The sequence below is a fragment of the Streptomyces sp. NPDC041129 genome (genome assembly GCF_055592265.1).
In genome coordinates, this window is sequence record NZ_JBVIYV010000001.1 from 1481966 (window position 1) to 1589878 (window position 107913).

General features: G+C 72.6%; 90 protein-coding genes, 1 tRNA gene and 4 pseudogenes (1 of these 95 running past the window's edge). 49 read left to right on the forward strand and 46 right to left on the reverse strand.

The window, feature by feature from the left end; genetic code table 11:
* The 5 genes from ACZ6B1_RS06465 to ACZ6B1_RS06485 all read left to right on the forward strand — a co-directional run.
* A protein-coding gene (locus ACZ6B1_RS06465; protein WP_468775504.1) for a coiled-coil domain-containing protein crosses the window boundary here: on the forward strand, positions 1-1168 show its 3' portion. 140 nt of this gene lie to the left of the window's left edge; only the last 1168 of its 1308 coding nucleotides appear in the window; its start codon lies beyond the left edge, outside the window; the stop codon is at positions 1166-1168.
* Positions 1165-3654, forward strand: coding sequence for a serine/threonine-protein kinase (locus ACZ6B1_RS06470; RefSeq protein ID WP_468775506.1), 2490 nt, complete (start codon positions 1165-1167; stop codon positions 3652-3654). The genes ACZ6B1_RS06465 and ACZ6B1_RS06470 overlap by 4 nt, the downstream gene beginning before the upstream one ends.
* Before the next feature lie 3 nt (positions 3655-3657).
* Complete coding sequence (locus ACZ6B1_RS06475) at positions 3658-5004, forward strand: PP2C family serine/threonine-protein phosphatase (RefSeq protein ID WP_468775508.1); 1347 nt, start codon at positions 3658-3660, stop codon at positions 5002-5004.
* Between the two features lie 101 nt (positions 5005-5105).
* The gene (locus tag ACZ6B1_RS06480; protein WP_468775510.1) at positions 5106-6452 is read left to right on the forward strand and encodes a vWA domain-containing protein; all 1347 of its coding nucleotides are present in this window, start codon (positions 5106-5108) and stop codon (positions 6450-6452) included.
* Positions 6453-6530: 78 nt separating this feature from the next.
* A complete protein-coding gene (locus ACZ6B1_RS06485; protein ID WP_468775511.1) occupies positions 6531-7901 on the forward strand; it encodes an FHA domain-containing protein in 1371 nt (456 codons plus the stop codon).
* A gap of 6 nt (positions 7902-7907) precedes the next feature.
* On the opposite strand, the gene ACZ6B1_RS06490 is transcribed toward ACZ6B1_RS06485, so the two are convergent.
* Positions 7908-8885: a methyltransferase domain-containing protein gene (locus ACZ6B1_RS06490; RefSeq protein WP_468775512.1), complete on the reverse strand. Its 978-nt coding sequence runs from the start codon at positions 8883-8885 to the stop codon at positions 7908-7910.
* An 87-nt stretch (positions 8886-8972) separates the two neighbouring features.
* Between ACZ6B1_RS06490 and ACZ6B1_RS06495 the strand changes: the two genes are divergently transcribed.
* The 4 genes from ACZ6B1_RS06495 (at position 8973) to ACZ6B1_RS06510 (ending at position 16869) form a co-directional block, all read left to right on the forward strand.
* Positions 8973-9377: a globin gene (locus ACZ6B1_RS06495; RefSeq protein WP_468775514.1), complete on the forward strand. Its 405-nt coding sequence runs from the start codon at positions 8973-8975 to the stop codon at positions 9375-9377.
* A 155-nt stretch (positions 9378-9532) separates the two neighbouring features.
* Positions 9533-12892, forward strand: a complete 3360-nt coding sequence (locus ACZ6B1_RS06500) for an FtsX-like permease family protein (protein ID WP_468775515.1) — start codon at positions 9533-9535, stop codon at positions 12890-12892.
* Positions 12885-15605 (forward strand): FtsX-like permease family protein, encoded by a 2721-nt coding sequence (locus ACZ6B1_RS06505; protein WP_468775516.1) that lies wholly within the window; start codon positions 12885-12887, stop codon positions 15603-15605. Before ACZ6B1_RS06500 ends, ACZ6B1_RS06505 begins: the two co-directional genes overlap by 8 nt.
* Positions 15606-15897: 292 nt before the next feature.
* Positions 15898-16869, forward strand: a complete 972-nt coding sequence (locus tag ACZ6B1_RS06510) for an ABC transporter ATP-binding protein (protein ID WP_468775517.1) — start codon at positions 15898-15900, stop codon at positions 16867-16869.
* A gap of 116 nt (positions 16870-16985) precedes the next feature.
* Here the strand turns inward: ACZ6B1_RS06510 and ACZ6B1_RS06515 are convergent, their stop codons facing one another.
* Genes ACZ6B1_RS06515 through ettA form a run of 3 tightly spaced genes read right to left on the reverse strand, consistent with a single transcriptional unit; the run spans position 16986 to position 19759 of the window.
* Positions 16986-17663, reverse strand: coding sequence for a DUF8185 domain-containing protein (locus ACZ6B1_RS06515; protein ID WP_468775518.1), 678 nt, complete (start codon positions 17661-17663; stop codon positions 16986-16988).
* Positions 17660-18088 (reverse strand): acyl-CoA thioesterase, encoded by a 429-nt coding sequence (locus ACZ6B1_RS06520; protein WP_199210584.1) that lies wholly within the window; start codon positions 18086-18088, stop codon positions 17660-17662. Before ACZ6B1_RS06520 ends, ACZ6B1_RS06515 begins: the two co-directional genes overlap by 4 nt.
* Before the next feature lie 6 nt (positions 18089-18094).
* Positions 18095-19759 (reverse strand): energy-dependent translational throttle protein EttA, encoded by a 1665-nt coding sequence (ettA, locus tag ACZ6B1_RS06525; RefSeq protein ID WP_468775520.1) that lies wholly within the window; start codon positions 19757-19759, stop codon positions 18095-18097.
* 354 nt (positions 19760-20113) lie between these two features.
* Between ettA and ACZ6B1_RS06530 the strand changes: the two genes are divergently transcribed.
* A complete protein-coding gene (locus tag ACZ6B1_RS06530; RefSeq protein WP_468775522.1) occupies positions 20114-20314 on the forward strand; it encodes a hypothetical protein in 201 nt (66 codons plus the stop codon).
* Positions 20315-20575: 261 nt separating this feature from the next.
* The gene (locus ACZ6B1_RS06535) at positions 20576-20860 is read left to right on the forward strand and encodes a hypothetical protein (RefSeq protein WP_468775524.1); all 285 of its coding nucleotides are present in this window, start codon (positions 20576-20578) and stop codon (positions 20858-20860) included.
* Positions 20861-20981: 121 nt separating this feature from the next.
* Here ACZ6B1_RS06535 and ACZ6B1_RS06540 read toward each other — a convergent pair whose 3' ends face one another.
* Positions 20982-21788 carry a YhjD/YihY/BrkB family envelope integrity protein gene (locus tag ACZ6B1_RS06540; RefSeq protein ID WP_468775526.1) on the reverse strand — a complete coding sequence of 269 codons (807 nt, stop codon included), beginning with the start codon at positions 21786-21788 and terminating at the stop codon, positions 20982-20984.
* A 273-nt stretch (positions 21789-22061) separates the two neighbouring features.
* Between ACZ6B1_RS06540 and ACZ6B1_RS06545 the strand changes: the two genes are divergently transcribed.
* Positions 22062-22499: a DUF7144 family membrane protein gene (locus ACZ6B1_RS06545; RefSeq protein WP_468775528.1), complete on the forward strand. Its 438-nt coding sequence runs from the start codon at positions 22062-22064 to the stop codon at positions 22497-22499.
* Positions 22500-22561: 62 nt separating this feature from the next.
* Here ACZ6B1_RS06545 and ACZ6B1_RS06550 read toward each other — a convergent pair whose 3' ends face one another.
* The 4 genes from ACZ6B1_RS06550 to ACZ6B1_RS06565 form a co-directional block, all read right to left on the reverse strand.
* A complete protein-coding gene (locus ACZ6B1_RS06550; protein ID WP_468775530.1) occupies positions 22562-23929 on the reverse strand; it encodes a Cys-Gln thioester bond-forming surface protein in 1368 nt (455 codons plus the stop codon).
* Positions 23930-24259: 330 nt separating this feature from the next.
* The gene (locus ACZ6B1_RS06555) at positions 24260-24730 is read right to left on the reverse strand and encodes a single-stranded DNA-binding protein (RefSeq protein WP_468775532.1); all 471 of its coding nucleotides are present in this window, start codon (positions 24728-24730) and stop codon (positions 24260-24262) included.
* A 409-nt stretch (positions 24731-25139) separates the two neighbouring features.
* Positions 25140-27377 carry a YfjP family GTPase gene (locus tag ACZ6B1_RS06560; RefSeq protein WP_468775534.1) on the reverse strand — a complete coding sequence of 746 codons (2238 nt, stop codon included), beginning with the start codon at positions 27375-27377 and terminating at the stop codon, positions 25140-25142.
* A 57-nt stretch (positions 27378-27434) separates the two neighbouring features.
* Positions 27435-29042: a dynamin family protein gene (locus ACZ6B1_RS06565; protein ID WP_468775536.1), complete on the reverse strand. Its 1608-nt coding sequence runs from the start codon at positions 29040-29042 to the stop codon at positions 27435-27437.
* 272 nt (positions 29043-29314) lie between these two features.
* Between ACZ6B1_RS06565 and ACZ6B1_RS06570 the strand changes: the two genes are divergently transcribed.
* Positions 29315-29390, forward strand: a tRNA-Arg gene (locus ACZ6B1_RS06570).
* Positions 29391-29481: 91 nt separating this feature from the next.
* Here ACZ6B1_RS06570 and ACZ6B1_RS06575 read toward each other — a convergent pair.
* From ACZ6B1_RS06575 to ACZ6B1_RS06585, 3 genes and pseudogenes are all read right to left on the reverse strand, one after another.
* Positions 29482-29745: pseudogene (locus ACZ6B1_RS06575) on the reverse strand (tyrosine-type recombinase/integrase); the annotation flags it as partial.
* A 264-nt stretch (positions 29746-30009) separates the two neighbouring features.
* Positions 30010-30486 (reverse strand): annotated as a pseudogene (locus ACZ6B1_RS06580) (transposase family protein).
* Between the two features lie 73 nt (positions 30487-30559).
* Complete coding sequence (locus ACZ6B1_RS06585) at positions 30560-30784, reverse strand: hypothetical protein (RefSeq protein WP_468775538.1); 225 nt, start codon at positions 30782-30784, stop codon at positions 30560-30562.
* Positions 30785-30822: 38 nt separating this feature from the next.
* Here ACZ6B1_RS06585 and ACZ6B1_RS06590 point away from each other — a divergent pair, with 38 nt between their 5' ends.
* The 3 genes from ACZ6B1_RS06590 (at position 30823) to ACZ6B1_RS06600 (ending at position 33060) form a co-directional block, all read left to right on the forward strand.
* The gene (locus tag ACZ6B1_RS06590) at positions 30823-31026 is read left to right on the forward strand and encodes a hypothetical protein (RefSeq protein WP_468775540.1); all 204 of its coding nucleotides are present in this window, start codon (positions 30823-30825) and stop codon (positions 31024-31026) included.
* A gap of 111 nt (positions 31027-31137) precedes the next feature.
* Positions 31138-31938, forward strand: a complete 801-nt coding sequence (locus ACZ6B1_RS06595; RefSeq protein WP_468775542.1) for a hypothetical protein — start codon at positions 31138-31140, stop codon at positions 31936-31938.
* Positions 31939-32607: 669 nt separating this feature from the next.
* The gene (locus ACZ6B1_RS06600; RefSeq protein WP_468775544.1) at positions 32608-33060 is read left to right on the forward strand and encodes a hypothetical protein; all 453 of its coding nucleotides are present in this window, start codon (positions 32608-32610) and stop codon (positions 33058-33060) included.
* Positions 33061-33827: 767 nt separating this feature from the next.
* Here the strand turns inward: ACZ6B1_RS06600 and ACZ6B1_RS06605 are convergent.
* The gene (locus ACZ6B1_RS06605) at positions 33828-34241 is read right to left on the reverse strand and encodes a hypothetical protein (RefSeq protein WP_468776048.1); all 414 of its coding nucleotides are present in this window, start codon (positions 34239-34241) and stop codon (positions 33828-33830) included.
* A gap of 235 nt (positions 34242-34476) precedes the next feature.
* Between ACZ6B1_RS06605 and ACZ6B1_RS06610 the strand changes: the two are divergent.
* A pseudogene (locus ACZ6B1_RS06610) lies at positions 34477-34576 on the forward strand (GntR family transcriptional regulator); the annotation flags it as partial.
* Between the two features lie 306 nt (positions 34577-34882).
* Positions 34883-35170, forward strand: coding sequence for a hypothetical protein (locus tag ACZ6B1_RS06615; protein ID WP_468776077.1), 288 nt, complete (start codon positions 34883-34885; stop codon positions 35168-35170).
* A gap of 328 nt (positions 35171-35498) precedes the next feature.
* Here ACZ6B1_RS06615 and ACZ6B1_RS06620 read toward each other — a convergent pair whose 3' ends face one another.
* Positions 35499-36200 carry a DUF998 domain-containing protein gene (locus tag ACZ6B1_RS06620; RefSeq protein ID WP_468775546.1) on the reverse strand — a complete coding sequence of 234 codons (702 nt, stop codon included), beginning with the start codon at positions 36198-36200 and terminating at the stop codon, positions 35499-35501.
* A 263-nt stretch (positions 36201-36463) separates the two neighbouring features.
* Positions 36464-36802 carry a hypothetical protein gene (locus ACZ6B1_RS06625; protein ID WP_468775548.1) on the reverse strand — a complete coding sequence of 113 codons (339 nt, stop codon included), beginning with the start codon at positions 36800-36802 and terminating at the stop codon, positions 36464-36466.
* Positions 36803-37349: 547 nt separating this feature from the next.
* Between ACZ6B1_RS06625 and ACZ6B1_RS06630 the strand changes: the two genes are divergently transcribed.
* Positions 37350-37799, forward strand: a complete 450-nt coding sequence (locus ACZ6B1_RS06630; protein WP_468775550.1) for a DUF2690 domain-containing protein — start codon at positions 37350-37352, stop codon at positions 37797-37799.
* A 565-nt stretch (positions 37800-38364) separates the two neighbouring features.
* Positions 38365-38982 carry a TOPRIM nucleotidyl transferase/hydrolase domain-containing protein gene (locus ACZ6B1_RS06635; RefSeq protein WP_468775552.1) on the forward strand — a complete coding sequence of 206 codons (618 nt, stop codon included), beginning with the start codon at positions 38365-38367 and terminating at the stop codon, positions 38980-38982.
* 134 nt (positions 38983-39116) lie between these two features.
* Here the strand turns inward: ACZ6B1_RS06635 and ACZ6B1_RS06640 are convergent, their stop codons facing one another.
* Both ACZ6B1_RS06640 and ACZ6B1_RS06645 read right to left on the reverse strand, forming a co-directional pair.
* Positions 39117-39521: a hypothetical protein gene (locus ACZ6B1_RS06640; RefSeq protein ID WP_468775554.1), complete on the reverse strand. Its 405-nt coding sequence runs from the start codon at positions 39519-39521 to the stop codon at positions 39117-39119.
* 100 nt (positions 39522-39621) lie between these two features.
* The gene (locus ACZ6B1_RS06645) at positions 39622-41634 is read right to left on the reverse strand and encodes a hypothetical protein (protein ID WP_468775556.1); all 2013 of its coding nucleotides are present in this window, start codon (positions 41632-41634) and stop codon (positions 39622-39624) included.
* Positions 41635-41828: 194 nt separating this feature from the next.
* Here ACZ6B1_RS06645 and ACZ6B1_RS06650 point away from each other — a divergent pair, with 194 nt between their 5' ends.
* A complete protein-coding gene (locus ACZ6B1_RS06650; RefSeq protein ID WP_468775557.1) occupies positions 41829-42788 on the forward strand; it encodes a D-2-hydroxyacid dehydrogenase family protein in 960 nt (319 codons plus the stop codon).
* A gap of 36 nt (positions 42789-42824) precedes the next feature.
* Here ACZ6B1_RS06650 and ACZ6B1_RS06655 read toward each other — a convergent pair whose 3' ends face one another.
* On the reverse strand, positions 42825-43445 hold the full coding sequence (locus ACZ6B1_RS06655) for a DUF2087 domain-containing protein (protein WP_468775558.1): 621 nt from the start codon (positions 43443-43445) through the stop codon (positions 42825-42827).
* A 282-nt stretch (positions 43446-43727) separates the two neighbouring features.
* On the opposite strand from ACZ6B1_RS06655, the gene ACZ6B1_RS06660 reads away from it, so the two are divergent.
* Positions 43728-44018 (forward strand): chaplin, encoded by a 291-nt coding sequence (locus tag ACZ6B1_RS06660; RefSeq protein ID WP_468775560.1) that lies wholly within the window; start codon positions 43728-43730, stop codon positions 44016-44018.
* A 70-nt stretch (positions 44019-44088) separates the two neighbouring features.
* On the opposite strand, the gene ACZ6B1_RS06665 is transcribed toward ACZ6B1_RS06660, so the two are convergent.
* The 7 genes from ACZ6B1_RS06665 to ACZ6B1_RS06695 all read right to left on the reverse strand — a co-directional run bounded on the left by ACZ6B1_RS06665 (position 44089) and on the right by ACZ6B1_RS06695 (position 48225).
* Positions 44089-44955, reverse strand: coding sequence for a tyrosinase family protein (locus tag ACZ6B1_RS06665; RefSeq protein WP_468775561.1), 867 nt, complete (start codon positions 44953-44955; stop codon positions 44089-44091).
* A complete protein-coding gene (locus ACZ6B1_RS06670) occupies positions 44939-45427 on the reverse strand; it encodes a tyrosinase family oxidase copper chaperone (RefSeq protein ID WP_468775563.1) in 489 nt (162 codons plus the stop codon). Before ACZ6B1_RS06670 ends, ACZ6B1_RS06665 begins: the two co-directional genes overlap by 17 nt.
* Before the next feature lie 20 nt (positions 45428-45447).
* On the reverse strand, positions 45448-45648 hold the full coding sequence (locus ACZ6B1_RS06675; protein ID WP_468775565.1) for a hypothetical protein: 201 nt from the start codon (positions 45646-45648) through the stop codon (positions 45448-45450).
* A 185-nt stretch (positions 45649-45833) separates the two neighbouring features.
* A complete protein-coding gene (locus tag ACZ6B1_RS06680; protein ID WP_468775566.1) occupies positions 45834-46331 on the reverse strand; it encodes a DUF5949 family protein in 498 nt (165 codons plus the stop codon).
* A gap of 164 nt (positions 46332-46495) precedes the next feature.
* Positions 46496-46786 carry a hypothetical protein gene (locus tag ACZ6B1_RS06685; protein ID WP_468775568.1) on the reverse strand — a complete coding sequence of 97 codons (291 nt, stop codon included), beginning with the start codon at positions 46784-46786 and terminating at the stop codon, positions 46496-46498.
* Between the two features lie 184 nt (positions 46787-46970).
* Complete coding sequence (locus ACZ6B1_RS06690) at positions 46971-47813, reverse strand: hypothetical protein (RefSeq protein WP_468775569.1); 843 nt, start codon at positions 47811-47813, stop codon at positions 46971-46973.
* 172 nt (positions 47814-47985) lie between these two features.
* On the reverse strand, positions 47986-48225 hold the full coding sequence (locus ACZ6B1_RS06695) for a chaplin (RefSeq protein ID WP_199210602.1): 240 nt from the start codon (positions 48223-48225) through the stop codon (positions 47986-47988).
* 407 nt (positions 48226-48632) lie between these two features.
* On the opposite strand from ACZ6B1_RS06695, the gene ACZ6B1_RS06700 reads away from it, so the two are divergent.
* The 8 genes from ACZ6B1_RS06700 (at position 48633) to ACZ6B1_RS06735 (ending at position 58132) form a co-directional block, all read left to right on the forward strand.
* Positions 48633-49805, forward strand: a complete 1173-nt coding sequence (locus tag ACZ6B1_RS06700; RefSeq protein WP_468775571.1) for a glycosyltransferase family 4 protein — start codon at positions 48633-48635, stop codon at positions 49803-49805.
* Positions 49802-51223: an exopolysaccharide biosynthesis polyprenyl glycosylphosphotransferase gene (locus tag ACZ6B1_RS06705; protein ID WP_468775573.1), complete on the forward strand. Its 1422-nt coding sequence runs from the start codon at positions 49802-49804 to the stop codon at positions 51221-51223. Before ACZ6B1_RS06700 ends, ACZ6B1_RS06705 begins: the two co-directional genes overlap by 4 nt.
* Positions 51224-51226: 3 nt before the next feature.
* Positions 51227-52555, forward strand: coding sequence for an O-antigen ligase family protein (locus ACZ6B1_RS06710; protein WP_468775575.1), 1329 nt, complete (start codon positions 51227-51229; stop codon positions 52553-52555).
* 230 nt (positions 52556-52785) lie between these two features.
* Entirely contained in the window at positions 52786-54447 is a 1662-nt protein-coding gene (murJ, locus tag ACZ6B1_RS06715) for a murein biosynthesis integral membrane protein MurJ (RefSeq protein WP_468776050.1), read from the forward strand.
* Complete coding sequence (locus ACZ6B1_RS06720; RefSeq protein WP_468775577.1) at positions 54431-55192, forward strand: polysaccharide deacetylase family protein; 762 nt, start codon at positions 54431-54433, stop codon at positions 55190-55192. Before murJ ends, ACZ6B1_RS06720 begins: the two co-directional genes overlap by 17 nt.
* Complete coding sequence (locus ACZ6B1_RS06725; RefSeq protein WP_468775578.1) at positions 55189-56346, forward strand: glycosyltransferase; 1158 nt, start codon at positions 55189-55191, stop codon at positions 56344-56346. The genes ACZ6B1_RS06720 and ACZ6B1_RS06725 overlap by 4 nt, the downstream gene beginning before the upstream one ends.
* Positions 56343-57008, forward strand: a complete 666-nt coding sequence (locus tag ACZ6B1_RS06730) for a YveK family protein (protein ID WP_468775580.1) — start codon at positions 56343-56345, stop codon at positions 57006-57008. Before ACZ6B1_RS06725 ends, ACZ6B1_RS06730 begins: the two co-directional genes overlap by 4 nt.
* The gene (locus ACZ6B1_RS06735) at positions 57005-58132 is read left to right on the forward strand and encodes a GNAT family N-acetyltransferase (RefSeq protein WP_468775582.1); all 1128 of its coding nucleotides are present in this window, start codon (positions 57005-57007) and stop codon (positions 58130-58132) included. The genes ACZ6B1_RS06730 and ACZ6B1_RS06735 overlap by 4 nt, the downstream gene beginning before the upstream one ends.
* Before the next feature lie 24 nt (positions 58133-58156).
* Here ACZ6B1_RS06735 and ACZ6B1_RS06740 read toward each other — a convergent pair whose 3' ends face one another.
* The 4 genes from ACZ6B1_RS06740 to ACZ6B1_RS06755 all read right to left on the reverse strand — a co-directional run bounded on the left by ACZ6B1_RS06740 (position 58157) and on the right by ACZ6B1_RS06755 (position 61678).
* Entirely contained in the window at positions 58157-59404 is a 1248-nt protein-coding gene (locus tag ACZ6B1_RS06740) for a glycoside hydrolase family 26 protein (RefSeq protein WP_468775586.1), read from the reverse strand.
* Between the two features lie 173 nt (positions 59405-59577).
* Entirely contained in the window at positions 59578-60636 is a 1059-nt protein-coding gene (locus ACZ6B1_RS06745) for a chaplin (protein ID WP_468775588.1), read from the reverse strand.
* 109 nt (positions 60637-60745) lie between these two features.
* On the reverse strand, positions 60746-60973 hold the full coding sequence (locus ACZ6B1_RS06750; protein WP_468775590.1) for a chaplin: 228 nt from the start codon (positions 60971-60973) through the stop codon (positions 60746-60748).
* Positions 60974-61267: 294 nt separating this feature from the next.
* A complete protein-coding gene (locus tag ACZ6B1_RS06755; RefSeq protein ID WP_468775592.1) occupies positions 61268-61678 on the reverse strand; it encodes a rodlin in 411 nt (136 codons plus the stop codon).
* Positions 61679-61938: 260 nt separating this feature from the next.
* On the opposite strand from ACZ6B1_RS06755, the gene ACZ6B1_RS06760 reads away from it, so the two are divergent.
* Positions 61939-62349 carry a rodlin gene (locus ACZ6B1_RS06760; RefSeq protein WP_451201992.1) on the forward strand — a complete coding sequence of 137 codons (411 nt, stop codon included), beginning with the start codon at positions 61939-61941 and terminating at the stop codon, positions 62347-62349.
* Positions 62350-62420: 71 nt separating this feature from the next.
* Positions 62421-62831 (forward strand): rodlin, encoded by a 411-nt coding sequence (locus ACZ6B1_RS06765; RefSeq protein WP_468775595.1) that lies wholly within the window; start codon positions 62421-62423, stop codon positions 62829-62831.
* Positions 62832-62882: 51 nt separating this feature from the next.
* On the opposite strand, the gene ACZ6B1_RS06770 is transcribed toward ACZ6B1_RS06765, so the two are convergent.
* The 9 genes from ACZ6B1_RS06770 to iolC all read right to left on the reverse strand — a co-directional run bounded on the left by ACZ6B1_RS06770 (position 62883) and on the right by iolC (position 76618).
* Complete coding sequence (locus ACZ6B1_RS06770) at positions 62883-64844, reverse strand: AMP-dependent synthetase/ligase (RefSeq protein WP_468775597.1); 1962 nt, start codon at positions 64842-64844, stop codon at positions 62883-62885.
* A 105-nt stretch (positions 64845-64949) separates the two neighbouring features.
* On the reverse strand, positions 64950-65813 hold the full coding sequence (locus ACZ6B1_RS06775) for an ABC transporter permease (protein ID WP_468775599.1): 864 nt from the start codon (positions 65811-65813) through the stop codon (positions 64950-64952).
* Complete coding sequence (locus tag ACZ6B1_RS06780; protein ID WP_468775602.1) at positions 65810-68461, reverse strand: alpha/beta fold hydrolase; 2652 nt, start codon at positions 68459-68461, stop codon at positions 65810-65812. Before ACZ6B1_RS06780 ends, ACZ6B1_RS06775 begins: the two co-directional genes overlap by 4 nt.
* Before the next feature lie 243 nt (positions 68462-68704).
* A complete protein-coding gene (locus ACZ6B1_RS06785) occupies positions 68705-70111 on the reverse strand; it encodes an APC family permease (protein ID WP_468775604.1) in 1407 nt (468 codons plus the stop codon).
* A gap of 372 nt (positions 70112-70483) precedes the next feature.
* The gene (mmsA, locus tag ACZ6B1_RS06790; RefSeq protein WP_468775606.1) at positions 70484-71986 is read right to left on the reverse strand and encodes a CoA-acylating methylmalonate-semialdehyde dehydrogenase; all 1503 of its coding nucleotides are present in this window, start codon (positions 71984-71986) and stop codon (positions 70484-70486) included.
* A gap of 15 nt (positions 71987-72001) precedes the next feature.
* Complete coding sequence (iolD, locus tag ACZ6B1_RS06795; RefSeq protein WP_468775608.1) at positions 72002-73879, reverse strand: 3D-(3,5/4)-trihydroxycyclohexane-1,2-dione acylhydrolase (decyclizing); 1878 nt, start codon at positions 73877-73879, stop codon at positions 72002-72004.
* Positions 73876-74700 carry a 5-deoxy-glucuronate isomerase gene (gene iolB, locus ACZ6B1_RS06800; RefSeq protein ID WP_468775610.1) on the reverse strand — a complete coding sequence of 275 codons (825 nt, stop codon included), beginning with the start codon at positions 74698-74700 and terminating at the stop codon, positions 73876-73878. Before iolB ends, iolD begins: the two co-directional genes overlap by 4 nt.
* An 8-nt stretch (positions 74701-74708) precedes the next feature.
* On the reverse strand, positions 74709-75602 hold the full coding sequence (locus ACZ6B1_RS06805) for a Cgl0159 family (beta/alpha)8-fold protein (protein WP_468776052.1): 894 nt from the start codon (positions 75600-75602) through the stop codon (positions 74709-74711).
* Positions 75603-75652: 50 nt separating this feature from the next.
* Positions 75653-76618: a 5-dehydro-2-deoxygluconokinase gene (iolC, locus tag ACZ6B1_RS06810; RefSeq protein ID WP_468775612.1), complete on the reverse strand. Its 966-nt coding sequence runs from the start codon at positions 76616-76618 to the stop codon at positions 75653-75655.
* A 145-nt stretch (positions 76619-76763) separates the two neighbouring features.
* Here iolC and ACZ6B1_RS06815 point away from each other — a divergent pair, with 145 nt between their 5' ends.
* The 3 genes from ACZ6B1_RS06815 (at position 76764) to ACZ6B1_RS06825 (ending at position 78761) form a co-directional block, all read left to right on the forward strand.
* Positions 76764-77678: a sugar phosphate isomerase/epimerase family protein gene (locus ACZ6B1_RS06815; protein WP_468775614.1), complete on the forward strand. Its 915-nt coding sequence runs from the start codon at positions 76764-76766 to the stop codon at positions 77676-77678.
* Between the two features lie 268 nt (positions 77679-77946).
* A complete protein-coding gene (locus tag ACZ6B1_RS06820; RefSeq protein WP_468775616.1) occupies positions 77947-78147 on the forward strand; it encodes a helix-turn-helix transcriptional regulator in 201 nt (66 codons plus the stop codon).
* 50 nt (positions 78148-78197) lie between these two features.
* Positions 78198-78761: a GNAT family N-acetyltransferase gene (locus ACZ6B1_RS06825; protein WP_468775617.1), complete on the forward strand. Its 564-nt coding sequence runs from the start codon at positions 78198-78200 to the stop codon at positions 78759-78761.
* On the opposite strand, the gene ACZ6B1_RS06830 is transcribed toward ACZ6B1_RS06825, so the two are convergent.
* Complete coding sequence (locus ACZ6B1_RS06830; protein ID WP_468775619.1) at positions 78742-79785, reverse strand: zinc-dependent alcohol dehydrogenase family protein; 1044 nt, start codon at positions 79783-79785, stop codon at positions 78742-78744. The genes ACZ6B1_RS06825 and ACZ6B1_RS06830 overlap by 20 nt on opposite strands.
* Before the next feature lie 49 nt (positions 79786-79834).
* Positions 79835-82066, reverse strand: a complete 2232-nt coding sequence (locus ACZ6B1_RS06835) for an MMPL family transporter (protein WP_468775621.1) — start codon at positions 82064-82066, stop codon at positions 79835-79837.
* A gap of 160 nt (positions 82067-82226) precedes the next feature.
* Between ACZ6B1_RS06835 and ACZ6B1_RS06840 the strand changes: the two genes are divergently transcribed.
* From ACZ6B1_RS06840 to ACZ6B1_RS06855, 4 genes are all read left to right on the forward strand, one after another.
* The gene (locus tag ACZ6B1_RS06840; RefSeq protein WP_468775623.1) at positions 82227-82865 is read left to right on the forward strand and encodes a TetR/AcrR family transcriptional regulator; all 639 of its coding nucleotides are present in this window, start codon (positions 82227-82229) and stop codon (positions 82863-82865) included.
* Positions 82866-82952: 87 nt separating this feature from the next.
* Complete coding sequence (locus ACZ6B1_RS06845; protein ID WP_468775625.1) at positions 82953-83900, forward strand: PrsW family intramembrane metalloprotease; 948 nt, start codon at positions 82953-82955, stop codon at positions 83898-83900.
* A gap of 75 nt (positions 83901-83975) precedes the next feature.
* Complete coding sequence (locus ACZ6B1_RS06850; protein WP_468775627.1) at positions 83976-84215, forward strand: heavy-metal-associated domain-containing protein; 240 nt, start codon at positions 83976-83978, stop codon at positions 84213-84215.
* Positions 84216-84300: 85 nt separating this feature from the next.
* Positions 84301-86601: a heavy metal translocating P-type ATPase gene (locus ACZ6B1_RS06855; RefSeq protein WP_468775629.1), complete on the forward strand. Its 2301-nt coding sequence runs from the start codon at positions 84301-84303 to the stop codon at positions 86599-86601.
* 628 nt (positions 86602-87229) lie between these two features.
* On the opposite strand, the gene ACZ6B1_RS06860 is transcribed toward ACZ6B1_RS06855, so the two are convergent.
* Together ACZ6B1_RS06860 and recD2 are read right to left on the reverse strand one after the other, a co-directional pair.
* The gene (locus tag ACZ6B1_RS06860) at positions 87230-88519 is read right to left on the reverse strand and encodes a citrate synthase (RefSeq protein ID WP_199210623.1); all 1290 of its coding nucleotides are present in this window, start codon (positions 88517-88519) and stop codon (positions 87230-87232) included.
* A gap of 239 nt (positions 88520-88758) precedes the next feature.
* A complete protein-coding gene (gene recD2 / locus ACZ6B1_RS06865; protein ID WP_468775631.1) occupies positions 88759-91014 on the reverse strand; it encodes an SF1B family DNA helicase RecD2 in 2256 nt (751 codons plus the stop codon).
* A gap of 148 nt (positions 91015-91162) precedes the next feature.
* Here recD2 and ACZ6B1_RS06870 point away from each other — a divergent pair, with 148 nt between their 5' ends.
* The 5 genes from ACZ6B1_RS06870 (at position 91163) to rbsD (ending at position 97024) form a co-directional block, all read left to right on the forward strand.
* Positions 91163-92191, forward strand: coding sequence for a LacI family DNA-binding transcriptional regulator (locus ACZ6B1_RS06870; protein ID WP_468775633.1), 1029 nt, complete (start codon positions 91163-91165; stop codon positions 92189-92191).
* Positions 92188-93708, forward strand: a complete 1521-nt coding sequence (locus ACZ6B1_RS06875; protein ID WP_468775635.1) for a sugar ABC transporter ATP-binding protein — start codon at positions 92188-92190, stop codon at positions 93706-93708. Before ACZ6B1_RS06870 ends, ACZ6B1_RS06875 begins: the two co-directional genes overlap by 4 nt.
* Positions 93698-95647: an ABC transporter permease/substrate-binding protein gene (locus tag ACZ6B1_RS06880; RefSeq protein ID WP_468775637.1), complete on the forward strand. Its 1950-nt coding sequence runs from the start codon at positions 93698-93700 to the stop codon at positions 95645-95647. Before ACZ6B1_RS06875 ends, ACZ6B1_RS06880 begins: the two co-directional genes overlap by 11 nt.
* 67 nt (positions 95648-95714) lie before the next feature.
* The gene (locus tag ACZ6B1_RS06885; protein WP_468775639.1) at positions 95715-96638 is read left to right on the forward strand and encodes a ribokinase; all 924 of its coding nucleotides are present in this window, start codon (positions 95715-95717) and stop codon (positions 96636-96638) included.
* Positions 96635-97024, forward strand: coding sequence for a D-ribose pyranase (rbsD, locus tag ACZ6B1_RS06890; protein ID WP_366910720.1), 390 nt, complete (start codon positions 96635-96637; stop codon positions 97022-97024). Before ACZ6B1_RS06885 ends, rbsD begins: the two co-directional genes overlap by 4 nt.
* Positions 97025-97224: 200 nt before the next feature.
* Here the strand turns inward: rbsD and ACZ6B1_RS06895 are convergent, their stop codons facing one another.
* Genes ACZ6B1_RS06895 through ACZ6B1_RS06905 form a run of 3 tightly spaced genes read right to left on the reverse strand, consistent with a single transcriptional unit; the run spans position 97225 to position 100387 of the window.
* Entirely contained in the window at positions 97225-98091 is an 867-nt protein-coding gene (locus tag ACZ6B1_RS06895) for a sugar phosphate isomerase/epimerase family protein (protein ID WP_468775642.1), read from the reverse strand.
* A complete protein-coding gene (locus ACZ6B1_RS06900) occupies positions 98088-99239 on the reverse strand; it encodes a dihydrodipicolinate synthase family protein (protein WP_468775644.1) in 1152 nt (383 codons plus the stop codon). Before ACZ6B1_RS06900 ends, ACZ6B1_RS06895 begins: the two co-directional genes overlap by 4 nt.
* Positions 99236-100387 carry a Gfo/Idh/MocA family protein gene (locus ACZ6B1_RS06905; RefSeq protein WP_468775646.1) on the reverse strand — a complete coding sequence of 384 codons (1152 nt, stop codon included), beginning with the start codon at positions 100385-100387 and terminating at the stop codon, positions 99236-99238. Before ACZ6B1_RS06905 ends, ACZ6B1_RS06900 begins: the two co-directional genes overlap by 4 nt.
* A gap of 274 nt (positions 100388-100661) precedes the next feature.
* On the opposite strand from ACZ6B1_RS06905, the gene ACZ6B1_RS06910 reads away from it, so the two are divergent.
* From ACZ6B1_RS06910 to ACZ6B1_RS06925, 4 genes and pseudogenes are all read left to right on the forward strand, one after another.
* Entirely contained in the window at positions 100662-101711 is a 1050-nt protein-coding gene (locus tag ACZ6B1_RS06910) for a LacI family DNA-binding transcriptional regulator (RefSeq protein WP_468775648.1), read from the forward strand.
* Positions 101712-101960: 249 nt separating this feature from the next.
* Positions 101961-102449 (forward strand): annotated as a pseudogene (locus ACZ6B1_RS06915) (GNAT family N-acetyltransferase); the annotation flags it as partial.
* A gap of 16 nt (positions 102450-102465) precedes the next feature.
* Complete coding sequence (locus tag ACZ6B1_RS06920; protein WP_468775650.1) at positions 102466-103266, forward strand: sugar phosphate isomerase/epimerase family protein; 801 nt, start codon at positions 102466-102468, stop codon at positions 103264-103266.
* A gap of 229 nt (positions 103267-103495) precedes the next feature.
* Positions 103496-104743, forward strand: a complete 1248-nt coding sequence (locus ACZ6B1_RS06925; protein WP_468775652.1) for an MFS transporter — start codon at positions 103496-103498, stop codon at positions 104741-104743.
* 159 nt (positions 104744-104902) lie between these two features.
* Here the strand turns inward: ACZ6B1_RS06925 and ACZ6B1_RS06930 are convergent, their stop codons facing one another.
* Positions 104903-106738, reverse strand: a complete 1836-nt coding sequence (locus tag ACZ6B1_RS06930) for a glycoside hydrolase family 3 protein (RefSeq protein WP_468775654.1) — start codon at positions 106736-106738, stop codon at positions 104903-104905.
* Between the two features lie 365 nt (positions 106739-107103).
* Here ACZ6B1_RS06930 and ACZ6B1_RS06935 point away from each other — a divergent pair, with 365 nt between their 5' ends.
* The gene (locus tag ACZ6B1_RS06935; protein WP_468775655.1) at positions 107104-107748 is read left to right on the forward strand and encodes a dihydrofolate reductase family protein; all 645 of its coding nucleotides are present in this window, start codon (positions 107104-107106) and stop codon (positions 107746-107748) included.
* The last annotated feature ends 165 nt before the right edge of the window (positions 107749-107913 follow it).

Here is a 107913-nt window from a genome sequence, read left to right on the forward strand (position 1 = left end):
AGGCGCCGAGCTGACCGGCGTCACCCAGCGGCGCTGGCAGGCCACGGAGGCGTCGATAACCCTGCTGTGGGCGTACTTCGACGCCTACACGGCGGCGCTGCGCTCCGCCCGGGAGATCCGCTCCCGCCGCCGCTGGTCCAGCCGCGAGGACCTGGCGGAGCTGACCGAACTGCTGCGCGGCGCGTCCGTCACCGTGCCCGGCGGCACCGGTCCCACGGCCACCGCGAAGCTCAGCGAGAGCTTCTCGCTCACCACCCTGGTCGACCGGATGAACGAGCTGTACGCGTCCTCGCTCGACCTGGTCGTCACCGCCGACGCGGTCTGGTCGGCGCTGCCCGCCCGGATCGATTTACTCGCCGCGGAGCTCCAGCGCACCCGCAGGCTCGCGCACTCCGTCGGCGTCCGCCCGGGCGAGCACCCGGCCGGTGACGACCTGGAGCGCATCACGCGCACGCTGACCGCCCTGCGCGCGGAAGTGGTCTCCGACCCGCTCGCCTTCTGGGTACGGGCCGAGGGCAGTTCGGCGCCCGGCGGCGGCCGCCCGGACACCACGGTGTACGACCGCGAGGCGCGCGCCCTGGAGGACGTTCGGCGTGAGATCGACGCGGTGCTGACGGTCCGGCAGGACGCGGAGGCGCGGCTGATCCGGCTGCGGGACGTGCTCTCCCGCGCGGACCGCACCCTCGCCGAGGCGCGCACCGCGCGCGGTGAGGTGCTGGCGAAGATCGCCGCGACCGAGGTCCCGGTGGTCAGCGGACCGCCCACCGTGCTGCAGGAGCAATTGGCCGCGGCCGCCGAGTACCGGCGGCACGCGCAGTGGCACCGGCTCTCCCCGCTGCTGGAGTCCCTGGAGCAGAAGGCCGACGACGAACTGCTGCGCGCGCGGGAGTCGCTGACGGCCGTCACCGCGCCCCTCGCGGTCCGCGCCGAGCTGCGCGGCCGGCTGGACGCGTACCGGGCGAAGACCACCCGCAACGGCCTCGCCGAGGACCCGCTGCTGGTCGAGCGGTACGACGCGGCCCGGCGCATGCTGTGGAGCGCCCCCTGCGACCTGCGGGTCGCCGAACAGGCCGTGCTGCGCTACCAGCAGGCGGCGGCCGAGCTGCTCGGCGCACCGGGCGTCCCCCGCCAGGGCGGACCCGAGGACCGTAGAGGTGAGTCGTCATGAGTCAGGCACAGCGGACGTGCCAGCGGCCCGGCTGCGAGGGCTCCTACGAGGACGTGGGCGGCGGCGAGCTGTACTGCGACACCTGCGGCCTGGCCCCGGTCGTGTCGCCCGGGGGTCTCCCCGCCGGGGGAGGCATGGTCGGCTCGCCGGCCACGGGCGTCACGAAGGGTTCGGCGGCGAGCGGCGGATCCCGTGCCGGCTCCCGCAGTTCACGCACCTCCTCGCAGTCGTCGAGGTCACGGCGCTCGGTGTCCGGGCGGCTGTCACGCTCCCTGTCCGGCGGCTCCAGCGCCCGCTCGGTGTCGGTGCGCAGCTCCGGCTCGTCCTCCGGCACCTCGGGCCGGGGACGGCTCGGCGCCGGACTGGTCTCGGTGCCGCAGGTGCCGCGGCCCGACCCGCGCGCGATGGTGCTGGAGAACCCGGAGGTGCCCGAGCGCAAGCGGTTCTGCTCGCGGTCCGACTGCGGGGCGCCGGTCGGACGCGCCCGCGGCGAACGGCCGGGGCGCACGGAGGGGTTCTGCACCAAGTGCGGGCACCCGTACTCGTTCGTGCCGAAGCTGAAGGCCGGGGACATCGTGCACGGCCAGTACGAGGTCGCGGGCTGTCTCGCGCACGGCGGCCTCGGCTGGGTCTACCTCGCCGTGGACCGGGCCGTGTCCGACCGGTGGGTGGTACTCAAGGGCCTGCTGGACACCGGCGACCAGGACGCGATGGCGGCGGCCATCTCCGAGCGGCGGTTCCTCGCGGAGATCGAGCACGCCAACATCGTGCGGATCTACAACTTCGTCGAGCACCTCGACCAGCGCACCGGCTCCCTCGACGGCTACATCGTCATGGAGTACGTCGGCGGCAAGTCGCTGAAGGAGATCGCCAACGCCCGCCGCACGCCCGACGGCAAGCGTGACCCGCTGCCGGTGGAGCAGGCCTGCGCGTACGGCATCGAGGCCCTGGAGGCGCTCGGCCACCTGCACAGCCGCAACCTGCTGTACTGCGACTTCAAGGTCGACAACGCCATCCAGACCGAGGACCAGCTCAAGCTGATCGACATGGGCGCCGTGCGCCGCATGGACGACGACGAGTCGGCGATCTACGGCACGGTCGGCTACCAGGCGCCGGAGGTCGCGGACGTAGGCCCGTCGGTGGCCAGCGACCTGTACACGGTGGGCCGTACGCTCGCCGTCCTCACCTTCGACTTCCAGGGCTACACGAACGTCTTCGTGGACTCCCTGCCCGACCCGGACAAAATCGAGGTCTTCCACCGCTACGAGTCCTTCTACCGGCTCCTCGTCCGCGCCACCGACCCCGACCCGGCCCGCCGGTTCGCCTCCGCGCAGGAGATGTCCGAGCAGCTCACCGGCGTGCTCCGCGAGGTCGTCTCGCTGCAGACCGGGCAGGCCAGACCCGCCCTGTCCACGCTGTTCGGACCCGAGGTGAAGGTCGTCGACACGGAGCTGTTCCCCAGGGCGCACGGAGACGTGTCGCTGCTCGGGGCGCGCCCGGCGCGCGGTGCCGTGCCGGCCCCCGCGCTGCCCGGGCCGGCCGTCGTCCGGCCCGTGGACACGCCCGCCGCCGCCCTGGCGCTGCCCGTGCCGCTGGTCGACCCGAACGACCCCAACGCCGGGTTCCTGGCCGGGCTCATGGCGTCCGCGCCGGCCGAGCTGATCAGCGCCCTGGACGCGGCTCCGGCACCGAGCGTGGAGTCGCGGCTGCGGCTGATCAGGGCCCGGCTGGAGAGCGGCGACCACCGGGCCGCGCTCACGGCCCTGAGCGAACTGGAGGGTGAACGGTCCGACGACTGGCGGGTGGTCTGGTACCGGGGGGTGGCGGCGCTGGTCACCGGGGACTTCGAGAACGCCGCGCTGGGCTTCGACGCGATCTACGACGCCTTCCCCGGCGAGGCCGCTCCCAAGCTGGCGCTCGGCCTGTGCGCCGAGGTGCTGGGCCAGCTGGACAACGCGGCCGAGTACTACCGCCTGGTGTGGTCGACCGACCCGAGCTTCGTCAGCGCCGCCTTCGGGCTGGCCCGGGTGCGGCTCGCGGCCGGTGACCGGCGCAGTTCCGTCGGCACCCTGGAGTCGGTGCCCGAGTCGTCCATCCACTACACGGCCGCCCGGGTCGCCGCGGTCCGGGCCCGGCTGCGCGGGCGTACGCCGAGCGCCGGCGACGTACCGTTCCTCGACGACCTGACGGCCGCCGCCGGGCAGGTCGAGGCGCTGGACGCGTACGGTCTGGACCCGGCGCGCCGCGAGCAGTTGTCCGCCGAAGTGCTCGGCAGCGCGCTGGACTGGGTACTCTCCACAGGCCGGGACACCGCCCCGCCGGCCGCCGGCGGACGGAAGGTGCTCGGCAGCGGTCTGGACGAACGGGGCCTGCGCTTCGGCCTGGAACGCGCGTACCGCACGCTGGCCAGGCTGGCGCCCGGCGGCGAGGAGAGGATCGAGCTGGTGGAACGGGCCAACCGTTACCGCCCCCGGACGTGGGTGTAGTTGATGTCGCAGATGCCCCAGCAGGCCGCACTGGCGAAGTGCCCGAGCTGTGCCGAGCCGCTCGAGTCGGGTGACCTCTTCTGCGGCGCGTGCGGGTACGACCTGTCCGTCGTGCCCGCCGCGCCGCAGGATCACCCGACCCTCACCATGACCGGTTCCCCCGGGCCGGGGGACGGCGTGGCCTGGCCCGCCCCCGAGCCCGGCGGCTCCGGCAGCACCCAGCCGGCGGTGCACGAGGCGACCGACGTGCCCGGCACCGACTCGGGCGGCAACGCGCTGCACCACGAGGAGCCGGCCGCGCCCGGCGTCCGCTTCGACCGGCGTCCGGAGCCCGACGAGTACCCGCTGCAGGCTCCCGACCCACGTGCCTCGGCCGGTCCCGCCGCGCCCTCGGCACCGGCCGGTCCGGACGCCGCTCCCGACCCGGCCGATCCCGCGCAGGTCTGCGTGGCCTGCCGGGCCGGCCGGGTGGACGAGGACGGCTACTGCGAGAACTGCGGGCACGCCCAGCCCCGGGAACGCGACCGCATGGAGCGGGAGTCGGGTCCGGTCGCCGCGGTCAGCGACCGCGGCCTGCGCCACCACCGCAACGAGGACGCCTTCGGTGTCGCCCACACCGCGCTGCCCGACGGCTCTCCCGCGGCGCTGGCCATCGTGTGCGACGGCGTGTCCTCCGCGACCCGGCCGGACGAGGCGTCGATGGCCGCCTCGCAGGCGGCCGTCGACACCCTGCTGGCCGCCCTGCCGCGCGGCACCCACCCGCAGGCGGCGATGCACGAGGCGATCGTCGCCGCCGCACAGGCCGTCAACTCCCTTGCCGAGGAGCCCGAGGCGGCGCGCGAGCACGACCCGCACCAGAACTCCCCGGCCTGCACCATCGTCGGCGCGATCGTCACGGGCGGGCTGCTGGTGGTCGGCTGGGTCGGCGACAGCCGCGTCTACTGGGTGCCGGACGACCGCTCGGCGCCCCCGGCCCGGCTCACCGAGGACGACTCCTGGGCCGCGCAGATGGTCGCGGCCGGCCTGATGAGCGAGGCGCAGGCGTACGCCGACGAGCGCGCCCACGCGATCACCGGCTGGCTCGGCGCGGACGCCTACGAACTGGAGCCGCACACCGCCGCCTTCAAGCCGGACCGGCCCGGAGTCGTGCTGGTGTGCACCGACGGCCTGTGGAACTACGCCGAGACGGCCGAGGAGATGGCCGAGGTCGTACCCGCGGACGCGGCGACCCGTCCGCTGCACAGCGCCCAGGTTCTGGTCGGCCACGCCCTGGACGGCGGGGGCCACGACAACGTAACAGTGGCCGTCGTGCCGTTCCCCGCGCCGCCGCAGGGGGCAGGATCGGCCTGAGGCCGCACCACCACGGGGAAGTCCCGGCGGACCGGAGGGGACCGGTCCGTCCACCGGCATTGCCTCGCGCCAGCGGGGCGTCACAGGGGGATCTGAAAGCCATGGCCAATTTCGCCAAGCCGAACGTGCCGCAGTTCTCGGTCGACGTCTACCAGAACGAGTACCTGCCCGAGGGCGGTCGTGAGGTCAACGCCATCGTCACCGTGACCGCCACCGGCGGCGGCACGGTGGGCGGCGCCGTCACGGCCCCGCACCTGTACGCGCCCGGCCAGGGGCCCTCGGCGGCGGTCGCCGTCATGGTCGACTGCTCGGGCTCCATGGACTATCCGCCGACCAAGATGCGCAACGCGCGGGACGCCACGGCCGCCGCGATCGACACCCTGCGCGACGGGGTGCACTTCGCGGTGGTCGGCGGCACGCACGTGGCGAAGGAGGTCTACCCGGGCGGCGGGCGGCTCGCGGTCGCCGACGCCACCACGCGCGAGCAGGCCAAGCAGGCGCTGCGCCGGCTCGGCGCGGGCGGCGGCACGGCCATCGGCACCTGGCTGCGGCTTGCCGACCGGCTGCTGTCCTCGGCGGACGTCGCCATCCGGCACGGCATCCTGCTGACCGACGGCCGCAACGAGCACGAGTCGCCGGAGGACCTGCGGGCGGCGCTGGACGAGTGTGCCGGGCGGTTCACCTGTGACGCGCGTGGCGTGGGCACCGACTGGGAAGTGAAAGAAGTCACAGGCATCGCCTCCGCGCTGCTCGGCACCGCCGACATCGTCGCCGACCCGGCGGGGCTGGCCGCCGACTTCACGCGGATGATGGAGACGGCGATGGGCAAGGAGGTCGCCGACGTGGCGCTGCGGGTGTGGACCCCGGTCGGCGCGAACCTCCGGTTCGTCAAGCAAGTTGCTCCCGCTGTAGAGGAGTTGACGGAACGCCGTACCGAGGCGGGACCGCGGGCCGGGGACTATCCCACCGGGTCCTGGGGCGACGAGTCCCGCGACTACCACCTGTGCGTGGAGGTCCCGGCGGCCGGTCTCGGCCAGGAGATGCTGGCCGCGCGGATCTCCCTGGTCGTGCCGCAGCCGGACGGGCAGGTCCGGAACCTCGGCGGCCAGGGGCTGGTCAGGGCGGTGTGGACCGACGACATGGCGGCCTCCACCTCGATCAGCCCCCAGGTCGCCCACTACACCGGGCAGGCCGAGCTGGCGCAGGCCATCCAGCAGGGCCTCGACCTTCGCAAAGCGGGCGATTTCGAGCGGGCGACGGCCAAACTGGGGCGCGCCGTTCAGCTCGCGAGCGCCTCGGGCAACGCCGATACTGCGAAACTCCTTTCGAAGGTGGTGGACGTGGTCGACGCCGCGACAGGTACTGTGCGGTTGAAGGCGAAGGTCGCGGAGGCCGACGAGATGACCCTCGAGACCCGGTCCACGAAGACTGTTCGTGTAAAGAAGTGACCCGCGGGAGACCGCGGGGACGACCAGGAAGAGATCCGGACGTACCGGAGGACCCTCAGGAGAAGGGGAAGCGCCGACATGCCGACCTGCCCGAACGGACACCAGTCGGGTTCCGACGACTGGTGCGAGGTCTGCGGTCACCGCATGGCCGGTGCCGTACCCCCGCCCCCTCCGCCGCCCCCGCCCGGCGGTGGCTACGGCTTCCCGCCACAGGGCGCGCAGCCCGGCGGCCGCCCGTCCGGCGGCCACGAGCCGGAGCTGTGCCCGCAGTGCCGTACGCCCCGCGAGGGTGGCGCGCCGTTCTGCGAGGAGTGCCGGTGGAACTTCCTGACCAACACGGCCACTTCCTACACCCCGGCCGCCCCGCGCCCGCCGCAGCCCCGCTTCGAGCCGCCGAGCGCGACGTACGGCGGCGGTGACTCGTACGAGTACCAGGGCTCGCGGCCCTCGCAGGTGAACCGGCCCGCCGAGCCGATCCCGTCCTTCGGCAGCGAGCCGTCGGGCCCGACGCCGTTCGCCGGCGAGCGCGGTCCGTCGGGCTACGGCGGCGGCCGGCCGCCCGCCGGTCAGCCGCCGTTCGGGGGCGTACCGGGACAGCAGGGTCCGGGCGGTCCCGGTGGCCCCGGCGGTCCTTCCGGTTTCGGTGGCGGTCCCGGTGGCCCGGGCGGCCCGCCGCCCTTCGGCCGTGAGCCGGGCGGTCCCGGTGGTCCCGGCGGCCACGGCGGTCCCGGCCCGTCCGGATTCGGTGGCGACCCCTCGCGTCCGGTTCCGCCGCCGCCCGGCCCGACCCCGCCCGCGGGTCCCGGCGGCCCGGCCGGCGGTCCCGCGCAGGCCTTCCAGCAGCCCGGCGCACCCGCCTTCCCGCAGGAGACCGGCCGGCCCCCGGCCGGTGGCGGCCCCTTCGGCGGCGGTGAGGACGACTGGGTGATCTCCCCGCCGTCCGCCGGTGGTCCCGGCGGCCCCGGTGGCGGCTACGGCTACCCGCAGCCCGGCGCCACCCAGGCCCCGCCCGGTCACGGCTTCCCGCAGGCCCCGCAGGGACCGGCCACCTGGACCGCGACCATCGGCCCGGACCGCGACTACTTCATGGCGATGATGCAGCGCTCCGGCCCCGAGGCCGCGGGCCTGAACCTGCCCGCCTACTCGCCCGAGCAGCAGCGCACGCTCAGCGGCAACCAGGTCACCATCGGCCGGCGCCGGCACTCCACCGGCGACACCCCCGACATCGACCTGTCGGTGCCCCCGGAGGACCCGGGCGTCTCGCACCAGCACGCGGTGCTGGTGCAGCAGCCGGACGGCAACTGGGCGGTCGTCGACCAGAACTCGACGAACGGCACCACGGTCAACGGCTCCGACGAGCCGATCCAGCCGTTCGTGCCGGTGCCGCTGCAGGACGGCGACCGGGTGCACGTGGGCGCCTGGACGACGATCACCGTCCGCAGGGGCTGAGGCACCTCATGGGAGGGGCCAGACGTACGGCCCCTCCGGGTCGTCCAGCCAGGCCCAGGTGCGTCCGTCGCCGACCGTGACGCCGTAGCGCTCCCGGTCCGGGCAGCCCTCGCGTTCCCACAGCGCGTGGGCCTCTCGCGGTTCCAGCGCGCCCCGGGTCAGGTCCAGCAGGAAGTGGAACGGCTCCTGTTCGCGGGCCCGGCCCGGCAGCCCGCTCAGGGGCACCGCCCCCGGATCCGCCCGGCCCGCGCCGCGCAGCGGCACGAAGTAGGCGGCCGTGGGCAGGAAGCGGCCCTCGGCGTGCCCGGGGTCGCGGACGGTGAGCGCGAGCAGGCCGGTGGCCAGCGGGGTCAGGATCCGGCCTCCGGGCCGGCACTGGGCGAGCCAGGCGCCCGGCACCGTGGGCAGCCCGCAGGTGGCGATGATCCGGTCGAAGGGCGCGCGCTCCGGCACCCCCCGCGCGCCGTCGCCCGTGACGACGGCCGGGCGGTGGCCGGCCGCGGCCAGGTGCTGCCGGGCCGACTCGGTGATCTCCGGGTCGAGGTCGACGGTGGTGACGAGGCCGTCGTCGCCGAGCCGGTGGGCGAGCAGGGCGGCGTTGTAGCCGGTGCCGGCGCCCACCTCCAGGACGCGGTCGCCGTCCTCGACGCGCAGCGCGGCCAGCATCAGCGCCATCAGGGAGGGCTGACTGCTGGAGGAGAGCAGTTCGCCGTCGCGCAGCCGGGTCGCCAGCGGGGTGTCGGCGTAGGCGCCGTGCACCCAGCGCTCCCGGGCCTCGGGGTCCGGGCTCTGGCCCCAGCGGCGTTCGTAGCCGCCCCTGACCCCCACGTAGTAGTAGGGCACGAACAGGTGCCGGGGCACCGTCGCGAACACCTCCCGCCACACCGGGTCCTCGGCCCACGCCCCCTCGGCGTCGATCTCCCGCACCAGCGCGGCCCGCGCCTCGGTGGCCAGACGTTCGATCCCGGTGTCGTAGGCGCCCATCCCCCCACACTAGGGGCGCGGGGAGCCCGGGGCGGGCAGGGTCCTGGGCCTCGAGTCGTGGGTCGCGCGGTCTGAGACCATGGACGGGTGAATGAGATTCGGCGCGGCACGCTTCAGGAGCAGACGTTCTACGAGCAGGTCGGCGGGGAGGAGACCTTCCGCCGGCTCGTCCACCGTTTCTACGAGGGCGTCGCCGAGGACCCGCTCCTGCGGCCGATGTACCCGGAGGAGGACCTGGGCCCGGCCGAGGACCGGCTGGCCCTGTTCCTCATGCAGTACTGGGGCGGTCCCAGCACCTACAGCGACAGCCGCGGCCACCCGCGGCTGCGCATGCGGCACGTGCCGTTCACCGTTAACCGTGCCGCGCACGACGCCTGGCTGAAGCACATGCGGGTCGCCGTCGACGAGCTGGGCCTGGCCGAGGAGCACGAGCGGACGTTGTGGAACTACCTGACGTACGCGGCACAGTCGATGATCAACACCCCCGAATGACCGTTTGAATCCCGGATTCCGGTCGTTCGGCGCCGGATTCCGGTCACGATCCGGTATAGACCGGTCGGCAACCGGTTACCACGGCCGGTCCCCTCTGCGAGCATCACCCGAGATCGACAGAGCGCTTGCGGAAGTCCGGACGACACGGGGGTCGGGTGACGGGGTTCGTCGTCTCACGCGCGCGGGCACACCGCCTGCTGCTCGGCTCCGCACTGCTCACGGTACTGCTGACCACGGCCGTGCTGGCCACGCTCACGGCGTACTCGGGGGCGATCGGGGACGCGGCGCTGCGCCATGTGCTGAAGGATCCGCGCAACGCGGCCGCCACGGCGCTGATCGTCAAGGCCGACGTCCCCGCCGGGCAGCACGCCGCCGCCGACACCGCCTTGCGCGAGGGCGCCCGGAAGACCTTCGACGGGCTGCCGGTGACCGTGCGGACGCTGCGCCGCTCCGGCCCGTACGCGCTCCCCCTGTCCCTGCGGCCGCCCGCGCGGCGCTCGGGCGACCCGGACCTGACCTACTTCGCGGCCCTGGACCACGCCCAGGTCCGGTCCGCCGCCGGGCGGCTCCCGGGCCGGACGACCGGCGAGATCGAGGTGGCCGTCCCGCAGGCCGCCGCCCGGCCGCTCGGGCTCCAGCCCGGCGACCGCCTCACCCTGGCCGACCGGCTCGGCGACCGGAAGGTCCGGGTGCGCGTCACCGGGCTGTACCGGCCCACCGCCACGAGCGCGCCGTACTGGCGGCTGGACGACCTGCTCGGCCGCGGTGTGAAGAAGTCCGGCTTCACCACGTACGGTCCGCTGCTCGCCGATCCCTCGGTCCTCGCCGGCGGGCGGGTGAGCACCGGTGGGACGGCCTGGCTGGCGTCGGCCGACTTCGACGCGATGACGACCGGGCGCACGGGGGAACTGCGCGAGGCCGCACGGGCGGGAAGCGGGGAGCTGCGCAAGGCCGCCGCCCTGCGCGGTGCGACGGCGGTGACGACCTCGCTGCCGGACGTGCTGGACGGCATCGACCGTTCGCTGCTCGTCGCCCGCTCCACCCTGCTGATCGTCGCACTCCAACTGGTGCTGCTCGGCGGGTACGCGCTGCTGCTGGTGGCCCGGCTGCTGGGCTCCGAACGGGCCGCCGAGACCCGGCTGCTCAGGGCGCGCGGCGCGTCCCGCCCCCGGATCGCGGCCCTCGCCGGGGCCGAGTCCCTGCTGCTCGCCCTCCCCGCGGCCCTCTGCGCGCCGTTCCTCGCCGGACCGCTCACCACCCTGCTCACCGCCCACGGCCCGCTGGCCCGTCTCGACCTGCGCCTCGACCTCCCGCCCGCCGGGAGCCCCGGGGTGTGGCTGGTGGCGGTGGCGGTGGCCCTGGGCTGCGCGCTGACGGTGACACTCCCGGCGCTGACGGGCGCCGACCCGGAACCCACCGGCCGGCGCGGGCGGCGGGGCGCGGAGTCCGGCCGGACGCGCGGCCCACGCGTCCCCCGCTTCCGCCTGCGCCGTTCGGCGCCGCACGGTGCCCGGCCCCGCCGCGCGGGCGGCGGTCTCGCCCCCGCCCCGCTCCGCGCGGGCGCCGACCTGGGCCTGCTCGCCGTGGCCGGGGTCGCCTACTGGCAGTTGGGGCAGCAGGGCTCCGGGGGCGTCGCCGCCGACCGGTCGGGATCGCTCGGAGTGGATCCGCTGCTGGTCGCCGCGCCCGCACTGGCGCTGCTCGCCGGAACCGTGCTGACGCTGCGGCTGCTGCCGCCGGTGGCGCGGCTCGCGGAACGGTGGGCGGCGGCCGGCCGGGGGCTGCCGGCGGCGCTGGCAGGCTGGCAGTTCAGCCGCCGCACCGCGCGCGCGGCGGGGCCGGTGCTGCTGCTGGTGCTCGCCGTCGCGCTCGGCATGCTGGCCATCGGTCAGGGTGCCTCGTGGAACCGCTCGCAGGACGACCAGGCCGACTTCCGCGCCGGGGCGCCGGTGCGGGTGCTGGACGCCGGGCAGGGCGGACTCGGCCGTACGGAGGCCTACGCGGCCCTGCCGCACGTCCGCGGGGCGGTGCCCGTCGTACGCGGCGAGCAGGGCCTGTCCGGTGAGCGTACGGCGACCGTGCTGGCCCTGGACACCGCGCACGCGGCGAACGCGCTGCTGATGCGCCCGGACCTCGCGGACGAACCCGTGAAGTCGCTGCTGGCCGGTCTGACGCCGAAGGACTCCCCGGTGGGGGCGCGGGTGCCGGCCCACACCGCCCGGCTGCGGCTGACGGCGAGCCTGCGCAGCACCACGGGGCCCGGGACGACCGCCGAGGTCACGGTCCGGCTGGAGGACGCGGCCGGGGTGCCGTACTCGATGCCGGCCGGGCTGCTGCCCGCCGACGGCCGCCCGCACACCCTCGTCCTCGACCTCGGCTCCGCCGCCGGTCCGGCGCTGCTCACCGGGCTCCGGCTCGACATGCCCCAGCCCGCCGAGCGCGCCGAGCAGCACCGGCTCACGGTCCGGGACCTGACCGCCGAGGGCACCGACGGAACCCGGCACCGGATCGGCCTGCCCGCGTCCTGGACCACGGCCGTGGAGACCGGCGGCGCGGCCGACCCGTCCCGGCGCACCAGCCCCACCCGGCCCCGGATCGTCTCCGCCCGTCCCCTGGCCTTCTCCTACGGCACCGGCTACCTGCCGAACGCCGACATCTGGACGGTCGCCACGGTGTCCGTGCGGCTCCAGGTGGCGCGGCCCGCGCCGCCCGAGGTGCGGGCCGTCGCCACAGAACGGTTCCTCACCTCCGCGGGCGCCCGCACCGGCCAGCGCCTGGACGTCACCGTCGGCGGCCAGAGCCTGCCGGTGCGGATCGTGCGGTCGGTACGGGCGCTGCCCTCCACCGGAACCCCGGCCGCCTCCGCGGACCACGACGGCGGCGCGGTACTGGTCGACCTGCGCGCCGCGAACCGGGCGCTGCAGGCGCGGTACGGGGAGAGCGCCACCCCGGACGAGTGGTGGCTGCGGACCGCGCCCGGCGACGCGGCCCGGGTGGCCACCGCGGTACGGGCGCTGCCGGACGTCGACCCGGAACAGGTGGTGGTCCGCGACGAGATCGCCGCCGAGCTGCGCGACGACCCCTTCGGCGCCGGGCCCACGGCCGCGTTCACCGCGGCCGCCGTGGTGGCGGCGGCGCTCGCCGCGGTCGGCTTCGCGGTGGGCGCCGCCGGTTCGCTGCGGGCACGCGAGGCGGACTTCGCGGTGCTGCGCGCCCTCGGCGCCCCGCGCCGCCGGCTGGCCCGGACGGTCGCCGCCGAACTCGCCGTACTGGTGGGCCTGGCCCTCGTGGTGGGCGCCGTCCTGGGCACCGTACTGGCCCGTGGAGTACTGCCGTTGATCGTGCTGACCGGCGAAGCCACCCGGCCCGTACCCGGGCTGCTGGTGCTACTGCCGCCCGGACAGGTGGCGTTGCTGCTGGCGGGCGTCGCCGCGGCGCCGCTGGCGGTGGCCGTGGTGACGGCCCTGCGCCGGGCCGATCCGGCCCGGACACTGCGCGAACAGGGGGGTGAGTGACGTGCGTTCCGTACCGGCCGTGGTCGCGCCCTGGGTACGGACCCGGCTGCGGGCCGCTCCTGGTGCCGCGCTGGCGCTCGCGCTGCTGGTCGCGCTGACCGCCTGCCTGGCGGGCGCGCTGCCGCGCGCGGTGGACCGGTACGAGGACGCGGGCCTGCGGCACTCCCTCGACCAGGCGGGCCCCGAGCGCACCACGTTGAGGGCGACCGCGCCGATACCGGAGGGCGGCGTCTCCGGTGAGGACCTGGACGTCTCGTTCAGCCCCGAGGTCCTCAGACGGCAGTTCGGGAGACTGCTGCCCGTGGTGGACGGTTCGGTGCCCGTCGACCGCGCCCAGTCGGCGTACGGCACCTCCACCGAGGACGGCACCTCCGTGCTCGAACCGTGGCTCCCCCGCCCGACCGGCCTGCCCGCCAAGGTCACGCTGGTCGCGCAGAGCGGCCTGGCCGGACACGCCCGCCTCAGCGCGGGCCGGCTGCCACGGGTCCCGGGCCGACCGGACGGGGACGAGGCCGAGGCCGCCGTCTCCGCCGCCACCGCCAAGGCCCTGCACATCAAGCCGGGTTCGGTCATCCACGTGCCCAGGTTCGGCGGCCCCCTCTCCGTCCGGATCACCGGAATCCTCGCCCCGCGCGACCCGGCCGGCGCCTACTGGTCGACGGTGCCGCTGCTGCGCACGCCCGCACTGGAACGGCTGCCCGAGCCCGGCCCGCCGCAGACCTACTGGCACGGCGCCCTCCTGCTCCCGCCGGAGGCCACCCTCGCCGTGCTGGGCAGCGGCAGGAACCCCTTCCGCTACTGGCACTTCGCTCCGGACACCGACGGCGGGCAGGCCCATGGGCTGGACCGGCTGCGGTCCGGCGTCGCGTCGCTGGAGTCCGGCCCGGGCCTGCGGCGGGCCCGCTCCCTCACCGATCCGGACCTGGCCGTGAGTACCGGTCTGGACGACGTGGCCATCGCCTTCGGGCGGCTGCGCTCCGGCATCTCCCCGCTGGTCGGGGTGGCCGCCGCCGGCACGGCGACGGTCGCCGCTGTCGTCCTGCTCATGGCGGGCGGCCTGGCCGCCGACCGGCGCCGCGCCGAACTCGCCCTGCTGCGCGCCCGAGGCGTCTCCCTGCCCGGCCTCACCGGCCGGCTGCTGGCCGAGACCGCCGTGGTCGCCGTACCCGCGGGGGCGCTGGGCCTCGCGGCCGCCCTCGTCCTGCTCCCCGGCGCCAGCGACGGTCACGCCGTCGCCGCCGCACTCGCCGTCACCCTGGCCGCCTGCGCGGCCCTCCCGCTGCACGCCGTGCTCGCCCACCGCTCGGTGCGGCTGACGGGCCCCCGGGAGGACATGGCCTCGGTACGCCCCTCCCGGCGCCGCACGGTCGCCGAGCTGACCCTGCTGGCGCTGGCGGCCGGGGCGGTGGCCGCCCTGCGCGGCAGGGGCACCTCGGCAGGCCAACTGGTCTCCCTGGCGCCGGTACTGACCGGCGTCATCGCGGCCCTGCTGCTGCTCCGCCTCTACCCGCTGCTGCTGCGCCGACTGGCCCGGCCGGCCGGCCGGTTGCGGGGCGCGGTGGCCCCGCTGTCCCTGGCCCGCGCCGGCCGCACCCGTGCCTCGGCGGTACTGCCCCTGCTGGCCCTGCTGACCGCCTTGACCACGGCGGCCTTCGGCGGCTCGGTCCTGGCCGGCGTGGCCGAGGCCCGGGACCACGCGGCCCTGCTCACCGTCGGGGCCGACGCCCGCCTGGACTCGGCCACCGCGCTGCCGGCCGGCCTGGCCGCCCGGGTACGCACCCTGCCCGGGGTGCGCGGGGTGACCGCGGCGGCCATCACCTACGAGGCGACGCCGACGGACGGCGTGGACACCGTGCCGCTGGTGGGCGTGGACCCGCCCGCGTACGCCGGGCTGGCGGCCCGGACGGGCCTCGGGGCCATCACGGCGAAGCAGTTGAAGGGCCCGGACTCGCACTCGCTCCCGGCCCTCGCGTCCCCGACCGTGGCACGGAACTACGGCACCCGGCGCCCCTTCCCGGTGCGGCTCGCGGACGGCAGCACGGTCACCGTCCGGATCATCGCCGTCCGCGACCGCACCCCGGCGGCGCCCGCCGGCGACTTCCTGGTGGTGGACCGCGCCGGGCTCCCGTCGTCCGCCGCCCGGCCGACGACGCTGCTCCTGACCGGCGCCCGTCCGGACGCCGCCGCGCTGCGCCGCACGGCCCCCGCCCAGGCCACGGCCCGGCTCCTCACCGAGGAGCGCGCCCGGTACGCCGACTCGCCCCTGCAGACCGGCGCCGGGCACGTCTACACGGCGGCGGTGGCGGCGGGCGCCGGCTTCGCCGTCCTCGCCCTGCTCCTCGCGCTGCTGCGGGCGGCTCCGGAACGCGCCGCGCTCCTCGCCCGCCTGCGCACCATGGGGCTCACCCGGGCCCAGGGCCGCCGCCTCCTCGTCCTGGAGTCGCTCCCCCAGGCCCTCCTCGCCGCGGCCGGCGGCACCCTGACCGGCTGGGCCGCCGTCCACCTCCTCTCCCCCGGCATCGACCTGACGACCATCGCCCTCGCCTCGTCCCAGACCCCGGTGGGCAGGGCCGTGCTCCGCCCGGACCCCTGGTCCCTGACCCTCCCGGCCCTCACGGTCGTGACCCTGGCAGCGGGAGTCGCCACCATCCAGGCCTGGTGGACGACCCGCCGGAGCTCGGTCCGGGAACTACGAGCAGGAGACCCCCGATGACCGCGCACCGCGCCGCTACGGACGGCCGAGCCGACGTAGCCGCGGGCGGGCGTACCGCCCCAAGTACGGGCATGCGCGCCGCCGTAGCCGCGGGCATGCGTGCCGCTGGTGGCGGCGCGGGTGGGCGATGGGGGTCCCCCCGCTCGAGCGCAGCCGAGAGCGGGGGAGGCGATCCGCGAGCGCGGGCAAGCGAGACCCCCTCGGCCGGCACCGACACCGTGCACCCCGCAAGCACCGGCACGCGAAACACACCCGCCCAGCGGCAGCACAGGGCACCCGAGCAGGAGACCCCATGACAGCCGACCCCACGACGACAGACACCACCCTCGCCGACCTCACCACCCGCATCACGGAGTCCCGCAACAACCCCGCCTACGGCCACGACGCCCTCATCACCTGCGACCGCCTGGTCCGCATCTTCTCCGCGGACGGCATCGAGGTACAGGCCCTCCAGGGCCTCGACCTCCTGGTCCGCGAGGGCGAGTTGATGGCCCTGGTGGGCGCCTCGGGCAGCGGCAAGTCCACCCTCATGAACATCCTCGCCGGTCTGGACACCCCCACCGCCGGCGGAGCCCACGTCGCCGGCCGCGACCTGCTCACCATGACCGCGAAGGACCGCCTCGCCTACCGCCGCGAGGTCGTCGGCTTCGTCTGGCAACAGACCTCCCGCAACCTCCTCCCCCACCTCACCGCGGCCCAGAACGTCGCCCTCCCGCTCCAGCTCTCCGGCACCCGCATGCGCCGCCGCGCCCGCGCCGAACGCGCCCTGGAACTGCTGGACCTACTCCAGGTGGCCGACTGCCGCGACCGCCACCCGCACGAGATGTCCGGCGGCCAGCAGCAGCGCGCCGCGATCGCCGTGGCCCTCGCGAACGGCCCCGCGGTCCTGCTCGCCGACGAACCCACCGGCGAACTCGACTCCCACACCGGCGCGCAGATCTTCGACGCCTTCCGCGCGGCGAACGAGACCCTCGGCACCACCATCGTCATCGTCACCCACGACCAGGCGGTGGCCGGCGAGGTCCGCCGCACGGTGGCCATCCGGGACGGCCGCACCTCCACCGAGGTGCTGCGCCGCAGCGAGGTGGACGCCACGACAGGCCACGAGACGGTGGTCGCCCGCGAGTACGCCATGCTGGACCGCGCGGGCCGTCTCCAACTGCCCGCCGAGTACACCCGGGCCCTGAACATGCGCGACCGCGTGGCCCTGGAACTGGAACCGGACCACATCGGGGTATGGCCGGACGACAGCGGCGAGAGGTGACCGCTCAGGGAAGGGACGGCGACCGGAACAGGACGTAACCGAAGCCGCCCGAAACCCACACCGGCCCCCGGGCGCCGGGCGTGCCGGCAGGCCGCCAGGGCCTGCGCCGCACCCGCTCAGCGCACGCTGACACCCAGCGCGCCGAGCCCCGCCCGCCGCACCGCGACGGACCCGTAGGGGGTCCGCAGCCTCAGCCACGCCCCCGAGGAGAACAGCCCGGTGTCGGCCGCACCGGCCCCCGGCCTGAGGAAGCCGAGAGACTGGGCCGCGTGCACGGCCCGCACCGGAAGCGGGGTGTTCCCGACCCCCCGGGACCAGATATCCCGCCCTATCCGGTCCAGTTCCGCACGGGTACGCCGCTCCGGCGTCAACTCCTCCGTACGGGACCGGAACTCGGCGACGGCCGCGGCGACCGTCGTGCGCAGCGCCTCCGGCACGGGCAGCCCGGGCTCGGGCCGCCAGCCGCCGCGCGGCGGCAGCACACCGGCCCACGGCGGTCCGGTGACCGCGGCCGGTACGGTGGCCGTGGCCGCCCGTTCGTCGACGGACTCCAGGAACTCACCGGCTGAGACGGTGACGTCGAGCGTGACGTCGAGCCCGTTCTCGTACGGCTTGGCGAGCCGCACGGCGCGGATCGTCAGCACCTCGAAGGACGGCGGCCGGCCGAACACGGCGAGCGCCGTACCGGCCGCCTGCAGGCGCACCGCTGCTCCACGGTCGTAGTGGAGCAGCCGGGAGAGGAAGGCGGCGAGGTCGGCCACCTCCCTCTCGTCGGCGAGGTGCAGGACCGTCATGCGGCGACGGCCTCCCCCGGGGTCTCCGCGTCCTCGGCGGCGTCCGTGTACTCCTGGAGGAACTCCCGCTCCTCCTGGGTGATCCGGCGCGGCCGCTGTGCCTCGAAGTCGAACGGCACGATGACGGTGGAGGCCCGTACGTAGACGAGATCCCCGTCCTTCACCTCGTAGGTGATGGTGAAGGACGCGGCCCGGATCTCGGTGACCCACAGCTCGATGTCCACCGGGTGGTGCCGGTGGACGAGCTGCCGCTTGTAGTCGATCTCGTGGCGCGCCACCACGGACCCCTGCTTGAACTCCTTGTCCGGGCGGAACAGGAAGTCGATACGGGCCTCCTCCAGATAGCGGAGGAACACCACGTTGTTGACGTGGCCGTACGCGTCCATGTCCGCCCAGCGCAGCGGGCAGCGGTAGATGTGGCGCAAGACCGATCAGCCCCGGGTCAGCTTCTTGTAGGTGGCACGGTGCGGACGCGCGGCGTCCGCGCCCAGCCGCTCGATCTTGTTCTTCTCGTACGACTCGAAGTTGCCCTCGAACCAGAACCACTTCGACTCGCCCTCGTAGGCGAGGATGTGCGTGGCGACGCGGTCCAGGAACCACCGGTCGTGGGAGACGACGACGGCGCAGCCGGGGAACTCCAGCAGCGCGTTCTCCAGGCTGCTGAGGGTCTCGACGTCCAGGTCGTTGGTGGGCTCGTCGAGGAGCAGCAGGTTGCCGCCCTGCTTCAGGGTCAGGGCCAGGTTGAGGCGGTTGCGCTCACCACCGGAGAGGACGCCGGCCGGCTTCTGCTGGTCCGGGCCCTTGAACCCGAAGGCGGACACATAGGCGCGGGACGGCATCTCGACCTGTCCCACGTTGATGTAGTCGAGCCCGTCGGACACGACCTCCCACAGCGTCTTCTTGGGGTCGAGGTTCGCGCGGCTCTGGTCGACGTAGGAGATCTTGACGGTCTCGCCGACCTTGATGTCGCCGGAGTCCGGGGTCTCCAGGCCCTGGATCATCTTGAACAGCGTGGTCTTGCCGGCGCCGTTCGGGCCGATGACGCCCACGATGCCGTTGCGCGGCAGCGTGAAGCTGAGGCCGTCGACGAGGACCTTCTCACCGAAGGCCTTGTTGAGCTTGTCGACCTCGACCACGACGTTGCCCAGACGCGGGCCCGGCGGGATCTGGATCTCCTCGAAGTCCAGCTTCCGCATCTTGTCGGCCTCGGCGGCCATCTCCTCGTACCGCGCGAGACGGGCCTTGGACTTGGCCTGACGCCCCTTGGCGTTCGACCGCACCCACTCCAGCTCTTCCTTGAGCCGCTTCTGCCGCTTGGCGTCCTTCTGGCCCTCGACCTTCAGACGGGTGGCCTTGGTCTCCAAGTACTTGGAGTAGTTGCCCTCGTAGCCGTGCAGGCGGCCGCGGTCGACCTCGCAGATCCAGCCGGCGACGTTGTCCAGGAAGTACCGGTCGTGGGTGACGGCCACGACGGTGCCCGGGTACTTGGCCAGGTGCTGCTCCAGCCAGTTCACGGACTCGGCGTCGAGGTGGTTGGTGGGCTCGTCGAGGAGCAGCAGGTCGGGCTGCTCAAGCAGCAGCTTGCAGAGCGCGACGCGGCGCTTCTCACCACCGGAGAGGTTGGTGACGGGCCAGTCGCCGGGCGGGCAGCCCAGCGCGTCCATGGCCTGCTCCAGCTGGGCGTCGAGGTCCCAGGCGTTGGCGTGGTCCAGCTCCTCCTGCAGCTTGCCCATCTCGTCGAGCAGCGCGTCGGAGTAGTCGGTCGCCATCAGCTCGGCGATCTCGTTGAACCGGTCGAGCTTGCCCTTGATCTCGGAGACACCGTCCTGGACGTTCTCCAGGACCGTCTTCTCCTCGTTCAGCGGCGGCTCCTGCAGCAGGATGCCCACGCTGTAGCCCGGCGTCAGGAACGCGTCACCGTTGGACGGCTGCTCGAGACCGGCCATGATCTTCAGCACGGTCGACTTACCGGCACCGTTCGGGCCGACGACACCGATCTTCGCTCCCGGCAGGAAGCTCAGGGTGACGTCGTCGAGGATCACCTTGTCGCCGTGCGCTTTGCGCGCCTTGCGCATGGTGTAAATGAACTCAGCCAAGAGAAACCGTCCGGCAGCTTGAAATCTGGCAGTGGGCAGATACACCCCATCTTGCCGTACCGCCACCCCTAGGCGGAAACGCGTCTGCTCCGGGCGCTCTGACCTGCGGTTTCATTGCCGCGGGCCGCGGCCCGTCTGTCGCTGCCGGTCCTCGTGGGTCGGCCGCGGGCACCCTCGCACGGCCCAGGGGGCCCGGCGCGAGCGCGTGCGCGGCGGGCAGGGGAAGCATCGGCAGCCGCCCGTGCCCGTTCAAGAGGCTTGAGTCGGCTGCCGCGAGACGCGGCGGTGTGGAGCACACTGCTTGCAGGGGGGCCGGCAGGAAGCAACGGCGGGAGGGAGAACAGGAGGACAGGCGTGACCGTCCTCGCGATCTTTCTCTTCATCATCGGGACGCTCCTGGTCCTCATCGGAGCGCTCCTGATCTTGATCGGTACTTTTCTGATCACTCTCGGGGCGATCCTGATCCTCCTCGGGATGGCCCTGATCGCCATCGGTGTGTTTCTGCTGATCCGGAGGCTCCTCGGACGAGAACGAACGCGATCTCACTCCTGGTGAACGTGAGTAGTACCGCCGGGCGCAGCCGCAACCGATCACCGGGGCGGGGGCCTACGAAGGCCTCGTCGATCACCGCTCCGGGCTGCTGCGGAGCTCCCGGCACCAGGGCGGGTCCGTCCGACGCCCCGGTCCGGCGCTCCGGTGGCTGACCGGGCTCTCGCCTATCCGAGTGCCTTGCGGATGTGGCACGAGCGGGAGACGCGCACTGAGGGGTATGTCGCTTCGGGCAAGGCGTCCCCGGGAGTCACGAGGAGATCAGCTATGTACGCAGTGGTTCGGCGGTACGAAGGGGTTACGGATCCCGCCGAGGCGGGCCGTCGGGTGGACGAGGGATTCATCCCCCTCCTCCGCCAGGTCCCCGGCTTCGTGGCCTACTACTGGGTCGACGCCGGGAATGGAGTGATGCTCTCCACCAGCGTCTACGAAGACCAGGCCGGAGCCGACGAGTCGGTCAGGCGGGCGGCGGACTTCGTGCGCGACCACCTCGCGTCGCTGCTGCCCAACCCTCCTCAGGTCACGGCCGGCCAGGTCGTGGCCGCTGGATGACGGCCTGCGCAGGCGGGCTGGATCCCCGGTATTCGCCCGCCGCTGACCGCTGACCTGGTCATTCACCGGACTCCGGGCAGAGCCGTCTTCGGCTCTGCCCGCGGTTCCGTGACCTCGGGAGTCACTGGAGTGCTCGGCCGACGATCGCGCCCAGGTGGATCACTACGCCGACCGCCACCAGCCAGGACAGGATGACCATCACGACGCCTATGGGGCCGTACTTCTGCTCGTTCGCCACGATCGCCGCGGAGAAGTAGTGGGCGGAGAAGACGCCGAGGCCGGTCCAGCACACGCTGGTGACCAGGGCCGGCGGGAGGAGGGCGCGCCAGGGCACCCTCGCGGCGAGCAGCACGTACATGCTTCCCCACCAGAAGACGACCGCCCAGAGGAAGCCGGTCAGGCCGGTCAGGAGCCAGCCGTGGAGCACCCTGCCGAAGGCGGCCTGCGCGGCGGCGTAGGCGAACAGCCCGGCGAGCCAGGTGAGCCGGGCCGCGGTCTTCCACTTCGCGCCCTCGGGGACGTCGAACAGCATCCGGTACCAGCTCTGGAGGGTGCCGGCCACGGCCAGGACCCCGAGCAGGAGCAGCACGGCGCTCGTCCCGGTCAGGGTGTACGAGGTCGTGGTGGGCGCGAACAGCGTGGCCACGGCCTGAGCCGCCTGCTCGTTGAGCCCCAGCCAGCCGGCGACGACCGTGGCCGTGTCCTGCCCTGCCGCCGCCGTGAGGATGATCAGGAACGGGAAGAAGCACAGGAGCGCGAGCGCGGCCAGCTGGAAGGAGTGCCCGAAGAAGTCGACCGCCGAGAGCCGCACCCACAGCCGGCCCGGGCCGCTCGCCTCGAAACGGCGGAACGCGGCCTGCCACGCCTGGTCCGCGCGCCATCGGAGGGCGCGCTGTGACGGGTGGGGTGTCTTTCTGCCGTCGTTCATGCGGTGATGCCCCAGGGGTCGGTCCGCCATCCGCTGGATGCGGGGTCCCCCCTGAGTGCACGGCGGTTGCGGGTCAAGCGTAGGCACCCCCCTGTGGTGGCGCGCGTCGAGCCGGGCGGCCGGAGCGAAATCACCCGGGCCGAGTGATGCCGCCGGTCCTGAGCAGGCGCACTGTGGATCCGAAACGTCGTCCGAAGCCCGGGGAAAACGAAGGGAAGCGCCCTCACACATCGCCGGACGCAATCGCCGGACGTATTCGATCGAGGCTCAGAAATGACCACGACACACACCACACAGGCCCGCAAGCAGCAGTGGGCCGGCGGGTTGATGCTCTTCGCCGCCGTCATGCTGATGATCACCGGGGTGATCGACATCTTCCGCGGCATCATGGGGATCGCCGCGGACGACGTGTTCATCACGACGCGCGGCTACGTCTTCCAGTTCGACCTGACCGGCTGGGGCTGGGTCACCCTCATCCTGGGCGCCGTCGCCGTGGTGGTCAGCCTGGGACTGTTCCAGACCGCGAAGTGGGCGCGGATCTCCGGCATCGTCATCGCCGGAATGATCATCCTCGCCAACTTCCTGTCACTGCCCTACTCCCCGCTCTGGTCCACCCTGATGATCGCCTTCGCGGGCGTCGCGATCTGGGCCATGTGCGTGGCCCAGCCCAGGGAGACCGGCCCGCGCCAGGACGCGCCGCGCGTCGGCTGACCGGCAGCGTCACCTGATCCCGCCCGGCCGGCGGGATCAGGAGGTACCGGCGCGGCCGGACCTCACTCGCCCGCCGCCGCTTCCTTCCTGCGCAGCACCACCAGCACGGCGCCGCCGATCACCACGAGTCCGATGGCCACCCCGGCGATCGCCGGGGTGATCGCGGAGCTGCCCGTGGCCGCGAGGTCGGTGTCGGGGGCCGTGCTGTTGCCGCCGACCGTCGCGGGGCTGGGCTCACTGAGGGTCTGGGTGGACTCCGTGGTGACCGTGCCCTGGGTCTTGCAGTCGAGGACCCCGGTGAACCGGTGACTGAAGCCGTTCGGGCCGGTGATCGTGAAGTCGTAGGACTGGTCTTCCTGGAGCGGGACCGTCACCGTGCGGGAGGTCCCCGCCGGGATGGTGTGCTCGGCACCCATCAGCTCGAATGTGAAGGGCTGGTCGCCCTTGTTGGCCGCGGTGATGTCGACGCCGCTCTTGGCGCAGTTCTTCCGGGCCGACACCGCCATGGCACCCTTGTCCGCCCAGGTGGCGCCCGCGGTCGCGGAGACCGTGGACTCGCTGGAGCCGGCCAGGATCTGGGTCTGGCTGCGGCTCTCGGAGGCGAAGGCGCGGCCCACCGGGACGGTGGTGGAGGCCTGGACGGTCAGCTGTGCGGAACCGTCCGCAGCGCCCTCGGGAACGTCGAAGAACAGCTGACTGCCGTCCTTCGCGGAGGTGATCACCCTGCCGGTCCTGTCGATGATCCGCACTCCGCCGACGCCCGCGCCCTCCGGCGCGCCGACCGTCACGCTGCGCGCGTTGGTGTGCACGGTCACCGGGCCGAGCAGGTCACCCGGGCGGCCGGAGACCGCGGTCGGGTCCAGGGTCAGCGAGGCCTGCGGCTCGGTGCTGTCGCGGGCGCTCCTCTCCAGGTAGTCCGCGAGCTTCTCGGCCTGCGGGTCCACGGCGTCGACCTTCGCCCCGTCCGAGTAGCGCCAGATGGCCACCTGCGTGCCGGCTGCCGCGTCCTGCTCGCTCAGACCGTTCACCCCCGCCTGCCGGGCGAGCGTGGCGAGGTCGTTCACCTGGGGGTAGGAGTTCTGCAGAATCCAGCGGATCTTGCCAGCGTCCTTGTTGGCGCCCAGCGAGGTCCCGCTCCAGGGGGTCTCCTGGTAGTGGGCGTCGCGCTGGGTGGGATTGTGGATGTCGACGCAGTACGTCTGCAGCGTTCCGCCGCCGTCCACGGACATCTCGAACAGGCCCGCGGACACCTGCTGGTCTCCGCCGTCCTCGTGGATCACGGCCTGGCCGTACGTCTTCAGGCCGCCTATCGTCGCCGTCGCGCCGCCCTGGGTCTGCGGTGTCTCGTCGGCCGCGGCCGTACCCGCGCCGAGCAGCGCGGTGGTCGCCGCGAGGCCGGACGCGAGCGTCACGGCCGCGAGGCGGGCCACGCGGAACCGAGTGAACCCAGTGAACGCAGCAAGCACAGAATTCCCCTTCGAGCAGGACCCGTTGGATGTGGGGGACGGTCCCACCAGCAGAATCGGCTGCCCCGAGGGGCATGCCCGGCATCCTATGGATCACAGGGACCGCGCTTGCCGGTCGGATCGTCACATGGGGCGATCCGATCCGGAATCGTTATCGCCGGCACGGCACGCCGGTCGGGTCTGTCGACAAATACCTCGTGGTCAACGGCCTGTTCAGCACGCTCGGTGGCCGCCCGTCGACAAGGCGCGACAGTCCCTTCGCGGTTGACCGCAGGGCCGCCGCCTCCGCTGACGTCACGTCACCGCCGCTACCGCCATGGCCGGTTGAGCGGGTGGCTCCTCCTGGCTCCCGGCCGCCGGCGTCTCCCAGTTCGGCTCCGGCCGGGCCGCCGCCGGCGTCTCCTGCCGGACCGCCCGGCGGAAGAGCGCGGTGCCCCGCGCAAGGTCGTGGCCGACGGTCACCGCGTCGATGTCGGCCGATGTGCGGCCCTGTTGCCCGTCACGCTGTTCCGTGCGCACCTTCAGCCTGCCCTGGACGACGACGGGCTGTCCCACCTCCACCGAGGCCGCCACGTTGACGGCGAGCTGGCGGTTGGCCCACACGGTGAAGAAGTTGGTGTGCCCGTCCGTCCAGGCGCTCTTCTCCCGGTCCCAGTAGCGCGCGGTCACCGCAAGCCGGAACCGGGCCGAAGGTCCGGCCGCCGTCTCCCGGTACAGCGGCGGCGTCGCCACGTTGCCCACCACGCACACCACGGTCTCGTTCATCGTGAACCCCTCCCTCGCCCGGCCCTTCACGGCCGGGCGGACATGCGTACGGGCCCGTCCCGTACGGCGCTGTCTGCCCTGCGGCACGATCGCCGCGGGAACAGACTGCCTCCGCCGGGCCGGGCCCGCTGAGCGCTGTGGACCACCACCGGGCTGTGGAAAACTCCCTCACCCGCGCGGGTGAGGGAGGGGCTGAGGGATGGACTGGGGACGGGGCTGAGGGAGGGACTGAGGGACGTACTCAGGGGCGGGCCGAGAGACGGGCGGGGAACCATCGACGGCCGTCTGACGAACCGTCGGCCCACCTGTCCCACGGCCGGTGAACGAGGGAACCCCCGGCTCCTTAGCCCCCGCCCCGTCGCTCCCCGGCTCCTTGGCCCTCCCCTCCCCTCCCCTCACCGCCTTGGTCTCACCCCACCCCCACTCCCGTCCGCACCACCCGGCCGTACTGCTCCCGCACCTCCCGGTACCGCAGCAGCTCCGCCGCCACCGGGTCGAGCACCCGGGCCCGGCCGCAGCTCGCGGACGCCTCCCGCAGCCGCCGCTCCGCGTCCTGGCCGTACCGGCGGGCGGGCCCCCGGGCCGCCATCCGGCAGCCCCACTCCACGAACGGCCCGCCGACGATCCCGCACACCATCAGCAGCACCGGCACCCCCAGGTTGGGTGCCATGACTCCGGCGATCTGCCCCACCAGCCACAGGCCGCCCACGACCTGCAGCAGGGTCATGGCCGCCTGGACCAGCACGGCCACCGGCCACCAGCCCGGCCGGGGCGGCCGTCCCGGTGGCAGTCCGGCACGGGCCGCCAGGTCGTCCAGCGCCTCCGGCAGTCCGTGCGAGCCGCGTACGGCCGCCTCCCGCACCGCCTGCGCCCACGGCGCGGGCAGGCCGGCCGAGGCCCGGTCGGCCACCGTACGGACCGCCTGCTCGACGCGCTGGCGGGCCGTGGCCTCCTCGTCGGCCTGGTGGCGTACCGCCATCCGGCCCGTGCTGGGACCGCCGCGGCTCTGGTACCAGCGCCACAGCCGCAGCCAGGGCGTGCCACAGGCCCGGTTGGCGTTGCGCAGCCAGGCACGTTCGGCGGCCTCGCCGGCCGCGGTGGCGCCCACCGCGTCGGCGAGCCGGGCGGCGAACTCCTCGCGTGCCTCCTCGCTGAGGCCGACGCGCCGGCCGGTGGCGTACACGGGCCGCAGCTGGGCGGCGGCCGCGTCCAGGTCGGCCGCCACCCGACGGGCCGCCGCACCCCGCTCCATCACGAAGTGCCCCAGGGCCTCCCGCAGTTCGCCGACACCGTCGCCGGTGAGCGCGGACAGCGCGAGCACCGTGGCGCCCGGCTCCCCGAACTCGCCGAGCGCCACACCGTCCTCGTCGAGCAGCCTGCGCAGATCGTCCAGTACCTGGTCGGCGGCCTCCCCGGGCAGCCGGTCGACCTGGTTGAGCACGACGAACATGACCTCCGCGTGGCCGGCCATGGGCCGCAGATAGCGCTCATGGAGCATGGCGTCGCCGTACTTCTCGGGGTCGACCACCCAGATGACCGCGTCGACCAGCTTCAGGATCCGGTCGACCTGCTCACGGTGCTCCACGGCCGCGGAGTCGTGGTCGGGCAGGTCGATGAGGACCAGTCCGCGCAGCTGCCCCTCGGCCTCCGCGCTCTGCAGGGGGCGCCGGCGCAGCCGGCCCGGGATCCCGAGCCGGTCGATGAGACCGGCCGCGCCGTCGCTCCAACTGCACGCGATGGGCGCCGCGGTGGTCGGGCGCCGCACCCCCGTCTCCGAGATGGCCACTCCGGCCAGGGAGTTGAACAGCTGCGACTTTCCGCTGCCGGTGGCGCCGGCGATGGCGACGACGGTGTGCCCGCCGGAGAGCTTGCGGCGAGCGGCCGCCTCGTCCAGGACCCGGCCCGCCTCGGTGAGGGTGCGGGTGTCCAGGCGGGCGCGGGACAGGCCGACGAGTTCGCGCAGTGCGTCGAGCCGGGAGCGCAGGGGGCCGTCGTACGCCAGCGGCGCCGGGGTGTGGGTACCCGGGGCGCGGACGGGCTTGTCGAGGACGGAGACACGCTCGCCGCCGTCCGTCACGCGGCGGGCGATGAGCCCGTCGTCCCAGGCGTCGGCCGCGTCGGCGTCCGCCTCGGCTCCGGCCTTCCCGTCGTCCTCCGCGAGGTGGTGCCGGCCACCCTCGGTCCCGGTGCCGGTCACGCTGCCGGAGGCGTTCGCGCGCCCGTGCGGCTCGCCGGCGTCCCGCCGGTCCTTCTGGGCCTCGGCCGCGCGCGCGTGTGGGTCGGTCTCCCGCTGTCCCGCAGGGGCCTGGTCGCCGCCTTCAGGGGCGGCGGGAGCGCCTTCCTCGCGGTCGGAGCGCTTCCCGGGCACGCGCGCGTGCGGCCGGCCGTCCGGCTCCGGGCCCCGCTCCTCCCGCTGTTCCTCGGCTTCGGCGACTTCGGCCCTTGGGCCTGCCCCGGCCTCGTGATCGGCTTCCGCGCCGCGCACCGTGCCAGGAGTGACGTGCGCGGAGCGGCCTGCGGCCGGCGTCCGGCCGTTGACCGTGTCGCCCTCTTCCCCGGCTCGGCCGTCCGTACCGGCAGCAGCAGGACCGGCGTGGTCCGAGGGGCCCACGTGCGTCATGCGGTCCATGCGGTCCATGTGAGTCATGTGATCGGTGTGGTCCCTGTGGTCCGTGTGATCATGGTCAGTGACGGCTGTCACCGTTCACCTCTCCTTCTGCAGTACGGACAGCGCGGCGATAAGCTCCGCCTGGGGCTCGGCACGAAGGTCCAGGGCGTCGAGCGGGGCGAGGCGCCGCTCGCGTTCGGTGTGCACGACACGGTCGACGGTGTCGTTGAGCAGCCGCTCGGCCCGGTCGCGCAGCCGCAGCGCGCCATGGGCCCCGACCCGCTCGGCCAGCCGCTCACCCGCGGTACGGGCCCGGCTCCCGCCCAGCAGCGCCGTGGCGACGAGTGCGGCGACGCTCTCGGAGTCGGGAGCGGTGCTGCGCTCGATGTCCCGTACCTCGTCCTCGGCGTACTCCTCCAGCTCGCGCCGCCAGCGACGGGCCGCGAGCCCGATGCGGTGCTCGGCCTTCTCCGGGGAGGGGTGGCGGTCGGCGAGCCCGGGAGCGTCCGCGCCGGGCTCGCGCCGCCAGGCCTCGTCGACGCGCTCGTCGGCGGCCGTGACGGCACACAGCAGCAGCGCGCCCAGGCTCTCCACGAGGGCGTCCAGCAACTCGCCGGCGGTGCAGTCCAGGGGGAAGGCACGCCAGCGCTTGAGCGCGTCCCCGGCGAGTACGGCCCCGGACTGCAGCCGGCCTCGCAGGCGCGCGTGCTCGCCGTCGTAGGCGCTTTCGACGGCGGAGGTCAGCCGGAGCGCGGCGGCGTACTGAGCGGCGACGCCGGCGGCCAGCTCGGGCATGCGCGACTTGAGCGAGTCGAGCAGACCGTGCGCCGTACGGGCCATGACGTGCTCGCGGGCCGCGGCGTCCTGCGCGTGGTGCACGAGCCAGGTCCGCAGGGCCGCCACGGCGGTGCTGGGCAGCAGGCCGGCGCCCCAGGCCGACTCGGGCAGCTCGGGCACGGTGAAACGCGGCACGTCGCCGAGCCCGGCCTTGGTGAGCAGGGCGCCGTACTGCCGCGAGACCTCCGAGACCACCTGGTGCGGCACACGGTCGAGAACGGTCACCAGGGTGACGTCGTACTCCTTGGCCGTACGTAGCAGATGCCAGGGCACGGCGTCGGCGTAGCGGGCGGCCGTGGTGACCATGATCCAGATGTCGGCGGCGCAGATCAGCTCGGCGGCCAGGACACGGTTGTCGGCGAGCAGCGAGTCGATGTCGGGGGCGTCGAGCAGGGCGAGTCCGCGCGGGAGGCTCTCGGCGGTCTCGACACGCAGTACGCGCGCGGAGGCCTCGCCGGGGAGCAGCAGATCGTCTCCCGCGTCCGGCTGGGGCCCCCACACGCGTGTGAGGTCGGGGAGCACGCGCATGCCGCTGAACCAGTGATGGTCCTCCGGATGGCAGACCAGGACCGGTGTCCGGGTCGTCGGCCGGAGCACGCCCGCCGCGCTGACCCGGCGCCCCACGACGGAGTTCACGAGGGTCGACTTGCCGGCCCCGGTGGACCCTCCGACGACGGCCAGCAGAGGGGCACCGGGGTCCCTTAGTCGGGGCACCAGATAGTCGTCGAGCTGCGCGAGCAGCTCGTCACGGTTCGCACGCGCGCGTGGGGCCCCGGCCAGGGGCAGCGGAAAGCGTGCGGCGGCGACACGGTCGCGCAGAGCGGAGAGTGTGTCGAGCAGCTGAGGCCGAACGTCCAAGGTCACCACATGTGAAGAATGCCCAATTTTAGGGGAATTCTGAAGCATATGGACATCTCAGCGCGCCGATGGAACACATCGGACGTAAGGGGCGACTGGTACGAGGGCACAGTCCAGGCATAACGAGTGCACAACACCCGGTGCGTCGGAGGCCAAAAGCGGTGCACGATTCGTACCTGCCTGCGATTATCAGGACCGCTTCACCGAACCTCCACATCGAGCCACGGAGGCGAAGCGACAGGGTCAGGGAGCAAGGAGCTTTATCCTTGTCCCGCCACCAGGCCCCCGTAGCTCAGTGGATAGAGCAGGCGCCTTCTAAGCGCTTGGCCGCAGGTTCGAGTCCTGCCGGGGGCGCCAGCCTTCACCAGCCAAAACGCCCCAGAGGGGATCTCCCCTCCAGGGCGTTTCGTGTCTCTGACGGCAACGCTGACGGCAACGAGTCCGTCACTCACTCGTCGGCGAGCAGGCTCCCGAGCTGGTCAAGAGCTGACCGCTTCTCGGTCATGTCGACGTGTGCGTAGATGTTCATAGTCACGTCCAGGGCGCTGTGCCCGACGATGTCGCGGACGATGTGCGGCGGGATGCCGAGGCCGAGAAGCAGCGTCACGCAGGTGTGTCGCAGGTCGTGGAAACGCACCTCCAGGCCCAGCCGCTCGCGGATCGGATAGAAGTGCCGGTTCAGGTTCCGGGGCTCGATCGGAGTCCCCCGCCTGGGGGGCGCCGTCGCCGACCGCGGGTCCGTCATGGCGGATGCTGAGGGCTCCCATCCCGCACACCATCGACCCAGGCAAAGCCGAGCAGACGCGGCCCCTGGCGTCCAGGTCGTTCGTACAGTGGCGCGCTCCACCTGGACGCCAGGAACCACGCCCGCTTCACGGTGTGTGGGTCGACGGCGTACGGGATGGGAGCTGGGGTGGTGGAGTGGGTGAGTGCGGGCCACAGGGCACCATCCAAATAGGGCGCTCAGTGAGCTTCTTCAGCGTTGCAGCTCCAGTGTGAGGACCGCCTTGGCGATTGACGTCATGCGGTTGGGGCTGCAGCGGGATCTGCGGAAGATCCGCCAGGACTTCAGGCGGGCGACGCCGCGTTCGACGGGTGCTCGTGCCGCTGCCAGGGCACGGTTACGGGTCCTGTCGGTGGGCGTGAGTTCCTGGAGGGGCCTGCGCTTAATGCCGGTGGTCAGCCACGGGCCGGCGCCCTGGTAGGCGAGATCGGCCACGATCGGAACGCGCTGGCGTTCGCAGATTCGGATGATCCGGTGGGTGCGTGCGGCGGTCAGGCCCGGTGGCGATCTTCGCCAGAGTGATGTGTTCGCGCAGGTACACCAGTGCCACCATCGCGCGCTGGGACGGCCGGAGCGTGCAGCGCCGGTCGCCCTCACGGTGACGATCAGCATGGTGACCCACTCCACGAGTGCATGCGGCAGGTCGAGTGCGGCAGGATGGATGACCAACGAGGCCCCCGAGCAACGAGATTGAGACGTCAGACATCTCGATCAACAGCCCGGGGGCCTCGCTTGTTGCGCTTCACGGCCCATCACCCGATCGGCGGCGACCTCCGTGGGCCGGTACCGCACCGTCACCGTCGCCCTGTTCAAGCTCGGCGAGGTCCGGGGACTGCTCGTAGCTGCCGGCCGCCTCGATCCACCCGGCGGCTTCGACGTACTTCCAGTCGGACGGCCGGATCTCCAGGCTGCGTCGAAGAAGCTCACTGACCTCGACAAGCTCGCCGCCGAGACCGACGGCGAGCAATACATCACCGCGCAGGCGCGCTGCGCGAGTTGCCCGGCGTGGACTGGGAAGCCGTCCGAGCCGTCCCCAAGGGCAAGCCGTCCGCGCTCCTGGAGTACGCCAAGCTGGCCCCCACCCGCGCCGCCGCCGTCAAGGACTTCTGCCAGGCTCTGGCCGACCGCCACGGCGTGACCGTCTGGGCGTGGTGCAGCCCCTACTCCGGCGGCTGGGAGCTCGCGCGCGAGTCTCCGGGGAGGGACTGAGGGATCCCCGCATCTCGTCGTGGCTCGAAAGGATCTGTACGATGCGTGCGCCCATGGGCTCTTGTCGGGAGATGTCCCGCGGGGGCCCTTCTTCTCAACGTGGGGATGCATATGCGCATACGCGCTTCGGTCGCCGCTCTGTCCGGCGCCCTGGTTCTCGCTTCGGCTCTGGTGTTTCCCGCCGCCGCGCAGGCGCACGCGGGACCGATGGACAGTGACGACACGACGATCACGAAGGTCGTCGTCAACGGCGGCAAGGACATCGTTCTCGGTACCTCCGCCAAGCAGTCGTTCACCGCCACGGTGGCCGCGGCCGACCCGGACGGCGTCACCGGCGGCTGGGTCGCCCTGTGGCACGGCACCTCCTTCGACGACCAGGGCAGGGACGGCGTTCTGGTGCCCGCCGAGCAGGGATCGGGCTCCTGCGTGGCGACCAGTGCCCAGACTTCGACGTGCACGGTCCACTTCACCGTGGACCCGAAGGCAGACATGACCAAGAACGCCTATGCCGGCACCTGGCACGCGTACGCCATCGCGTACGGCCTCCCGAGCGGTTCCACTAGCGACGGATACGCCGGCTCCGTGCACATCAAGCGCAACACCACGCTGACCGCGAACGCCTCGCCCGAGCCGGTGGTCCATGGCCGGACCATCACGGTAAAGGGCACGCTCACCCGCGCCAACTGGGAGACCCATGCGTACGCGGGCCTGAGTAACGTGTCGGTGAAGCTCCAGTACCGCAAGTCGGGCACCAGCACGTACACGACCCTCAAGACCGTCACCAGCGGCTCCGGCGGAGCGGTGACGGCCACCACGACCGCGACGAGCGACGGGTACTACCGCTTCTCCTACGCCGGTACCACGGCCACCGACGCCGCGACGTCTGCCAGCGACTTCGTCGACGTCCAGTAGGAACCCGGGACCCGCTTCCAGGACCAGGGACAGGGGAGCGGGGAACCCGCCGCCGAGATCAGTCTCGGCCGCCACTGGCAGCTTGTCGTCGTCGGTCGCGATCATGAGGTCGGCGTATCCGGGCTTTTGGGCTTTCGCGATGTTCAGCAGCGCTTGCACCTGGCGAGCACACGCTCTGGCGTGTACGCGACCCAGTCGATCGGCGGTCGTCCGGGTCGGCCGAGCTTGTGCCATGCGCGCAGCCACGGCAGTGCGATACCGCCGCCTGACTCGGCAAGCCCATCGACGGGGTGTTCCTGGCCGCCCTCCTCACCGTCATCGGCTCCCAATCGTCTCGGTGCGGGCGGGCGCCGAGAGAATCACGAACCGTGCGCCCGCGGGGCCAGGTCTTCCTCGATCTGGCCCGGCGCGGGGGTGCGGGCCGAGGAAGCAGGACTGTCCCCAGGGGTCGTCCCGGCACTCACCCGCCCATGAACGCAGGTGAACGACCTTGTACTCCGCCCAGCAAGCCACCAACAGACTTGGAAAGCCTGTTGGGGGCATTGGCCCAGCGGGCCCCTATGGCTACTCAAGGCTCAACGCGCGTTGCCGTCCGGCTGTCGCAACTGTCCCCCAACGAGCACCTCTGCCAGATAGCGTGACGCCCGTCACACGTGGAGGGGGAGCGGCATGGCATTCATCTCGAAGAAGAGCCCAGAGCAACAGGCCCAGGCAGCCACAGAGAAGGAGCGCAAGCGGCAGGAGGCGGAAGAGAAGCAGCGGGCCGAGCGACTCGAACGCGAGAGACAGGCGTTCCTGGCCACGCCCGTGGGTCAAGCACGCCAGTGCTTTGAGCGGGGGGACCTCGTATATCAGTGCTCAATCGACGTTATGAGCCAGCAAGCGATCATCGTTGCCATGGTTGGTAGCGCGACCACACAGCAAACGGCGGATGCTGTAGTCGTCCTCAACGCCGTGTGTCGAGAGGGGTGGGAGCTGGCGAACGGCTCCTTCGTCTTCGTAGAGCAGGGCCAGCAGAGCCGCGACAAGTTCATGTCATCCGGTCAGAACGTCGCGATCAAGGGCGAAACAGTGGGCTACTACCTCTTCAAGCGCTGCGAGGCGAACAGACGCGAGTCCTGACCGGCAGCCGGCGCCCGTTGCACCGGTCGGAGAGCTCCGGATCAGAAGTCCTCTGACATCCAAGGCTGACATCAACGACGCCGGACGGAGGCGTACGCCAGCGTCTCTGTCCGGCCATCGCACCAGTGGATGGCAGCTGCTGGAGCGGACTCGGATCGAACTTGTAAAGCAGCGGTCACGTATCGAGGGCCGGACGGCAGTGACGGCAGCGAGTGCAGAGGACGACAACACCCAGCGGCCTGTCACGGAATCACTGCAGCCCCGCTGGGCTGGCAAGCTGGGGTGTGCCCGCATCTTCTAAGCGCTTGGCCGCAGGTTCGAGTCCTGCCGGGGGCGCCACCCCTCGCCCTCCCGAACGGGAGGGCTTTTTGCTGGTCAGAGCGAGTGCCAGCCGACACGACGAAGCCCCGGGCCCCCTCTCGACGATCAAGGGCGGACTCCGGGGCTGTCCGGCTGTCACCGGGTTGTCGCGGGTGGCCGTGGCGAATAAGGCACAGCCCCCACCCAAGTCGCTTCGGGACGAAGAGGTCACCTTTCCAGGCCAGCGGCAGGCGATGGAGGAGCCCGGGCCGTCCCCGGGCCGTCCGAGGTCACCCGGCGCTGACCAACAACGACAGAAGCCCACGGCACCTGAGCAGCTCAGAGCCGTGGGCTTCCTCTGCCTCGCTGGTGAGCGAGACCAGTGATCAGTAGACCGGCTACTGCATCCAGGCCGTGCCTGGCTGGCATGTCGACGGGACGCAGCTGTAGGCCGCTCCCTGAGTTCGTTACTGATCGTCGGTCTGCCGCGCAGAATGCAGGAAATCCGTCGCCGTGTGCCAGTACGCCGTCACGGCTGATGCGAAGTCCTCGGCCGGTCGTGAACCTGCCGCTATGTCCACCAACGTCTTGTAGACATGGGTGGATGCGGCATGCACAGCATCGGCAGCCGGCCGTGAAGAGAGGCTGCCATCAAGCGTGACGACGTTCAGGTGCCTGTGAAACTCGCCGTAGGCTGTCCGTAACTCCTCCAGATGCCGATCGAGAGCGGCTGATCGGTCGGAAGGGTCATCAATCCCCAAGAATGCGGGCGTCCTTCGATACAGGGCCCCCATGTGATTGATCTGCTCGTTGAACGCAAGGTGAGCCGTACGCATGGCTTCGCGCCGCGCCGCTGCATGGTGAGCCTCTGCTGCGGCCATAGCCTGCACGCGTGCAGCTTGGGCGTTACCTCTGCTGGTCACCCAGCTGGCGGCTATCGCCGTGACAGCAGTCAAGATCGCGACCCATAGCGCGCCATCCCCCATGGCCCAGAAGTGTGTCGGAGTTCTCCGTACTAGGACAGACAGCGCGCGCTCAGAACCGCGCGCGCCCGGCTTGGGGCGCGGTCTGACGGCATCATCACGGGTTGCGCCTGGCAACCCGAACAGCCGAGCCCCGACCCAGCGCGTGCGGGTGATCCGTTCGTCTCGCACGTGAGTGGCCAGACGCGTCGCCGTTCCGGGCGGACATGAAGGCCGTGGGCAGGCAAGGGGATTGCCTACCTCACGAAGAGCGCCGGCCGCGCCTGAGACCAGCGCGTGGCAGCCACAGCCGACCCGCCGCCGGGCTTGATCGAGGCACTGCCCCACCGGGCACAGGACCTCGCACACGCAACCGCATGCCCCACCCCCGCCTCCTGCGCCATCTGCCCGGCACGCCGACGACCCCGTGTGCGGTCATCGGCTGCACCGATCGCCGCAGTCGCCCACTTGGGGGACGCCCGGATGCGATGCGTGCAGGCTTCCGTACGGTCGGTTGCAGGGCCGGGATGTGCCTGGCCCACCAAGTCGGGAGGTTCGTCATGCGTCGCATCGGCTCGACACTCGCCACACTCTCCGCCGCCGGAGTGCTCGCGCTCGCCGTTCCGGGCTCGGCCTTCGCCGCGAACGGGTTCCTCGCGATCGACGGAGTCCGTCACGACGACCCGAAAGGCTGCTTCGAGATAGCTCGACTGTCAACCGTCTTCAACTTCACGGACACACCCGCCCTGGTCCACAACGTTCCGGGCTGCGCAGGCGGGTTCGTCCAGGTCATCCCTCCTGGCTTGGCAGTACAGGTGCCCGGAACGCACAGCATCTTCATCGGTTGACCAGTGGCGGGGCCTCCGTCCTGCCTGGCCCGAGTGCCCCAGGGCAAGAAGTCACCTCAGGTTGCGTCCCGCAGCGGATCCGGCAGGTCGTGCCACTCGTGACCGCACCCATCGGCGCAATGCAGCGTCCGCCTGACCGTCGCGCCACCATGTGCCGCGTCTTCCCAGCGCTTGGCCGCAGGTTCGATTACTGCCGGTGCGCAAGTCCCCGCCCTCCCGCTCGGGAGGGCTTTTTGCTGGTCGGGTCAGGTATGGCTCGGCACAGGTGAGCCCCGGACGCCCCCTTGGTGGTCAAGGGCTGACTCCGGGGCTGTCCAGCTGCCACAGTTCAGCCACCTGGCGCTGTTCGTCCTCGCTGTGCCGGCGAAGGATGCGCGTCAGGGCGGGACGCTCCCGCACGGTCAGGCGCCCGGTGGACCAGGCCCCGGACGCCGGCTGCCAGTGTCCACGCGAGGAGGGGAAATGCCGCCACCCGCTCCATGCCTCCCATGCCGAGTCCGAGATAGCGGTGGGAGAGAAAGAGAGCGAAGGCCGTGACCGCGGCTGCGCCGAGCAGGCCGGCCGCCCGTCGCAGTGGACCCGGCACATCGGCCGCCAGGCCGACTCCCGCCAGCAGAAGACCGATGTTGCCCACCGCCATGATGAGCAGGGCCCCGAGGATGTGCGGGTTCTCGTGGACGTCCGCGGGCGCCAGCCCGGCCAGCGCGAACCCCACGCCGGCGCAGGCCAGCAGGCAGCGGGCCACGATCGCGGTCGCGCCTCTGCGCCACAGGGCACCGGTCAGGGCGACGCCGACGAGAAGAAGCGCGCCGAGAGCGATGAACGAGGCGTTCATCAGGCCGTGCTCGGGAGAACAGATGTAGCGCGGCTCGGGATCCGACTGCATGGCGCAGTGGGCATTGCCCAGGTCGCTGATGTTGTTCCGTGCCCAGCTGTACGGTCTTGCCCAGGCCGACTCGACGATCGCGTGGACCACGAAGAACTGCACCACGCCTGCGACCCATGCGGTGTATCCGATCCGAGCCTTCAACCGACCGTCCTCCCTCGCACGACTACGTGCGAACAGCGGATCACGCGCGGCCGGCCTCGGACACTCCGACAAGCCCCCGGAGATGGGGTGGGGCAGACCCTACGTGCAGCCGCCTCGGCGCGAGCGCCGCCGGTCGCCTTCCCGGCAAGGTCCGTTACCGGGCGAGTCAGTTCCAACGACGGCTCGACGCGCTGGCAGCCGTCGGGGCCTTCCACTCGTGCCGAAGCAACTCCAGCCCGAAGCCGCTCCGCCGGCCTGCTCCGTCAGTGGCAGTCGAAGCGCCAGTTCCACGGGAGGTCCGGGCACTGGCGGCAGAGGAAGAAGTAGACGCCGCCGCCGTGACCCAGCTGGATGTCGCCGGTGATGGTCAGAAGGTGCTCCATGCGGTGGCCGCTCTCGCAGTCCGGCCAGTCGGCGGGCTGGGTCCAGGCGGGCCAGCCGCCGACCTTCGTGCCGATGATGTCGGAGTCCGGTGGCCACTTGGCGCCGCCCGACGGCAGCCGGAGACGGGGTTCCCAGGTCTCCCAGATGTCCCAGGGTAGATCGAGCCACCTCGGACAGCCCTCCGCGACGACCGGGGACAGCGTGGACGGTTCCGGCATGTGGTCCTCGTCGTAGTCCCCCCTCGCTCACCCCGGGGACCTCCGACAGGAGCCCTCCCGCCACGACCTCCGCCTCGTTGCGCTCCGGGTTGAGGAGGGTGGCCTGCCGGGCGAGACCCGGTACTCCGGTATCAGTGAGCGCAGATCCTTCGCGGGCAACTCGGGTGTCTCACCGGGCGTCGCCGCTCCAGAGGGGTACAAGATCGATGGGCACTGCGGGCACGTTAACGTCTGCCACTGACAAGCCTGTGCGGCCACTGGTGACTCGTCGCCCTGTGCGGGGTCCGAGGTCGATGCGGAGTCGTCCAGCGGAGTCCGCCACCAGTCGCTTTCCGGCCAACATGCCCTGAAAGCAAGGGTTTGAGAAGATTTTCGTTGACTTGGGTGTCCGATGTGGATCAGGCTCACCTGGTCGGCGGAAAGATCACCAGCCGACAGCGCGCGCGGCACTGACCAGCCGGGGGCGCTCCACCGCGGTTCCGGCATGACGGCCCAGCGCCGAACGGGGTGTCCGGACACCACTTATTCCTGAGGGGGAAACTCAGCCATGCGCAAGACCACAGCCAGGCTGGCGCTCATCGGTGTGTCGGCGGCGACGCTGTCGATGGTTCCGCTGGCCGGTACGTCGTACGCCGCCGGCTGCAGCGGTGCCGGGTGCGACAACAAGGGCCCGGCCACCTACAAGTGCGACGACAGCAGCTCCACCAAGCGGACGGTGAACAGCAACGGCCGCGTGGCGGAGCTGCGCTGGTCGGCCGACTGCCTGGCCGGCTGGGTGCGGATCAAGAACAACGCGGACCCGTCGGTCTACGACTCCACCGCGACCATCGAGAAGTGGAGCCTCGACGGCAAGCTGCTGAAGTCCCTGTCCGTCAGGACGCCCAACTACGGCAAGACCGACTGGTCGAACATGCTCGGCGGTCCGGAGTACAAGTACCGCGTGTGCGTCCGCTTCGACAGCGACCTGTACCCGCTGCAGTGCAGCAGCAAGTTCTAGTGCGGGCTCCCGTGACGCCGGCCCGCCACTTGACCGGCTGAGCGGAACCCGTCACGACGCAACTCGCCCTTCCTCGCGGCCCGTATCCGTTCGCCACGGCTCGGATACGGGCCCGCGGCGCCGGTTCGGCCGGGAACACCGCGGCGCGCTCCCATATGGCCCTGCCGGCCCGTCGCGCTCATCATGAGCGGTATGCGAAGCGTTCAGGTGGGGGCCGCCCGAGCGGGCGGCAAGGCGCGGGGGTCGCTCGGTGGGGCGTCGGTCTGTCTTTTCGGGCTGGGGAGCCTGGAAGCGGGGATTTATCTCGCCGAGCTGATCATGGACGGGGACCGTTACGTCGCCATGCTCGAGTCCGCCGTTGGGTTGTTGGCCGCTGGCTGTGTCGTCGGAGTCGTGCACCATGTGCGGATCAGGCGGGCGGGGAGGCAAGGGGGACCTCCTGGCGGCTCAGGGGCTTGAGGGCTCAGAGGCTGAGGGCTCAGGGACCGAGAGCTCAGGGGATGGGGCGCCGCCCGGTGGGGAAATTGCGTGGCGGTCCGGTCGTACGAAGGCGGAGACTCGGGGCGTGGCTGATATGGGGGCGTTCCGGGATGCGGTCGGTGTGTGGGCGGCCGGTGGGGACGGTGGGCCCGCGCGGGAGCTGGCCGGGCGGTTGTCGGTGCGGGTGGCCGTGCTGCTCGAAGGGCCGAGCGATGTCGCGGGCGTCGGTGCTCTGGCGGCGCGCCGGGGTCGGGATCTGGCGGCCGAAGGGGTTTGCGCGGTGTCGATGGGCGGCGCCATGAGCGTCGGGCACTTCGCCCGGGTCCTCGGGCCGCCCGGTCTCGGCCTGCGGCTCACGGGGCTGTGCGACGAGGCGGAACGTGGTTACTACGTCCGTGGGTTGGAGCGGGCCAGTGCCGCGTGGCAGGGGTTCTTCGTCTGTGCGGCGGATCTGGAGGACGAGCTCATCCGCGCGCTCGGTGTGACGCGGGTGGCGGAGCTCGTCCGGGCGGAGGGCGACGAGCGGGCCCTGCAGACCTTTCTGCGCCAGCCCGCGCAGCGGGGCCGTACCGCGCAGCAGCAGTTGCGGCGCTTCTTCGGTACCAAGAAAGGGCGGAAGATCCACTACGGCCGGGTGCTGGTGGAGGCACTCGAGGCCGATCGCGTACCGGAGCCACTCGACGGTCTGCTCGCCGCTCTCTGACCGGCCGGGCGGATTCGGCCGACGCCGCCCAGGTCCGCCGTCCGAGTCCGCCGCCCAGGTCCACCGCTTCGGGCCGCCGCCCAGGGTCACGGCCCGGGTCCCCCGCCCTGGTCCGCAGCCCGGATCCGTCGCGCTCAGACTCCGGCCCGTCGGCCGTCCCGCGTCGCCGCGGTGATCACTGCGGAGACGACGGTGGTCCCGGCGAGGCTTCCCATCATGACCAGGCCCACGCCGACCACGAAGAGGCCGCTGGAGTCGTCCGACCAGTCGTAGTACGCGGCGGCGGTCAGGCCGGCCGAGGTGCCGAGCACCGCGGCCGCGACGTGGTTCCGGAACGCCGCGAGGCACACCGGTACCAGGAGCGTCAGCACGAGCCCGATGACCTGCCACGCCTCGTACGGACCGGTCGTCGAGCCGTCGGGGTGGACGTCCCGGTGCTGGTCCCAGCCCAGCCAGGCGGCCCACAACGCCGCTGACACGCCGGCCAGTACGAGGATCGACAACAGATGGAGGGCGGGTTTCCGCGATTCTCTGCTCATGGGCCAAGCTTTCCGGCCCGCCCCGGTACGGGAACAGGGCGCTGGTACTCAGGTCCACCCGAGTACCTCAGCGCCCCGTTCTCCGCCTCGTCCGCTCCGCTCAGGCCGCCAGTTCCGGGGTCGTCTCCTCCGCGCGCTCCGCCGCCGCCTTCGCCGCCAGGGCGTTCACGGACGCGTTGAAGCGCTCCATGGAGGTCGGGTGGTCGGGGCCCAGGACGTACTCCTTGAGGGTGCGGCGGTCCAGGGCCATGGGGTCGGTGTGCGGGGCACGGACCGAGTCCAGGATCTCCGTCAGGCGGGCGCACTCGCTGTCGAGGAGGTAGGCGCCGCCGGCCGTGGTGTAGGCGGCCCGGAACTCGGGGTCCGGCAGATCGTGGGCGTTGGTCAGGACGTACGGCTTGAGGCTGGCCACGAAGTCGGCGACGACCGAGGAGACGTCGCTGATGAGGATGTCCGCCTGGTTGAAGCACTCGTAGAGGGTGGGCAGTTGCTTGAGGATCACGTTGTGGCGGACCGGGCCCCGGGTCTCCCAGAAGATCCGGTGCCACTCGGCGCGCAGCTCCTGCCACTCGGCCGCCCCCGCGCGGTCCGGCACCCGGGCCTCGCGCATCTGCTCGGCGTCGTCGCCGCCGTTCCGGCCGGCCAGCTCGTCGAGGCGGGCCTGGATCTCCTTCAGGCGGGGCTTGACGGCGGCGACCGCGGCCTCCGCCTCGGCGGCACCGCGCTGCTCGTTGTCCCCGCGCAGCAGCTCGCGGATCTCCTTGTCGGCCTGGGCCGCCTCGGCCGAGCGCTTGCCGGTGAGCGGGTGCGGCTTGTAGATGACCCGGACGTTCTCCGCGAGGAGCTTCTCGATCAGGCGCACGCCCATCGGGATCAGCGAGGTGTGACAGTCGTCGTCGCTCCAGCCCTCCCAGGTGGGCGCGTACAGGACGACGGGCAGCGGGCCGGGCGTGTGCTCGGCGTGCAGCCGGATCGGGGAGAGCTGGGGGCGGCCCACCTCCACGATGGCGCTGTCGCTGATGGCGTGACGCACCCGCTGGTAGCGGTCGCGGCCGGCCCGGCCGGCCACCCAGATCTCGTCGTACACCTTGCTGACCCGGTTGCTGCTGGCGAGCTTGTCGCTGTCGCCGTGGCCGATGAAGACGTGCTTGGCCTCGGCCACCCGGAGCATGTGAACGTTCTTGCCCGCGTTGCCCGGGTAGAGCACGACGCGCACGCCGGAGAGTTCGAGTTCGGCCAGGTCGTCGGCCTTCGGCACACAGACCACCGGGATCCAGGTCCGGCTGAGGTAACGGAAGGAGGGCCGCTCCCGGAGGATGATCACCGGGCGCATGTCGAGCTGCTCCAGCGTCTCGATCCACATGTTGACCTGGTACATGAAGTCACGGGAGACGGCCGCGAAGCTGAAGTAGAGCGCCACCTCGGGGCGGTACCCGGCGAGCTGCCGGTTGACCTCGGCGAACACCTCGTCCTGCGCGGGCATGCGGCGGACCTTGCGGTACTGGTCCAGCAGCGCGACGACGACCGCCGTGGTCACGCCGACGGTGACGGCGAAGGCCCCGTACGCCGGTTCCCAGGAGCCGACCGCCAGCGCGGCGAGGAGCCCGGCGTGGGCCGGCAGGTCGAGGTGGAGGAGCTTGCGCAGGAAGCGCCGGTAGAGGAGGGCGGGCGGCTGCTTGGGTATGGGCAGCCCGCTCATGTCCAGGTTGCGCACGACCAGCGGCAGCACCCGGCGCCGGCGGATGGCGTGGTGCACCGCCGTGTACAGCATCATCATCGCGAAGTGGGCGCTGAAGACGGCCAGCGCCGCCACCAGGACCGCCTCCGGCGCGTCCATCCGGCTGGCCAGCGCGAGCAGCATCACCGTGCGCACCGCGAACCGCAGCGGCCTGGTGAGCTGCAACGCCGCGAGCCTGCGCACGAACCCCGGAGCCCTGGAGTGCAGCACCTCGTCCACGGCGTACGTCACGGCCGATGCCACGGCGAAGCCCCGCCAGTCGGGCAGCAGCGCGAAGACAGGCAGCGCGGCGAAGCCGGCGCCGAGCAGGAGCACGAGGAGCAGCTCGGTCACCCCGCGCACGCGCAGGGCACCGCACAACCGACGGATCGTCATGGGCAAGGTTTCCTCTTCCGGGCAGGCGTGCACGATGGGGGCAAACGCCGTTGTTCGTCAGTTCGACTGAGGAAGAGGGCGAAGAGTTGTACACCAGACCGAAAGAAGCAGTTCGGATTCCGTTTCCCCGGGTATTCGGTCGGGTTCGGCTCTTCGGCCGGCAGTAGAGTCGCCGTGGGGAAGGGAGAGGTCACGTGCGACTTCGCTGCGCGGTACTGGACGACTACCAGGGGGTGGCCACCGCCTCCGCCGACTGGTCGGTGCTCGGGGACCGGGTGGAGGTCGTCGCGCTGCGCGAGCATCTGGCGGGTGAGGACGCCCTGGCCGCGGCCCTCGCCGGCTACGACATCGTCGTCACTCTGCGCGAGCGCGTTCCCTTCCCCGGCTCGCTGATCGCCCGCCTGCCCCGGCTGAAGCTGCTCGTCGCCTCCGGGATGCGCAACAGTGTCATCGACTACACCGCCGCCGAGGCGCACGGGGTCACCGTGTGCGGTACGGCGAGTTCGTCGACGCCTCCCGTGGAGCTGACCTGGGCGCTGCTGCTGGGTCTGGCCCGCGGGATCGTCGAGGAGAGCGACGCGCTGCGCTCGGGCGGGCCCTGGCAGTCCACCGTCGGCGCCGATCTGCACGGACACCGGCTCGGCCTGCTCGGACTCGGGAAGATCGGCAGCCTGGTGGCGCGGGTCGGGCTGGCCTTCGGCATGCGGGTGAGCGCCTGGAGCCAGAACCTCACCAAGGAGCGGGCCGAGAAGGTCGGCGTGGAACTGACCGCCGGCAAGGAGGACCTCCTGGCGTCCAGCGACTTCGTCTCCGTCCATCTGGCTCTCGGTGAGCGCACGCGCGGTCTGATCGGCGCCGCCGAACTCGCCCTCATGAAGCCGACCGCCTACCTGGTCAACACCTCCCGCGCGGCGATCGTGGACCAGGACGCCCTGCTGACCGCGCTGCGCGAGGGCCGGATCGCCGGTGCCGGCATCGACGTCTTCGACCTCGAGCCGCTGCCCGCGTCCCACCCGATGCGCACCGCGCCCCGCCTCCTCGCCACGCCCCACCTGGGCTATGTCTCACGGGCCAACTACGCGACGTACTACGGCCAGGCGGTGGAGGACATCCAGGCGTACCTTGCGGGTTCTCCGGTGCGCCGGCTGCCCTGAGGTTCTCGGGCACGGCAACCGGCGTCCGGCCTCCGGCTACGGCAGCCGGTGTCCGGCCGGCTCAGCGGGTTCCGGGCAGCGGTAGATGCCCTCGCTCCGGTGCAGATGGTGGAGGTCTACCAGGTAGCGCCGGAGCGTCACATGGTCGATGCCGTCGGCGTCCTGGCACCAGGCCCGCAGTCGCTCGTTCACGACCCGCTCCGGGTACGCGACGCCCGGCTCGAAGGTCTGTTCGGCGATGTGCCGCAGTACCAGCTTCTTCCGGGTCCACTGGGCGGGCAGCCGTACCAGCCGCCCGTCCCGGACGAAGGTGTCCAGGACCGCGTCCGTCCCGTTCCCGGCCCGCGATGCCGGCCGCTCACGGCGGGCCAGCTCACGGAACAGGCCGTAGGAGACGGCGAGCGCGCCCGCCGGGCCGTCCGTCACCGCCCCCTGCTCGCGCAGCCGGAGCAGCGCCGGCGCCGTGTCCTTCGCGGACAGCCCGGCCGCCTCGGCGACCCGTTCGGGTGTGTCCGCGCCCAGGGCCACGGCGGCGAGGGCGCGCAACCGGCGCTCCTCGGCCAGCAGCCCGATCAACTGCCTGGCCCGCTCGCTCGTTCCGGCGGCGCTGCCCGGGTCGGCTTCTGTGTCGGCGGCCGTGCCTGAGTCGGTGGTCATGACCGGAGGCTAGGCGGCCGGCCTCGCCGGACGCCTCCCAATTTGGGCGCGCCGGACGTGCGTCGGACGTCTGCCGTACGTCCGCCGGCCCCGTTGCGCTCGGCGGCCCCTGCGCCGCCGCTCCACGCCCCGCTCCACACCCCGCCCGGCGGCGCCCCCCGCGCGCCCCGTTGAACGGGTGATCCCCGGCTGATCGGCGTGACCAGCCCCCTGCCGGGCCGTTGAACGGGGAAGTGCGGCGGCTGGTCCTGCCGCCGTACCCCCGAGCAAAAGGAGAACCTGATGTCTCGCATCGCGAAGGCAGCCGCCGTCGCCCTCGGCACGGGTGCCGTGGTGATCGGCGGCGCCGGCCTCGCCCTGGCCGACGCGGGCGCCGAGGGTGGAGCCCTCGACTCGGCCGGCGTGCTGTCCGGAAACGCGGCCCAGGTTCCGGTGCACGTCCCCGTGAACGTGTGCGGGAACACGGTCGACGTCATCGGCGCGCTGAACCCCGTGTTCGGCAACGTCTGCGGCAACGGCGGCGACCACAAGGTCACCCCGGGCAACCCCGGCCCCGGCGCCTACGGCAACTGATCCGGCCGCACGGACAGCGCAGAGCCCCGGCACCTCGAGCGCCGGGGCTCTTCCCGTGTCCGTGTCCCGCTCACGCGTACCGGTAGATCCCGCTCATGTCCTCGAGCTGGTCCGGCGTCACGTCCCAGGGCGGGAGTTTCTGGTACCGGGCGATGATCCGCCCGTGCTGCCGGTCCCCCGAGGGGGGTGGACTCGCGGGCAGATAGCGGTGGCTGCGGTGGGCGAGCTGCCACCGGTGCCACTGCATGTCGAGGAAGGCGTGGTGCAGCCAGAACACCGGGTCGTTGACGGACGCGCCACCGAGCATCACACCGCCGACCCAGCGGTGCACCCGGTTGTGGTTGCGCCAGGAGGCGCTGCCGCTGCCGGGTCCCCAGCCCTCCAGCTTGTTGCGGAATCCCGTGGCGGCCGTCGAGTCCCAGGGCCGGGCGTCGTAGACGGGGTCGTCGAGGGCCCACTGGAGCTGGCTCCTGGTGGGCAGCGCGATGGGATTGGCGGCCCGGCCCAGGTCCCGGGTGAGGAACCTGCCGTTCGTGATCCCGACCCTGATGGTCCAGTGGCCCGCCGCGTAGGCGAACGGACCGGTCATCACCTGCCGGTCGGAGCGCCGCCCGTTGCCGCCGAGGACGTCCGCCGTCCACGGCACCGAAGTCTTCGTACGGTTCCGGGTCCAGTCCCAGTACGGCACCGTCACCGAGGAGTCCACCCGGCGCAGCGCCCGCTCCAGGTCCAGCAGGAACTGGCGGTGCCAGGGCAGGAAGGACGGGGCCATGTGGGCGGAGCGCAGCCCGGTCTCGCCGTCGGCGGCGTAGTGGTCGATGTGCATGCGCACGAACTCGTCGTACTCGCCGCGCCGTTTCAGCTCCAGCAGAGCGTTGACGAACCTGCGGCGCTCGGTGCGGGTCAGCGTGCTGACGTCCTTACGCACGTACACCATGACGGCCTCCCATGTGGTGCCCGGCCATCTCGCCGCCGACCGGTCCGGGGGCGAGGTCGCGCAGTTGCTGCCCGGGACCGATCTCGTCGACCGCCGCGCGGGTCGCCTCCAGCGCGGTCGGGTACGAGGCGTAGTGGTCGAGCATGCTCAGCCAGGTGCCGTCGGCCCGGCGCATGAGGTGCAGCGGGTGGCCGTCGATGGTGACCTCCCAGTCGCCGTCGGCCTTGCGGCGCCCGGCGATCGGCACCAGGGCGCCCTGGATGCGGCGGCCCCGGTAGGTCTCGTCGAAGGAGTTGCCCCCGGGACCACGCCCGGCAGGCAGGGGACGGGAGGCGGCGACGACCGGGGCGAGCGCCAGGGCGGCGCCGGTGGCCAGCAGCGCCCGGGCCGCCTCTCTGCGGGAGACTCTGCGACCACCCGCCGCGACTTGCTGATTCGCCCCCACCGCGACGCCTCCGGCACCGACGACCATCTCTCACTCCTCGATCGGGATCAGATGTCCGTATCGGTAACCGACGGGACCCGGGCCGAGTCACCGATCAGGGCCATCCGGCGGTACGCGGCGCGCGGCGTACCGCCGGGTGCCCTAGCCGGTCGCTCGGTGAACGATCGGCTCATCGGATCTTCACTCTTCGGCTCTGCGCTCATCGGATCGTCGTTCATCGGCTCGTCATTCATCAGCCGATCACTCATCAGTTCGCCGTTCGTCGGCTCTTCACTCTTCGGCTCTTCACTCTTCAGCTCTTAACTCATCGGTTCTTGAGCCATCGGTTCTTCATTCGTCCGCTCTTCGACTCATGGGCTCATGCGTTCGTCGTTCATCAGCCGCTCATTCTTGGGCTCGTCATTCATCAGCTCGTCGGCCGGGCCCGCGGGCATCAGCCGCGCAGGCGGCGGGCCGGCAGGACGACGTGCGCGGCGGCCGTGAGGGTCTCCTCGGCGCCGGCGAACGCGGCCAGCGCGGCCGGTTCCAGCACCTTGCCGGGCTCGCCCTCGGGCCAGGCGCGGGTGGTGAAGACCAGGTAGGCGTAGCCGCGTGCGGCGACGGCGGCGAGCCACTCCGGCGGGGCGTCGGCCTGTGCGACCAACTGCGGCATGTTGACGACGGCCTGTCCCGCCTCGACGAGCAGGGTGACGGGCAGGCTGGGCCGGTTGGTGCCGTCGACCAGATCGCCGCCGACCGGAAGCCCGTTGCTCACCAGCAGCCGCTCGACCGCGGCGGCCGTCGCCTCCGGGCCGCCCTCGGCGTCCCCGAGGGAGTAGCCCAGCAGATAGGGCATGTCGGTGCCGTCGGGCGCCTCGCCGCTCCAGGCCAGGACGACGAGCGTGCCGAGGTCGGCGAGGCGGGCGGGGGTCGCGCTTGAGGTTGAGGTCACCGCGCGACCCTACCGACGGGGTACGGCACGGTTCGGTGGCCTCTCATCCCTTTGGCTCAGTGCCGGGTACCGCTCCACACGATCGAGGGATGCGGTCTCGAACGCGCCGAGGGCCGGTCCCGCACGGCGCGGGACCGGCCCTCCTTCGACGCGTCGCCGGTGTGTCAGCCCTGCAGAGGGATGCCGCCGAGCAGCGGGTTCTGCTGGTTCACGGCGGTGGTGGCGTCCTTGACCGTGTGCAGGACGGAGTCCTTGTTCTCGGTGCTGAGCGCGTCCGACTGGTGCTTGACCGGCATCACGTCGCGCACGGTGAGGGGGTGCTGGGCGAGCGTGTCCACGGCGCCGTTGAGGCTGGTGGGCCTGAGGTCGGCCGAGTTCTGGGCGAACGCGGGCGCGGCGGCGCCGGCGAGGGCCAGGGAACCGGCAACGACAGCGGCGGCCTTGAGGGACTTCATCGTGTTCCTTCCTTCGGTAACTCACGTCACCCCAGGGAATTCTGACGCCGTGCCTAACGAGTCGCCGTCGGGCCGGAAACCCCGTAGCGAAAAGGCATATGAGATGCCTCCGAGAAGGAAGACGCCCCGGCCGTCGTGCGCCGGTGCGCACGACGGCCGGGGCGGAGGAGGGGAGGGGAAGCCGTCACCCGGTCGGCAGGGCCGGGACCGCCGGCAGGCCGGGCACGGCGGGCAGGCTGGGCAGGCTGGGCAGGGCCAGGCTCGGGGTCGGTGTCCCGGTGCCGGGGAGGACCGGCTTGAGCAGGCCCAGCAGCCCGTTCACCACGCCGGTGGCGGTCGGCAGTACGTCTTCGAGGCTGGAGACGACGGCCTCGACCAGGGCGTCGATCGCGTTGGTCAGCGCGGCGAGCGCGTCACTCGCGGCGTCCCGGGCGGCGGGCACCGCCATGCGGGCGGCACCGTCGGCGGCCCGCGGATGCGGCGCGGGGACCGGCAGGCCGAGGGTCTGGCTCATGACGGGGGCGGCGGGTGTGGCGGGAGCCTCGGGGCCGGTCGCCGTGGACGGCGTCTCCGTGGGCACGGCTGCCATGGAGGGCGACGCGGCAGTGGACAGCGCCGGGTCCATGGAAGGCACCGCGGCACTCGTCGGCGTGTCCGCCGGGGCCGCGGGTGTCATCGCCGTGAGCGGCGTGCTCGGCGTGGCGGCGGTCATGGGAGTCCCGGTGGCCGCCTCGGTGACGGAGCGCTTGGCCGCCTCGCCGAGCCGTCGGGCCTCGCCGGGGGTCAGCCGGCCCTTGTGGAGCGCTTGTTCGAGCAGTTCCCTGACAGGTGCGGGGACGGAGCCGGTGTCGCTCAGCGCCTTGATCCGGGCGAGCAGCGGGTCGGCGCCGGGGAGGGCCGGGCGGGAACCCGCCTCGGTGCGCTCCCGGGCCAGGTCGGTGGCGACGGCGGCGGAACCGGCGATGCCGACCAGGAGGGCGGCGCAGAGGGTGGCGGACGCGAGACGCCGTGGGAGCAGCACACGCATGCGGGTTCCTTTCGGTGGAGCTGGGGTCTCAGCCCACCGTTGAACCGCCCGCCGCGTACCGCAACCGCTCGGAGCCCGGGTGGAGCATCCGGGGGAAGCAGGTACGTGAACCGGCCGCCCGTCCGTGCGTGAGGCACGGGCGGGCGGCCGGCGAAGGGGATGCGCCTCGGCGTCAGTCGTTTGCGCAGCCGTTGCCGAACGCGGGGTTCAGCAGGCCGATGACGTCGACGGTGTCGCCGCAGACGTTGACCGGCACGTGGATCGGGGCCTCGATGACATTGCCCGACAGCACGCCCGGGGAGTTGGCGGCGAGGCCGTCCGCACCCGAGTCGGCGGCGGCCACGCCGACACCGCCGGCGACGGCCGCGACGGCGGCGGAGGTCAGAACCAGACCCTTCGCGATACGCGACATGGAGAAGTGCTCCTTGGGATCGACACAAACATCCGGGCGGGATGCCCAGCGCTGTGTCAACGCGTGGCAGCCGCCGGGGTTCCGCCGCCAAAGGGGTGATGTGTGCGGAAGTACCCCTTCACCATTCCGACACACTTATCCGGTTTCTTCCGATTAATCCGCATGCGCCATAGAGTTGCTGCCCTCTCCACCACGTGCGGGAGGGGGGCGGCGCACCGCTCACCGCCACGCAGATGTGTTCGAAGTCGGCCCGGCTCGGCGGCGCGGTGGTGACCAGCCGGGCTTCCGGCTCGTTGCTCACCGGGACGTGGTGTGGACCGGCGCACACCTCGTGCCCGCGGACGCGCCGGCATGACACGCGTACCCACCCTCAGCCCCGAGCGCCCCTGTGAGCGAGGAACCCGAGAATGCACCAGCCGGCACCCGATCCTCGGCCGCGGGTTCTGCATCTCGCGCAGCCCGTCGACGGCGGCGTCGCCCGTGTCGTGCTCGACCTCGCGCGGGCTCAGCTGGCGTCCGGCGCACGGGTCACGGCCGGCTGCCCCGGCGGGGAACTGGGCTCGGAGCTGCGGAGGATGGGCGCCGGATTCCGTCCCTGGCGGGCCGCGCGGTCGCCGGGGCCGGGGCTGGCCGGTGAGGTACGGCGGCTGGCACGGCTGATCGAAGAGGTGCGGCCCGAACTGGTGCACGCGCACAGCGCCAAGGCCGGGCTCGCCACCCGGCTGGCGGTACGCGGCCGCATCCCGACCGTGTTCCAGCCGCACGCATGGTCGTTCGAGGCCGTCGGCGGAGTGACCGCGGGCCTCGCACTGCGCTGGGAGCGCTGGGGCGTCCGGTGGGCCGACCGGGTGGTGTGCGTCAGCGAGGCGGAGCGCGCCACCGGGGAACGCGCCGGAGTGCACGCCTCGTACGCCGTCATCCCGAACGGCATCGACACCGGCCGCTTCTCCCCCGCGCCCGCCGAGACCGCATCCGCCCGCGCCTCGCTCCTGCCGGACGTCGATCCGTCCGCGCCGCTCGTCGTCTGCGTCGGGCGGCTGTGCCGGCAGAAAGGCCAGGATGTGCTGCTGCGCGCCTGGGAGCAGGTCCGGCGCGCGGCACCCGACGCCCGGCTGGTGCTGGTCGGCGACGGACCCGACCGGGACGCGCTGCGCGCACGGGCGCACCCCTCGGTCCGATTCGCGGGCGCGGTCGCCGACACCGTGCCCTGGTACCGGGCCGCCGACCTGGTGGTGCTGCCCTCGCGCTGGGAGGGCATGGCCCTCGCCCCGTTGGAGGCGCTGGCCTGCGGTCGGCCCGTCGTGCTCACCGATGTCGACGGCGCCCGGGAGAGCCTGCCACCGGCCCTCGCGCCCCGCTGTCTGGTGCCGGCGGCGGATCCCGTGTCGCTGGCCGGGGCCGTCACCGCGCTGCTCGCCGACGCACCCCTGCGTGCCGCCCTGGCGGACCAGGGGCGCCGTCACGTCCTGTCCACGCACGACGTGCGGCACACCGCCGAGCGGGTCGCGGACCTCTACCGCGAACTCCTCGGATCCCGGCCACCCGTGTCCTTCGAGCGCAGGGAGTCCATCCTCTCGTGACTGCGGAAAGTACCGTCCCCTCCACCGGCGGCCAGCCATGGGACCACGGACTCTCGCCCCTCTCGGTGCTGCCCGCCCGCGCCACCGGCGAGTCCCGGTTCCCGGTGCGCCGGCCGCCCGCGCGGCCCGCCTCGCCGCTGCCCCTGCTCGCCGCCGACGTGCTCGCCGCGTTCGCGGGCGCGCTCGCCCTGGAAGGCGCCGTCCACGGCCCGTTACTGGTCGCCGCGCTGGTGGCCGGCACCATACTGCTGCGGCCGGGTGCGGCGCGACCGGTGCTCGGCGTGCTCGACGAAATGCCCGCCGTATGCGGCCGGATCGCGGTCACCTGGCTCGCCCTGGCCGCGCTGCGAGCCGCCTACGACCCTGGGCTGGCGCTGTCCGCCCGCAGCCTGCTGCTCGGCTGGACGCTGCACGCGGCGGTGGCGTGCGCGGGGCGCGGCGCGGTGCACTGGCGGCGCCGCGCCGTCCTGGCCGGCCGCCCGCGCCCGGCGCTGGTCGTCGGCCCCGCCGCGACCGCGCAGCGGGTGGCCGCCGCGCTGCTGCGGCATCCCCGCTGCGGGGTGCGGCCGGTGGGCGTCGTCGCCGAACACCTCGGCGGCCGGGGCGGGCTGCCCGTGCTCACCACGGACGAGGAGGTGGGGCGCGCGCTCATCCAGAACGGCGTCGGCGTCGTCCTCACCGTGGCACCGTCCGTGCGCACCGAGCGGGCGCCGCTGCTGCGGACGCTGTTCGAGGCCGGCTGCACGGTGTGGGAGGTGGACCCGGAAAGCCCGGCGCACGCGTCGGGCGACCAGCTCGCCGGGTTCGCCGTGCGCCACCTGGACCTGGGTTCGGGGCGGCGCGGGAACGTCGGCAAGCGGCTGCTGGACGTGCTGGTGTCCGGGGTGCTGCTGGTGCCGGTCTCCCCCCTGCTGCTGGTCTGCGCGGTGGTGCTCCGGCTCACCGACGGACCCGGGGTGCTGTTCCGCCAGGAGCGCATCGGCAAGGACGGGCGCCCGTTCACGCTGCTGAAGTTCCGCACCCACCGCCCGGTCGACCAGCACGAGGCGGCCACCCGCTGGAGCGTGGCGGGCGAGCGCGACATGAGCCGCTTCTGCCGCTTCCTGCGGCGGACCTCGCTGGACGAGCTGCCGCAGCTCTGGAACGTGTTCCGGGGTGACATGAGCCTGGTCGGGCCGCGCCCCGAACGGCCCTACTTCGTCTCCCTGTTCAGCCAGGCCCACCCCGGCTACGCGGACCGCCACCGCATGCGGACCGGCATCACCGGGCTCGCCCAGATCAACGGTCTGCGCGGCGACACCTCCATCGAGGACCGGGCCCGCTTCGACAACGCCTACATCGACAACTGGTCGCTGTGGCAGGACATCTGCATCATGCTGCGCACCGCGGTCGCGCTCGTGCGGTCGGCGGGGAGCTGACCGATGAGCCTCGCCCTGCCGCTCCACCGCCCGTTCAGGCCCGCGCCGGTGCTGTCCGTGGTGGCCGTGGTCGCGCTGCTGGCGCTGCCGGGCCAGCCCGGCGGCGAGGGCGGCGCGGGTCCGGCCGACGCCATGTCCGCCGTGGTCGTCGCCCACTGCGCCGTACGGCTCCTGCGGGAGCGCCGGCGCCCGCTGTCCCGGACCGCCGCGGTCGTGCTCGGGCTGCCGGTCGCCGGCCTCGCGCTCGCCGCGATGGGCGCCGTGTCACCGGGCGCCGGGTTCACCGGTCTCGGGCGCTACCTGCAGATCTTCGTCCTCGTACCCGCCGCCGTCCTGCTGCTGATCCGCGACCGGCGCGACTTCCGGCTGCTGGCCTGGTCGCTCGTGGCACTCGCGCTGTGGCAGGGGATCCTCGGCGTGCACCAGTACGTCACGGGCACCGGCGCGTCGTACGAGGGCGAGGACGTCCGCGCGGTGGGCACCTTCGGGGCGTCGGACGTGATGGGCATGGCGACGGTGGTGTCCTTCGGACTGGTCTGCGCGGTGGGCCTGGCGCTGGGCCGGGCCACGCCGCGCGAGCGGTGGGCCGCGGCCGCCTGCGCCCTGGCCCTGCTGCCGCCGCTCGCCCTGTCCTTCAGCCGGGGTGCCTGGATCGCCACCGTCGTCACCGTCACCGTCCAGCTCGCGCTGGCCGGTCCGCGCCGCGCGCTGCGGGTGGGGGCGGCGGCGGTGGCCGCGGGCGTGGTCCTGGTGGGCGGCTTCGGGGTGGGTACGGCGATGCTGCAGGAGCGGTTCGACAGCATCACCCAGGTCGCCGACGCGCCCGACCAGTCCGTCACCGACCGGTACACCATGTGGGCGGCGGCCACCGACATGTGGCGGGAACACCCGCTGACCGGCGTCGGTCTCAAGGGCTTTCCCGAGTACCGGGACGGCCATGCCTCGCTGGCGCTGTCCTCGGGCAGCGACACCGCGGGCGCGGGCGCCGCCTTCCGCCGTCAGCCGCTGCTCTCCCCGCACAACATGTACCTGCTGGTGCTCGGCGAGCAGGGCCTCCTCGGGCTGCTGGGTCTGGCGGGCGGCTGGCTCGCCCTGCTGGTGTGCGCGCTGCGGAACCTGTGGCGGACCCGGCGTCCGCGCGGAAGCCGGGAGTGCGCGCTGGTCGCCTGCGGACTGCTGGTCTGGCAACTCGTCGACTTCGCCTACGCCGACATCGGCGGCCCCTCGACCGTGCTGACCGCGGTGTGTTTCGGACTGGCGGCCTGGTGGGCGCTGTCCGGCACCGCCGCCGCGGAACGCGCCCCGGAGCAGGGAGAGGCGGCAGCGCGGTGACGGCGATCCCGTCCCGTGAACCGCGGGACCCCCGGGCACCGGCCGGGCCGGCGGCAACCCCCGGAGCCGGTGGGCCGACCGAGTCGGCCGGGCCGGCGGAGGGATCCGCCGGTGAGCGGCCGGTGAGCGGGGTGTCCCTGCCGGCCGCGCGTACGGCCGTACGAGGCGCCCCCACGCCCGGCACGAACGACACCACGCCCAGCACGGACGCCACCCCCAGCACGGACGCCATGCTCGGCACGGACGCCACGCCCGGAGCCGGCACCGCCCCGGAGTCCGGCCCCGGCCCCGAGTCCGGCCGCGACTCCACCCCCACCCCCGGCCACACCCCGCCCGTCCCCCGGTTCCTCGCCCGCGCCGCCCTGGTCACCGCGTCCCTCTCGGTCGCCGGCGCCCTCCTCGGGCTGGTGCGGGACCAGTCGCTGGCCCGGCTCTTCGGGGCCGGGCGGGACACCGACGCCTTCCTGGTCGCCTGGACCGTGCCGGAGTTCGCGGCCACGCTGCTCATCGAGGAGGGGCTGGCGTTCGCGCTGATCCCGGCGTTCAGTGCCGCCCTGGCCCGGCGTGCGCAGGGCGCCCCCGGCGATCCCGTGCGGTCCCTGGTGGCCGGCAGCCTGCCCCGGCTGTCGCTGGCCTTCACGGCGGTCGGCGCGCTGCTCGCCGCCGCCGCACCGCAGCTCGTCGGGGTGCTCGCGCCCGGGCTGCCCGACCCCGCCCTCGCCGTCGACTGCACCCGGCTCACCGCGACCTGTGTGCTCAGCTTCGGGCTCGCCGGGTACTGCAGCGCGGCGCTGCGGGCCCACGGCCGCTACCTGGCCCCGGCGGCGATCTACGTCGTGTACAACATCGGCATCATCACGGCGATGTTCGCGCTCGGCGGGCGCTGGGGGGTGCGTTCGGCGGCGTTCGGGGTCGCGGCCGGCGGGTGCCTGATGGTGCTGATCCAACTGCCGGACCTGGTGCGCAGGTTGCGCGATCGCCGGGTGGCGCGGGACGTCTCCGGGGACGCCGCCGCCCGGCCCGTGGACGTCGCGCTGATGGCCACCGTGCTGCTGTTCGGGCTGTGCCGGCAGTCGCAGGTGCTCATCGAGCGGTTCCTCGCCTCGCACCTGCCCGCCGGGGCCATCTCGCACCTGAACTACGCGCAGAAGGTCGCGCAGATCCCGATGATGCTGTCGATGATGCTGTGCACGGTCACCTTCCCGGTGGTCGCCCGGGCCATCGCGGACGGCGACACCGAGCGGGCCCGGACGAGGGTGGAACGCGATCTGGCGGTGGCCGCCGGTCTGGTGCTGCTCGGCACCGCGGCCGTCCTCGCCTGCGCCCCGCAGATCATCCAGCTCCTCTTCCAGCGCGGCGCGTTCACCGCCGCCGACACCACGGCCACGGCGGACGTCATGCGGGTGTACGCGCTCGGCCTGCTCGGCCAGACCCTGACGGGCGTGCTGGTCCGCTCCTACTTCTCGGCGGGCCGCGCCACCTGGTACCCGCTCGCCGCCATGGCCGCCGGGATCGTCGTGACCTCCTGGGTCGGCGCCGGCACCATCGGTATCTGGGGGGTCACCGGTATCGCCGCCGCCAACGCCGCCGGGATCACCGTCACCGCCGTCCTGCTGCTGTCCGGCCTGGCCTCGCGCAGCGTGCCCGTGCGGGCCCGGGGCGTGCTGCGCGAGCTGAGCCGGCCGCTGCAGGCCGCCGCGGCGGCCACCCTGGCGGGGGCGTTCGCCGCGCGCCTGCCCTCCGCCCCGCTCGCCGGTCTGCTGGCCGGCGGCGCCACCGTGACCCTCGTGTTCGTCCTGCTCGGCCACGCGCTGGGCGCCCAGGTCTGCACCTTCGCCATCCGATTCGTCCGTACCCTCGCCGGAAGGCTCGCCCATGCCGTCCTCCGTTGAGTCACCGCGGCGCGCAGCCGCCGCGGGCCCGGGCCGCGTCCCGTGGATCGCCATGTACCACTCGGTCGGAGACCGTGCCGACGACCCGTACCGGATCACCGTCACACCCGATCGTCTTGAGCGGCAGCTTCGCTGGCTGCGCGGCCGGGGTCTGCGGGGGGTGTCGGTGCGCGAGCTGCTCGCCGCCCGCGCCCGCGGCGAGGGGCGCGGGCTGGTCGGGCTCACCTTCGACGACGGCTACGCCGACTTCCTCACCGGCGCGGTCGATGTGCTGGCCCGCTGGGAGTGCACGGCCACCCTGTTCGCGCTGCCGGGCCGGCTCGGCGGCGACAACGCGTGGGACCCGCTGGGCCCGCGAAAGCCGCTGCTGACCGCCGACGGGATCCGGCGCGCGGCCCGGGCGGGCGTGGAGATCGGCTCGCACGGTCTGACCCACGTCGATCTGACCAGGGCCGACGACCTCACCCTCAAGGCCGAGACCGTCGAGAGCCGGGCGCTGCTCGAGACGCTGACCGGCGCTCCGGTGACCGGCTTCTGCTATCCGTACGGCACGGTCGACGCCCGCGCGGCCGACGCCGTGCGGGAGGCCGGGTACGACTACGCCTGCGCCATCGACCCCGGCGCGCTGACCGGCCCGTACGCCCTGCCCCGGGTGTACGTCGGGCAGCACGACACCGGTACCCGCCTGCTGCTGAAGTACCGGCTGCACCGGCTGCGCCGCCGGCCTGTGGAGGGACCGCGGTGAGGGCTCTGCACATCATCACGGGGCTCGGGGTGGGCGGTGCCGAGCAGCAACTGCGGCTGCTGCTGCAGCACTTGCCCGCACGGTGCGACGTGGTGACGCTGACCAACCCCGGGCCGGTGGCCGACGGGCTGGCCGCCGACGGGGTGCGGGTGACGCACCTCGGCATGAGCGGCAACCGGGACGTGGCGGCGCTGCCCCGCCTGGCCCGCGCCATCCGGCGCGGCCGCTACGACCTCGTGCACACCCATCTCTACCGGGCCTGCCTGTACGGCCGGATCGCCGCCCGGCTGGCCGGGGTGCGCGCGGTCGTCGCCACCGAACACTCCCTCGGCGACTCGCAGATGGAGGGGCGTCCGCTCACGGCGGGCGTGCGCGCCCTGTACCTGGCCGGCGAGCGGCTGGGCCGCACCACCGTCGCCGTCTCCCCCACGGTCGCCGACCGGCTCACCCGGTGGGGGGTGCCCCGGCCGCGCATCGCGGTGGTACCCAACGGCATCGACCTCGACGCCTTCCGCTTCGACCCGGGGCGGCGGCGCCTCACCCGCGCCCGGCTCGGGCTGCCGGACGACGCGTTCGTCATCGGCGGCATCGGCCGGCTCGCCCCCGGCAAACGCTTCGACGTCCTGATCCGGGCCCTCGCCCGGCTCCCGGGTGACTGCAGGCTGCTGCTGGTCGGCGGCGGCCCGGAGGAGGCCGCCCTGCGCCGGGCCGCCGAGGAGGCCGGTGTCGCCGGCCGGGTGCTGTTCACCGGTGAGCGGCCCTACGCCCCGGACGGCTCGCCCGGTCCCGAACTGCCCGCGCTGACCTCGGCGATGGACGTGCTCGCCGCACCGTCCCCGGAGGAGGCCTTCGGGCTGGCCGTCGTCGAGGCACTGGCGGCCGGGCTGCCGGTGCGCTACGCCTCCTGCCCGGCCGTCGAGGACCTGCCGCCCGACGCCGCCCCGGACGCGCTGCGCGTCACCGGCGGCGCCGACGCCTACGCTCGCGCGCTCGCCGGGGTGCGTGCCGCCGGGCCCGGCATGCGCACCGCCCCCGAGGCGCCCCGCCACTACTGCATCACCCGCAGCGCCGCCCGGCTGATGGACGTCTACGCGGCGGCGCTCGCCGGCACGTTCCCCAGGTCCCGATCTCCCAAGGGAGTCAGCTCGACATGACCGAGAATTCCAGCCGGCACTCCCGCCCGGCCCGCTTCAGGCGCCTGCGCGCGCTTCCACCCTGGTCGCTGGTGGCGGCCGGCGTCCTCACCGGCGGGCTGCTCGGCGGCGCGTACGGCGTGCTGAAGCCGCCGACGTACACGGCCACCAGCTACGTCATCGCCGTACCCACCGAGAGCTCCGACTCGGCCGCCGCGGTCGGCTTCGCCCAGGCCTACGGCCGGGTCGCCACCGACCTCGCGGTGCTCGGCGACGCGCAGGCGTGGGCCGGGGTGCCGGTGAACACCCTGCGCGGCAGTGTGCGCACGGCCACCTCGCCGGACGCCCCGATGGTCGCCGTCTCCGCCACCTCGGGCCGCCCGGCCAAGGCCGCCGACATGGCCAACGCGGTCGCCCGCTCCCTGGCCCAGCACGCCAACGCCACCAAGGCCGACACCCATGTCGAGCTGGTGCAGTTCTCCCGGGCCCCGCGGCCGACCGCGCCCACCTCGGCCTCCCCCGTGGTCACGGGCCTGGTCGGGACCAGTGCGGGCGGACTGCTCGGCGCCCTGGTGCTGCTGGTACGGCCACGGCGCAGGCCCGAGGACGAGGCCGGGGCCGAGCTCCGCCCGGCGTCGGTGCCCGGCCCGGCCGTCGCCTCCGACGCGCACGGCCCGCTGTGACGGCCGTCTGCCCGGTGGTCCGGGCCCACACCACCGACCTCGTCACCGACGAGGACGCCTTCGCCGCGCTGGCCCCGGCCTGGGGGCGGCTGTACGAGCGGTGCGCCACCGCGACCCCGTTCCAGCACCACGCCTGGCTGCACTCCTGGTGGCGGTCGTACGGCGGGCCGGGCAGGCTCCGGGTGCTGGTGGTGCGCTCCGGTGACGAACTGGTCGGCGCGGCGCCGCTGATGCTGGTCCACCGCCCGGTGCCCGCCCTGGTGCCGCTGGGCGGGGCGATCTCCGACTACGGGGACGTGCTGCTGGACGACGCCGACGACGGGCGCGCGGCCGACGCCCTCGCCGACGCCCTGTGGGACGCGGCCCGCACCGCGCTGGTCGACTTCCGCGAGGTGCGGCCCGGTGGTGCGGTGGAGCGGGTCTACGACCGCTGGCGCGGACCGCGCCGCACGGTCAGCGACTCGCTGTGCCTGGAGCTGCCCGGCGTCCCGCTGGCCGAGCTGGCCGCCCGGCTGCCCACGAAGCGGGCCCAGCGGGTGCGCGCGCAACTGCGCCGGCACACGTCGCTGGGCGTGGTGCGGCACGTGGCCCGGCCCGACGAGGCGGCCGCGGCCCTGCACCGGATGCTGGAGCTGCACCGGCTGCAGTGGCAGGAGCGCAAGGTGACGGCCGAGCACATGCTGCCCCGGTTCCGCGAGCATCTGGTGTGCGCGGTGCCCGAGTTGGTCCGCTCCGGGAACGCGGTCGTCACCGAGTTCCGGATCGGCGACGAGGTGGTCGCCGTCGACCTGACGCTGCGGTCCCGGAGCCTGGCCGGCGGCTATCTGTACGGCGCGCATCCGCGGCTGCGGGAGAGCAAGGCGGACGTGGCCGTGATGCTGCTGGACGCCTGCAGCGAGCAGGCGGCGCGCACCGGCGGCGCGGACGGACGCGGCACGCTGAGTCTGCTGCGCGGCAGCGAGCCGTACAAGATGCACTGGCGGCCCGAACCGGTCGCCAACCAGCGGCTGCTGATGGCCCGGCGGCGGACCGCACCGCTGCTGTCGGCCACGTTGTTCACGGCGGCCGCCCGGCAGCGGGGCGGCCGGGTGCTGCGCCGGTGGCGGGAGCAGCCGTCGGGCTGACGCCGGGGCCCGCCGGTCGCGGGATCACCGGTCGAGGCAGAACTTCCGGCCGAGCCAGTACTCCAGCCAGTCGTCCGGGTCCGGTGCCGGGCAGTCGTCGGCCGGCTCCGGCGTGGGCGCGGTGGCCTTCGTGGGCTTCGGGGCCGGCGTGGACACCGTCGGTGCCGGAGCGGCCGGCTGCTCGCCTCGGCCGTACAGGAAGGACCGGTAGACCTGGGACGAACGGGGGTTCTGCGCGCACTGCCACACGCCGTGCGGGCAGTAGTCCGTGAGCGTGTTGTACAGCGGCTTGTGTTCCTCGATCCAGGCCAGCATGCCCCGCATGTAGCCGGTGTTGTCGCCGTTGCGGAAGAGGCCCCACTCCGGGTAGGAGACGGGCTTGTCGTGGGCCTTGGCGAAGTCGACGTGCTGCCGCAGCCCGTAGGGTTCCTTAACCTGTTCGTCGAACGACAGCCCGGCCGGCTGGTCGTAGGCGTCCATGCCGATGATGTCGACGGTGTCGTCCCCGGGGTAGCACTCGGTCCAGGGAACAGCGTCCCGGCCGCGGCTCGGGGTGAAGTCGAACCGGAACCGCTGGCCCGGCACCGACCGCATGGTCCTGACGATCCGCTTCCAGTACGTCTTCCAGGTCGCCGGGTCCGGTCCGCAGCGGTGGGTGTAGGTGATGCCGTTCATCTCCCAGCCGAGGACCAGCACGGTGTCGGGCACCTTCGACTCCACCAGCCGCTCGGCCAGTGTCCGGAAGTGTTGGTCGAACTCCCCCGTCGCCGCCCGCCGGAGCAGCTCGCGCACCTGGTCGTCGGAGACGTTCTCCTCGTTGCGCTCCTGCATCGGCACGTTGAGCACGAGCGTGCGGTCCGCCTGTGCGCGCCGCCACCGCGCCCAGGCGTCCAGGAAACCGGGCGGGCCCTCGATGTCGGTCCAGCGGCCGCCGGGCAGATAGGTGTGCGCGACCTTCGGCTCGGTGCCGCCGAGCCAGCGGCGCAGCCCCGACATACGGGTCACACCGAGCGGCCCCGAGTCGAGAAAGGCGCCGAACGGGGCGATCCCGCCGGCCCCCTTCGTGGCCTGGGGCGAGGCGGAGACCGGGGGCGTCGCCGGTGCGGGGGTCACGGGTGCGGAGGTGGCGGACGGCGACGCCGTGGGTGCGGGCGGCGCCGGTGCGGAGGTCACCGGTGTGGGAACCGGTCCCGCGGCCAGGACCGCCGCGGCGGTGATCCCGGCCGCGATCAGCGCCAGCCGGTACCGGGCCCTTCGCCGCTGTGGAGCCATGCCGGGATCCTCCCTCTCCCGCACGCCCGCCTGCTCGCCCGGCGGTTCCTGTTACTGACACCCAGTCATACGAACAGGGATTCCGCCAACGCGGTTACGGCTTACAGGTGGCCGCGCCCCCCGTACGGCCGAACAAGCGGGGTGCCGGGCACTGGGCTCCGGCACCCGGCACGTCAGCGACGGGACGCGGCGCGGCGGCCCCGGCGGTAGAGGGTGGTCCCGGCCACGAGCAGCGCGGCGCTCGCCGCCGAGGCCGCGATCATGGCTTCGGCGTTGCCACCGGTGTGCGGGAGGTGGGGCCTGCCCCCGTGATGGTGGTGGTGCTCTTCGCCGCCGTAGGGCGGGGTCCAGTGGTCGTCATCTCCGCCGTAGGGCGGGGTCGAGTGGTCGTCGTCCCCGTACGAGGGCGGGGTCGAGTGGTCGTCGTCCCCGTACGAGGGCTTGGGAGTGGGCTCGTCGTCGCCGTACGAAGGCCTCGGTGAAGGCCCGTCGTCGCCGTACGAAGGCCCCGGAGTCGGCTCGTCGTCGCCGTACGAAGGCTTCGGCGAAGGCCCGTCGTCCCCGTACGAAGGCCCCGGAGTCGGCTCGTCGTCCCCGTAGGAGGGCTTGGAAGTGGGCTCGTCGTCGCCGTAGGAGGGCGGGGCCGACGGCTCCTCCTTCCCGTACGAGGGCGCGGTCGAGTGCTCCTCGTCGCCGTACGAAGGCTCGCGGGTGGGCTTCTCCTCCCCGTACGAGGACGGGGAGGCGTGCTCCTCGTGGCCGTACGAAGGCTCGCGGGTGGGCTCCTCCTCACCGGACGAAGGCTCGGTCGAGTGCTCCTCTTCCTTCGAGGGGCCCTGCGACTTGTCCTCCTCGCCGTACGAGGACGGAGACGAATCGTTTCCCTTGCTCGGTGACGGGGACGGGGCCACGTCGTCGCTGTAGTCGGACTCGTCCTCCGGGTCCGAGCTCGTGGCGCCCTGGCCCTTGTCGCCGTCCGTGCCGGACTCGTGGCCTGCGCCGCAGGAACCGCCGGAGGCGGAGTTCAGCGCGGCGGTACCGTTCGCGGAGTCGCCGCAGACTTCGGCCGGGGCGTCCGCCGGGGCCTGGACGGTGTTGCCGGACACCACCCCGGACGATTGCCGGGCGGCGCCGTGCGCCTCCGAGTCGGCGAGTGCCAGGCCGCCGTACAAGGACAGCATGCCCGTCGCGGCGGCGGCCACGAGGATGCCCTTGCTGAGGGTCTGTCGCAATGTCGTTGTCTTCCTGCTCGTAGAAATGGGAAGGCCGGCCCCGGAACGAGAAAGAGGTCCGGAGCCGGCCACGACACAGCCGTTGGGCTGAGGCGTCGGGTTAGTGCACTCAGTCGTTGTCGCACTTGGCGCCGAGCGCCGGGTTCAGCGCCCCGATGACGTTCACGGAGTCTCCGCAGGCGTTGACCGGAACGTGCACCGGCACCTGGATGGCGTTGCCCGAGACGACGCCCGGCGAGTTGGCGGCGACGCCCTCCGCGCCGGAGTCCGCGAACGCGGGGGCTGCCCCACCCAGAGCCAGGATCGCGCCGACGAGCACAACAGCGCTCTTGTTCATGAGACTTTCCCTTCTCTGCGGTCATGCCCTTTTGACTGCCGAAACCCAGCGAGCGGCTTCGACCGAGCGAGCACAGCTTCAACGGCTCGCACCATGACCGGCAGTTGTAAAACGAGGAATAGACAGCGGAAGAAACTACGGAACGCATACCACCCGTCAATTCACTCGAACGCCCCCACAGAATTGACAGCCTGGCCGACATCGGCGCATTTCCACGTGCGCCAAGCGTGAGAAACCGCCCGGCGGCCCGCGGAGATCCGCGTGCCCTCCGGGCGGTGTCGGGGGACGGCCGGCTCAGTTGTTGCCGGTGCCGTTGCCCGCCAGGACGGAGATGTCGTCCAGGACGTGCGAGACCGGCTCGTCGCCCTTGGCCTGCGTCGAGTTCTCGGCGCACTGCTGGGTCTGCGGCGAGGACAGGACGGGGATGTCCTGCGCGCCGACGTTGACGCCGGCGAGGAGGGACTGGACGTCGGCCTTGGCCGGAAGACCCACGCAGAGCTTGTTGAGCGAGCCCTGGACCAGCGTGGCCTGCGGGCTCTGGCGGCCCGAGGTCACACTGTTGCCGAACGTCTCCTTGGCCTCGTTGCCGCTGAGCGACGTGGTGCCGTGGTCGTTGCCGATGGCAAGCGCCTGGGGGGCTGCCGCCGCCGACACACCTGCGACGGACAGGGCGACCGCCGCCGCGGCCATTGCCTTCTTCAGCATTTCGCTTTCCTTTCGTGGCTTCTCGCCATGACGCACGTTCCTGCCCTGGCATCAACCGGGGCCGCACCCATTGGTTGCGGGACGTCACCCGATCGGTGTGTCCGGCGCCGCGCGTCCCGTGGAATTCCCGCGGGACCGGGCGGGCGGTGAGACGTGGACGGCCGCGTAGGCCATCGGGGTGAAGGGGAGCAACCCGGTGACCGATGGGGAGTTGACCAGTGCGCTCCGGTGGACGGGGTGTTTCCAGAAGGGATTCGCAAGTGATCAAGAAGGTTCTGGCCTCTGCCGCGGTCGCCGCCTCCGTCGTCGGCTTCTCCGCCACCGCCGCGTCGCCGGCCCTGGCCACCGGCAATGACAGCGGCACCACGTCGTTCAGCGGCAACGGCGCCTCGCAGGCGTTCGGCAACTCCGCCACCTACGGCTCCATGAGTCCGCAACTGGCCCTCATCCAGGGCTCGTTCAACAAGCCTTGCGTCGGCCTGCCGGCCAAGCTCAACGCGCAGTCCATCGCCTCCGCGCTCAACGTCGGTGTGCAGGACATCCCGGTGCTGTCCTCGCCGCAGACCCAGCAGTGCACCGAGAACTCGACGCAGGCCAAGGGCGACGAGCCGCTGTCGCACATCCTGGACGACATCTCCGCCCTGTCCGCCAACGGCACCGGCAACAAGTGACCCGGGACCTCCCGCTCCGGCCGACTCTCCCGCGGCTCCCCTCGGAGCACGCGTCTCGAAAGGGAACGAACATGAAGAAGCTGTGGGCGACCGCGGCCGTCGCCGCCTCCGTCGCCGGTCTCGCGGGCGTGGCGGCACCGCAGGCCCTCGCCATCGGCAACGACCACGGCACCACGTCGCTGAGCGGCAACGAGGCCGAGTCGACGTTCGGCAACTCCGCCACCTTCGGCGACCAGAGCCCGCAGCTCTCACTGGTCCAGGGCTCGCTGAACAAGCCGTGCGTCGGTCTGCCCGCGAAGGTCCAGGCGCAGTCGGTGCTCGCGCTCCTGGGGAACGTCGGGGTGCAGGACATCCCGGTGCTGTCCTCGCCGCAGACCCAGCAGTGCACCGAGAACTCGACGCAGGCCAAGGGCGACGAGCCGCTGTCGCACGTCCTGGACGACATCTCCGCCGTGTCCGGCAACGGCACCGGGAACGGCTGAGCGCACACTCCGCGGCGGCGGGCACCGGGCACCCGCCGCCGTTTCGCGTGCTCACCCCCGGTACAGGGCCTCGATGCGTTCGGCGTAGGCGGCGGTCACCGCGTGCCGCCTCACCTTCAGCGACGGGGTCAGCAGCCCGTTCTCCTCGGTGAACTCCCCCTCGACCAGGGCGAAGGCGCGGATCGACTCGGCGCGGGAGACGGCCTCGTTGGCGTGGTCCACCGCCTTCTGCACCTCGCGGCGCAGCCGTTCGTCGTGGACGAGTTCGCCGAGCGGGGTGTCCGCCGGGAGCTTTCGCACCGTCAGCCAGTGCGCGACCGCGTCCGGGTCGAGGGTGATCAGCGCGGCGACGAAGGGCCGGTTGTCCCCGACGACCAGGCACTGGCCGACCGGTGAGCGGCTGCGCAGCCGGTCCTCCAGGATCGCCGGGGAGACGTTCTTGCCGCCGGAGGTGATCAGGATGTCCTTCTTGCGGCCGGTGATGGTGAGGTAGCCGTCCTCGTCGAGGCGGCCGAGGTCGCCGGTGGCGAACCACTCGTCGGCCAGGACGGCGTCCGTGGCCGCCGGGTTGTTCCAGTACGCGCCGAAGACCACTCCGCCCCTGACCAGCACCTCGCCGTCGTCGGCGATGCGTACGGCCACGCCCGGGATGGGCAGGCCGACCGTGCCGGGCCGGGGGGTGAGCGGGGGCACGATGGTGGCGGCCGCGGTGGTCTCGGTCAGGCCGTAGCCCTCGTAGACGACGACCCCGGCCGCGTTGAAGAAGAGGTTGAGGTCGCGGTCCAGCGGGGAGCCGCCGCTGATGGCGTAGCGCATGCGGCCACCGAGCTCCTTGCGGATGCGCCGGTAGACCAGCAGGTCGTACAGGGCCCATGCGGCGTACAGGCCGGGGCCCGGGCCCTTGCCGGTGCCGAGGAACTTCCGCAGGTACGCCTCGGCGAAGCGCACGGCGATCCGTTCGGCGCGGTCGAAGGAGGCGCCGCGGCCGATCTTCTCGGCGGTGGCGCGCCCGGTGTCGTGGATCTTCTCGAAGAGGTAGGGCACCCCGACCAGGAAGGTGGGCCGGAACTCCTTGAGCGCGGGCCGCAGTTCGTCGGGTTTGACGCTCGGGAAGTGTCCGGTCTCGATGCGGGCCATCAGGCAGGCGAGCTGCAGGGTGCGGCCGAGGATGTGGGCGAGCGGCAGGAAGAGCAGGGTGGAGGCGGTCTGTCCGGTGACCGCCTGGAAGACCGGGTGCAGCAGTTCGACGGTGTTGGCGGCCTCGGCGTGCAGGTTGGCGTGGGTGAGGACGCAGCCCTTGGGGCGGCCGGTGGTGCCGGAGGTGTAGCAGAGGGTGGCGATGGTGTCGGGGGTGAGGGCCGCGCGCCGCTTGGTGACCTCGTCGTCGCCGAGGTCACGGCCGAGGGCGGTGAGGTCGGCGAGGGTGTCGCCCGGCACGGTGGACGCGGCGGACGTCCCGGTGTCCGCCGACGGGGCCATCTGCCACACGCGCGGCCGGCGGGCGTGGCTCGCGGTGCCGGCGAGGACGGTCGCGGTGTTCTCGGCGGTCTCGGTGACCACGTACCGGGCGCCGGAGTCCCGGACGATCCACTCCACCTGCGTGGCGGAGGACGTCGGGTAGACGGGCACGGACAGGCCGCCGGCCGCCCAGATCGCGAAGTCCAGGACCGTCCACTCGTAGCGGGTGCGGGACATGACCGCGACCCGGCCGCCGGGTTCCAGACCGGCGGCGATCAGCCCCTTGGCGACGGCGGTGACCTGGGCGGCGAAGGCGGCCGCGGTCACCGGGCGCCAGGCACCTTCGGTGCGGCGGCGCAGGAGCACCGCGTCCGGGGTCCCGGCCGCGTGGGTGAACGGGAGGTCGGCCATGGAGCCGCCGGTGAGCGGTGCCGCCAGGGGCGCCGCCCGCACCTCGCGCACGGCGCCCCCGGGGTCCCTGACGATCTCCACCGACCCGCGCGCCGCCAGGTCGGCGCGCCGCCGTGCTCGCTTCAGATCCCTGCGTACGCCCATGACGGCTCCCGGTCGCGGCTCTGGCGAAGGTTCTTACTGCCGGGTCAACTTACTCACAGGTAAGGAAACGTCAATGGGGTGTGCGGCGGCCGGGCCGGGCCGTGCTCAGGAGACGATGTCCTTGCGCGCGAAACCCCGGAAAGCCAGGGCGAACAGCACCACGGCGTACGTCACGGAGATCGCGGCGCCCTGGACCATGCCGGACCACTCGGGGTCCGGCTGCACGGCGTCGGCCCAGGCGAACTGCCAGTGCGCGGGCAGGAAGTCGCGCCAGTGGCCGAGGGCGGTCACGGCGTCCAGGACGTTGCCGACGATCGTCAGGCCGACCGCGCCGCCGACCGCGCCGAGCGGGGCGTCCGTCCTCGTCGACAGCCAGAACGCCAGGCCCGCGGTGACCAGTTGCGACACGAAGACGTATGCCACGACCACCACGAGCCGCTGCGCCGCCGTGCCCGCGTCCAGCGCACCGCCGGTGGGGATCTGCAGCGGACCCCAGCCGTAGGCGGCCGTGCCGACCGCGAGGGCCACGACCGGCAGCAGCACCATCGCGGCGAGGCTCAGCCCGAGCCCCACGGCGAGCTTGGACAGCAGCAGCCGGGTTCTCGGCACGGGCGCGGCGAGCAGATAGCGCAGGGAGGACCAGCTCGCCTCGGAGGCGACCGTGTCCCCGCAGAACAGGGCGACCGGGATCACCAGCAGGAAGCCCGCCGAGACGAACAGGTTGACCGCGGCGAAGTTGGCGCCCGACGCGGTGGCCGTGTCCATCAGCGTCACCCGGCCGTCACGGCCCGAGGGCTCGCCGCCGATCGCGAACGCGACCAGCAGCACGAACGGCAGGACCGCGAGGACGCCGCCCATGATCAGCGTGCGGCGCCGCTTGAGCTGGCGGACCAGTTCCACGCGCAGCGGGAGCGTACGGCCCGCGCGGTAACCCGGGGCGGCCTCGACGGGCTCGGTGAGCGTGCTCACGGGGCACCTCCGATCAGGGTGAGGAAGGCGTCTTCCAGGCGCCGGTGGGGACCGACCGAGGCGACGGGCACCTCGAGGCGCACCAGTTCCACGACCAGCTCCTCGGCGGTGCCGCCGGGTTCGAGCCGGATGAGCAGTCCGTCCTCGGTGCGGACGGCGGAGGCGACGCCGGGCAGGGCCGTGACCTTCTCCACCACCGGCTCCTCCACGGGCGTGCCGGTGCCGACCAGCAGCGTGTCGCCGGAGCCGACTATCTCCCGCACCGGTCCCGCCTGGACGAGCCGGCCGCGGTCCATCACCACCAGGTGGGTGCAGGACTGCTCGACCTCGGCGAGGAGGTGGCTGGAGACGATCACGGTGCGGCCGGCCGCCGCGTAGCGGATCATCACCTCGCGCATCTCGCGGATCTGGGGCGGGTCGAGGCCGTTGGTGGGTTCGTCCAGGATGAGCAGGTCGGGCAGTCCGAGCATGGCCTGGGCGATGGCCAGGCGCTGGCGCATGCCCTGGGAGTAGGTGCGCACGGCACGGGCGAGCGCGTCGCCGAGGCCGGCGATCTCCAGGGCCTGGTCGAGATGGGCGTCCTCGGCCGGCCGGCCGGTGGCCCGCCAGTAGAGCTCCAGGTTCTCCCGGCCGGACAGGTGGGGCAGGAAGCCCGCGCCCTCCACGAAGGCGCCGACCCTCGACAGCACCGGCGCGCCGGGCCGGACGGCGTGGCCGAAGACGCGGATCTCCCCGCCGTCGGGCCCTATGAGGCCCATCAGCATGCGCAGGGTGGTGGTCTTGCCCGCGCCGTTGGGCCCGAGCAGGCCGAGGACCTGGCCCTTCTCCACGCGGAAGGACAGCTCGCGCACCGCGTACCGGTCGGCGGACCTGGCGTACCGCTTGCTCAGGTCCGTTATCTGCAGCGGGACGTCGGCGAGCGCCGGATCGGGCGCGGGGGCGGCCGTGGGGCGGCGGCCGGTGACCAGCAGGGCGAGCGCGCCCACGGCCCCGGCCAGGGGCAGCCACCACACCCAGGCGGGCAGCGGGGCCGCCGCGGTGGTGACGGCGGGCGCGGTCGGCACGCTCAGGTCCGACCGGAGGGAGACGGTGTACGTGGCCGGGGCGGCCGGTGAGGCGTAGCCGAGGTCGGTGGAGGCGAGGACCAGGCGGAGCCGGTGGCCCTTGCGCACCTCGTGGTCGATCGCCGGGAGGGTGACCGTGACGTCCTTGCCGGCCCTGGCGCCGGTGACCCGCAGGGGTGCGACGAGCTGGGAGGGCAGCACCTGCCGGGTGCCGTCGGGGCCCACGTCGTACACCTTGCCGAACAGGACGGCGTCGTCGGTGGTGGAGGTGACGTGGACGGTGGCGGTCGGCGTGCCGGTGATCCGCAGGTCGCGGGTGAGCGGGGCCGAGTCGAACCGGGCGTACTGGCCGGGGAAGTCGAGGGAGACTCCGACGCCGAGCGCGGAGAGCCGGGAGAGGCCGTCGGAGCCGCCGAGGCCGGGCAGCGCGGAGACACCGGGCGGGCTGGCGCCGGCCGGGTTGGTCACGTGCTGCCCGCGGCCGGCCAGGGCGACCGCGCGCGGGTGGTCGCGCAGGCCCGGGTAGGCGCCGGCGCTCGCGCCGCGCAGTCGGGCGGCGCCGTCGGTGGAGTCGACGCCGCCGGTGCGGGTGACGCGGAAGGCGGGGCCGGTGCCGGCGGACTCGTCGCCCTTCAGATAGTGGTCGAACCAGGCGGTCACCCGCCCCCGCACCCGGCTGTCCTCCATGTCGCCGCCGTCGTGCCCGCCCGCGATCCAGTCGACGTCCACGGGGGCGCCGCTCGCGCGGATCGCCTTCTCGGCGGCGTCGGACTGGGCGAGGGTGAACAGGGAGTCGGTCTGGCCCTGCACCAGCAGCGTGGGCACCTTGATGCGGCCGGCGACCGCGACCGGCGAGCGTTCCCGGAGCAGCTCGCGGGCGGCGTCGTCCGGGGTGCCGGACTCGGCGACCCGGTCGTACATCCGGCACAGGGTGGGCTCGAACCTGGCGCAGCCGCCGCCGGTGTTGAAGAAGACGCCGGCCCAGAGCTTCTTGAAGACGCCGTTCGGGAACAGGGCGTCGGCGAGGTTCCAGTAGGTGACGGCCGGGGCGATGGCGTCGACACGGCGGTCGTGTCCGGCGGCGAGCAGGGAGATCGCGCCGCCGTAGGAGCCGCCGGTCACGCCCAGGCGCGGGTCGCCCTTGCCGTCGAGGCGGACCTGCGGCTGCTCGGCCAGCCAGTCGATGAGCCGGGAGACGTCGGCGACCTCGTGCTCCGGGTCGTTCAGTCCGATCTTCCCGGTGGAGCGGCCGAAGCCGCGGGCCGACCAGGTCAGCACCGTGTATCCGGCGCGCGTGAGGTCCTCGGCCTGCTGCCGCACGTCGTTCTTGCTGCCGCCGAAGCCGTGGGCGAGCAGGACGGCGGGGCGGCGGGCGGCGGAGGCGCCGGTGAAGTAGGAGGTGTCCAGGCGGGTGCCGTCGGCCATGGTCATGACCCGGTCGGTCCGGTGCACCCCGGGCGGGTCGTCCGACGCGGCGGCCGACCACGTCCCGGCGCCGGCGAGCACCACGACGGCGGCCGCGGCGGCCAGCAGCCGGCGCGGCCCCTTCAGCAGTCCCCGCGGTACGGGCACTCGAAGATCCATGCGTCAACGGTACGGGCCGCCACCGACAGCGCATGCGGCCCAGGGGCTGAACCCCCGCCCTCCTTGCGGCGTACGGGCCCGCTCCGCCGTACTCCAGGCGTGGTACCGGGCCGGGCCGGGGCCACAGCGGGACGGGAGTGGGCGTGGGCCTCGGGAACGACGTCGCCCTTGCCGCCCGCGGGAGTGCGGGCGGCAAGGGCGACGGGTCGTGCTCGGTGGTGACGTGGGACTTCGGCCGTGTCCTCAGGCCTCCACGTCCTCCGGGATCGACACCAGCCAGCGGGTGTCGCGGCGCGGGCGGAGGTAGAAGGCCCAGTAGAGGGTGGCGACCGCGGTGATCCCGCCGGTCCACAGCAGGTAGCTCGCCTCCTGCTGGGTGAGGATGTAGGCGAGGACCACGATCAGCAGGACGGGCATCGCGGGCCACAGCGGCATCCGCCAGGCGGGTGTGTGCTTGTGGGAGCCGCGGCGGCACAGCAGGGCGGCGACGGCGACCAGGATGTACATGCCGGTCACGGAGACACCGGTGACGCCGTACAGGGTGTCCAGGTTGACGAAGCAGAGCAGCGCGCCGGGGACACCGACCGCCAGGGTGGCGACCCAGGGGGAGCCGAAGCGGCCGAGCTTGGAGAAGACGTTGTTGACCGGCTCGGGCCAGGCCTTGTCGCGGGCGGAGGCGAACAGCACGCGGGAGTTCTGGATGACCATGACGATGCCCGCGTTGATGATCGCGAGGGCCACGCAGAGGCTCACGAAGGTGCCGACCGCGGAGTTGGACCAGGCGGTGACCATGGAGCTGATGTCGCCGCTGGTGAGTTCCTCGATGTCGGAGGCGCCCATGGTGATCGCGGCCACCGGCACGATGATGACCACCGAGGAGATGGCGAGGGTGGCCAGCACCGTGCGGGCGACGTTGCGGCGCGGGTGCTCCAGTTCCTCGGAGAGGTAGACGGCGGTCGAGAAGCCCTGGGTGGCGAAGAGGGCGATGGCGAGCCCGGATATGACGAGCATGGCCGTCACCGGGTCGGTGTGGCCGCTCGGGCCGGCCACCTGCATGGAGACCAGGCTGCCGACGCCTCGGTGGCTGTGCGAGAAGCCCAGCAGGGCGACCACGCCGGCCGCGATGACCTCGAGGACCAGGAAGATGCCGGTGATCCAGGCGTTGGCCCGCAGGTCGAGCAGTCCGGCGAGGGTGGCGAGCAGCATCACGCCGGCACCGGTCATGGCCGGGTCCAGGTGGACGATCGGGGCCAGGTAGTCGGCCGTGCCCATCGCGATCACGGGCGGGACGATCATCACCACCAGCAGGGACAGCACGAAGACCAGCCAGCCCGCGAGCCGCCCGGCCATCGTGGACACCATGGCGTACTCGCCGCCCGCGCTGGGGATGAGGGTGCCCAGTTCGGAGTAGCAGAACGCCACGGCGATACAGAGCAGGGAGCCGATGGCGATCGTCAGGGCGGTGGCGGTGCCGAGGGAGCCGAACAGGTCCGGGATGACCACGAAGAGCGTGGAGGCGGGCGTGACGCACGAGAGCGTCAGCAGAGTGCCGCCGACGACGCCGATGGAACGCTTGAGCTTGCGGGGGCCGTCAGAGATGCCGGGAGCGTCTGTGACGGCTGTGTCGACAGGGCGGAGCGTGTCGGTCATGCGGCGGGGTTCCGATCGACTCGTGCGACTGAGGGTGGGGGTCGGGAGCGCTATCGCCTCCGGCGGCTCGTCGTACGTTTCGTCTCGTCCGCTCCCGGCGCTGCTTAGAGAACCCCTTCGAAAACCGCCACGTCAATGGGGGTTCACCTTCGGATTCCGCACCCGTGAAGCGACACAGTTCACATCACTTTCGCAGGCATCGATCACTCAGCAGTTCATTCAGTAAGCCGAAGTGATTTGTGACCTTGCTTTCGAAGGTAAGTGGCGGATCCCTCATGGCTTGCCCGTTTCATCCGCGAAAACGGGAACCGAAGGCGCCACGACAAAAAAATGTCGGGCCGTCCGGTATCCGGACGGCCCGACGGGGCGTTCTCAGTGGTTGCGCGGGAAGCCCAGGTCGACGCCCGCGGGGGCGTCCGCCGGGTCCGGCCAGCGGGTGGTGACGACCTTGCCGCGGGTGTAGAAGTGCGTGCCGTCGTTGCCGTAGATGTGGTGGTCGCCGAAGAGCGAGTCCTTCCAGCCGCCGAAGGAGTGGTAGCCGACGGGGACCGGGATCGGGACGTTGACGCCGACCATGCCGGCCTCGATCTCGAGCTGGAAGCGGCGGGCCGCGCCGCCGTCCCGGGTGAAGATCGCGGTGCCGTTGCCGAACGGCGAGGCGTTGATGAGGGCCACGCCCTCCTCGTACGTCTCGGCGCGCAGCACGCACAGCACCGGGCCGAAGATCTCGTCCCGGTAGGCCTTGGCGGTGGTCGGGACCCTGTCGAGCAGCGAGATGCCGATCCAGTGACCGTCCTCGAAGCCCTCCACGGTGTGGCCGGTGCCGTCCAGCACCACCTCGCAGCCCTCGTCCGCGGCGCCCTTCACGTAGGAGGCGACCTTGTCGCGGTGGGCGGCGGTGATCAGCGGGCCCATCTCGGACACCGGGTCGTTGCCGGGGCCGATCTTGATCTTCTCGGCCCGCTCGCGGATCTTCTCCACCAGTTCGTCGCCGATCGCGCCGACCGCCACGACCGCGGAGATCGCCATGCAGCGCTCACCGGCCGAGCCGTAGGCCGCCGAGACCGCCGCGTCGGCCGCCGCGTCCAGGTCGGCGTCCGGCAGGACCAGCATGTGGTTCTTGGCGCCGCCGAGGGCCTGCACCCGCTTGCCGGCCGCGGAGGCGGTGGTGTGGATGTAGCGGGCGATCGGGGTCGAGCCGACGAAGGAGACGGCCTTGACGTCCGGGTGCTCCAGCAGCCGGTCCACGGCCACCTTGTCACCGTGCACGACGTTGAAGACGCCGTCGGGCAGTCCGGCCTCGGCGAGCAGCTCGGCGAGCCTCACCGCCGCCGACGGGTCCTTCTCGCTCGGCTTCAGCACGAACGTGTTGCCGCAGGCGATGGCGATCGGGAACATCCACATCGGGACCATCGCCGGGAAGTTGAAGGGGGTGATGCCCGCGACGACACCCAGCGGCTGCCGGATCGACGACACGTCAACCCGGCTCGCCACCTGCGTGGACAGCTCGCCCTTGAGCTGCACGCTGATGCCGCACGCCAGGTCGACGATCTCCAGGCCGCGCGCCACCTCGCCGAGGGCATCCGAGTGCACCTTGCCGTGCTCGGCGGTGATCAGCTCGGCGATCTCGTCCCGGTGCGCGTCGAGCAGCGCGCGGAACTTGAAGAGGATGTTGGTCCGCTGGGCCAGCGAGGACTGGCCCCAGGTCGCGTAGGCGTCCTTGGCGGCGGCGACCGCCGCGTCCACCTCCTCGACCGACGCGAAGGCGACCTTGGTGGTGACCGCGCCGGTCGCCGGGTCCGTGACCGGCCCGTACGTACCCGACGCGCCTTCGGCGGTCTTGCCGCCGATCCAGTGGTTGACGATCTTCGTCATGCCCTAAGACTCCTTCTACAGATGGCGGCGTCGGGTCGAGACGTGCCGTTCGTACAGCTCACGTGCCTTGACCGCGGACGATCGGGTCGCGGTCTCGGCCACAGGAACATCCCACCAGGCCTGCGCGGGAGGCGCGCCCGACACAGTGTCGGACGTTTCGGTCTCCACGTAGACACATGTGGGAGTGTCGGCCGCGCGGGCCTCGGCGAGCGCCGCCCGCAGGTCCTGGACCGTCCGCGCGCGCAGCACCCGCATGCCGAGGCTGGCCGCGTTTGCGGCGAGGTCGACGGGCAGCGGGGCGCCGGTGAAGGTGCCGTCGGCCGCGCGGTGGCGGTAGGCGGTGCCGAACCGCTCGCCGCCCACCGACTCCGACAGGCCCCCGATCGAGGCGTACCCGTGGTTCTGCACCAGCAGGACCTTGATCGCGACGCCCTCCTGGACGGCGGTCACGATCTCCGTCGGCATCATCAGATACGTGCCGTCGCCGACCAGCGCCCACACGTTCCGCCCGGGCGCGGCGAGCTTGACGCCGATCGCGGCCGGGATCTCGTAGCCCATGCAGGAGTAGCCGTACTCCAGGTGGTACTGGTCGTGGGCCCTGGTCCGCCACAACTTGTGCAGGTCGCCGGGGAGCGAGCCGGCCGCGTTCACGATGATGTCGGACTCGTCGGCGAGGGCGTCGAGGACGCCGATGACCTGCGGCTGGGTCGGCCGTACGTCGGGCTCGTCGGCCTCGAAGCAGGCGTCCACGCGCTGCTCCCAGCGCTCCTTGTCCTCGGTGTACTCGGTGACGTAGGAGCCGGCGACCCGGTGGCCGTGCATCACCAGCGCCTCGGTCAGTTCGGCCAGGCCGCTGCGGGCGTCCGCGACCAGCGGGAGCCCGGCGAGCTTGTGGCCGTCGAAGGGCGCGATGTTGAGGTTCAGGAAGCGGACGTCCGGGTTCTCGAAGAGGGTGCCGGAGGCGGTGGTGAAGTCGGTGTAGCGGGTGCCGACGCCGATGACGAGGTCCGCGGTGCGGGCCAGTTCGTCGGCGGTGGCGGTGCCGGTGTGGCCGACACCGCCGACGTCCTGCGGGTGGTCGTGACGCAGGGAGCCCTTGCCTGCCTGGGTGGAGGCGACCGGTATGCGGGTGGCCGCCGCGAACTCCGCGAGGGTCTCCTCGGCGCGGCTGTGGTGGACGCCGCCGCCCGCGACGACCAGCGGCCTGCGCGCCCGGCGGACGGCCTGGACCGCCTCGGCCAGCTCGGTCGGGTCCGCGCCGGGACGCCGTACCACCCACACGCGCTCGGCGAAGAACTCCTCGGGCCAGTCGTACGCCTCGGCCTGCACGTCCTGCGGCAGGGCGAGGGTGACCGCGCCGGTCTCCACCGGGTCGGTGAGGACCCGCATGGCCTGCAGCGCGGCCGGGACGAGCTGCTCGGGCCGGGTGATCCGGTCGAAGTACCGCGACACCGGGCGCAGGGTGTCGTTGACCGAGACGTCGCCCGCGTACGGCACCTCGAGCTGCTGCAGGACGGGGTCGGCGGGACGGGCGGCGAAGACGTCACCGGGGAGGAGCAGCACCGGGAGGTGGTTGACGGTGGCGAGGGCGGCGCCGGTGACCAGGTTGGTGGCACCGGGGCCGATGGAGGTCGTGACGGCGTGGGTGGACAGGCGGTTGGACTGGCGGGCGTAGCCGACCGCCGCGTGCACCATGGCCTGCTCGTTGCGGCCCTGGTGGTACGGCATGACCTCGCGGTACTCGACCAGCGCCTGGCCGAGCCCGGCGACGTTGCCGTGCCCGAAGATGCCCCAGGTGGCGCCGATCAGCCGCCGCCGCTCGCCGTCGCGTTCGGTGTGCTGGGCGGCGAGGAAGCGGACGAGTGCCTGGGCGACGGTCAGCCGGATCGTCATCGGTAGCCCCCTGTGCTCTCTGCTTGGTCGGGGTGGAAGCGGATCCGCCACTCACGCTCCTCGCCGGGTCCCGCCATGACGTTGAGGTAGTACATGTCGTGGCCGGGCTGGGCGATCGACGGGCCGTGCCATCCGTCGGGGACGAGGACGGCGTCGCCGGAGCGGACCTCGGCGAGGACGTCGGAGCCGCCCTCTCGGGAGGGGAATACGCGCTGGTAGCCGAACCCGTTCGGGCCGTCGATCTCGAAGTAGTAGATCTCCTCCAGCCGGGACTCCTCGCCCGGCAGGTGCTCGTCGTGCTTGTGCGACGGGTACGAGGACCAGTTGCCGCCGGGGGTGACGACCTCCACGGCGATCAGCCGGTCGCAGTCGAAGGTGTCGGCCGCCGCGAAGTTGCGCACCTGGCGGGCACAGGTGCCGCTGCCGCGGTGTTCGACGGGGACCTCCGGCGCGGGGCCGTAGCGGGCGGGGAGTCGTCGCTCGCACTTCGCTCCTGCCAGGGCGAAGCGGCCTCCCGCGCCGGAGGCGATCTGGACCCGGGCGTCGCGGGGTGCGTACACGAAGTCGGAGACCCCGGTGAACACGCTCTCCCGCCCCAGGAGTTGGAACTCGTTTTCCTCGATTCGCACCGTACATCCGCCTTGCAACGGAAGCACGATCCATTCACTGCCCCCGGTGGTGAACGTATGGCTGCCGCCGGGTGTCAACTCCACGACGCGCAGGCCGCTGTAGTCCCATCCGGCGCGCTCGGGGCCGATGTCGACGGTGTACCCGCCGTTCGCGGTGGTTCCCCGGGGCAGGTGCAGCTCGGTGCTGGTCATGCGGCCCCTCACAGCAGTCCGGTGGCGGTGTCCACGGCGGCGGCCACGTCGCCGTCCGCCGGATAGAGCAGCGAACGGCCCACCACCAGGCCACACACGGTGGGGAGTTGGAGCGCGCCGCGCCACTTCTCGTAGGCGGCGACCTGCTCGCCGGGGGAGTCGCCGACGTCACCGCCGAGAAGTACCGCCGGCAGGGTCGAGGTCTCCATGACCCGTGCCATGTCGTCGGGGTTCTCGGTGACCGGCACCTTCAGCCAGGTGTAGGCCGAGGAGCCGCCGAGGCCGGAGGCGATGGCGACGGACCTGGTGACGGCGTCGGCCGACAGGTCGTTGACCAGCCGCCCGTCGGGGGTGCGGCCGGTGATGAACGGCTCCACGAAGACCGGCAGCCGGCGGGCGGCCATGTCGTCGATGACGCGGGCGGCGGACTCCAGGGTGGTCAGGGAGCCGGGGTCGGCGTAGTCGATGCGCAGCAGCAGTTTGCCCGCGTCGAAGTTGCGACGCTGGATGTCCTCGGGGCGGTGGCCGGTGAAGCGGTCGTCCAGTTCGAAGGCGGCGCCCTGCAGTCCGCCCCGGTTCATGGAGCCGAGGACGACCTTGTGGTCGAGGGCGCCGAGCAGCAGCAGGTCGTCCAGGATGTCGGCGGTCGCGAGGACGCCGTCGACGCCGGGCCTGGACAGCGCGAGGCACAGTCGCCGGAGCAGGTCGGCGCGGTTGGCCATGGCGAGAGCGCGGTCGCCGACACCGAGCGCGCCACGGGCCGGATGGTCGGCGGCGACGATCATCAGGCGGCCGCTCGTGCTCAGCAGCGGGCGCCGGACGCGGCGGGCGGCGGCCTCGGCGATGGCCTCGGGGTGGTGGGTGCGCACGCGGACCAGTTCGGGGACGTCGACGGGCGGCAGCCGGGTGCCCGACCCGCCCTCGGTGTGCGTCCCCGCCACGCGACCGGCCCTCACAGCACCGCTCCGGCCTCGAGCGCGGCGGCCACCTCGTCGGGCGTCGGCATGGCGGAGGAGCACTCGAGGCGGGAGGCGACGATGGCGCCGGCCGCGTTGGCGTGCCGCATGGTCGTCTCCAGGTCCCAGCCCGCCAGCAGGCCGTGGCAGAGGGAGCCGCCGAAGGCGTCACCGGCGCCGAGTCCGTTGAGGACGGTGACCGGGAGGGGCGGGACCTCGGCGCACTCGCCGGCCCGGTTGACCGCGAGGACGCCCTTCGGCCCCTGTTTGACCACGGCGATCTCGGCCCCGGCGGCCAGCAGGGCGCGGGCCGCCCCGTGGGGTTCGCGGACGCCGGTCGCGATCTCGACCTCGTCCAGGTTGCCGACGGCGACCGTGGTGTGCCGCAGCGCCTCGGCGTAGAAGGGCCGGGCCTCGTCGGGGTCGGTCCGGGCCGTGCTGTTCCAGAGAACGGGGCGCCAGTCGAGGTCGAAGACCGTCGTACCGGACCGGGCCCGGTGGGCGAGGGCGGTGAGGGTCGCCGTGCGGCTCGGCTCCTCGCTCAGGCCGGTGCCGGTGACCCAGAAGACGCGGGCGTCGGCGATGGCGTCCAGGTCCAGGTCGGCGGCGTGGATCTCCAGGTCGGGCGCCTTGGGGCGGCGGTAGAAGTAGAGGGGGAAGTCGTCCGGCGGGAAGACCTCGCAGAAGGTGACAGGCGTGGCGAGTCCGGGGACCGGGGTGACCCAGCGGTCGTCGACGCCGAAGCCGCGCAGGGCCTCGTGCAGATAGGTGCCGAACGGGTCGTCGCCGGTGCGGGTGATCACGGCCGTGCGGCGGCCCAGCCGGGCGGCGGCGACCGCGACGTTGGTCGCCGATCCGCCGAGGAACTTGCCGAAGGCCGACACCTGGGCGAGCGGGACGCCGGTCTGCAGCGGGTAGAGGTCCACTCCGATCCGCCCCATGGTGATCAGGTCGTACGCCATCGGCTTCCCTTCCACGCTGTCCGGTTCACCCCGCGTATCTCCTCCCGGGCTTTCTAGTCCTGTCAGACGAACCCTGTCAATCTTTTGTCCGGACATTCGGACGACAGCTTGACACCGCTTTCCGGGCGCCCGCACGCTGGCGGCCATGACGTCCTTGTCACCCTCCTCACTTTCCCGCATCCGGATCGGTTCGGCGCCCGACTCCTGGGGTGTGTGGTTCCCGGACGACCCGCGCCAGGTGCCCTGGCAGCGGTTCCTCGACGAGGTCGCCGGCTCGGGCTACGAGTGGATCGAACTGGGCCCCTACGGCTATCTGCCGACCGACCCGGCGGTGCTCGCCGAGGAGACCGGCCGCCGTGGCCTGAAGGTCTCGGCCGGCACGGTCTTCACCGGCCTGCACCACGGCGCCGCCGTATGGGAGAAGACCTGGGAGCACGTCTCCGGCATCGCCGCCCTGACCCGGGCCATGGGCGCCCGCCACCTGGTCGTCATCCCGTCCTTCTGGCGGGACGACCGGACGGGCGAGGTGCTGGAGTCCGACACGCTGACCGCCGGGCAGTGGCGCGACCTGACCTCGCTGACCGAACGGCTGGGGCGCGAGGTGCGCGAGCGGTACGGCCTCACGGCCGTGGTCCACCCGCACGCCGACACGCACATCGACACGGAGGAGAACGTCACCCGGTTCCTCGACGGCACCGACCCGGATCTGGTGTCGCTGTGCCTGGACACCGGGCACTACGCGTACTGCGGCGGCGACAGCGTCAAGCTGATCGAGACCTACGGCGAGCGGATCGGCTATCTGCATCTGAAGCAGGTGGACCCGCAGATCCTTGCCGACGTGCGGGCCAAGGGGACACCGTTCGGCCCCGCGGTCGCCCAGGGGGTGATGTGCGAACCACCGTCCGGGGTGCCCGCACTGGGTCCGGTACTGGAGGCCGCCGCGCGGCTGGACACCGACCTGTTCGCGATCGTCGAGCAGGACATGTACCCGTGCGACCCGGACAAGCCGCTGCCGATCGCCCGGCGCACCCGGGCGTTCCTGAGGTCCTGCGGAGCCTGAGTCCCCGCTCCCCGCCCCGCGCGCCCCTCGCCGCCCCAACCCGGCCGCATCAGGCGCCACTTTGCTGCGGCCGCGTCACAAACTCCCCCTTCCTGTCACAGATGTCGCGCCTACGCGGGTTCTCGGTCACACCCGGTCAACAGCCGCTTGCCCGCCGCCCCCGGGCGTCGTTCACCGGGCACAGGCTTGGTGATCACCAGCGCACCGCCCGGCTCCCCCGACGGCCGTCCCCCGGCCGCGCCGCGGCGTGCGCGGGGAGGTACGACGCATGACCGACCGAAGGCTCTGGTCCTACAAGGAGATCGCGGCACACATCAGGGTGCAGCCGGACACCGTGCGGTCCTACCGCAAGCACGGCCTGCTGCCGCCGCCGGACCACGTGGAGGCCGGCAAGCCCTACTGGTACGCCGACACCGTCCGCGCCTGGGTCGCCTCCCGGCCGCGAAACCGGGGCCGAAGAGCGGACTGAGCGCCGAAAATCACCTGTGCCCCACCCGTCGCGTGGGGCACAGTCGCCCCATGAGCTTCTCCGTCAAACCCGTTCTGACCGGCCCCAGGACCGTTCTGCGGCCGTTCACCGAGGCCGACGCCGACGTCATGGGGGAGATCATCGCCGACCCCGAGGTCGTCCGCTTCACCTTCGAGCCGTCCACGGAACCGACCCCGGAGCGGCTGCGCACCTGGTACGGCTCCCGGGCCACCGCCCCCGACCGCCTCGACCTGGCCGTCACCGATCCGCGGACCGGTGAGGTCCTGGGCGAGGTCGTGCTGTACGAGTACGACGCGGCCGCCCGGAGCTGCACCTTCCGCACCCTCATCGGCCCCCGGGGCCGCGGCCGCGGCATCGGCACCGAGGCGACCCGGCTGATCGTCGCCCACGGCTTCGAGTCGCTCGGTCTGCACCGCATCGAACTGGCCGCCTGGGCCTACAACCACCGGGCCCTGCGCGTCTACGAGAAGGCCGGCTTCACGGTCGAGGGCGTACGGCGGGAGGTGCAGGTGCGCGACGGCGAGTGGGCCGACGAGGTGATCATGGCGATCCTGGACCGTGAGTGGGCCGCGCTCAGCGCCACGGCTCGATGACGGTCACGCCCGCCCCCGGTACCGTCGCCATGGCGGCGAGGGCGGCCGGGGCCTCGTCCAGCGGGATCGTCCGCGTCACCAGCAGGTCCGGGCGCAGCGCCCCGGAGCCGACCAGCTCCAGCATCCCTGGATAGGCATGGGCGGCCATGCCGTGACTGCCGAGGATCTCCAGTTCCAGGGCGATGGCGCGGGCCAGCGGTACCGGGGTGGTGCCGTCCGCCGAGGGCAGCAGGCCCACCTGGACGTGCCGGCCGCGCCGGCGCAGTGAGCCGACGGAAGCCGCGCAGGTGGCGGGTGAGCCGAGGGCGTCCAGTGAGAGATGGGCACCCCCGCCGGTCAGCTCCCGTACGGCCGCCGCCGTGTCCGGTACGGCGGCGGCGTCCACCGTCCCGGCCGCGCCGAACGTCCGGGCCAGTTCGAGCGCCCGGGGCGAGACGTCCACCGCGACCACCCGGGCCCCCGCGGCGGCCGCGATCATCACCGCCGACAGTCCGACGCCGCCGCAGCCGTGCACCGCGACCCACTCCCCCGCCGCCAGCCGGCCCTGCCGCACCACCGCGCGGAACGCGGTGGCGAAGCGGCAGCCGAGGGCGGCGGCCGTGCCGTACGCCATCGAGTCCGGGATCGCGACCAGGTTCACGTCGGCGTGGTCGAGAGCCACGTACTGGGCGAAGGATCCCCAGTGGTGGAAGCCGGGCTGCGTCTGGCGCTCGCACACCTGCTGGTCGCCGGCCGCGCAGGACGCGCAGCTTCCGCAGGCGCAGACGAAGGGCACGGTGACCCGGTCGCCGGGCCGCCAACCGGTCACGCGGGCGCCCACCGCCTCGACGACTCCGGCGAGTTCGTGCCCGGGGACGTGCGGCAGGGTGATGTCCGGGTCGTGGCCCATCCAGCCGTGCCAGTCGCTGCGGCACAGCCCCGTCGCCTCGACCCGCACCACGACCCCGTGCTCGGCCGGCTCCGGGTCCGGCACCTCCCGAACCTCGGCCGGCTCCCCGTACTTCTCGAACACCACCGCTCTCATGCGGCCCACCTTCGCACGCGGCGCCGCCGCTCCACACCCCGCCGCCGGGTCACACCCCCGCCGTCTCCTTCTCCGGCGCGGGCGCGGGCGCCTCGCCCTCGCTGAGCCCGAACCGCCGGTGGAAGCGGCGCAGCGGGGCGGGGGCCCACCAGGTGGCGCGGCCGGTGAGCCGCATGATCGCCGGGACCAGGAGGCTGCGGACGACCATCGCGTCCATCAGGACCGCGAGCGCGATACCGAGGCCCAGCATCTTGGTGTTGGTCACCCGGGAGGTGCCGATGGCGACCATCACCACCGCGAGGATGACGGCCGCCGCGGTGATCAGCCCGCCGGTGCGCTGCAGCCCGTGGCGGACCGCCTCGTTGTGGTCGCCGGTGCGGTCGTACTCCTCCTTGATGCGGGAGAGCAGGAACACGCCGTAGTCCATGGAGAGTCCGAAGGCCACGCAGAACATCAGGACGGGCAGGGTGGTCTCGATGGAGCCCGGGCTGGTGAAGCCGAGCGCCCCGGACAGATGGCCGTCCTGGAAGACCCAGACCACCGCGCCGAACATCGCCGTCAGGCTGAGCGCGTTGAGCACCACTGCCTGCAGGGGTATCAGCACGCTCCCGGTGAGCAGGAAGACCAGCAGCAGGGTGACGACCGCGATGAACGCTCCCGCCCAGGGCAGGCGTTCACCTATCGCGTGCTTGGAGTCGACGAGGACGGCGGCCGTGCCGGTCACCTCGGTGTCGAAGGGGGCCCTCAGCGAGCGCAGGTCGCCGACGAGACGCTGGGCCGCGGTGTCGACGGCCTCGCCCTTCGGCTGGACGGTGAAGTAGCCCGTGTCGCCCTTGATCAGGGGGCCGTCGACCCGGACGACCTCGGGCAGGGCCGCCACCCGCTGCTTGTAGGCGGCGTACTGGGCCTTGGTGGCGCCGCCCTCGGCGAGGATCTCGAGGCCGCCGCCGGGGGTGGCCGGGAAGCCGTCGCGCAGGTGCTGCTGCACCACGTGGGACTCGGCGCCCGAGGGCAGTTGGCGGTCGTCGGCGGTGCCGAACCTCACGCCGAGGAAGGGCAGTCCGAGGACGACGAGCAGGGCGCTGGTGCCGAGCGCGAAGAGCGGGGCTCGCCGCATCACCAGCGTGGCGGTGCGCGTCCATCCGGTGCTGCCGGCCGCCTGGGTGCCGGAGCCGGCGCTCTCCCGGCCGCGGCGGAACAGACGCCGCAGATCGAGGGAGTTGACCCGGTGACCGAGCAGGACCAGGGCCGCCGGGAGCAGGATCAGGGCGGCAGCGGCGGCCAGGAGAACCACGGCGATGCCGGCGTAGGCGAAGGACCGCAGGAAGTACTGCGGGAAGAGCATCATGGCGGCCAGGGAGACCGCGACCGTGAGGGCGGAGAACAGCACCGTGCGGCCGGCCGTGCGCAGTGTCGTGCCGACCGCCGTCAAGGGGTCGGCCCCGCCTGACAGTTCCTCCCTGTAGCGGCGGACGATGAACAGGGCGTAGTCGATGGCCAGGCCGAGGCCGAGGGCCGTGGTGAGGTTGAGCGCGAAGACCGAGACGTCGGTGAAGGTGGTCAGGCCGCGCAGCACCGCGTTCGTGCCGAGGATCGCCACGATGCCGATGCACAGGGGCAGCAGGGCCGCGACGGCGCTGCCGAAGACCATCACCAGGAGCACCAGTGTGATGGGCAGGGCGATCATCTCGGCCCGGGTCAGGTCCTCCTTGATGATGGTCTGCATCTCGTGCCGGACGGCGACGATGCCGCCGACCTTCACCCGCACCGGGCCGTGCGCGCCCCTGTAGTGGGGCGCTATGCGGTCCAGCGTGCGGCCCATGGCGTTCTCGTCGCCGGTGATGCGGGCGGCGATCAGCGCCTCGTGGCCGTCCTCGGCGCGCAGGCCGGGCGCCGCCGAGGGGCCGGCCTGCCAGTAGGAGCCGACGCCGGTCACGCCGCGCTCCCCGGCCAGCCGGTCGGCCAGGCCGCGGGCCTCGGCGGCGACCGCCGGATCGTCGACGGAGACGCGGCCGGCGTCGACCAGGAGCAGCAGATTGGGCTGGGAGTCGGGGAACTCCCGCTCGAGCGCCTTGGTCGCGTAGGTCGACTCGGCGGCCGGGTCCTCCCAGCCGCCGCTGCCCAGACGGTCCGCGACCCCGCTGCCGGCCAGCACGGCGAGCGCGGTCAGCACCAGGGCCACCAGCAGCGACAGGCGCGGGCGAGCGGTGACGAAACGCGTCCAGCCGCCGGGCCGGGGAGGTCCGTCCCCGTCGCGCGGCGCCTTGTTGACTTCGGTCATCGTGCGGTGTCCCCTTCACCGTGGCCCATGTCCGTGCAGGCAGGCGGCATGGGTCTGTCATTGCCATAAACTGGCAAACACGAGAGATCGCTCGCGTTTCACAAGAATGCGAGCGACCACTCGCGTTTGTCAATCGCCTTCGAAGGGCTGGGGATAACGCGTGTCCGACACCTCGGAGAACGAGCAGCCGCGCCGCCGTCAGGCACGCGGCGAACGCCGCATCGCCCAGCTCCTCCAGGCCGCCGCCCAGGTCTTCTGCACCACCGGCTACACCGCCGCCAGCACCAACGCCATCGCCCGCGAGGCGGGCGTCTCCCCGGGCACGCTCTACCAGTTCTTCCCGAACAAGGAAGCGATCGCGATCGAGCTGGGCGACCGTCTGATGCACGAGATGCGGGAGACCTACGGCGAGGCGCTGGCCCCGATCGACCCCGCCACCCCGCTGGAGGAGGCCATCGGCTCGGCGGTCGACCGGTTCATGGCCTTCAACACCGAGCACCCGGTGTTCTTCGCGCTGATGCACGGCCCCGACCTGCCCGGCGGGATCACGGAGGCGCACGACCAGCTGCACGCGACCCTGATCGGCCGCGTCGAGGGCCTGCTCGCCTCACTGCTGCCCGAGGCCCCGCCGGCCGACCTCACCCGCACGGCACACGTCTGCCTCGGCATCTACAAGGCCGGCCTGGAGCTGGTCCTGGCCCACGAGGGAGCCGAGCGCGCCGCCTACGTCCAGGAGATCAAGAACGTGCTCCTCCGCTACCTCGAACCCCTGGTGGGCGACCGGCTCGGCCGCACCTGACCCCACAGGGCCACCCGGACTGCGACAAAACGCGCACCTGCATAGGGTGCGGATAAATCGCCTCGCAGCAGTCCGAGGGGGACCCACGTGACCCACTCCCCGCCGCCCGGCAGGCCCCGGGCCCGCATCCCCGGCCCGCAGCAGCCGCCACCGCCGTTCCCGCGCATCGGCGCGGGCCTGTGGCGGCGCTGCCTGAAGGGCGGGCTCGCCCTGTGGGCGCTGACCGCGGCGGTGACGTACACGACGCGCGGCATCGCGCCGCTGCCCGCGCTCGTCCTGCTCGGCGGCTTCCTGGTCCCCCTCGTCTTCGTCCTGTGGGCGTACGAGCGGCACGGCCGGGATCTGGGCGTCAGCGCGGTCCTCGGCTGCTTCCTGGCCGGCGGCGCGCTCGGGATGCCCGGCGCCATGCTGATGGAGTCGCATCTGCTCCACCCCTCCCTGGGACGGTTCACCGGTGTCGCGCTGGCCGAGGAGGCGGCGAAGCTCGGCGCGCTGGTGTTCGCGCTGCGCCGGCAGCCGGGCCTCCGCGGGGCGCGGGCCGGACTGGTGCTCGGTGCGGCCGTCGGCCTCGGTTTCGCGGCGGTGGAGAGCTGCGCCTACGCCTTCGACGCGGTGCTCCTCTCCGACGCCGCCGATCTGCGGGTGGTGCTGGAGACGGAGTTCCCGCGTGAGCTCCTCGCCCCGCTCGGGCACGGGCTGTGGACCGCGATCGCGGGCGCCGCTCTGCTGTCCCAGCGGCGCCCGAACGGGCACTTCCGCCTCGCCGCGCCGGTGGTGGGCACCTGGCTGGGCGTCTGTGTGCTGCACGCTGCGTGGGACGCCACGCGCGGTCTCGCCGGCCGGCTGGTGACACGGGTGTACGGCACCGAAGCCGTACCGGGGCCGTTCGGGCAGCCGTACCTCCCGCGGACCGGCGCGGGACAGGAGCACCTGTTCACGTTGCTCTCGGCGGGCGGCCTGGTACTCGTGGCCCTGCTCGGCGTCGCCTGGGTGTGGTCGCTGACCCCCGGAGAGGCTTGGAGAAATACCCCCTAGGGGTATAGTGTGGCGAGCGTGGGGGTCCCACCGTGAGCCCCACCGGCCCCACCTGCTTCGACGAGGAGTAACGACATGACCGCGCAGACCGACACTCCGGGCTCCGTCACCACCGTCTACAAGGTGACCGGCATGAGCTGTGGCCACTGCGAGGGATCCGTCTCCGGCGAGATCTCCCAGATCCCGGGCGTCAGCTCGGTGAAGGCCGTCGCGTCCACCGGCGAGGTGACCGTCGTCTCCGCGGCCCCGCTCGACGACGAGGCCGTCCGTGCCGCCGTGGACGAGGCCGGGTTCGAGCTCGCCGGTCAGGCCTGAGAAACACCCTCCCTTCCCCGACCGGGCCGTCCCGACCAGCTGATACTGGATCCGTACGGCCCGGTCCGATGTCTGGAGTCCGGACATGACCAGCACCACCGCCAAACCGGCGAGCGCGATAGGCGACACCTCCGAGGTCGAGCTGCTCATCGGCGGGATGACCTGCGCCTCCTGCGCCGCGCGGGTGGAGAAGAAGCTCAACCGCATGGACGGCGTGAGCGCCACCGTGAACTTCGCGACCGAGAAGGCGAAGATCAGTTACGCCGGAGGGGTCCGGGTCCCCGACCTGATCGCGACCGTGGTGAAGACCGGCTACACCGCCGAGGAACCCGCGCCGCCGGAGCCCGAACCCGGGACCGACGAGACCCCCGGGCCCACCGGCCAGGACCCGGAACTCGGCGCCCTGCGGCACCGCCTGCTGGTCTCCGCGCTGCTCGCCGCCCCGGTCGTCCTGCTCGCGATGGTCCCCGCCCTGCAGTTCGACAACTGGCAGTGGCTCTCGCTCACCCTCGCCGCGCCGGTCGTGGTCTGGGGCGGAGCGCCGTTCCACCGGGCCGCCTGGACCAACCTCCGGCACGGCGCCGCGACCATGGACACGCTCGTCTCGGTCGGCACCCTGGCCGCCTTCGGCTGGTCGCTGTGGGCCCTCTTCCTCGGCGACGCGGGCATGACCGGCATGCACGACGAGTTCCGGTTCACCGTCTCGCGCATGGACGGCGCCTCCACCATCTACCTGGAAGTCGCCTCCGGGGTCGTGGCGCTGATCCTGCTCGGCCGCTATCTGGAGGCCCGCTCCAAGCGGCGCGCGGGGGCCGCCCTGAAGGCGCTGATGGAACTGGGCGCCAAGGACGTGGCCGTGCTGCGCGACGGGCGCGAGGTACGGGTTCCGGTGCCCTCCCTGGCCGTCGGCGACCGGTTCGTCGTCCGGCCCGGTGAGAAGATCGCCACCGACGGCACGGTCACCGAGGGCATCTCCGCCGTGGACGCGTCCATGCTGACCGGCGAATCGGTGCCGGTGGACGTCGGACCCGGCGACCGGGTCACCGGCGCCACCGTCAACGCGGGCGGCCGGCTGGTGGTCGAGGCGACCCGGGTCGGCGCCGACACCCAGCTCGCCCGGATGGCGAAGCTGGTGGAGGACGCACAGAACGGCAAGGCCGAGGTGCAGCGCCTGGCCGACCGGATCTCCGCCGTCTTCGTCCCGGTGGTCATCCTCATCGCGCTCGGCACCTTCGGTGCCTGGCTGGGCGTCACCGGGGACACCGTCGCCGCGTTCACCGCCGCCGTCGCCGTTCTGATCATCGCCTGCCCCTGCGCGCTGGGCCTCGCCACCCCGACCGCGCTGATGGTCGGCACCGGCCGCGGCGCCCAGCTCGGCATCCTGATCAAGGGCCCCGAGGTGCTGGAGTCCACGCGCCGCGTCGACACGGTCGTCCTGGACAAGACCGGCACGGTCACCACCGGACGGATGACGCTCCAGGAGGTGTACGCCGCCGACGGTGAGGACGAGAAGGAGCTGCTGCGGCTCGCGGGCGCCCTGGAGCACGCCTCCGAGCACCCCGTCGCCCGGGCGATCGCCGAAGGCGCCGAGGAGCGCCTGCAAGGGGCGAGCGCGCAGCGCTCTCCGGCGAGGGCGGCGGTGGACGGGTGGGAGATGCCGGCCGTCGAGCACTTCGAGAACGTCCCCGGACGGGGCGTACGCGGGCGCGTGGCGGGCCGTGAGGTGGCCGTGGGGCGGCTGTTCGACGAGCTGCCCGAGGAGCTGGCACGCGCCCGGGAGGCGGCCGAGCGGGACGGGCGCACGGCCGTCACCGTCGGATGGGACGGCCGGGCCCGCGGAGTGCTCGCCGTCGCCGACGCGGTGAAGGAGACCAGCGCCGAGGCGGTGCGCGAGCTGCGCGCGCTCGGACTCACGCCGGTGCTGCTCACCGGTGACAACCGGAGGGTCGCCGAGTCGGTCGCCCGGACGGTCGGCATCGACGAGGTGATCGCCGAGGTGCTCCCCGAGGACAAGGTGGACGTCGTACGGCGGCTGCAGGGCGAGGGCCGGACCGTGGCCATGGTCGGCGACGGCGTCAACGACGCGGCCGCGCTCGCCACCGCCGACCTGGGGCTGGCGATGGGCACGGGCACGGACGCGGCGATCGAGGCCGGCGACCTGACCCTGGTCCGCGGCGACCTGCGGGTGGCCGCGGACGCGATCCGGCTCTCCAGGCGCACCCTCACCACCATCAAGGGCAACCTGGTGTGGGCCTTCGGCTACAACGTGGCCGCGCTGCCGCTGGCCGCCGCAGGTCTGCTGAACCCGATGATCGCGGGCGCCGCGATGGCCTTCTCCTCGGTGTTCGTGGTGACCAACAGCCTGCGGCTGCGCGGCTTCCACTGAACCCACCCGGGGTTACCGCCGGTTAGCCACAGTTGAAGTGGCAGTCCCCCTGGAGTCGGGCGCGAGCCTCACATAAGCTCTTCACAAGGCTCGCGCATCATCCTTACGCTTGAGTCCCGATCGCCGTATCGGGGCTCTTGCGCACCTAAAGGACAAATGCAAGAGACGCAGATCACAGTGACGCGAACGTAACCATCGAAGGGGTTCGAAGGTCTAAGTTGGCGATGTCAGACCAGCGTCTTGGGGGGCGCTGACTGGCATCTGGGGATGTCTTGGGGGACTTCCTCAGAGATGCGTTGCCGGGGCACGTACACCGGGGAGCTTTGAGCGGCCCTCCCAGCGTGCGTTGTCCCGGCAGATCGCACCGCGTCACTGGAGCACGACGGGTTCGGCCCGTCGTGTTCAGACAGCGATTTCAGGCGCTGTCCTCTCCGAGCGCCCGGCCGGATCCCGTGGGGGGAATCCGCACCGGGACATGGGAAGGCGCCCTGGTCGTCGGCCCGTGGGGGGACCGGCGTCAGGGCGCCTTCCGTTTTCGCTCTTCACCGTCGGTTCAGGGCCCGCCCATGACGGCGGACCCTGTGCGGCGGGCGGGGCACCGGATCGGCACCCCTCGACCGGCAGGTGCTCAGCGCTCCTCGACCGGAACGAAGTCGCGCTCCACCACGCCCGTGTAGATCTGGCGCGGGCGGCCGATGCGGGAGCCGGGCTCCTTGATCATCTCGTGCCACTGGGCGATCCAGCCCGGCAGACGGCCGAGGGCGAACAGGACCGTGAACATCTCGGTCGGGAAGCCCATGGCCCGGTAGATCAGACCGGTGTAGAAGTCGACGTTCGGGTAGAGGTTGCGCGAGACGAAGTAGTCGTCGGAGAGCGCGTGCTCCTCCAGCTTCAGCGCGATGTCCAGCAGCTCGTCGGACTTGCCGAGGGCGGAGAGCACATCGTGCGCGGCGGCCTTGATGATCTTCGCGCGCGGGTCGAAGGACTTGTACACCCGGTGGCCGAAGCCCATCAGGCGGACGCCGTCCTCCTTGTTCTTCACCTTGCGGATGAAGGAGTCGACGTCGCCGCCGTTGGCCTGGATGCCCTCGAGCATCTCCAGGACGGACTGGTTGGCGCCGCCGTGCAGCGGGCCCCACAGGGCGTTGATGCCGGCCGAGATCGACGCGAACATGTTCGCCTGCGACGAGCCCACCAGGCGGACCGTGGACGTCGAACAGTTCTGCTCGTGGTCCGCGTGCAGGATCAGCAACTTGTCCAGCGCGGAGACGACGACCGGGTCGAGCTCGTACTCCTGCGCGGGGACCGAGAACGTCATGCGCAGGAAGTTCTCGACGTAGCCGAGGTCGTTGCGCGGGTAGACGAACGGGTGACCGATCGACTTCTTGTACGCGTACGCCGCGATGGTCGGGAGCTTCGCGAGCAGGCGGATCGTGGAGAGGTTGCGCTGCTTCTCGTCGAACGGGTTGTGGCTGTCCTGGTAGAAGGTGGACAGCGCCGAGACGACCGAGGACAGCATCGCCATCGGGTGGGCGTCGCGCGGGAAGCCCTTGTAGAAGTTCTTGACGTCCTCGTGCAGCAGGGTGTGCCGCGTGATGTCGCCCTTGAACGTGGTCAGCTCGTCGACGGTCGGCAGCTCACCGTTGATCAGCAGGTAGGCCACCTCCAGGAAAGTGGAGCGCTCGGCCAACTGCTCGATGGGGTAGCCGCGGTAGCGGAGGATGCCCGCCTCACCGTCGAGGTAGGTGATGGCGGATTTATAGGCGGCCGTGTTGCCGTAACCGCTGTCCAGAGTCACCAGACCGGTCTGGGCGCGGAGCTTCCCGATGTCGAAGCCCTTGTCACCGACGGTGCTGTCGACCACCGGGTAGGTGTACTCGCCGTCGCCGTACCGCAGTACTACAGAGTTGTCGCTCACGTCTTCCCTCACCGACGTAGTGCCTCATCTTCGAGGTGCCCTGACTGTCTCTACCATCCCCCATTTGGCTCAGGAGAGTGCACTCGGGGTCGACCATTGGGCCTATCGACGGCACTCAGTGCCGCCAACCTGCTCATCCTGCCCGCTTCGACCGGTAACCGGAAGTGCTCTGTGACCTTCACGACTCATTTGATCGATCATTTTTTGGGACGCGGATCGGAGCCGCTGGTCAGGGGCGTTCAGGAACCGCGGAGCCGAAAGTCGAGAGCCGTGCAGCGCCGGCCCGCCGACACCGTGCGCACCGCCTGACCGATCGCCTTGCGTGAACCGACGAGTACCACCAGCCGTTTCGCCCGTGTCACCGCCGTGTACAGCAGGTTCCGCTGGAGCATCATCCACGCGCCGGTGGTGACGGGGATCACCACGGCGGGATACTCGCTGCCCTGCGACCGGTGGATGGTCACCGCGTACGCGTGGGCCAGTTCGTCCAGTTCGTCGAAGTCGTACGGAACCTCCTCGTCCTCGTCCGTCAGCACCGTCAGACGCTGGTCGACCGGGTCGAGCGAGGTGACCACGCCCACGGTGCCGTTGAAGACACCGTTCTCCCCCTTCTCGTAATTGTTGCGGATCTGGGTGACCTTGTCGCCGACACGGAAGACCCGGCCGCCGAACCGCTTCTCGGGCAGTTCGGGCCGGCCCGGTGTGATGGCCTGCTGGAGCAGCCCGTTGAGGGTGCCGGCGCCGGCCGGGCCGCGGTGCATCGGGGCGAGCACCTGCACGTCCCGGCGCGGGTCCAGGCCGAACCGGGCCGGAATCCGGCGGGCGGCGACGTCGACGGTGAGGCGGCCGGCCTCCTCGGTGTCGTCCTCGACGAAGAGGAAGAAGTCCTTCAGCCCGTCGGTGAGCGGGTGCTGCCCGGCGTTGATGCGGTGCGCGTTGGTGACGACGCCGGACTGCTGGGCCTGCCGGAAGACCCGGGTGAGCCGCACCGCGGGAACCGGGGCGCCCTCGGCGAGCAGATCGCGCAGCACCTCGCCCGCGCCGACGCTGGGCAACTGGTCGACGTCGCCGACGAAGAGCAGGTGGGCCCCCGGCGGCACTGCCTTGACCAGCTTGTTGGCGAGCAGCAGGTCCAGCATCGAGGCCTCGTCCACGACCACCAGATCGGCGTCCAGCGGGCGGTCCCGGTCGTAGGCCGCGTCGCCGCCGGGCCTGAGCTCCAGCAGCCGGTGGACCGTGGAGGCCTCGGCGCCGGTCAGCTCGGCCAGCCGTTTGGCGGCCCGGCCGGTGGGCGCGGCGAGCAGCACCTTGGCGCGCTTGGCGCGGGCCAGCTCCACGATCGAGCGGACCGTGAAGGACTTGCCGCAGCCGGGACCGCCGGTGAGCACGGCGACCTTCTCGGTCAGCGCGAGCCGTACGGCGGCCTCCTGCTCGGGGGCGAGCTCGGCGCCGGTACGGCTCCTGAGCCAGCCGAGCGCCTTGTCCCAGGCCACGTCACGGAAGGCGGGCATACGGTCCTCCGGGGTGCGCAGCAGCCGCAGAAGCTGGGCGGAGAGGGAGAGTTCGGCCCGGTGGAAGGGCACCAGGTAGACGGCGGTCACGGGCTCCGCGTCGCCGTCCGGGCCGGGCACCTTCTCCCGTACGACCCCCGGGTCCTCGCCCTCCTCGGGTGGCCCGGCCAGTTCGGCGAGACACTCGATGACCAGGCCGGTGTCGACCTGGAGCAGCTTCACCGCGTCCGCGATCAGCCGCTCCTCCGGCAGGAAGCAGTGGCCCTGGTCGGCGGACTGCGACAGCGCGTACTGCAGGCCCGCCTTCACGCGCTCCGGGCTGTCGTGCGGGATGCCGACGGACCGGGCGATCCGGTCGGCGGTGAGGAAACCGATGCCCCAGACGTCGGCGGCCAGCCGGTAGGGCTGATTCTTGACGACCGAGATGGACGCGTCGCCGTACTTCTTGTAGATCCGCACGGCGATGGACGTCGACACCTCGACGGTCTGGAGGAAGAGCATGACCTCCTTGATCGCCTTCTGCTCCTCCCAGGCGTCGGCGATCTTCTTCGTCCTCTTGGGGCCGAGGCCGGGGACCTCGATCAGCCGCTTCGGCTCCTCCTCGATGACCGCGAGGGTCTCCAGGCCGAAGTGCTGGGTGATGCGGTCGGCGAAGACCGGGCCGATGCCCTTGACGAGCCCGGATCCCAGGTAGCGGCGGATGCCCTGGACGGTGGCGGGCAGGACGGTCGTGAAGTTCTCGCAGACGAACTGCTTGCCGTACTGCGGGTGCGAGCCCCAGCGGCCCTCCATCCGCAGCGACTCGCCGACCTGGGCGCCGAGCAGCGCGCCGACCACCGTCAGGAGATCCCCGCCGCCCCGGCCGGTGTCGACGCGGGCGACGGTGTAGCCGTTCTCCTCGTTGGCGTAGGTGATCCGCTCCAGCACGCCTTCGAGCACGGCGAGCCGCCGTTCGCCCGTGGGGTTCCCCGCCTGTTGAGCCATGACCCGAAGGTACCGGCCGGGTCTGACATCACGATCCGGTCTCAGGAACCCGTCGAGGGGTTGATCTGCGCCCGTGTAATCGATTCCAATCCTTCGTGCATGTCGATGTAATCGATTCCATGAGTTCCACAAGGAGGTGGAGCCCGCGATGGCGAGCATCAAGGACGTCGCCGCCGCGGCGGGCGTCTCGGTCGCCACGGTGTCGCGCGTCCTGAACGAGCACCCGTCGGTCAGCGCGGACGCACGCATGCGCGTGCTGGCCGCCGTCGAGGCGCTGGGCTACCGTCCCAACGCCGTCGCACGTTCCCTGCGCACCGACCAGACCCGCACCCTCGGCCTGGTCATCAGCGACGTCATGAACCCGTACTTCACCGAACTGGCCCGCTCCGTCGAGGAGGAGGCCCGCGCGCTCGGCTACAGCGTGATCATCGGCAACGCCGACGAGCGGCCGGATCTCCAGGACCACCATGTGCGTACCCTGCTGGACCGGCGCATAGACGGCCTGCTGGTCTCCCCCACCGACGGCGGCTCCCCGCTGATGCTGGACGCCGCGCGCGCGGGGACGCCGATGGTCTTCGTCGACCGATGGATCCCGGGCGTCGAGGTGCCCGTGGTGCGGGCCGACGGGCAGCGCGCCGTACGCGATCTCGTCGCGCACCTGTACGGGCTCGGGCACCGGCGGCTCGCGATAATCTCCGGGCCCGCGGCCACCACCACCGGCAGCGAGCGCGTCGAGGCCTTCCGGGCCGCCCTGGCCGAGTACGGGCTGGACCTGCCGGACGCCTACACCGGACAGGGTGACTTCCAGGCCGAGAGCGGCCGGCGGGTCACCGAGGGCTTCCTCGACCTGCCGGAGCCGCCCCAGGCGGTCTTCGCCGCCGACAACCTGATGGCGCTCGGCGCCCTGGACGCGATCCGCGCGCGCGGGCTGCGCGTCCCGGACGACATCGCGCTCGCCGCGTTCGACGACATTCGCTGGTTCGTGCACACCGATCCCCCGGTCACCGCGATCGCCCAGCCCACGGGCGAGCTGGGCCGGGCCGCCGTACGGGCCCTGGTGGACCGCATCGAGGGACGGCCCGGCGAGTCCGTCACCCTCCCCGCCCGTCTCGTCGTGCGCCGCTCGTGCGGCGCGCCCCCCGCCGAGAACCCCGTGACGAACAGGAGCGAGTCGTGAGCGAGCAGGACGAGTTGCTGCGCATCGAGGGCATCCGGAAGACCTTCCCCGGCGTGGTGGCGCTGGACGGCGTCGACTTCTCCCTGCGCCGGGGCGAGGTGCATGTGCTGCTCGGCGAGAACGGCGCGGGCAAGAGCACGCTGATCAAGATGCTCTCCGGCGCCTACACGCCCGACGCCGGGCGGATCCTCGTAGGCGGCGAGGAGGTGCGCATCCACGGTGCGCAGGACTCCGAACGCCTCGGGATCGCCACCATCTACCAGGAGTTCAACCTCGTTCCCGACCTGACGGTCGCCGAGAACATCTTCCTCGGCCGGCAGCCGCGCCGGTTCGGGCTGATCGACCGCAAGCGGATGGAGGCGGAAGCCGAGGTCCTGCTGAAGCGGGTCGGCGTGAACGTGTCCCCCCGCGCGCGGGTGCGTGAACTCGGCATCGCGCGCCTGCAGATGGTCGAGATCGCCAAGGCGCTCAGCCTGGACGCGCGTGTACTGATCATGGACGAGCCGACCGCCGTGCTCACCTCCGAGGAGGTCGACAAGCTCTTCAGGATCGTGCGCCAACTGCGCGAGGACGGCGTGGGGATCGTCTTCATCACCCACCACCTGGAGGAGATCGCCGCCCTCGGCGACCGGGTCACCGTCATCCGGGACGGCAGGAGCGTCGGGCAGGTCCCGGCCGCCACCCCGGAGGCCGAGCTGGTCCGGCTCATGGTGGGCCGCTCCATCGAGCAGCAGTACCCGCGCGAACGGGCCGACCGGGGTGGCGCGCTGCTCAGCGTGGAGGGCCTGACCCGGGACGGCGTCTTCCACGACATCAGCTTCGAGGTGCACGCCGGTGAGGTGGTCGGCATCGCCGGCCTGGTCGGCGCCGGCCGTACCGAGGTCGTCCGGGCGGTGTTCGGGGCGGACCGGTACGACAAGGGGGCCGTGAAGGTCGCCGGTGCGGCCCTCAAGGGTCATGACGTCAACGCCGCCATGGCGGCCGGTGTCGGGCTGATCCCGGAGGACCGCAAGGGCCAGGGGCTGGTCCTCGACCAGTCGGTCGAGGAGAACCTCGGCCTGGTGACCATGCGCGCCGCCACGCGCGCGGGGCTCGTCGACCTCAAGGGCCAGCGCGAGGCCGCCGCGAGGATCGCGGGGCAGCTCGGCGTGCGGATGGCCGGGCTCGGCCAGCACGTGCGGACCCTGTCCGGCGGCAACCAGCAGAAGGTCGTCATCGGCAAGTGGCTGCTGGCGAACACCAAGGTGCTGATCCTCGACGAGCCGACGCGCGGCATCGACGTCGGCGCCAAGGTCGAGATCTACCAGCTCGTCAACGAACTGACCGCGGCCGGCGCCGCCGTACTCATGATCTCCAGCGATCTGCCCGAGGTGCTCGGCATGAGCGACCGGGTGCTGGTGATGGCCCAGGGCCGGATCGCGGGCGAACTGTCCGCCGACGAGGCCACCCAGGACTCCGTGATGGCACTCGCCGTCAGCAACCCCACGACCGACAAGGAGGCCGCTCGTGGCCACTGACACGCTCAAGAGCACGACGGGCGCCGGTGGCGCCACGGCGGTACGCCGTCTGCTCCTGGAGAACGGCGCGCTGACCGCGCTGATCGTCCTCGTCATCGCCATGTCGGCGCTGTCGGGCGACTTCCTGACCACCGACAACCTGCTCAACGTCGGCGTCCAGGCGGCCGTGACCGCCGTCCTCGCCTTCGGAGTCACCTTCGTCATCGTCTCGGCGGGCATCGACCTGTCGGTCGGCTCGGTGGCGGCCCTGTCGGCCACCGTCCTCGCCTGGACCGCCACCTCGCACGGCGTACCGGTCGTCGTGGCGGTGCTGCTGGCCCTCGTGACCGGCATCGCGGCCGGCCTCGTCAACGGCTTCCTCATCGCGTACGGCAAGCTCCCGCCGTTCATCGCGACGCTCGCCATGCTCTCGGTGGCCCGCGGTCTGTCGCTGGTGATCTCCGGGGGATCCCCGATCCCCTTCCCCGACTCCGTCTCGCACCTCGGGGACACGCTCGGCGGCTGGCTGCCGGTGCCGGTCCTCGTGATGATCGTGATGGGCCTGATCGCCGCCCTCGTGCTCGGCCGGACCTACATCGGCCGCTCGATGTACGCGATCGGCGGTAACGAGGAGGCCGCGCGGCTGTCCGGCCTGCGGGTGAAGAAGCAGAAGCTCGCCATCTACGCCCTGTCCGGCGTGTTCGCCGCCGTCGCGGGTGTCGTGCTCGCCTCCCGGCTGTCCTCCGCGCAGCCCCAGGCAGCCGACGGCTACGAGCTGGACGCGATCGCCGCGGTCGTGATCGGCGGCGCCTCGCTCGCGGGCGGCACCGGCAAGGCGTCCGGCACGCTGATCGGCGCGCTGATCCTGGCGGTGCTGCGCAACGGCCTGAACCTGCTGAACGTCTCGGCGTTCTGGCAGCAGGTCGTCATCGGTGTCGTGATCGCGCTGGCCGTCCTCTTCGACACGCTGCGCCGCAAGGCGGGGGCGGCCCCGGCGGCGGCCGGTGCCTCTCCGGGCGGTTCGGGCAGGCAGGCCGGGACGTACGCGCTCGCGGCGGTCGTCACCGTGGCGATCGTCGGCGCGACCTCCTTCCTGCACAACGGCTCCTCCTCGTCCTCGAACCCGAAGATGGGCCTGTCCCTGTCCACCCTCAACAACCCCTTCTTCGTGCAGATCCGGGCGGGTGCCCAGGCCGAGGCGAAGAAGCTGGGCGTGGACCTCACGGTCACGGACGCCCAGAACGACGCCTCCCAGCAGGCCAACCAGCTCCAGAACTTCACCAGTTCGAACCTCGGCGCGATCATCGTCAACCCGGTGGACTCGGACGCGGCCGGCAACTCCGTGAAGGCCGCCGGCAAGGCCGGGATCCCGGTCATCGCCGTCGACCGCGGGGTCAACAAGGCGACCGTGAACGCGCTGGTGGCCTCGGACAACGTGGCCGGCGGCGAACTGGCCGCGAAGACGGTCGCCGAGAAGCTCGGCGGCAAGGGGAAGATCGTCGTTCTCCAGGGCCAGGCGGGCACCTCCGCCGCCCGTGAGCGGGCGGCGGGCTTCGCCAAGGGACTGAAGTCCTACCCGGGCATCCAGGTCCTGGCCCAGCAGCCGGCCGACTTCGACCGCACCAAGGGGCTGGACGTGATGTCCAACCTGCTGCAGGCCCACCCCGACGTGCAGGGCGTCATCGCCGCCAACGACGAGATGGCCCTCGGCGCGATCAAGGCGCTGGGCGCCAAGGCCGGCCGGTCGGTCCAGGTGGTCGGCTTCGACGGCACCCCGGACGGGCTGAAGGCGGTCGAGGGCGGCACCCTGTACGCGTCCGTGGCGCAGCAGCCCAGCCAGCTCGGCCGGATCGCCGTCGACAACGCGCTGAAGGCGGTCCAGGGCAGGAAGGTCGGGGCGGCCGTCAAGGTGCCGGTGAAGGTGGTCACGAAGGAGAACGTGGCCGGGTTCACCGGCTGACATCGGCGAGCGGGCGGGCGGTCCTCGGGACCGCCCGCCCGGGTCATCTCTCAGGGGAGTCAATTCCATGTACGACTACGACCTCCTGGTCGTGGGTTCGGCCAACGCCGACCTGGTGATCGGGGTCGAGCGGCGGCCGGCCGCCGGCGAGACCGTGCTGGGCGGCGACCTGGCCGTCCATCCGGGCGGCAAGGGCGGCAACCAGGCGGTCGCGGCCGCCCGGCTCGGCGCGCGAACGGCCCTGCTGGCCCGGGTCGGCGACGACGCCCACGGCCGGCTGCTGCTGGACGCGCAGCGGGCGGACGGGGTGGACACGGCGGGAGTGCTGGTGGGCGGGGCGCCGACCGGTGTCGCGCTGATCACCGTCGACCCTTCCGGAGACAACAGCATCGTGGTGTCGCCCGGCGCCAACGCCCGGCTCACCCCGGCGGACGTGCGTGAGGCCGCCGGTCTGCTGCGCGCCTCGCGGGTGGTGTCGGCACAGCTGGAGATCCCGCTGGAGACGGTCGTGGAGGTCGTGCGGAACCTGGCGGACGGCAGCCGGTTCGTGCTGAACCCGTCCCCGCCGCGCGAGCTGCCGGCGGAGGTGCTGGCGGCCTGCGATCCGCTGATCGTCAACGAGCACGAGGCCCGGGTGCTCCTCGGCGAGGACGGCGCGCGCGGTAAACCGGCCGACTGGGCGCCCCTGCTGCTGGCCCGGGGCCCGCGCTCGGTGGTGGTGACGCTCGGCGCGGCCGGGGCGCTGGTGTGCGACTCCTCCGGTGTGACCCGGGTGCCGTCGGTCCGGGTGGACGCGGTGGACACCACCGGCGCGGGCGACGCCTTCACGGCGGCCCTGGCCTGGAAGCTGGGGTCGGGTGCCGCGCTGCCGGCGGCCGCGGCCTACGCGGCACTGGTGGGCGCGGCGGCGGTGACGCGGCGCGGCGCGCAGGAGTCGTACCCGACGGCGGCGGAGGCCGAGGCACTCGGTGAGCGGGGCGGTGACCGGTGAAGAGGGCGGGGATCCTCAATCGTCATCTGGCCGGTGCGCTGGCCGCGCTGGGGCACGGCGACGGGGTGCTGGTGTGCGACGCGGGCATGCCGATACCGGACGGACCGCGCGTGGTGGATCTCGCCTTCCGCGCGGGGGTGCCCTCGTTCGCGGAGGTCCTGGACGGGCTGCTGGCCGAGCTGGTGGTGGAGGGGGCCACGGCCGCCGAGGAGGTCCGGGACGCCAATCCGGCGGCGGGCGCGCTGCTGGACGGCCACTTCCCGGAGCTGGCGCTGGTGCCGCACGAGCGGCTGAAGGAGTTGTCGGCGGGGGCACGGCTGGTGGTGCGCACCGGGGAGGCACGGCCGTACGCGAACGTGCTGCTGCGGTGCGGGGTGTTCTTCTAGAACCCCGGGTTCGGGAGCCTCGGGCTGCGGCGCCCGGAGATTTCGAGGGGGTGCGCCCGGTCCGTCGACCGGGCGCACCCCCTCGGCTTTCCCCTCCGTGCCGGAACCCCTTGATCCCCCCCGGGTCCCTCCCCAGAAGTTCCGGACGAAGGGTTCGACACGGGATGCGGAAGGAGGGTTGTACGGGATCCGGAATTTCTTTACCGGATCACATGGGCGACGAACCGCTCCGCCGTCTCGGCCAGCACCTCACGGCCGTCGCGGGCCCACAGTGCCTCGTTGAACAGCTCGACCTCGATGGGTCCGGTGTAGCCGGCCGCCTCCACGTACCCCTTCCACTCCCTCATGTCGATCGCGCCGTCGCCGATCTGCCCGCGGCCGTTGAGGACGCCCTCGGGAAGCGGAGTGGTCCAGTCGGCGAGCTGGAAGGTGTGGATACGGCCGCCCGCGCCCGCTCGGGCGATCTGTTCGGGGGCCCGGTCGTCCCACCACAGGTGGTAGGTGTCCACGGTCACGCCCACCTGGTGCGCGGGGAAGCGCTCGGCGAGGTCCAGCGCCTGGGCGAGGGTGGAGACCACGCAGCGGTCGGACGCGTACATGGGGTGCAGCGGTTCGACGGCGAGGCGTACGCCGTGCTCCTCGGCGTACGGCCCGAGTTCGGCGAGGGCGTCCGCGATGCGCTCGCGGGCCGCCCGCAAATCCTTCGAGCCGGACGGCAGACCGCCGGAGACGAGGACCAGGGTGTCCGTGCCGAGGGTGGCGGCCTCGTCGATCGCGCGGCGGTTGTCGGCCAGGGCCGCCGCCCGCTCCGTGGGACCGGTCGCCGTGAGGAAGCCGCCCCGGCACAGGGTCGTGACCGTCAGACCCGCGTCCCGGACCAGCTTGGCGGTCTCCTCCACACCGTACGACTGGACGGGTTCGCGCCACAGGCCCACGCCCGGGACGCCCAACTTGACGCAGGCGTCGACCAGTTCGGGCAGGGCGAGCTGCCTGACCGTCATCTGGTTGATGGAGAAGCGCGCAAGGCCGGTGCGAGTGGGATCGGTGTGCGCGGGATCGGTTCTCATGCGTTCACCCCGTACAGCGACAGCAGGTTTCTCATGCGCTCCTCGGCCTGCTTCGGGTCGGGGAACAGGCCCAGACCGTCGGCGAGTTCGTAGGCGCGGGCGAAGTGCGGCAGGGAGCGGGCCGACTGCAGGCCGCCGACCATCGTGAAGTGGCTCTGGTGGCCGGCCAGCCAGGCCAAAAACACGACTCCGGTCTTGTAGAAGCGGGTCGGGGCCTGGAAGAGGTGACGGGACAGGGCCACGGTCGGATCGAGCAGGGCGCGGAAGCCGGCCGTGTCACCCGTGTCGAGCACGCGCACCGCCTCGGCGGCCAGCGGGCCGAGCGGGTCGAAGACGCCGAGCAGGGCATGGCTGAAGCCCTGCTCGTCGCCCGCGATCAGCTCGGGGTAGTTGAAGTCGTCGCCGGTGTAGCAGCGGACGCCCCGCGGGAGCCGGCGGCGCAGGTCGACCTCGCGCCCGGCGTCCAGGAGGGAGACCTTGATGCCGTCGACCTTGCCGGGGTGGGCGGCGATGACCTCCAGGAAGGTCTCGGTGGCCACGCCCAGGTCGGACGAGCCCCAGTAGCCCTCCAGCGCCGGGTCGAACATCGGGCCGAGCCAGTGCAGGACCACCGGCTCGGTGGCCTGGCGCAGCAGGTGGCCGTAGGTCTCCAGGTAGTCCTCGGGGCCGCGCGCGGCGGACGCGAGCGCCCTGGACGCCATCAGGACGGCCTGCGCGCCCGCCTCCTCGACGACCGCCAGCTGCTCCTCGTAGGCCGCGCGGATGCCGGCGAGGGTGCCGCCGGTGATCTGGTCGGTGCCGACGCCGCAGGCGATACGGCCGCCCACCGCCCGGGCCTCCGCCGCCGAGCGGCGGATCAGCTCGGCCGCGCCCGCCCAGTCCAGGCCCATGCCGCGCTGGGCGGTGTCCATCGCCTCGGCGACACCGAGCCCGTGGGACCACAGGTGGCGGCGGAAGGCGAGGGTGGCGTCCCAGTCGACGGCGGCGGGCGAGTCGGGCGTGCTGTCGGCGAGCGGGTCGGCCACGACGTGCGCGGCCGAGAAGACCGTGCGGGAGGTGAGGGGGGTGCCGGGAGTGACGGCGAGCGGTTCGGCCCTGGGCTCGTACGTCCGCAGGCCCCCGTCCGCGTCCGGGAGTCGGATGGTCACAGCGAGATCTCCGGGACCTCGAGGCGGCGGCCCTCGGCCGAGGACCTCAGGCCCAGCTCGGCGAGCTGGACGCCACGGGCGCCGGCCAGCAGGTCCCAGTGGTACGGGGTGCCGGCGTGCACGTGCTTGAGGAACAGCTCCCACTGGGCCTTGAAGCCGTTGCCGAACTCCTCGTTGTCCGGCACCTCCTGCCACTGGTCGCGGAAGACCTCGGTGGCGGGGATGTCCGGGTTCCAGACCGGCTTGGGGGTGGCCGAGCGGTGCTGGACGCGGCACCTGCGCAGACCGGCGACCGCGGAGCCCTCGGTGCCGTCGACCTGGAACTCGACCAGTTCGTCGCGGTTGACGCGCACCGCCCAGGAGGAGTTGATCTGGGCGATCGCGCCGCCCTCGAGCTCGAAGACGCCGTACGCGGCGTCGTCCGCCGTGGCGTCGTAGGGCTTGCCGTTCTCGTCCCAGCGCTGTGGGACGTGCGTGGTGGCCAGGGCCTGCACGGAGGTCACGCGGCCGAACAGCTCGTGCAGGACGTACTCCCAGTGCGGGAACATGTCGACGACGATGCCGCCGCCGTCCTCGGCGCGGTAGTTCCAGGAGGGGCGCTGGGCCTCCTGCCAGTCGCCCTCGAAGACCCAGTAGCCGAACTCGCCCCGCACGGACAGGATCCGGCCGAAGAAGCCGCCTTCGACGAGCCGCTTCAGCTTGAGCAGGCCCGGCAGGAAGAGCTTGTCCTGGACGACGCCGTGCCTGACGCCCTTCTCCCGGGCCAGCCGGGCGAGTTCGAGGGCGCCGTCGAGGCCGGTGGCGGTGGGCTTCTCGGTGTAGACGTGCTTGCCCGCCGCGATCGCCTTCCTGAGGGCGTCCTCGCGGGCGGAGGTGACCTGGGAGTCGAAGTAGATGTCGACGTCCGGGTCGGCGAGCACCGCGTCCAGGTCGGTGGAGACGTGCTCCAGGCCGTGCCGGCCGGCGATCTCCCGGAGGGCGTGCTCGCGGCGGCCGAGCAGGATCGGCTCGGGCAACAGCACGGTGCCGTCGCCGAGGTCGAGGCCGCCCTGCTCGCGCAGAGCGAGGATCGACCGGACGAGGTGCTGGCGGTAGCCCATGCGTCCGGTCACGCCGTTCATGGCGATACGCACCGTCTTGCGTGTCACGTGAGTCCCCTTCGTAACGCCGGGAAGGCCTTGGTCGGCGGCGCCGGCGTCGTGATGATCAACAGGAGCAGCAAGCGCTTTCTACGATGAGAAGCTAGCCTCTGCCCAGTGGTCCGGACAAGACCGTGTCCTCTTCGAGTCGTTCGAGGGGGCGAACAAACTGCCTGGTTGGCCTTATGGTCTGCTCGGCACGCACGGAACCGTGACCGTGCCCGGCCTGTCTACGAGGACGTACGAGCACCAAGGCGCGACCGCGCGACCGGAGGACGACGAGATGACGGTGACCCTGGCGGACGTGGCGGCCCGCGCACAGGTCTCCCCCGCGACGGTTTCGCGCGTGCTGAACGGCAACTACCCGGTGGCCGCGTCCACCCGGGAGCGGGTGCTGCGGGCGGTCGACGAGCTGGACTACGTCCTCAACGGCCCGGCCAGCGCGCTCGCGGCGGCCACCTCCGACCTCGTGGGCATCCTCGTCAACGACATCGCGGACCCGTTCTTCGGGATCATGGCGAGCGCGATACAGGCCGAGATCGGGGGGCCGGGCGGCCGGGCGGGCGGTGAGCGGCTGGCGGTCGTGTGCAACACCGGCGGCTCGCCGGAACGGGAGCTGACGTACCTCACCCTGCTGCAACGGCAGCGGGCCGCGGCGGTGGTGCTGACCGGCGGGGCCGTGGAGAGCGAGCCGCACGCGGCGGCGGTCTCGGCCAAGCTGCGCAAGCTGGCCGAGGCCGGGACCCGGGTGGTGCTGTGCGGGCGGCCGCCCGCGCCGGACACCGAGGCCATCGCGCTGACCTTCGACAACCGCGGTGGCGCCCGAGCCCTGACGGACCACCTCATCGGCCTCGGCCACCGGCGGCTCGGCTACATCGCCGGCCCCGAGGAGCGCACCACCACCCGGCACCGGCTGGAGGGTCACCGCGCGGCACTCGAGGCGGCCGGTATCGAGGAGGACCCGCGATGGACGGTGTACGGCCGTTACGACCGCCGGTCCGGTCACGAGGCCACGCTGGAACTGCTGCGCCGGGACCCGTCCCTGACGGCGATCGTCGCCGCGAACGACTCCGTCGCGCTGGGCGCGTGTGCCGCGCTGCGGGAGTCCGGGCTGCGCGTCCCCGAGGACGTCTCGGTGGCCGGCTTCGACGACCTGCCGTTCAGCATCGACGCGGTGCCGTCGCTGACGACGGTGCGGTTGCCGCTGGCGGAGGCGGGAGCCCGGGCCGGCCGCATCGCCATGGGCCGCGAGGAGGCTCCGCCCGGGGGGATCGCGTCGGTGCGGGGGGAATTGATGGTGCGGGGGTCCTCCGGGGTTCCGCGGGGCGCCTAGTCGGTCGGGGGGGCGGTGCTCGGGCGGGTGCGGGTTGGTGGGGGGTGTTCGCGCAGTTCCCCGCGCCCCTGATGGGGTGCCGGTGTCTCATGGGCGCCCAATAGCTCGGGGGCTTGGGTGCTGGGCGGGTGCGGGTCTGTGGGGGGTTGGTCGCGCAGTTCCCCGCGCCCCTCTATGGCTCGGCGGCGTTGGATTGGGGGGCCTAAGCTCGGTGTCGTGGGTTCGGGTGCTTCTGACGAAGTCGGGGGCGTGCTGCGTGCGCCGCTGGCTGGTGATCTCGGCTGGATCGTGCAGCGCAACGGGGCTCTGTACGCGGCCGAGTACGGCTGGAACGCGGAGTACGAGGGGCTGGTGGCGCGGATCGTCGCCGACTTCGCCGAGGATCACGACCCGCTTCTCGAGCGGGTGTGGATCGCCGAGCTGGACGGCCGGCCCGTGGGGTGCGTGATGTGCGTGCGGGATTCGGCGCCCGGCACCGCGCGGCTGCGGCTGCTGCTCGTCGAGCCCTCGGCGCGCGGACACGGGATCGGCGACCGGCTGGTGCGCGCCGTCGTCGGCTTCGCTCGGGAGGCCGGCTACGAGGACCTGGTGCTGTGGACCAACGACGTGCTCAGCGGGGCCCGGCGTCTCTACCAGCGGCACGGCTTCGTGCTCGTCGCCGAGAAGCCGCACCGTTCCTTCGGCAAGGATCTGGTCGGCCAGGACTGGCGGTTGGATCTCCACGGATCGGGCACCTGACGAGTAGGGTCCGAGCATGAAGCTGGCGTTCTCCACTCTCGGTGTCCCCGGCCTGCCCGTCCCCGATGTCCTGGCGCTCGCGACCGCGCACGGTTACCACGGTGTGGAACTGCGCGCCCATCCCGAGGAGCCCGTGCACCCGGGTCTGTCCCCCGCCGAGCGGGCGGAGACGGCCGCGCTGTTCAAAGCGGCCGGAATCGAACTGCTCGGCCTGGCCGGATACACACGCGTCGCCGCCCCCGGCGACGACGCCCCCGTCCTCGACGACATCCGACTGCTCCTGCAACTCGCCCACGATCTGGGGGCCCCGTTCGTCCGGGTCCTCCCCGGCGCCGACCCTGACCGGCCCCGCGAGGAGTCCGACGCCCTCGCCGCCCGGCGGCTCGGCGCCGCCGCGGAGGACGCCGCCGCGCTCGGCGTCCGGATCCTGCTGGAGACCCACGACTCGCACCGCACCGGCGCCGACGTGATCCGTGTGCTGGGCCCCGTCGGGCACCGGCAGGTGGGCGCGCTGTGGGACGTGATGCACACCTGGCTGGGCGGCGAGCAGCCCGCCGACAGCTACGCGGCACTCGCCCCGCACCTCGGCTACGTCCAGGTCAAGGACATCGCCTCGGCCGAGGACAGCACCCCGCTGCCGCTCGGTGCGGGTGTCCTGCCGCTCACCGAGTGCGTGGACGTCCTGTGCCGCAACGGCTGGGACGGCTGGCTGTGCTGGGAGTACGAGAAGCGCTGGCACGAGTCCGCCACACCGCTCCCCGACCTGCTGACCGCCGGCCGCGACCACCTCGTACGCCTGCTCGGCGAGGCGGCCTAGCCGGACCGAAACCGTCCATGGCCGCCCGGCGCAGTCGTCTCACCGCCCCCCTCGGGGGCGAGCACCCTGCGCCGGGCGGTCAGGCGTGGGCCACGACCCCCTCGTACGCCTGCCCGGCGAGGCAGTCCCGGCCGGCGGCGTGGGGCACGGGAAAATCGCTGGCCGGGGCCGCGGGGGGCGGTTAGCCTCCCCCGGTGATTGTGCAGCCCTCGCGTTCCCGTCCGCTCTCATGAGACTCCGCCGCTCGCTCATCGATGTGACGCCGCTGCGCACCTCGCCCGTCTTCCGGCGCTTGCTGATCGGCCGGACCGTGTCCGTGCTGGGCGGGTTCATGACCATGGTGACGGTCATGTACCAGGTGTGGGACATGACCCGCAGCACGGCGTGGACCGGCGCGGTCGGGCTGGCGCAGGCGTTGCCGCTGGTGGTGTTCGGGCTGTTCGCGGGTGCCTGGGTGGACCGGGCCGACCGGCGCCGGATCTATCTGGCGGCCACCGTGGGCCAGGCCGCCTGCTCGCTGCTGCTGGCCGTGCAGGGGTTCACCGGGCACGTGCCGGTGGTGGCGGTCCTCGCGCTGGTCGCCGTGCAGTCGTCGTTCGGCGCGCTCGGCGCCCCGGCGGCCGGGGTGTTCGTCCCCCGGCTGCTGCCGCAGGAGCAGGTGCCCGCCGGTCTGGCCCTGAACCTCGTCACCGGCCAGACGATGATGCTGCTCGGCCCCGCCCTGGCCGGTGTGCTGCTGGGCCGGCTGGGCATCGGCGCCTGCTACCTGCTGGACGCGCTCAGCTTCGGGCTCGCCTTCTACGGGGCCTTCGGGCTGCCGGCGCTGCCGCCGGAGGGCGAGCCGTCGCGGGCGGGGGTGCACGGGGTGCTGGACGGGCTGCGGTTCCTGGCCGGGCACCGGGTGGTGCGGGGCGCGCTGATCACGGACCTGGCGGCCACCGTACTGTCCTTCCCGGTCAGCCTGTTCCCGCTGGTCAACGCCGAGCGGTTCGGCGACGACCCGCGCACCCTCGGCCTGTTCCTGTCGGCCCTGGCGGTGGGCGGCGTCACGGCGACGGCCCTGTCCGGCTCGCTGACCCGGCTCGGCAGGCCGGGCGCGGTGATGCTGTGCGCCTCCGGCACCTGGGGCGCGGCGCTGGTCCTGTTCGGGCTGTCGACCAGTCCCTGGGCCGGTCTCGCCCTGCTCGTCCTCGCGGGGGCGGCGGACGCCACCGCGGTCGTCTCCCGCTCCACGATCGTGCAGACCCGCACCCCGGACGCGCTGCTCGGCCGGGTCACGGCGGCCGAGCAGATCGTCGGCCAGGCGGGCCCCAGCCTCGGCAATGTGCGCGGCGGTATCCTCGCGGGCTTCAGTTCCGGGGCGACGGCACTGGTCAGCGGCGGCCTGATGTGCGTTCTCGCGGTGGCGGCGGTCGCGGCGGCGACTCCCGAACTGCGGGAAGGGGCTGCGGAACTCACCGTTCCGGAGACGCCCTGAGAGCGGTTCGGCGGCTTCCCTGCGCCGTCCGGGGACGGCCCGCTCGCCCGGACGCCCCGGGACGCCCCCGTCCGGCGTGGCCCCAGGACTCGGGCCACGCCGGACACGCGGGGTGCTTTCCGCCCTTCACGGGCGTTCGCGTCCGGTAATCGGTGTACGTCAGTACGTCAGCCCGTACCCCAGCGGGTACAGCACCCGCGCCGGATCGTCCGCCCGCTGGACCGGCACCGGAAGCCTGCCGTGCGGTGCCACCCGGCCGGCGATCACCCGTGCGGCGGCGCGCAGTTCGACGTCGGTCCAGGAGTAGGTCGCCAGGAATCCCTTGACGGCGGGGAGCTGGGCGACGTCGTAGGGGTTCCGGACGGCGACGGCCACCACCGGTTTCCCGGTGGCGAGCAACTGCTCCACCAGGGTCCGCTGGCTGCTGCCCGCCGTCACGTTGTACGTGGCCACGACCACCGCGTCGGCGTCCCGCGCGGCCGTCACCGCCTTGCCGATGGTGGTAGCGGAGGGCGTGGTGCCGGTGGACAGGGCGGTGGCGGTGAAGCCGAGTTCGGTGAGGGCGGCCGCCAGGACCGTGGTGGGCGGGCCGGTGGTGCCGGACGGGGAGGCCGGGTCGGCGCCGACGACGAGGACCCTGGGCCGGTCCCGGCGGTCGAGCGGGAGGACGCGGTCCTCGTTGACGAGCAGGGTCGTGGTGCGCTCGGCGATCCGGTCGGCGGCGGCCAGATGGGCCTTGGTGCCCACCGTGCGGTCGACACCGGCCCCGGTGACGTAGGGCGGCCGGTCGAGGAGTCCGAGCCGGGCCTTCAGCCGCAGGATGCGCAGGATCGATTCGTCCAGCCGGGCCTCGGTCAGCTCGCCGTCCTGGACGGCCTTGAGCACCGCGTGCCATGCCACGTCCAGCGACGGCGGGTTGAGGAGCTGGTCGACACCGGCCTTCAGGGCGAGCACCGGCACCCGGTCGTCGCCGTACTTGGTGCGCACGCCTTCCATGCCGAGCGAGTCGGTGACCACGACGCCGTCGTAGCCGAGTTCGCCGCGCAGGATGCCGGTGAGGATGGGGTGGGAGAGGGTGGCCGGATCGCCGGCGTCGTCGAGGGCCGGGAACTGCAGGTGCGCGGTCATGATCGAGTCGATGCCCGCCGCGATCGCCGCCCGGAAGGGCACCGCGTCCAGCCGCTCCCACAGCTCCCGGCTGTGCGTGATGACCGGGAAGCCGGTGTGGCTGTCGACGGCGGTGTCCCCGTGACCGGGGAAGTGCTTGGCGGTCGCCGCGACCCGGGAGGCCTGATAGCCCTTCACCTCTGCGGCCACCAGCCGGGCCGCCGCCTCCGGGTCGGCCCCGAAGGACCGCACGCCGATGACCGGGTTGGCCGGGTTGACGTTCACGTCGGCGTCGGGGCTGTAGTCCTGGTTGATGCCCATCGCGCGCAGCTCGGCGCCGGAGACGCGGCCGAGGGTGTGGGCGTCGGCGGGACGGCCGCCCGCGCCGATCGCCATCGCACCCGGGAACAGCGTGGCCGGATCGCCCACCCGGCAGACGATGCCGTGCTCCTGGTCGGTGGCGATGAGCACCGGCAGGCCGCGGGGCTGCTCGAGGGAGGCCTTCTGGATGCCGTTGGACAGGTCGGCGATCTGGTGCGGGTCCCGGGTGTTGTGGGCCCAGGTGAAGTAGATGATGCCGCCGACCCGGTACTTCGCGATCAGCTCGGCGGCCGTGCGGACCCCGATCTCCGCGAGGTTGGCGTCGATGTCGGCCTGGTCGGGGGCGGTGGCGGAGTGGCCGTAGACCCGCATCACGAAGAGCTGGCCGACCTTCTCCTCCAGCGACATGCGGGAGATGAGGGTGCGCAGCCTGGTGTCGCCGGAGGCGGCGGCGTGGGCGGTGGCCGGTACGGTCAGCGCGGCCGTGATGCCCGCGGTGGCGGCGAGAACGGTCCGTCTGGACGGCCGCGGGGTGTTTCCCGTGCTTCCCGTGCTGCTGTCGTGCACGCGTGCTCCTTCCGGAGGACAACCGCTGAAGGAAACTTCCAAGGTGCCACCAATATCCGGGAAGTTTCTTTCCGTCAAGGGAGCGCACAGGAAGCCGGGGTGAGGCCGCCGCCGGCGCTCGGGAGGGGGCGCGCCGGCGGCGGCGGCCGCCCGGCCCGGTGCGGCGGAGAGGGTGCGCCGGCCTCGCGTCCGGGGCCAGCCGCACCGCGGACTTCGTCCGGCGCCTGAGCGTTGGACGGCCGCCGCCGGCGGCGGGTTCCGTTCGGGCAAAGGACCGCACGGGTGAGTTTCCACGCCCGCCGCACCGGTGAGTTCCTCCGGCCCGGGGAGTCTGCACCACAGTTGCCGATGACGCGGGAGGAACCATGGCTCAACTGCTGAGGGTGCAGAACTTCAATGTGTCCAGTGACGGGATCGCCGCCGGCGAGGCCCAGAGTTTCGAGCAGCCGTTCGGCCTAGCCGGCGCCGAGAGGCTCTTCAGCTGGGCCGGCGCGACGGCGAGCTGGCCCAATCGCACCGACCCCGGGGGCAGCCGGGGGCTCGACGACTACTTCACGCGGGACTTCGCCCACGGCATCGGGGCGGAGATCATGGGCCGCAACAAGTTCGGACCGCAGCGCGGGCCCTGGCACGACCACGAGTGGCGCGGCTGGTGGGGCGACGAACCGCCGTTCCGCACCCCGGTGTTCGTCATGACCCACCACCCGCGTCCCTCGTTCACGCTCTCGGACACCACGTTCCACTTCGTCGACGGCGATCCGGCGACGGTCCTGGAGCAGGCGCGCGAGGCGGCCCGGGGCGGGGACGTCCGGCTCGGCGGCGGGGTCACCACCGTCCGGCAGTTCCTGGACGCCGACCTGGTGGACACCCTGCACGTGGCGGTCTCGCCGGTGAAGTTCGGGTCCGGGCTCCGGCTCTGGGAGTCGCCGGACGAGCTGCTCGACCGCTTCCACCTCGAGGTCGTGCCCAGCCCGAGCGGTGTGACGCACCACCTGTTCTGGCGGAGGTGACACGCCGGGGCGCCGGACACGATCCGTCCCGGCGCCCCGGCGGTGGGGGGCCCCCCCGGGGGGGGGGGGGGGGTATAGGGGTGGAAGAGGCAGAAAGGGGGGGGGCTCTACCTCCCTCCCGCCCCCCCCCTCGTCTTGTTGGGGGAAAGGCCCCGCCGCGGAAAG

Bases quoted from the DNA above. Each gene is read 5' to 3' on its own strand.
- ACZ6B1_RS06470 (WP_468775506.1), top strand. From the start codon at position 1,165: ATGAGTCAGGCACAGCGGACGTGCCAGCGGCCCGGCTGCGAGGGCTCC.
- ACZ6B1_RS06475 (WP_468775508.1), top strand. From the start codon at position 3,658: ATGTCGCAGATGCCCCAGCAGGCCGCACTGGCGAAGTGCCCGAGCTGT.
- ACZ6B1_RS06480 (WP_468775510.1), top strand. From the start codon at position 5,106: ATGGCCAATTTCGCCAAGCCGAACGTGCCGCAGTTCTCGGTCGACGTC.
- ACZ6B1_RS06485 (WP_468775511.1), top strand. From the start codon at position 6,531: ATGCCGACCTGCCCGAACGGACACCAGTCGGGTTCCGACGACTGGTGC.
- ACZ6B1_RS06490 (WP_468775512.1), bottom strand. From the start codon at position 8,885: ATGGGCGCCTACGACACCGGGATCGAACGTCTGGCCACCGAGGCGCGG.
- ACZ6B1_RS06510 (WP_468775517.1), top strand. From the start codon at position 15,898: ATGACAGCCGACCCCACGACGACAGACACCACCCTCGCCGACCTCACC.
- ACZ6B1_RS06515 (WP_468775518.1), bottom strand. From the start codon at position 17,663: ATGACGGTCCTGCACCTCGCCGACGAGAGGGAGGTGGCCGACCTCGCC.
- ACZ6B1_RS06535 (WP_468775524.1), top strand. From the start codon at position 20,576: ATGTACGCAGTGGTTCGGCGGTACGAAGGGGTTACGGATCCCGCCGAG.
- ACZ6B1_RS06540 (WP_468775526.1), bottom strand. From the start codon at position 21,788: ATGAACGACGGCAGAAAGACACCCCACCCGTCACAGCGCGCCCTCCGA.
- ACZ6B1_RS06545 (WP_468775528.1), top strand. From the start codon at position 22,062: ATGACCACGACACACACCACACAGGCCCGCAAGCAGCAGTGGGCCGGC.
- ACZ6B1_RS06555 (WP_468775532.1), bottom strand. From the start codon at position 24,730: ATGAACGAGACCGTGGTGTGCGTGGTGGGCAACGTGGCGACGCCGCCG.
- ACZ6B1_RS06560 (WP_468775534.1), bottom strand. From the start codon at position 27,377: ATGACTCACATGGACCGCATGGACCGCATGACGCACGTGGGCCCCTCG.
- ACZ6B1_RS06595 (WP_468775542.1), top strand. From the start codon at position 31,138: ATGCGCATACGCGCTTCGGTCGCCGCTCTGTCCGGCGCCCTGGTTCTC.
- ACZ6B1_RS06600 (WP_468775544.1), top strand. From the start codon at position 32,608: ATGGCATTCATCTCGAAGAAGAGCCCAGAGCAACAGGCCCAGGCAGCC.
- ACZ6B1_RS06605 (WP_468776048.1), bottom strand. From the start codon at position 34,241: ATGGCCGCAGCAGAGGCTCACCATGCAGCGGCGCGGCGCGAAGCCATG.
- ACZ6B1_RS06615 (WP_468776077.1), top strand. From the start codon at position 34,883: ATGCGTCGCATCGGCTCGACACTCGCCACACTCTCCGCCGCCGGAGTG.
- ACZ6B1_RS06625 (WP_468775548.1), bottom strand. From the start codon at position 36,802: ATGCCGGAACCGTCCACGCTGTCCCCGGTCGTCGCGGAGGGCTGTCCG.
- ACZ6B1_RS06630 (WP_468775550.1), top strand. From the start codon at position 37,350: ATGCGCAAGACCACAGCCAGGCTGGCGCTCATCGGTGTGTCGGCGGCG.
- ACZ6B1_RS06640 (WP_468775554.1), bottom strand. From the start codon at position 39,521: ATGAGCAGAGAATCGCGGAAACCCGCCCTCCATCTGTTGTCGATCCTC.
- ACZ6B1_RS06645 (WP_468775556.1), bottom strand. From the start codon at position 41,634: ATGACGATCCGTCGGTTGTGCGGTGCCCTGCGCGTGCGCGGGGTGACC.
- ACZ6B1_RS06655 (WP_468775558.1), bottom strand. From the start codon at position 43,445: ATGACCACCGACTCAGGCACGGCCGCCGACACAGAAGCCGACCCGGGC.
- ACZ6B1_RS06660 (WP_468775560.1), top strand. From the start codon at position 43,728: ATGTCTCGCATCGCGAAGGCAGCCGCCGTCGCCCTCGGCACGGGTGCC.
- ACZ6B1_RS06665 (WP_468775561.1), bottom strand. From the start codon at position 44,955: ATGGTGTACGTGCGTAAGGACGTCAGCACGCTGACCCGCACCGAGCGC.
- ACZ6B1_RS06670 (WP_468775563.1), bottom strand. From the start codon at position 45,427: ATGGTCGTCGGTGCCGGAGGCGTCGCGGTGGGGGCGAATCAGCAAGTC.
- ACZ6B1_RS06675 (WP_468775565.1), bottom strand. From the start codon at position 45,648: ATGAGTGATCGGCTGATGAATGACGAGCCGATGAACGACGATCCGATG.
- ACZ6B1_RS06685 (WP_468775568.1), bottom strand. From the start codon at position 46,786: ATGAAGTCCCTCAAGGCCGCCGCTGTCGTTGCCGGTTCCCTGGCCCTC.
- ACZ6B1_RS06690 (WP_468775569.1), bottom strand. From the start codon at position 47,813: ATGCGTGTGCTGCTCCCACGGCGTCTCGCGTCCGCCACCCTCTGCGCC.
- ACZ6B1_RS06695 (WP_199210602.1), bottom strand. From the start codon at position 48,225: ATGTCGCGTATCGCGAAGGGTCTGGTTCTGACCTCCGCCGCCGTCGCG.
- ACZ6B1_RS06700 (WP_468775571.1), top strand. From the start codon at position 48,633: ATGCACCAGCCGGCACCCGATCCTCGGCCGCGGGTTCTGCATCTCGCG.
- ACZ6B1_RS06710 (WP_468775575.1), top strand. From the start codon at position 51,227: ATGAGCCTCGCCCTGCCGCTCCACCGCCCGTTCAGGCCCGCGCCGGTG.
- murJ (WP_468776050.1), top strand. From the start codon at position 52,786: ATGCTCGGCACGGACGCCACGCCCGGAGCCGGCACCGCCCCGGAGTCC.
- ACZ6B1_RS06720 (WP_468775577.1), top strand. From the start codon at position 54,431: ATGCCGTCCTCCGTTGAGTCACCGCGGCGCGCAGCCGCCGCGGGCCCG.
- ACZ6B1_RS06730 (WP_468775580.1), top strand. From the start codon at position 56,343: ATGACCGAGAATTCCAGCCGGCACTCCCGCCCGGCCCGCTTCAGGCGC.
- ACZ6B1_RS06740 (WP_468775586.1), bottom strand. From the start codon at position 59,404: ATGGCTCCACAGCGGCGAAGGGCCCGGTACCGGCTGGCGCTGATCGCG.
- ACZ6B1_RS06750 (WP_468775590.1), bottom strand. From the start codon at position 60,973: ATGAACAAGAGCGCTGTTGTGCTCGTCGGCGCGATCCTGGCTCTGGGT.
- ACZ6B1_RS06755 (WP_468775592.1), bottom strand. From the start codon at position 61,678: ATGCTGAAGAAGGCAATGGCCGCGGCGGCGGTCGCCCTGTCCGTCGCA.
- ACZ6B1_RS06765 (WP_468775595.1), top strand. From the start codon at position 62,421: ATGAAGAAGCTGTGGGCGACCGCGGCCGTCGCCGCCTCCGTCGCCGGT.
- ACZ6B1_RS06770 (WP_468775597.1), bottom strand. From the start codon at position 64,844: ATGGGCGTACGCAGGGATCTGAAGCGAGCACGGCGGCGCGCCGACCTG.
- ACZ6B1_RS06780 (WP_468775602.1), bottom strand. From the start codon at position 68,461: ATGGATCTTCGAGTGCCCGTACCGCGGGGACTGCTGAAGGGGCCGCGC.
- ACZ6B1_RS06785 (WP_468775604.1), bottom strand. From the start codon at position 70,111: ATGACCGACACGCTCCGCCCTGTCGACACAGCCGTCACAGACGCTCCC.
- mmsA (WP_468775606.1), bottom strand. From the start codon at position 71,986: ATGACGAAGATCGTCAACCACTGGATCGGCGGCAAGACCGCCGAAGGC.
- iolD (WP_468775608.1), bottom strand. From the start codon at position 73,879: ATGACGATCCGGCTGACCGTCGCCCAGGCACTCGTCCGCTTCCTCGCC.
- iolB (WP_468775610.1), bottom strand. From the start codon at position 74,700: ATGACCAGCACCGAGCTGCACCTGCCCCGGGGAACCACCGCGAACGGC.
- iolC (WP_468775612.1), bottom strand. From the start codon at position 76,618: ATGGCGTACGACCTGATCACCATGGGGCGGATCGGAGTGGACCTCTAC.
- ACZ6B1_RS06815 (WP_468775614.1), top strand. From the start codon at position 76,764: ATGACGTCCTTGTCACCCTCCTCACTTTCCCGCATCCGGATCGGTTCG.
- ACZ6B1_RS06820 (WP_468775616.1), top strand. From the start codon at position 77,947: ATGACCGACCGAAGGCTCTGGTCCTACAAGGAGATCGCGGCACACATC.
- ACZ6B1_RS06825 (WP_468775617.1), top strand. From the start codon at position 78,198: ATGAGCTTCTCCGTCAAACCCGTTCTGACCGGCCCCAGGACCGTTCTG.
- ACZ6B1_RS06830 (WP_468775619.1), bottom strand. From the start codon at position 79,785: ATGAGAGCGGTGGTGTTCGAGAAGTACGGGGAGCCGGCCGAGGTTCGG.
- ACZ6B1_RS06835 (WP_468775621.1), bottom strand. From the start codon at position 82,066: ATGACCGAAGTCAACAAGGCGCCGCGCGACGGGGACGGACCTCCCCGG.
- ACZ6B1_RS06850 (WP_468775627.1), top strand. From the start codon at position 83,976: ATGACCGCGCAGACCGACACTCCGGGCTCCGTCACCACCGTCTACAAG.
- ACZ6B1_RS06855 (WP_468775629.1), top strand. From the start codon at position 84,301: ATGACCAGCACCACCGCCAAACCGGCGAGCGCGATAGGCGACACCTCC.
- recD2 (WP_468775631.1), bottom strand. From the start codon at position 91,014: ATGGCTCAACAGGCGGGGAACCCCACGGGCGAACGGCGGCTCGCCGTG.
- ACZ6B1_RS06870 (WP_468775633.1), top strand. From the start codon at position 91,163: ATGGCGAGCATCAAGGACGTCGCCGCCGCGGCGGGCGTCTCGGTCGCC.
- ACZ6B1_RS06885 (WP_468775639.1), top strand. From the start codon at position 95,715: ATGTACGACTACGACCTCCTGGTCGTGGGTTCGGCCAACGCCGACCTG.
- ACZ6B1_RS06895 (WP_468775642.1), bottom strand. From the start codon at position 98,091: ATGAGAACCGATCCCGCGCACACCGATCCCACTCGCACCGGCCTTGCG.
- ACZ6B1_RS06910 (WP_468775648.1), top strand. From the start codon at position 100,662: ATGACGGTGACCCTGGCGGACGTGGCGGCCCGCGCACAGGTCTCCCCC.
- ACZ6B1_RS06920 (WP_468775650.1), top strand. From the start codon at position 102,466: ATGAAGCTGGCGTTCTCCACTCTCGGTGTCCCCGGCCTGCCCGTCCCC.
- ACZ6B1_RS06925 (WP_468775652.1), top strand. From the start codon at position 103,496: ATGAGACTCCGCCGCTCGCTCATCGATGTGACGCCGCTGCGCACCTCG.
- ACZ6B1_RS06935 (WP_468775655.1), top strand. From the start codon at position 107,104: ATGGCTCAACTGCTGAGGGTGCAGAACTTCAATGTGTCCAGTGACGGG.